Below are 115,343 nucleotides of genomic sequence, written 5' to 3' on the forward strand. Positions count from 1 at the left end.
ATAAGAAGGAACTACCAAAGAAACGGCCAGCCCAATAAGGGCGCCGCTGCTTAGGATACTTCCGTAAAAGACAGAAGAACCTATAACCTGTGTTTTTTCGGATTTAAGTATGGAGAAGATTATGATAAGCATACAGCCTGCAATATTGCAGATAATAATACCTTGAAAGAACCTTATGATCGTAAAGAAAATCATGTCCGAAATGCTCATACATGCGGCACTCAAAAGTATTCCGGCAATAATGTTCAAAAGCAGGTAGCTCCTTGTTTCAAAGTACCTCAAAAATCGGAACTGCACCGGCAGTGTTACCAAAATTCCCACATAAGTCACAAGAAGTGCAAATGACATATCCTCAGGCTGTGCTCCTGCAAGAGATAGTGCATAAGTGGATGTCATGGCAAAAATACCAAATGGCGCCAGGCCTGAAAGAAGTATGAAATACAGGCAAACCCGCATTAGGACGGGATATGCCGTAATCCACTGTTTGAAATAGGAAGGTCTCATGGTCTGCTGTTTTTAATTGCTACCGAGGTATTCATACCTGCTTTAAATAAAGAAAGATCTTTTTGCGTGAAAGCGATTTTAACTGGAATACGCTGTACAATTTTTACAAAATTGCCCGTTGAATTGTCAGTAGGCAGTATTGAGAATTTAGATCCGGTTGAACCCGAGATAGCCGTGATCTCTCCTCTAAATACCTTATTGTCTATTGCATCAATTCTGATTTCAACGGGCTGACCTATGTACATGCCTGTCACCTGTGTTTCTTTAAAGTTTGCCGTAATCCATTTCTGGTCTTCATTTATTATCTGCAGCAGTGTCTGTCCAGCTTGAATCTGCTGTCCTTCAAGTATGGTTTTGCGTCCTGTTTTTCCATCATAAGGCGCTTTTATTACGGTATAGGAAAGATTTAGCCTGGCAAGGGATAGCAAGGCATGCTTCTTTTTTAAATCAGCTTGAAGCAGTGCTCTGCGTGCCTGCAGCTCTTTTATTCTTGAATTACTGGCATCCAGTTTATTAATGCTGGAATCGTAATCACTTTGAGCAATATCGTAGCGTACTTTAACCTGCTCAAAGTCTGAACCAGTTACTGCTTCTTCTTTTAATAGTTTTTCATACCGGCTGATATCCTGCTGTTCTTTCCAAAGCCTCGACTTGGCACCCGAGATCTGGTTTTTGCTGACCAAGACGGCTATTGCGGCAGAGTGTATTTCCGATTCCAGCACCCCCAGCTGAGCCATATTGTCCTGAACTGCTGCTTCTGCCTCAATTAGACGCTCCTGGTATTCTCTTGAATCTAATGTAAGAAGTGTATCACCAGCTTTTACCAGCTGATGCTCATTAAAATACACACGTGCGATGTAACCGCCGGCTCTTGCTGATACAGGGTTTATAAATGATTCGACCTGTGCGTCATTTGTTTCCTGGTAATCAGCACTTCGCATAAGATATTTTATCAGGTAAAAGCCTGCCGCAATTACAATGGCAACCGCTAAAAAAGTAGTTAGCCTAGAGATGTAGTATTTTGTTTTATTAGTTTCTGCTGTCATTTTTGTGTCTTTTATAATTTACCTGTTAGATATTGTAATCGATAGTAGATTCTGAAAGCCTCTACTTCGGCCTGAGTAAGATTGTATCTTGTCTCCTCAAAGAGATTGTCCGCATCAAGAAGGTCTGTCAATAAGGCAAGCTGATTGAAATATTTTGTACTTACTATTTTGTAATTGACCTTTGCCTGGTCAATAGAGGTTTTGTTAACGTCAATCCTGTGAAGCGCTTCATCGTACTTTATATAAAGTGAGCTGATTTCTTGACTTACATTTTGTTTAACCGCTTGCTGCTGGATTTGAAATTCTTCTATCCTTAGTTTTGCGGCCTGGCTGTTGGGTTTGTTTTTATACAAAGATGCTATATCGTACTGCAGACGGGCACCGACAAAGCCTATGGAGTAGAATTGATCTACTGGCGGAAAAAACAGATAATTGGGATAACTTAAATTATATCCAGTGCGAAGTGCAAGAGTAGGATAGTTATTGCTTTTTATGGTTTTAAGCCTTGCCTGCTGGCCCTGTATAAGCAAATCAGCCCGCTGCAAAGAATAGGAGCCTTGGGAAAGGTTATTCTGCCCGATGTACTGGCTTAGGTCGGGTTTTGGCATGCCGGCGCTGTCTGTAGGAATCACACTTGCATTTTCCTCTATATTCATCAGCACATTTAAAGCTTTGTTTTTGATCAATAGGTCATTTTGAACCTGTTCCATACTGAGTTTTACGTTAGAAAGCATAACTTCAGCTCTGAGGACATCGCTTCGGGTAACTTTTTGATTTTGAAACAGGGCATTAATATTTTTTAAGCGTGTTTCTGCTCTTTTAAGCTGGTCTGCTATAAAATTTTTCCTTTCATTGAGCTGGAGTAAATCAAGATAGACGTTGGCTGTCTGAAAACCAATGCTTCCTGCTTGATCTTGAGCATTTAAGTCCGCGAGTCCCTTTTTTATTTTTGCCTCGTTTTCTGCCGAATGCTGCTTCCCGCCTGAATAAAGGTTAAATGTTGCATTGATTCCTGCGGCGGCTGCATTTGATGTAGGAAGTCTGGGATTAGTGGTATGATCGCTAAGGCCGCTGGTGTAAAGCGTTAAATTAGAATATCTGTCGTAGCCGGCACTGAATTCTAAATTAGGCAGTGCATTGCTGAGCACCGTTTTTCTGTCTGCTTCTGCCGCTTGAGCTTCTTTACGGGCGAAAGCGGCAATGTTATTATTTTCTTTGGCATAACTGACAGCTTCATCTATAGTTATGCGAAGCTCTGCGGCTTGTTTTTCTTTTTCTTGGGCAAGTATCCCTGTACCTGCAAGCAGAGCAGTACAAGTGATCACAGCCAGATTATATTTTCTAGTAATTGTTTTCATAGTAATGTATTAGTAATCATGTTTTTAATCGCACAACTGCGAATAAAAATATTTTTTGATTCTTTGAATAATAGGCAATTTACTTTCGGTGCCTTCCAATACGTCAATAAGATTAAAAGGCGACCTGTTCTCCAGTACCAGTCTTGGGGTTAGCACAATGACATTTACGCAGAAAAGTGTAATGTCAATTTTCAGATTAGAGCCGGAGGATTGGTGTCCGGTAACAATTTGCTGCAGCAATTTTAAATTATCAAAGATATGCCGGCTGATTATTGAGCTGTCCAGTTCTTGAGAAGACAATAAGCTGTATTCTCTTAAGAGCAGTTTATGGAAATTTTTATACGACTGAATATGGGAAATGTACTGGTTTAAGAACATCTCAAACTTATCTAGATTTTCGGTGCAAAAATGAACCGTATCCATAGCTTTTGAAAGTTCTTGGAGCCTCAGGGTAAATATTAGATTATAGAGAGCTTCTTTTGAACCAAAATAATAGTTGACCGTGGCGCTGTTTACTTTTGCAGCACCTGCAATCTGACGGATTGTGGTCCCTGCATAGCCCTGTTCTGCAAAAAGTTCTTCTGCGATGCCCAGCAGTGCCAGCAGCGGAGCTGTTATTGTATTCTCGTCTATGTATTGTTTTCTGCTCATGATGGTATTTCTATAATCAGCAATTCAGTATTTTTTTTAAAGTCAGCAAGAATAATCTGGTCATCATGAGTTTCAAAGATGGCCGTGTCGTTATAAAAAAGCGTATTTCCGTTTATGTCCGCTTCACCTGATATAACATACAGGATCAGCATTTTTTCACGGTCTAATTGTCTATAATCTAAAGTGCCGTTACGCTGACAGAATATTTTTGAAATCAAGACCGTATTTTCTCTAGATTTCAAGCTCCTTTCGATGTCGTTTGAAACCAGGGGTATCTGATAATTAAGCTGCGTTTTTTTTAAGTTGTTTTCTTGATTTAATCTGCTAATATTGAGTATCAGAAGTTCAGCCTCATTCTCCTGCCTGTTTCTTAATAACAGCGGTTTGGAATCTTTTTCTATTATCAGTGCAGCATCACAGAGTTTTAAATCTTTAAAATGGGTGCATTTAATTTCAAGCGTGCCGGAAAGTATTATTAAAACAGTATGAAGGCCATTATTCAATTCCATCTTTTCCCTGCCATCGGGCTGGATGATCACTTTTTGTAAAGAATTTAAACTGCCTGCAACTGCTGTGCCTTTAAAAGAATTATATAGTTTGATTTTTCCTTTGTCAATAAAGCTTCGATCTTTTTCGGCAATGATTTTCATAATCAATTAATCAAATTATCTAGTGCTAATGGTCCGCTTCCCTTGATGATTATAAAAATATTAATGGCAAGAAGCAGTATGAAATATTCTATGCCTTCACCTTTTTTCTGTCCCGTCCAATTCATAAGCCATCCATTAGGCATATTAATAATCATTGCGCCGGTCATAATAATAAAGATTCCCGCCCCTGCAATACGGGTACAGAAACCCAAAAGGATTGCTATACTTCCAAAAAACTGACCTATGATGGTGAGCCATGAGATTATATCAGGCAGTCCTACGGCCCTCATATGGTGCATAGTGCCTTTAATGCCGCCCCCGCCAAACCATCCAAGGACTTTTTGGGCGCCGTGTGGGAACATAATAAGACCTAAAACTATTCTTAGGAGTGTTACAGTTAAATCATTTGAAGAAGTAAAAATTGTAAGGAAGTCCATAATTGAAATGTTATTTAAATGTGTTAAAGCTGTTTATTTTATTGTTAATGGTCACAATATCAGATGCAAATTTCGGCAGACTATAGAGGAATGAAAAGGGCGGGAGAACGGTAAAATTGGTCGTTTTGACCGTTAGAGGGTAAAATTGACCCGTCCCCATAAGATTTACGTAACGGTATCCTTTATGTTACCGATAACCTTTTTGTAACACATGGTAACATTATGGTGATACTGCCGTAAATTTGATAGGCAAAAAATCAGCGGAAAAATTATTCTGCCTTATGCGGACACCTAATTTCTCTTTTGTCCACTTATAAATCAAGGATATAATCTCTTATAAATAACAGCAGAGATCTATTATATAAAAACATTTTACAATTTAAAATCATTTATTATGCTTACAAATTTTTCAGATAAATCATTGAATGAACTATTTTCCTTAAAAGGAAAAACAGCTGTTATCACAGGCGGAGCTAACGGGATAGGACTGGCTACGGCAAAACGTCTTGCTGAATTGGGGGCTCATGTGGTTCTTGCCGATATGAATATTGATGCAGCTTCCAAAGAGGCCGAATCTTTTAAAGCAAAGGGGTACGCGGCTTCGGCTGTTCAGTTAAGGCTGCCGGATGAAGAGAGTATTAAGGCAGCGGCTGAATTTGCAGTCACAGAGACAGGTCATCTTGATATATGGTGTAATATAGCTGGTATTTATCCTGTTTCAGATACCATGTCATTGAGTTTAGCGGACTGGCACAAAGTACTTGATATTAATTTGCTGGGCACATTTCTTGGAGCCAGAGCTGGAATTGCAAAAATGATAGAAGGAAACAGAGCAGGAGTAGTCATTAATATTCACTCTACAACAGCGTATAAAACAGTGCCGGGCCTTCCTCATTATATTGCGTCAAAGGGAGGTATCGAGGCGTTAACAAGAGCTTTGGCTGTAGAGTTTGGACCAAGCAATATCAGGGTTGTCGGGGTAAGTCCGACTATGACCATTACGCCGGGTATGGAAGTACAGAAGGATGATCTGGATGCTGCTTTCGGCGGGGTGGATTCGCATCAGGTGTATGGCAGCAGACTGCCATTGGGACGTATCGCTTATCCTGACGAGATTGCCAGGGTGATTACTTTACTATGTACAGATCTTTCCCAGGCAATAACAGGAAGTATTGTGGCGGCCGATCTTGGTGACACGGCATTTTAGTAAACAAGTGTTGAAGGTAGGCTTTCAGCCTGCCTTTTTGATGCTGAAATGAGTGCCGGCTCCCAGCAGTAACCTGGAAAATTGATTTTAACCATCGGACTGCGGCATAGGGGATAGAAAATTAAGATTTAAAGTGTTGTTATTACTATGGGTTTAAATAAAAAAAAGATCTTTTGGTTAACCCCTGTGATCTTAAGCGGTCTTTTTGCAGTTTTTTCATTTATTGAAAAAAAAGGCAGCATACATATAATAAGAGCTTCCGAAGGAAAGGTCATAGATAGGGGAAAATTTGTAATCCGGCTTCTCCCTTTAGGAGATGCTGTTCCAGGGCATAAGGATCACGGCCTCTATCAGCTCGGAAGAGTAGATCATGCTGCCCTTGAGCCGGGGACCGTGGTTAAGATGCATCTTCATCATAATGATGAGATACTGTCTTATATGCGTAAAGGAACTATGGTCCACACGGACAGTAAGGACAATAAGGTTCCGATCCATAAACAATATCTTATGATGATGAATTCAGGCAGCGGTTTTTATCATGAAGAAGCAGTTGCCGATGATGGAGAAAAGGTTGAAATGCTGCAAATCTTTATCCGCCCAAGAGCAGATGAATTAACACCCCAGGTGCAGTTTTATCAGCTGGATGACCCTTACAGCATTAATAAATGGAGGCTTATTGGTGGAAATAAAGAGTCAAGTGCTCCTCTAAAAATTAATTCTGATATTGAAGTATATGATATCCGTCTGAAAGAAGGAAAGATTGCACTTCCTGCATTGGGTTCAAAAGCAGCTTACCTTTATGTTTTTGAGGGTGAAGCAGGCCTCTCTGAAAAAGGTGAGCTTCTGCATAAAGGAGATGCGGTGTATGCTGAAGGGGAGGAATTGTCTCTAGAGGCGAAAGCAGCTTCCGATCTGGTATTGTTTGTTATGGATAAAAAAGCTGTTTTTTCAAAAAATGGCTTATATGCGAAATAACGGCAGACGGGAAAATAAAACTGAATTAATGTCAATTTTTATTATACGCCTATTTGTAAAGCAGTAACTGTTTTACGTTTTTATTTTTTTATTATTTAATTGGAAAAGACAGTGCATCTGCACTGTCTTTTTTTGCTTTAAAATCGGAGCTAATGCAGGCGGGCTAAATAATTATTAAAAAATTCACTTAAGTGCAAAATGCTTTAATAGGGATTGGGATCGAATTGAGTTTTCACACAGAAAAAAAAAGTTCGTAAGAGTATCCAAGATAACTTAAGAACTTTTTTATGTGCCGCCAGAAACAGCAGGCAGGCAGCAGCTTATAATGAATTGATTATATGCTGTGCTATTTCCTGAGGTTTTTCTTCAGGAAGAAAGTGTCCCGCATTTTCTATTACGAAAGGGGTCACATTTTCGGCTACCAGTTTTGTCATTTCTCCTACACCGGCTCCAAGCGAATATTCTCCTCCAATAGCATACACAGGAACCTTAATTTTATTCTGCACTAAAGGAGTTGTCTGGTCAATTGAATCAAAAACCCCTCTGTAGATTCCGAAAGCACCCTGGAAACCATTATTCCCAGAGAATGTGCGATAGATTTCATCAATCTGTTCGCTGTCAATTACATCTTTTCCAGCAGTCATCCAATCATAGAACCAGGTCAGGAACTCACGTTCTCTTCCTGTAAACAGTACTTCAAGCGCCTTTGGAGCGTGGGGAAGGATCCACCACCACATCGGCCCCATCTGGCTTTCCATGGTTTCACGGGTGAATGATAAGTGGGGGCTGAGCACCTGATCCAGCATCACTACCATTTCTATATAAAATAAAGCGGCAATCTCCTGCGGGTGGTCAGCGCTCCAGATAAGAGCTGGTGCCGCACCCATATCATGTGCCGCCAGGGTAATAGGCTTTCCTTTTCCAAAGACCAGCTTTTTCACTAAAGCCCTGAAGTCCTCACTGATTGTGCGTGCATCATATCCGATAGTGCCTTCCGGTTTATCAGAATCACCATATCCTCTCATATCAGGAATTAAAACGGCAAGTCCTGCATCAATTAAGATGGATGCCGCTTTTCTCCAGGAGCTCGAAGTACCTAAAAAGCCGTGCCATAAAAGAACAGGACTGCCCTCAGGATTGCCTCCCAAAAGATAATTAATTTTAATTCCGTTAACTTCTGCTGACCCGCCTATAAGCTCATTGCTTAAATTACCGGCCTCTGCTGTATTTTTATCTATATTTTCCATTTTTATTCTTTTTTAGGGCAGTATGTTACAATACATTCTAAGGACAGACAACAGTTTCTGCATGGCAATAGAAATATTGCAGGAATCATCCAGTGCTGATTTTAAGCAATCAGCCCGCTGGAAAAACCTGTCCGCCAAATTTTTATATTTAATTGAATTGAACTGCTATCCTAAGTAATCAGGAGCGTATGTTCTCTGGCCGTATTTCTGGTCCATCTCTTTTAAAAATTCCTTCCGTTTCTCTGTGAGTTCAGGAACCGGGAGGAATTCGCCGGCCTTTACCGGAGTTCCTATTTCATGAAATAAGTTTTCCAGTCCTGCCGGTACTACCGTGCAGAGCAGGCGCGCATAATTTTTTGAAGTATTTTTAAAGCAGTGCACGGCGCCGCCAAAAGGGATATTTATAAATCCGTCCTGAGCTACAGCCTGTTTTCCTGCTTCAGTTTTAAATTCCAGTTCCCCTTCCAGGACATGAAACATTTCCTGGGTGTCAGGGTGGGCATGCGGAGGCGGCCCTCCTCCCGGAGGCACTATCATTTCAATAACGGCGTAATTGCCATTGGTCTGTTCACCAGATATTATAATTCTGTAATTGCCGCCTGCAACTGCAAGACGTTCTCCTTCATTTTTACTGATAATGCTGATAGTATTGTCCATAATTACATTTGATTTCCACTGTACATTCCGCCCTTGAAGATTTCGCCCTGTTCATCTGTGAAGAACAAGACCAGTTCAGCATCCTCTGAAGCCTGAATGGAAACCGGCTCATCTTTAAAGACGATGCATTCTTTTTTCTTAAGATCTATACTGCTGTTTACCTGAACAGATCCCTGAAAGACATACAAAAGTGCGGTAAGGCCGTTCTTTGGCAGCTGGGGAATTTCAGAAGTGCTTCCCTTAAGAAGTTTCATATCGTAAATCCAGGTCTGGCTGCTGAATTGAAATTCGGTTTCAGGATTTGGAGACCCGATAATACGCCAGCTGTTTTCGCTATGAAGGTCTTCCAGTTCCAAGAATACCACTTCGGGGTTCAGGTCTTTTTTACCGGGACGGATAAAAATCTGAAGCCCTTCCATTGTCTGCTGCTGGCCCATGATCTTTTCTTCATGAAAGAATGATTTTCCAGCTTTCATCAGCATAAGGGTCTTTCCGCCGATTACCTTCACAAATCCTTCCGAGTCGCTGTGTTCTGCTTCTCCTGTCCTGAAATAGGAAAGGATTTCATCATTGATGTGCGGATGCATTTTTATAACCGTATTGGAATTTATTTCGGGATGGTCAATTCTTCCTATGCTTCCTATTCCGGTATCGGTGCTTGAAACGGCCGAACCCGGATAAAGAATCTTTATCGGGCCGTGACCCAGAAATTGGGAGCTGTTTATTTTCTGTATCATAATTATATTTTTTAAAGAAGCCGGATATTTAAATATCCAGCTTCGATTATAAGAATCTATTAATTAAGAGAACTGTCCTACTTTAGACATAACTTCTTCAAAAAGGATTGGAAGAACTTTTTGACCGTCCTCTGTTGCCCAGTTGTGCACCATTTCAGAAATTATCTGGTTGATTGTTGTAGTTCTTACACCTTGGCTTTCCCAAGTCTGCTGTGCGATATCATCAGCAATTTGTGAAGGAGATCCTCCTGCATCAAGCACTACCTGAACATTAAATCCTTCTTCCTGCATTGAAATTGAAGGCCACACGATACATACATCATTTGTAAGACCTGCCATGATTACATTTTTTCTTCCGCCAGCCGCTTTTAGAACAGCATTTTTGAAATTATCGTCATCCCATGCATTTGTAATTCCTTCTCTTTTTACTCTCTCTGCGTACTCTTTAGGAAGCAGATCCTGTAAATCCTGGATTAAAGGTCCTTGTGCATGATCTTCTTGGCTGCTGGTAAGCACAACGGGAATGTTTAAAGCTGTCGCAAATTTAGCCAAAGCTCTTGTTCTGCTCACGATCATTTCATGAGGTCTGTTAGCTGCAAAATTAAGTGTGCCTGTCTGATGATCAATTAATAGCATAACGGTATCATCTTTTGTAAACTGTTTCATTTTTCTAATTTTTTAAATGTTGTTATAAATTTCAAAAATCTTTGTTACTGATTTATAAGGCAAATTTATTGCAGCTATGGAGCAGAAAACGATGACATTTGTCAATAAAGAACGATATAAGAAAAATAGAAGAACTGGATCTTAATTTTATTTTTGGAATAGCTTACTGCGTACGCGGCTTAAGGTTTCCTTGCTGATACCCAGATAAGAAGCAATGATGTGCTGGGGAAAGCGCTGTACAAAATCAGGGTAGCTTTTGAGCAACTGCTCATATCTTTCCATGGCTGGAAGGGCTATGGAATTGTTTAATCTTTTTTGGGAAGCTATGAAACTGCTCTGGTTCATCTTCCAGAACATTTCCTTAATTGTAGGTATTTCAAGCAGACGCTGCAGATCGTCAGCTTCCAATATCAGGAGTTCGGTATCTTCCCATGCATCAATATTATATACCGATGGTGTTTTCATAAGATAACTTTCACGATCCACCATCCACCAGTTTTCAAGAGCCAGCTGAATGATATGCTCATTGCCGGCACTGTCGATGCTGTATTGTCTCATGGCACCTTTTATAATAAAACCTGTAAACTGGCAGATATTCCCCTGTTCAAGGAATAACTCCTTCTTTTTTAACTTCGCAGGTTTCAGTGCTGTTTTTATTAATACTTCATCTTCTGGTGTAAGAGGAGATTCGCTGTATCTGTTGATATAGCTGAAAAGCTGTTCATACATATGGTCAAATATTTTTTAATAAAGGTACAAAATATTTGGTTTTCAGAAGCCCTGCAATCTTTGAAGAGATTGGATTTTTTTACAATATGTCCAGTAAACAATATCAGGATGGCAGATTAAAGAGAGCCTAAAATACAGCTTTAAAATAAACTACTTAAGACTCTGCAGTACTGCTGGCAGCGTATTGATGCCCCAATGTTCAAAATACTTTCCATTTTTGATCCTGACAATATCGATTACCTCAATTGTAATTTTCTTAAATGTTGGGCTTATTCCAAAGAAAATTCCTGTATGCGTACTGGTAATAGTTTTGCGTGTAGTAACCAGTTCACCTTCTGCAAGCTGCTCATGAATTGCCACCTTTATATCCGGCATAGCGGGACGCAGTACATTGTTGAAGGTATTGATCATGCCTTGGGAACCGTTATCTGTCCCTTGCGGTGCTGAATGGTTTATAAAGCTGCTGTCCATCAATTCATCAAAACTATTCAAATTACCTTGCTCAATAACTTCTTTGTTAAAACGAATCACTGTTTTTTTATTTTCTTCTAATTGTGTGTCCATTTGTCTTTCTTTAATTAAATTATTTAAAAACAAAGTTCGTTATTTAAGACAGGGCAGAGGTAAGGCTGAACGTTCAGACTTTATCGAAGGGCGTCCATTTGTTTTTTCTGATAATCGCTTGGTGTTTGTCCGAAGTACTGGCGAAATGCCGCAGAAAAGCTGGAATGATTTTTATATCCCACCTTATAATATACCTGCGATGGAATTTCAGTACGGGTTTTCAGCAGTTCTGCGGCCAGCTGAAGTCTTTTCTCTGTCAGCCATTTTTGAGGGGAGGTTCGGTAAAGAATGTGAAATTTCCTTTTAAATGCAGAAGAGCTCATATTGCATAAGAATGCAATTTCTTCAACTGCAGCAGGCATTTTGATATGCCCTTCCATGACTTTTCTTATTTTTAAATCATCATCCGCAGCTGATGAAATTTGCAGGGAATGCAGCTTTTCACTGTCTATTTGATACAGATACAAGAAAATTTCTTCTAATTTAAGCAGTTTAAGGGCTGGCGATAGGGCTGGGGCAGATTCAAGCAGATCAATAAGTGATCTTTTAAATTGCTGGATAAAAGCATCCTGCCGGTAAATAAGAAATGGACTGTGAGACTGTTTTTTTTCTGAAAGAGGCTTGTACCTGCTTAGGAAGCGTTTCAATATTTCATCATCAAAATAGAGTATTACACTGGAAAATTCGGTTTGATCAGCGATTATTTCCGATGTAATTATGTTTCCCTTTGAAAGCAGGACCAGTTCGTTTTCTTTTACAACAGCTGTCTGTTCGGGATATATAACCGTTTTGTTGCCCTTAGCAACAAGGCTGACCATGTTTCGATTTAAAATGATCTTATTTTTTACTGTATTTTCAGCTGTTTTATAATATCTGATAATAACCTGGTCCACAAGATCTTGTGGATCTGATAAAAAATCATCGGGAAGAAGATAGGTTTTCAAATGATTTATTTAGTGATAATAGAAGTCAAAGTTATGAATTTTAGAAAAAATAGAATGGTTGAAATTCTGGGCAGATAATTTAAGCTGATAATCCCTAATTAAAGGAACGTCGAAATTCCAATGGGCTTAGCTGGGTTTTTGATTTAAAAAGTTTGCTGAAACTTTGCGGATATTCAAAACCCAGTCCATAAGCAATCTCACTGATGGAGAGCTCAGTGGTGGAAAGCCGTTCTTTAGCTTTTTCGATGAGCTTAATGTGAATGTGCTGCTGTGTAGTCTGCCCTGTTAATGACTTTAGAAGACTGCCCAGATAATTCGGAGAAATGCTAAGCATATCAGCAAGGGACTGTGCAGTGGGCAGGCCCTCTTGCAGAACCTTATCTGAGTCGAAATAATTATTGAGGATATTCTCCAGTTTTTCCAGCAGCTGGTGAGAACTTTTTTTTCGGGTGATGAATTGGCGCCCGTAAAACCTTTCGCAGTAACTTAGAAAAAGTTCGATCTGAGAAATGATGATCTGCTGGCTGTAGGGGTCAATATTTGAATGGTATTCGTGCTGGATATTTTTTAATATGCCTATCATAACAGCCTCCTCTTTTTCGGAAAGAAACAATGCTTCTGTGACGTTGTAGCCAAAGAAATCATAATGTTTCATTTTTTTTGCCAGGGATGTATTCCAAATGAAATCCGGATGTATGCACAGTAAAAAACCGCTTGGCCTGATTTCAGGCTTCTGGGCTGACAGGCTTACCAATTGTCCGGGAGAAACAAAAGCGATCAGGCCTTCATCGAAATCGTAAGGCTGCTGTCCATAGAGGAACTTGCCCTGGATGTCTTTCTTTAGGCCGATAGTGTAAAAATGCTGTATCCAGCTGATCTGATTTTCTTCTGTCTGGTATTGCACAAGTCCATAATCCACAAGGCTGATCAGCGGATGCTCAGGCTTGGGAAGACCGCTTATCTTGTGGAACTCGCTGAGAGTATTTAAAATATGTGTTTTATTTTCGCGCATGAAATGCTAATTTACGGTTTTACGTTTGAAAAGGCATTCTGAAATGCTTATTTTTCAAATTACTGATATCCAGCAGCAGGCAGCAGCAGCTACATGCCTGCTGTTGGACAAAGAGGGTTTTTTACTTCAATTTACGTAAGTCATCCAAAGTTATTCTCTTACCGCATACTCCCCAGTTATCTTGATCGACCTCTCGTATAAGAATGTATAGAGGGGTTTCGATATCTGCAGGCAGATGCATGGCATCGTGGATAATCTGCGTAAATTCAGTTATTAATTCACCTTTTTGAGCTGTTCCCAAACCGCCTTTAAAAACGTTTATATCCATTGACAGTATTGCTGAGGAGGTCTCTTCTGCTGCACGGAATACATTATGGACAGGCATTTCGTTTATGAAAATCCAGCAGGTATGGCGTACTGAGCTGGAGTTCGGAAGCGCTTCGATTCTTAATGCCGCTGTTGTGAGTGAAGCTGCGAGGTTCTGCTTTTGCTGAGAGTCAAAAGTCCCTTCTATGCAGTTGATTGTTATTAGAGGCATAGCAGTGATTTAAAAATCAGTAGAATGAGATACTGCTTGATTATCGGCAATCGCCTTCTGCAGTATTTCTACCTTGGCATTGGCAAGTCCAAAAGAGTCGCTTCCAAGGAATAAATGAAGCGGCGGATTTTCATTTTGTGCAAGATCCGCGATAGCAATTGCCGCTTTCTCAGGGCTGCCTGGCTGGCTTCCGGCTATATCTTCAATATGTGCCTTTTCGGAAGCCCTTAAAGCGGTATATCCTTCAACTGTGTTCTCAGGAGTTTTCAGTGAGCCGCTTTGGAGGAAATTAGTCCTAAAATATCCAGGATACACGATGGTTGCTTTTACGCCAAATGGTTTCATTTCGGCAGAAAAGGCTTCGGTTAAACCGGCAACTGCAAATTTTGTAGCATTATAAACACCCCATCCTCCAAATTCTCCATAAAAGCCGACAATTGAGGATACATTTATAATATGTCCGTGCTGCTGTCTGCGAAGATAAGGCGCAGCACTGCGGATCACGTTTAAAACTCCAAAGACATTAGCATCAAAGTTTCTGCGGGCCTCCTCATGGCTTAATTCTTCCAATGCGCCCAACTGTCCAAATCCGGCGTTATTCACCACAATTTCCAGACTTCCAAAAACCTTAACCGTTTGGTCTATGGCATGCTGCACGCTTTCTGTGCTGGTAATATCGACTTCCAATGGAAGGAAATTAACACTCTGTGGAATTTCATCTTTAAGGCTTGCCGCATTTCTTGAAGTGGCTGCTACGCTATAGCCGTCTGCTAATAGTTTTTTAACCAATGCCAGTCCTAATCCTTGAGATGCGCCTGTAACAAACCATACTTTTTTAGTTTCCATCTGTTTTTTTTTAAGTTATTAATTTTACTTTGCAAATGTCATTATTATGATAACCGCAGAAATAACTAAATCAACTCAAAGCTTATCTAAAACCACAATTTTTCTTTTAATAAAACATTTAAGAAAAAAACAGCGCTTAATGAGATCCTTGGTCTTGATCAGCTCAGCCGCAGGCAGTATATTATGGGCATTCAATCGAATGCAGTCCATTTAAAGACAGGTGATAAATAAAAAAGCGGCTGTTAATCGATTTAAAAGGCAATAGCCATAGGATAACGCCATCTTTTTTTGCTAAAGGCGTCACCATTCCTGCACGTATAATAAGAAGGGGGATGAGTTCTTATCTTCTCGAAGCTGCAGTTAATTTTTTGATACCAAAGCTCTAATAAAGAAGCAGATAACTTATGAAGCTGCTCTTTAGTTATGGTTTATGTCAATCTTTGAAAAATTTGAGCAGATGTACTAAAAAATTTTGTCCTTACGCATCATGCTGAGAAAAGCGGCTGTGATCCCCAGATAACTGGCTATCTGCTTTTGATTGATTCGCTGCTCCAGCCCGGGATAATGCTTTCGGAATTCAATATACCGCTGTTCTGCGGTCAGTGACATACTTGATGTCAGACGCCGCTGGAACATATCGAAGCCGTTTTGGGTAAGTATGCGAAAAAAACGTTCAAGTTTTGGTACGGAAATAAATAATTCTTCAAGATTCGGCAGTGAAAAATAATAAACATCCGAATCCTCCATTGCCTGTATAGTGACCGTTGCTTTCTTAGCCTTAAAAAAACTTACTATATCGCATGCCCACCAATTCTCAGGATAGAAGCACAAATTATGCTCTTTTCCGTCTATGTCAGTGTGAAACAATCTAAGGCAGCCTTTATTGACAAAATATATATGCCGTTCGATTTCGCCCGGCCTGAGCAGTATGCTGCGCTTTGGAACCGATGCAGACTGCAGTAACGAAAGCACCTGCTCCTGTTCGGCAGGAGCAAGTGTAACATGTGTGGCGAAGTTTGCAAGAATAAGTTCTGACATTCAGCAAATATAGATTTTAATAATCAATGCTTCGTGTCATAATTAATTTTAGTTTTGCCGTTCCTGCAATACGAAGAGGATTAGCCTTTAACTGGTATTGCTCACTTTCTGCGATTGATTTGAATATTTCTGCGCTTGGATATTCCACCAGCAGAACCTCGTCCCACTGCTCATTTTCTTCAGCGATAACACTGCTTATCACTTCTCCTAAGAACTTAACTTTTACCCCTTCAATTCCCAGTTCTGCTATTACCTTGTTAAATGCAGGCAGGTACTCGTTAATATAAATGCTGCGGTCTTTGAATTGTACTAGATTTAACATTACAACCGGCCCGCGGCCAAGAGGTACTTCAGGAAATTTGATCATTATTTTATATTTAAATTAGTTTTACATTCTTGTTCTGTTTTTCGGCAGTTGAAATTTGATTGCTCAAAGTTTACTTAGGATAGCCTTGTCTACGATTGTCTGACGGAGATAAAAGATGTTTCTTTAAATCTTATAATTTTTCAGCAAACAAAGGTCAGTCTTATTATCTGCAAAAAAGTTCAAGTAGTTGAAGACTTTTAAGAATGATAAGCTGCAGTGTTTTTTTATTTGTCAGGCTTGATGTAATTGATAGACAGAGCTGTATTTTAGCTGTTGCTGCATTAGCATAGCTTGTACAGTTCGCATGGGGTATAATTACGTGCATAATTAAAAGCTTTCGAAATTAATTTACTTCTTTATTGACATCAATTTGCTGATGAAAACTTTGTGAAGGTGTAATTTTCAGCAAAGTGAGTTTTTCTGGAATCTGCCTAGATTTAAGCAATGTTTAAATTAGAATTCAAATTTGAATGCATTGAATTGCAAATCTATTTAAGAAGGATCTTTAATAGTCTCGAACCTAAGTACTGGATTGGTTGTTTTTATTGATTTTGTTATTCTACAGGAAGTATTGTGCCACGATTCTGCCACAAAACTTGAAATGAGTGTTTTCAGCATATTTCAAGTGCTATTTTGTAGCGAGAGCAGGACTCGAACCCTCTGGATAAATGGACCAATAAAATTAAGCGTAATAAAGTTTCGAAACTAAGGTTGTAAGCAATTGATTTTACTGGATTTAAAATTTTCCAAAAGTCTATGTGCCACGATTTTGCCACAAAACTTCGCCTATTGAAATATCTTTAAAAACCAGAATTTTTTGTGGTAAAAAGGTATCCAGTCCAGATTTTAAACTATATCTTTTTGTCTTCTTCAAAGTTAAAGCTATCTTAGCTTTCCAAGATGCAACAGGATTTTTTTTTAAAGGTAGTTGTGCTTAAGGTATAGTTTTGCAATACTTATCCAAATACCGGAAAACCTAGTCCTTTTTTAAGCTATTGAACCTTTTAAACCGACATTTATGACTAAACAGGAAGCTATTGTAAATATCAGCACTATTCTGAATCGAAAATCTTCTTTGGATTCGGAAACCATTTTTTTCGAGAGCAAAAAACACGATGATCTGCTGGATCTGATTTTAAGATACATCCAAAACTCAAGTGCACTTATCGGAGCTCCCAAAATATTTAAAACGCAGGCATTAAATGATCATGGCGTGGATTTGATTGTTGAATATCCCAATAAATGCAAGATCGGCATCCAGATAAAAAGTCATTATGACGTATCGGAAAAAGATTTTGCGATGAAGGTAAAAGCGCAGTTTGCCGAGAGCCAGTTTCATGCGCTTGATAAATGGTACCTGATGATCTGTTCGCCCTTGCAGGAAACTGGAGGAACAAACTACAGCAGCAAAATCAGTCATCTGATCAACGAACTCAGCGGTTATAAGACTTCTTATCATGTGGTTTACAACCCCCAGCAGATGGCAAATATACTCTCAGGCGGTATCATGCCGGAAAGCGAATTCAGAAGCATCAAAAACCAGTATTATTTTGAGGAGACAAACTGGACTGAGCTTTTCAAAGTACTTGGTTCAAGCCCAAAAACTAAAAGCTACCTTGATGCAGTATCTGATTCCGGTAAAGGAGCTATTACCGCCGGTTTATACAACAAATATCTGGACATGAAAACTGAGGAAGAAAAACAGTCTTCGATTGATGATTTGAAGAATCTGCTAGATTTATTAAATGAAATTCCTAAAAAAACGAGAGAGTTTCTGTGGCTTTGCATTGCAAAGGGTAAAGACATAAAAATGGGGCTAAGCTACGTTATCGCTGTCCTATGTCACGATATTGAGAATACACTGCATATTGATAATACGATAGTACGGAAAGAAATTGGAATTTTAAAAAGCCATCATTTAGCCTATATAGATGATCTTAAAGGGGACAATACCAATTACTCGATAGTCATACAAAATGCCAACCCGAACTACAACATATTATTAACGATAAAACAATTCTGCTCTGAATATAAAATAGATCTTAAAAGCATTATAGTGGATTTGGATTTCTCTCTCTTTGATGAATAAAACGTTTTTACAGCTAAGTACTGCTCTATTTTAGGCGTTAAGGCTAACGAGATATTGCTAAAAGAGCTCAGTGGAAAAATCTTGTTAAAGAATAATTTTTAATTATGAATTTTTAGGTATTGATAGTTTTTTACTGTATTTGTTGTAAGAGGAAATTAATCATCTAAAACAATTATTAAACGAGAAAGAATTTTTTGTTGAAGGTTATAGCTTTGTCTTAGGATATATGGACAAGGAACTGATGGATGAGCAGCAAAAAGAAGCGTAGAAGCATTTGTGCCACAAAACTTTCCCTCGTGAAATATCTTTAAAAAACACCTTGGTTTTTTGTGGCAAAAAAGGTATCCACTCCATGATGCGCAGCGTTTTTTTTGCCAGTTAAATCTTTAAAGATTGTATTGGTTATATTTGTGATAAGCAAATATGCATTTACAGCAATTCTAATCAAGTAAAATGGACAAACATTATGAAAATTTAGTTAAGATCTATTTGAGACTAAAAGGCTATTTAGTCTCAAATTTGATAATTCACTCTGATGTGCAGGGAGACTTAAGGTCTGAGTTAGATATAATTGGTGTAAGATTTCCAAATCACATGCAAGACTATCGATTTGTACATGTTGAAGACAAATTACAATCTTCAGATTCCAGAATTGAAATTATAATTGCAGACGTAAAAAACTATAAAAACGTAACCAACTTAGAGTTTAATAAAGGCCTGAGACAAAATCGCGAAAGTATTATACAGTTAATAAACTGGCTGGGAGTTTTCAAAACGGTTGATGATAAAATTGTAGAAAAGTTTGAGTATTATTTAAACCTTCATAGAATTAAAAACTGGAATGGATTTGCGGAGTTTCAGGAAGATTTAGAGATTGGAAAATTCAATTTTAAATTTACTTTTTTTGCTCCATCATTACCAGAGTGGGATGGAAAAAATCTCAAATACATACATGGAGAAGAAATTATTGATTTTATTTGGGAATGTTTAAATGATCTGAACAGGTTAAAAACTTGTTCACGTCTATATGATTTTACAGGTTGGGACTCGTATATAGACTATGTTTTATTCTTCAAACGTGCTCAAAAAAAAGTGACATTAGAAGATTTTAAAACTCAGTTTAGCCGAAAATAAATGCAGATGCCAAAAAAAAATATATTAGCGGAACCAATCCATGCAGAATAAAAATAAAAGACAGCATTTTATACCGCAATGCTACCTGAGATTGTTTTCACTGGATAAAAAAAAGGTAAACGTTTACAGTAAAAAACATGTTCGAAAAAGCCCTATTCAGGCTATCAGCAAAACTGCCTATAAAGATTATTTTTATAACATTCCTCAAAAAATTATTGTGAGAAATAATTTAGAGATTCCCACAACTTTTTATGAAACTGAATTTTTTGCCAAAGTTGTTGAGCAAGAATATAGCAAACTGTTGGGCAAACTTACATTGGTTGAAATTGAAAATGAAAAAATCACGAAAGCTCAGCCGTTAACGATAGATGAAAAACAATTGTTTGCGGCTCTCATTGCAGTTCAATACTTAAGATTACCCACTGTCATTGATGAGTATTGGGAAACATATAGAAAGACAGGAATTGCAAGCTTAGATATCATCAAATCTTTTATGGCAAGCCAACACCCAGATCAGAAAAAATTCATTGACAGAATTGAACTAGATCTTGATAAGGATTATAAGCCTGTAGAACATTCTAATTTATATACAGATGAAAATCTTATTGCAAACCTTCAAGATTTAATTCTTGATAAAATATGGATTTTTCATGTCACTAAAGATAACTTCCATACTTCAGACAATCCTATAATTGTCAAACCACATGTGCCCGGCCAAAAAACTATTTACCACGGGTTTGGTACATACGGTTCAGAAATAATATTCCCATTAAGCAGTAATGTTTTGTTATCGATGTTTGACAGAAAGCATTTCCATGAGCTGGAATGCGAACATGAAAATTTCCTTATTATTGACAGCAAAAAGACTCGCGAATATAACTGTTACCAATATTTTTTCTCAGAGCATGAAGTTTATTCCAAAATCAATGATTTCAAGGGGTATGAATTATTAAAAGCAGATAATAATGGTGAGGATATTTTTCTAAAGCAATCTGCAACGAAAATATATTAAACGCCTCTAGCATAGCGGCTGGCTGTAAAACAGAAATTACAAGAAGGGCTAATTTATTCAATTAGTTTATTAAAGTAATTTCATTCAATTTAATGTTAAATGTCAAGTGTAATAAGTTGGAAAAGTTGAAAAGGATGTTCAAAAAAAATATAATTTATCTGCAGCATTTTTTACTATTAAGATTATCTTAGTACAGCAGTAATAACCAAGATATCAAGCGCGTACACTTATTGATCGCTTTTTAATTTTTTTTTATCCGATGGCAAATTCTTTATATAGCGATACAAAATTTAATGACTCACTTGAACTGGCAAGGAGAAGTAAAAGTATTGTGCCTGAACTAAAGCACTGGTGCTCTCATTTAAAAATAGTTTCCGAGTATGGCGGTATGATTGGCCAAATGGGACTGCCTACAATGAATTATGTTTCCTGTCCCCAGGCTGGCGGCGGAGGCGGCATGAATTTAGAAAGGGTTGCTCAGGATTTTATAATTACCAATTGTCAGGACTGTCAATTTCATACTGAAGTTTTTCCAAAAAATTTAGGACGCCGAATCTTGGAACGTTACAAAGAACATGTCGATAAATTAAATCAAAACCGCGAGGAAGAACAAAACATAATTGATGAAGTAAGAAAGAAAATTAAAGGAAAGATCTTAGACCGGTTCAAATTTTCAAAGACAACTGAAATTTCAATCTTAAGGCTGGTAGATAAATTAAGTAACAACCAGAATCAATTACAAGTAGCTAGAAGTATCAAGGAATCAAGCGGATTAAAACCAGCTTTTTTTAGTTCACTTTCATTGGATTATTTAGTGCTTTTTTTGGATAAGGAAGATATTTCAGCTGATATCGCTGACGCAGTTGTCAACATTTTACTTGCTGATCCATCCAAATTATCCGATTTTGTAAAAAGTAGAATTCTGGATTGTTTTGCAAAAGGCCAGAACTTAAATAAAATTGTCAGATTAGCTCAATATTTAAATCTTTCAAAGGAAGAAGAATTCTTTTTATCCACATTGTTGATAAACAACTATTTTAGAAAAAGTTATATAAGCCAGGATGATCCTTTCGAGAATTTTTCACCCTTCATCATTAAGTATTTTCAGGAATATAGTTCACGCGAGCAGGAAAACTTTAAAATAGCTGTATTCAATTCGCTGAAAGATGCAGATTCTGGTGTCAGAAAAAATATATGCTTAATTCTATATCAGTTGTACGTTCTTGACAAAACGATTGCTATTCCCTTTTTAGACAATATGATTCTTGTCTACAATATTCAGGAAGACAGTCATGGAGGCGCGGATTGGGCCGTTTCTAATACTCTTATCAGGTTTTGTTATGCGGATGTAGATTTGGTTTTAGATGCCGTATCAAATAAATTCAATACTTTATCTGCCGGGGCTAAGGTCCAAATTTTAAAGTTTTATGATAAATTTTTGGAAACGGAGGACCTTCGTGAATCGTTCCCAGTCCATAGTAGTGCAGTGATTGATAAGATTATTGGATTTGCCGGAAGTAACGAAATAAAAGATGATTTTGAAGACCCTTTCACAGTTTTACGTGATCTAACCAGCTCGTACCCAGCAAAATTTAAGGGCAAGTTCGAGGTTTTTCTCGGATTTCTGATATCTGTAATCAAAGAGAAAAATACGTTCAATTGGAACAAAAGCAATCTTGATTCGAACACGACTACCTTTAATCCTCTTATCGGCCTGAATGTTTACGAAATTATCGGTTTAGAAACTAAAATTTCGGCAAAGCTAAGTAATGTAAAAGATATTTTAGTTAATCTGGTGCAAGAAGATGAGACAGCTAATTTTTCAGAGATTATAAAAATTATCAGAAATCTGGATTCAAAAAAAACTCAGGACGTGGATATTAAAATTTATTTAATCTCTGTAATTCGCTCCTCTATAAAATCAAATATTAGTTTAGTGCAGATCCTTCCGGATACTTACAATTGGCTACTGGATATGGATGCATTACCAGTACGTATGGAAGCTCTTAAACTCTTAGCAGTTTTACTCGAAAATCATATTGTTATTGTACCGCAAACAATTATTGATTTACTGCTGTTATTGATAAAGGACAGCGAAGTAGTGGTTAAGAAGCTTGCAATTGATGCATATGGAAAGATTTTGATTAAAAAGCCTTCAACAGTTTCGGAAGAAATAATCAACTATTTATTGGATCAATACGAGAGCCTTTACATTGGAATTGGCAAAGCCATGTCTGGTATAACATACCCTCTGTTCAATATTCTGCCTGTGGAAAAACATCGTGAGCTATACAGAAAGGTGGCTGATATGCTTAATATTCATTGTGCACAAAAAGAGAAAGATCATGATTTTTGCCAAAAACTTTTAAAGCAGGCTATATATTTAAATAGGGCAGTTAACAGCGAAAACTTTGTTACTTACGAAAAAAACATGGTTAAATATTACCTGCTCCCCGACTGTGGAGATTTGGATTTTTATAAAGCTGAGAAAGCAATTAAGTTATTAAGTGACTTGAGAAGAAATAATGCTGATTTAAACGATTTATGGCTTGCATCAGTTTTGTCTTTTATTTACAAATATCCACCTCATCATCACGAAATTGCCATATCAAATTCTTTCCGAAAAGTTTTTTACAGTGAAATGTACTATTTAAGGCGTTCTGATATGGCCAGGGAGTCTGAATCAATAACGGGATATTTAAAAAAACATATCGACGAAGTAGATTTATACGACTATGATATAATCAATGTATTGAATATTTTTGGTTACTTCAGCCTGCATAAAGAGAATTTAAATCTGTGTAATTATATTGTTGAAAATGTTCACAATGTGCCTTCTAGAGAATATCTTTTCCATATCGTAAACGACCACAAATTTTTGTCGGAACTGGCACTGGCCGGAAAAGAGAATCTTTTAAATGAATTTTTCATAAAATCTAAAATTGATGGGAGCACTATTTGAACCGGACATCATTGATGTTCAAAAACTACTGCGTGAGAAAATAGGTAAAATATTTTCTGATTTTAGTATTGGATCTATTGAAAAAATCTTAAGTGAAAGAAATGAAATAGATAAATTACAGCTTCAACTTATAGCTTTGGCTGGAGGCAGAAAAGAAGAAGCTATTTTTAAAAACGAAAAGCTGATTATTGACGCAGTTCTACTTTTATGCGAGTGGTGTCAAATGATATTAAAGGGCAATGAGGGTGCGGAGGCAAAAAGGGTCGCTGCTCTGGCTAACATAAATCTTTTCGAATTTGATGGATTTTTGCATCTGGAAATATTTAATGATGTGGTAAAAGAGCTCCAGGCACTTTTTGATAAAATAAACCACACAAGTTTTAATAATTTAAGAATTATCATAGATAAATTTCTTGAATTACAGCATCCCTCAATTTCGTTGTTACATTCGGATAACTTTATTCCAAGAAATTACCGTGAAGGCAATGATGAAGTTGAGATAATGCCTGAAACTATTGTAGTGTCATTGGAATTTTATCTGCATGATACGCCATGGGCCAACCCACAGGTTTTAAAAGCAAAAGAGGTTTATTTGATAAAAGGGCATTTAAGATTTAATAAATTTCCTGAAAACTTTAAGATATTAAAAATCTTAGCAGCAACAACCTCGTCTGAGATATTTGAATTAAATATAGAAGATATCATACTAGATGAGAGATTGGATTATAACGTAGAAGGAACATTATTATTTAAATACAGCCAAAGCAATTTTGAAGACAATTTGTCTATTAAACTTGTTCCTTATCTGCTGGGATTGGAAAAAGAAGAATTGCAGCCTGTGATAATTGGTTATGATGAACTGAACGCGAAAATTTTGGACCAAAATAACAACCTGTTCCGAACAGGGTTTGAAGCTATTGACAAAAAAGTATTTGAGATTTATACCAATCCTCTTTTGGCCCAAATGGAAACGCACGATAGAGATGACTTTATAATGCTGCTTAACGGCATTACAAACTTTCAGGGCTATTGCCTGCAAAGCGGTTTATACAAAAATATATCATCATTGAAAGAGGATCAATTCAGGGATAAACTCATTCAACACCTGACGGCAAATCCTCTGATTGGAGGTGCCATTACTAAAGAATCACACATAGCTGGTGGACGTGTTGAGATTGCCTATAAAGGACATATTGCAGAGCTAAAGGTGGAAACATCGATTTCAGATCGTGCTGCCTTAATGAAAAAGTATTCGTCTCAAGCCGTGGCTTATGCTTCAGGAAATGGAAAAACAGTTTCAATTGTTTGTATTTTAGATTTGACTACAAAGGTGATGCCTCCAGGTCCTGCTGCAAGTAATGTAATATTACGATCGGCTCCCATACATGGATTTGAGGAAACAGAATCTGAAGCTCATGCGCAGGTATTCATATTTATTGATGGGAATACGAAAAATCCAAGCGAATACAGTAAATAACTTTTGAGATCTGGGATATGAATAATTTTTGATGATTGAGATTTTAGAGGTGAAAATCGTCAGGAAACTTTGATATTGCCATCCACACCCTCAACCAGATGTAAAAAAAGGGCTGGCATGATTTTAAATGTCCTCATTACGGTTTTCCTCAATTTTGCTAAAGCAAAAATTGATACTTTAGCAGTTGCATATTTTTTAATTTCATAATAATTAATGTCATTTTCACTTTCAAATATATCGGCAAGCAAGTGCGGTAAGTATACCTTTTCGGTATTCACCCATACCTTGAGTATGGAAGATTTGGACAAATACATCCTTGAGATCATGTATGAAGAGTCCAAGCTGAACTACCTCTTCCAGAAGGATGTGCCGTGCGGCAAGAAGACCAGAATCATGCAGCTGCGCAGGTTTATAGACACTGACTTTATCAATAGGGAGGACAAGATAGATGAAAAAGCCATACGCAAGGTGCTGGATGACAACAAGGACCTGCAGTCCTACTACACGTTCTTTGCCGAAGCGCTGCTCGCTAGATTAAACATCGATCACGTGGACACCAAGCTGGTCAGCGGGGTGATCTCGGTGAACGAGAGTGCCAAGAAAGTCAGCACGGGAGCCGATGTATGCATGTTCTCTGACACCAGTCTGGTGCTCGGCGAAGCAAAATTCTACGGTAACCTCTATGATGGCGCCTACAAGATAATCAAGGACAAGTCCTTCAAGAGCAAACTTGAGGACTACATCAAAAATCTGCTGAGCTCCGATACAGAAATAATCCTGAAAGGTATTACGGGGGACATCTGCGAGATGACCTCCGATGAGATCAAGAATCTTCCCCTGATACTCTCCGGATTCGTTCTTCATACCCAAGCCGATGCCAAGACCTATGCAAAAGCATACAAAACAGTTGACAAGATCAGCATTGCGGGATTCAAGGATACCTACAAAGTATTGCTGTACCACCTTCCGGTGGCATCCAAGGAAGAATTAATCTACAAGGCCCAGAGGACGGCACTGGATCTTATAATTAAGTTGAAAACATCATGATAAACCAGAACAACAGAGAAGACATCATCAAGCTGCTTGATCATGACGCGGAAGAGGTAAACATCAAAGATCTTTTTCTTTATGACCTGTCGCCCTATTATCAGGAGAAGAAGGACGAATCGTTTTTCTCCAAGCAGATCGAGTTTATCCTTGAGAAAAATACCATAAACCACAGCGGCAGGAATATCTCCTTCACCGACGAGCAGAAAAAACTTTATGACCAGATCGCCCAGAACGGCAGAGTGTTGATATCCGCACCGACCAGTTTTGGAAAAACGATGCTCATCAAGGAATACATCTTCAACGAGCAGCCCAAGCGCATCGTCTTTCTGGTGCCGACCAATTCGCTGGCCGATGAGCTGGTGGAGGATTTCAATATGATCTTCAGATCCTGCGGCTACACCATATTCGATACCTTGAAAAGCGGAAGCGCCATTGCTGATAAAAGCATCTTTATAGGGACCCAGGAGAAGTATTACCAAATCTACGGCGAATACAAAGACAAAATTGACCTTTTTGTAATTGATGAGGCGTACAAGCTCGGCGACAGGATAAGCAGCAGCAGGGAGGTGATCCTTAACAGGGCGTTTATAGACACGCTCCGCATATCGGACAAGACCGTGCTTTTGCTGCCTCTTGTGAATAAGATCAGCGGTCTGGAGGATCTGGAGTTCAGGATGTGCCGGTCGGAATATGCTCCTGTTGCCAAGAATTTCAAGTCGGAAGCCGACTTCTCAGGCATGATCCTGGAAAAGGTGCACAATAGCGGGGAAAGCAATCTGATCTATTTCAACACACCCAACGACGCCGAAAAATTCTTTATGACCAACCTGAAGGAAAACAAGGCCGAGGCGCTTCTGTCCGACAGCTGGGTGCAGCGTGTGGAGTCGGATTTCCATCCCGAGTGGATTCCCATAAAGGCGCTCAAGGCGGGCATCGGAATCCATTACGGTCCGATGCCTAAGTTCATGCAGAAAAAAGTCATCGACCTCTTCAACAACGGTTTGGTGAGGACCCTTCTGGCGACGTCATCGGTCATCGAAGGGGTCAATACGCCCACCAAGAATATTTTCATCACTACGGCCAAGGATATCATGGGCTCCAAGAACATCATCAAGTTCAAGAACCTGATCGGAAGGGCGGGAAGGCTTGGCATCCATAAGGTGGGAAACGTATTCTACAAGCAGAAACACCAGCCGTACTTCGAGCTGTGCAATGTACCCTACAGTGCCATGAGTCTTGATTTTCTGATTAAGGACCAGGCACAGGTCATTGAGATTAACCGTGAAGAGGAATACAAAAGCGCCTATCTGAAGGGGGCCGCTGACAATGATTTGGACCAGTCCTACAAGGAGAAGACCAAGATCCAGCTAGAGGATTCCTATCACGGCAAGATTCCTCTGGAGGCCATCAGCCAATTGCTGAACAAATACGGCTTCACCATCACGCAGTATACGGACCTACTGGAATTCGTCAGAAGGCCCGACATGAATCTGTTCAAGGTGCTGGCTAAGCTCAAGAGCCTAGATACAACCAATGTCAACAACAACAGCCTGTATACCATCCTGAGTCCTAAATATCGCACCATACCTGAGATAGTGGTGGCCTTAAAAACGAATGTGCACTTCTCGAAAATGGAGATTTCCCATATCGTTTCGGTGGTCATCAAGATGATCTACAACGTCATTCCATATAAGGTCATCCCCGCGATCGAATTCATCATTGAACTGGACGACCTATTGATCCGTTACAACGGCAGAAGGCTTGTTTCGGGGGTAATCATTAGGGATGCCCACAGAAACAAAGTGATGTTTCTGAACAAGTTCATCGGGGAGAACAGCGTCAATATAGAAGAGTCCAAAAAAGTCATGACCAAACTTTTCGAATACGGTATTCCCTATTCCAGGGTGCGCAGGCATATAAACGAGATTGTTGAGCGGGTGCCTGAGAATTTCTCGGCCTATGATATAAAAAAGATTATCAATGAAACCGAGTCAATGACCGATTTAAGGATTTATTTCGAGTAATGACTTTAAAAAAAAGGATATTTTTATCAACAGGGCCAGACAATTTTATTACGAGTTTGTATAATACCATCTGAAAAAAAGTTAGGCTCTTGGTCTGATAAATGGGAAGCTTTTACAGACTAGAAATTATAATGCTTTTAAGCTATTGATGTTACAGGAGTAATACAGTTTCATCAATTTAGATTATTTTTTTATTTTCCAAATACTAACATGTAAATATTATTCTCCAAAACTTATACGGAAAAATTTCTTAAAAACCACCTCCGCTTTTGCAGCAGAAAATATCAAGCCCGATTATCCGAAAATAAAGAGTTTTTACGGCTTTTTATTGTCTTTCAAGTCCCTGATCATGTCTGTTCAGTAGCTTTGCATACTGATTTCATTAATGGGTTAAAGATGTATATTTGCTAAAAATCGCGTATTTATACGTAGATATTCTCTTTTAAATAATTTAATTTTGCTGCAACTAAAGTAAAACTTAACAAATATTAATATTTAATTTGCTTTTGTTTGTTGTATATTTGCACTCCCTAATTATAAAATGTAAATTTTATCTAAGATTTGTGCATTTTGTCGGTTATTTTGATTTATTATAAATAAATCATTTTTAATCATTTTTATTACATGAATTTCGTATATTTAAATATATTTACACACGATTTGAAGTAATTGATTCTTAAAGTTACATAAAATCAAAGATTTACTATGACACAAGCAACAATAAATTCGACTGGAATAAAACAATTTAATGAATATTTAGCTAATCATTCGGAGGATGCTAAAACTTCAAAAATTAATGATTTGTATTATCATGTTGATGTGGTGGCAGATGCGTACTCTCGTGGTTATAACGATGGAGAGAAATCTGCAAAAAAAGAGGTGATGGACTTAATTGTTTCAAAAGCGAAAGAAAAATTTGTTGAAAAAGCGAATTTAGTTTATTTATCCTCGAAAGCATTGGTCAGCCATCTTGAAGTGAAGAATTACAAAGTGGAAAAGTTTTATATTAATATTTTTCATAAGAGCCCTAAGGTAATTGTAGCTGTAGATGATGCATTGTTATTAAACGACGATTTCGTCTTATTTACTTATACTAAGATTCACGAAATGCAGTGCTCATTTCATTCATTATTTCAAAGTACCTTAGATTTAAGTTTAGTAAGTACAACGGATTTAGATGAGGATTTACTAGCTAAGGATGGGTTTGATTATTCTGAATCTATGTAAATTCTATGGCGAAAAAACGTGAATTTGGTGAACGCAATCAAGCGTTAAGTAATCTGCTTCTAGAAGGTAAACTATATTATGATTGGGTTGTTACAACAGCCTTTTATTCAGCTATACATTTTGTAGAAGATTTTGCTTTGCCAGCTGATATAAATGGAAAGCATTGCGTTGATATTTCAGACGTCAAGAATGCATTTCAAACAGAAGGGAGACATGCAGCAAGAGAAAGATTGGTGTTTGCTAAAATTGACACTTACGTGGGAGTCAGATATAAATGGCTGGATGATCATTCAAGGAATGCAAGATATAAGACTTATAAGGCGCAGGCATCTGAGGCATTAAAAGCGCAGGAGTACCTGAATTATATTCATAAACATTGTTATCCTATTGCAGAGAAAGAGAATACCGATAATAAAGAAACCACATAACAGGTGGTTTTTATGGATGAAATTTTGTGATTTAAAATTAGCCCACTAGTTGTTTAAAGTAATTTTCAATCAGTTCTCTCAATTTTATTATTTCGCCTTCAAAACTTTTAACATCATCATTAGCGTTAATTCGAATGACAGCATGGCTAACTGCTTTAATTTCATTTTCACTTGTACCATATATGCGCTGCATGTCAGTCTGACTTCCGCCTTGGTCTTCTCTTTCAATTAATAGATTATATTCCACTATACACACTTTCTCTATTTTTTCACTCTTTTCCTGGAGTATTTTAGCCTGTGCAGTAATTTCATCGGTTAAGAGAATTCTATTTCGGTGGCAATATTGAATTGTCAAAGCATAGGTTTCCTGAAATCGGGTTAGATTTGATTTAAGTAGGTTATGGCTTAAGTAAGATGGTTTAGTGAAATGCATAAAACTGTAATGATATGCTACAACCATGTCATACATCTTTTTTAAACATTCAATTTGTAGTTCGGTATGCCTTGTAAATTTGATTTCTTTTTTAGACAGTTCTGCCTTAAACGTTTCAATTGTCTTAGAAAGTTTAAGACTTTGGAAATATCGAACTATACCAATTATTATAATTACTGATAATAAAATCCAAGAAGTGACATCTTTGTAATTTACAACTACATTTTTTGCTAGTTCAATTGATGCGTCTTCCATTTTTAAAATTTAAACCCTTTTTTAAACATGTTACTGATTGATGCGGTAATTTGGTCTGTTGTCATTTTTGTTGCTTTCGATGTCAGTTCCTTATTAAATTCTGCGCAGCAAGAGGAAAACTGAAAACCAGTTGGTGTTACTTTTATTTCAGGATATTTTTGATGTACGGGACAAAGTTCATTTTCCAATACTTGTTTTATTGCGTAGTTATCTACTGAATTGCTCATAACATTTTTAGTTAAAATATAGATTGATTTATAATTCTAAAAGTCTCTTTGTTTGTCTTACAAGATTTACGTACAGTTCTTCTTTTTCTGCGTAATCAAGTTTAATAACCGGTTTACTAGGTGGGTTAACAAATTGGTATTGATTTAAGTCTTTAAACTCTTCGATTAAACATGGCTTTAAGATAACAGTTAAAATTGTTGCTCCGTTTTCTTCTGCGGCTTTTAACAATGGAGGTATTTCATGCGCAGAAATAAACTCTGAGCCTAAAAAATCAGTACTAACAAGTAAGATTGCAACTTTACAGCTTTCAATATTTTTCTTAATTTCATCTTGCCATTTTTGACCAGGCTTAATATGAGTATCATCCCAAAATTCTATGTTTTTCAAAAAAGGTTTAAAATGTCTTTTTATATCATCTAAAAATTCAGAATCGGCATGGCTGTAACTTACAAATACTTTAGTTCTTTTTTCTGTATTAGCAATTTCATTTTTTTGATGCGCAACCATTGGTAAGTTTTCAAATTCCTGCTTTATATAGTAAAGTAGTTTTTCAGATTTTATTTCTTCTCCACAATCAGCCTTTGGTTGACCTCCATGTGACCTATCCCTATGTTCTTGGAGTGCAGTTTTAATTTGTTTTTCCACTTCATCCAAGAAAATTGCTTTATTTTCAGGGGCATAAAAATCTGTTAGCCTGTATTTTAATTTTTGGATATCGTCAATTGCCTGTACTTTTCTTGACATTACAATTTCATTTTCGTGAAATACTTTGGCTTCGTCCCTGATAATTTTTTCCTCGTCCATTGCGTATGCTGTGTTGGTTTAATTAGTTATTAATCTAATGCAATATACATAAAACGCTTCTAAATGTAGCTAGTTTCGTGTTATTTATCCTGTTATATTTTTTATGATGCTAGAATGTTTTAAGTATAGAGAAACTATTAAGGGAATAAAATTATCGCTGATATTAACTGCAGTATATATTGCACAAGGTGGTAATGCTCAAAAGGATTAGGAAATACAAGACGACTATAAATTAATAGTTTACATTTTTTATTTGGCAGAATAAGATTTTATAAATTTCCAAAATCGGCATAGCCATCTCTGCAAAAGATATCTCTGGTTGCATTGTGGCACAGGATCAATATAGGTAACAGAAACCTTTTCAATATAATCTTCGATGGCTGATCCGGTGAGCTGGTTGATTTCTTCTCTTTTCTTCTGCATCATTTCTTCAATCTGCTCCTCTGTCAATAGTGTTCCTGCTTCGACTGATGCGGTGCGAATTAATTCTCTTATAAAATTTCTTTCCTCGGCAATACACTTTGTTATATGGTTTCCGTACTCCTGTTCGGGATCGAAAAAATCATCAGGATCATTGTATTGTATGAATTCTGTCTTGGAATAAAGTTTCTGCATAAATCTCTTATGCAGGTCTTCGGTGCTCATTCCGTTGAAATAATCGATATCCTGTTTCATAAAATTGGAATTAATTTGAAGGAAGTGCGATTAAGTTTCCTTCATAGGGATAGGCAAATTCGGTAATAGCCAAAGACTGGTCCAGCCAAGCTGTTTCATCCTGCTTTTTGAGCATGATGGGCATTCTGTGTTTATGGTTATGCACGAAGTCCATTAACTTATTAGCTTTAGTAGTTACCATGGTATAGGTGTTTTTAATTTCATCTGTGATGGGATCCGTCCAGGATGAATACAAACCTGCAAAAGTGAAGATTTCATCATCCTGCGAGTTGATCTGGTACTTATCCTTGCTTTTTCCTTTCTCATCATTCCAATGCCATTCGTAATAGGCAGATGCGATTATAAGGCATCGGTTATGGGTTATATTCTTGAATGATGCCTTCTCATCAATGGATTCAATGCGGGCATTAAGGGTGTTTTTCCTGAACTCGATGTCTTTTGCCCAGGAAGGCAGAAGTCCCCAAGTATAATCCGTTGTGATTAGATGCGGAGAGGAATTCAGTATCACAGGTATATTTGGATGGGAGAACCCGTTTATAAAATCCGACTGCAGATAGGTTTCCTCATTGTCGAGTTCCGCATTAAAGCGTCGTTTGAGATCTTCTATCGAGGCATTCTGCTGGGTATAATAACACATAATATTCCGTTTTAAAGGCTGTTTTAAAAATGTCTTATCCTGATACTAATTTGCCCTTTTAAGGGCTTTTGTCTTTTTCATACGGCTTAAGTTTGAATAAACGATCTTATGGAATCTTACCCAATAGACATTAAACGAATCGAAAGGCTTATTAAAGAAAATGAAAAGCGAAAACAAAAGCTTAGAAAAAAAAACAGCAGAAAACTGATGTACGGCATGCTTGTTTTCCTCTTTCTGTTTTTGCTTCTCTATCAAAATTAATTCATTCTTAGGACATTGCATAACTAAAATGTCAAAATTTCATTCTGTGGCGCGGCAGGTTAATTTCGTGATCCTGCGGATAAGGCTGGCGATGGGTGCTGCTGACATCCTGTTTGATATTGTGCTGTGTGGTATACCTTTTTTCCGAGTCCGAATATCTTGGATCAGGGATAAATGGCATTTTCGCCATTCTGGAAATGGTGATTGTCGGAAAATGATAATCAATTTCCACGGTACCCAAAAGCAGGTAGCAGCCTCCTCCCTGAAACGGGTTATTTACCAGACTGTCCGGAAAGTGCGCCGTATCAAAATAGGCTCCCTCATGATCGATCCACGTCCCGAAATACATATTTCCCCTTTTGGTTGGCACCTGTTTGGTTGAGATCAGGTATGCCAGCATACGCACCTCTTTCTTATGGTATTTCAGAAGATCCCGCACCATGACATCTCCTCGGTATCTGGTTTTGAGCAGATCAAAAACGGTGCAGGAAACCGGAAAATTCAAAAGCTCGATTTCATCAAAAGCATCCTCAAAAATCGAACGCTCAAGAACAGGCAGCTTAAATTCTTTGGCAGGCTGCTCAATGAGCAGAAGCCCGCGGTTTGCAGGCTTGAAATTATTCATCAGAAGGCTTACCTGCACCAGCAGCTGGTTTTTTGTTTTTCCCGTAAAGCGGAATGCGCCGATAAAAATAAGCGTCTTTACATTCTCAATTCCCATCGGAACCCTGTTTATGAAATCCTCCAGCGATTTATAGATGCCGTTTCTCTCTCGCTCTGTAGCGATGAACTGTGAGAGTTTGGAATCAAGGCCCTGCAGGTGCATAAAGCCCAGATAAATATCGCTGCCGTAAAGAGAAGTTTCATATCCGCTTTTATTCACGCAGGGGGTATGGATAAGAGCTCCGGCCATTCTTGCTTCATGCACATAGATTTCAGTTCTGTAAAATCCTCCCTGATTATTTATGACGGCAACCATAAATTCAATAGGGTAGTGCACCTTAAGATAAAGGCTCTGGTAGCTTTCCACGGCATAGGAGGCAGAGTGCGCTTTGCAGAAGGAATAGCCTGCAAAGGATTCGATCTGGCGGTAGATTTCCTGGCTCAGCTGTTCGGGATGTCCTTTTGCGGCAGCAGAAATAAAGAAATCGTCCTTAACTTTCTGAAGCGCCGCTTTTGAGCGTCCCTTGCCCGACATGGCGCGCCTTAGGATATCTCCGTCTGCAGCCGAGAGCCCGCCGTAATGCAGGGCAATTTTGATCACGTCTTCCTGATACACCATTATGCCATAGGTTTCCCCGAGCTCCTTTTCAAAGACTGGATGGAAATATTCAAATTTTGTAGGGTTGTTGTGGCGGAATATGTATTCCTTCATCATTCCAGACTGCGCCACTCCCGGACGTATAATCGATGATGCCGCCACAAGCGTTTTATAATTGTCGCATTTCAGACGGCGCAATAGTCCCCGCATCGCAGGGCTCTCGATATAAAAGCATCCGATGGTTCTCCCTTCCGCCAGATACACGTTTGCGGACTGTTCGTTTTTTGAGATTCTCGTGTCGCGGATATTGATCCGAATGCCTCTGTTTTGTTCAATTATTTTCACGGTATCATCAATATGTCCGATGCCGCGCTGGCTCAAGATATCAAATTTATCAAAGCCGATATCCTCAGCTGTATGCATATCAAAGAGCACAATGGGAAATCCTTTCGGGGGCATTTCCAGCGGCGTGTAATTGGTAAGCGGCTCTTCCGAAATTAGAATTCCGCAGGAATGCATGCTTCTCATATTGGGATATTTTTCGAGCATCATACCGTATTCTTGAACCAGTTTGACAATGTAGTTGGTCTGGTGGAGCTTCATTGGATTTTTGGCCAGCATGTCCAGCTCGTCTTTCGGAAGTCCAAATACTTTGCCGACCTCGCGGAAAATCGAGCGGTATTTGAATTCTACATTAGTCCCGCAGAAAGCTACATAGTCACTGCCGTACCGGTTGGAGATGTATCTTAAGATAACATCACGCTCTTTCCAGCTCCAGTCGATATCAAAGTCGGGAGGGCTCTTGCGGTTTTCATTCAGAAAGCGCTCGAAATAGAGGTCAAGCTCCAAAGGGCAGATGTCTGTTATTCCCAAGCAGTAGGCAATTATGCTGTTGGCGCCCGAGCCTCTTCCGATATGAAGGAAGCCGCAGAAGGTGCTGTAACGTATGATATCCCATGTAATGAGGAAGTAGCCGCTGAATTCAAGGTCATTGATGACTTTGAGCTCTTTCTCCACACGCGCTTTTGCTTCGGCATTATGGCTCCCGTAACGCCATACCAGACCTTCTTCGGCCAAAGTGGTCAAAAGGGCAATATCCCCTTTTTTACTTTTGGTATAATGTCTTTTGTTTTTCGGGCTTTCAAAGTCATACTGAAAATTACAGCGCTCGATGATGTATCGGGTATTCTGAATGATTTCGGGATAATCTTCATAAAGGGCGATAAGTTCCGCTTCAGGAATCATAACATCCGATTTGCTGCACCAGTCATCAGTTTCGAGTTTGGAGAGGAGCTCATTTAGGTCAATTGCACGAAGAATCCTGTGCAGGTTGTATTCCCTTTTGGTGCGGAATACAACAGGCTGAAGAATAATCATTTCAGCTCTTCGTTTTCTCCACTTTGATACTACGAGTTTTTGCAGCTGGTCGGGACGTATGCCTATGTATTCATTATGTCGGAGTTCGTCGGGCGCATTTTCTAAAGGATAAATGATGAAAACATCAGAGAAAAACGGTGCGGTTTCAGGCAGCGGTTTCTTTTCAAAGTTATGCTCGGTCAGAAAACGGTTCATCTGGGAAAGTCCGACAGCATTTTGCGCAAGCCCGATATAGCGCAATTTATGGCTGCAGCGGAATTCTATGCCGACAAGCGGTTTTATACCTGAGGCTTCACAACCTTTTATAAAATCATAGATGCCTGTTACGGTATTAATGTCGGTTAGAGCCGCAGCTGTCACACCGCACTGGGCTGCCTGCCTAATCAGATCATCCAGCGGAATAGTGCCGTAGCGCAGGGAATGAAAAGAGTGGCAGTTGAGGTACATGATTTATTTTTTGCGTTTTAAAATTTCGTCTTTGTTATTGGGTTTGAACGATGCGCCGGCGCATCGCATCACGGCGTCAAATCCGTAACGGGTCTTCATCCTGTCCATAGCTTGGTAAAGCGCCAGCATTTCTTCGGTATCATTGAAAAGGTCGATCTGGTAGGTTCCCCTGACCAGTCCGCTGAAGCGCACGCCTATAAGACGCAGGCGCATACGGCGCTGGTAGAGCTTGGCAAAGAGATCAGTGACGGTCTGGGTCAGAATATGATCCGCTGAGGTGTACTGGACTCTTGACTGCTTGGTTTCGGTATCAAAATTGGCGTATCTTATTTTGACGGTCACCGTTGAGGTGAGCCATTCTTCCGCGCGCAGCTGATAAGCCAGTTTCTCCACCATACCCTGCAGGATCCTGTTGAGTTTCAGCACATCGATTGTGTCCTGTGAAAAGGTATGCTCGGTAGAAATTGATTTTCTTTCCGTGTAGGGTTCTACGGGCGTGTTGTCAATTCCATTGGCTTTTTTCCAGAGCTCTGTTCCGTTTTTGCCGATCATCTGCTGCAGGGATTCGGCTGGCATTTCAGAGAGCGTCTGAATAGTGCGGATTCCAATTCTCGAAAGCAGCTCAAAGGTTTTCTGTCCTACCATCGGGATTTTTCTAATGGAGAGCGGATTCAAAAAGGACTGCACCAGATGTTCGGGAATTTCAAGGTTCTGCTTCTGCTTGCCTTCGCCGGTTCCGATTTTGGAAACGGTTTTGTTCACCGAAAGCGCAAAGGTGAGGGGAAGCCCCGTTTCTTTTGTGATGCGTTGGGCCAGCTCGTCTGTCCATCTGTAGCTGCCGTAGAATCTATCCATGCCGGTAATGTCCAGATAAAATTCATCAATGCTGGCTTTTTCCACCACGGGCGCCTTTTCCTGAATGATTTCGGTAATGTCGTGGGAAAGCCTTGAATAGAGTTCCATGTCTCCTTTCATAATTTTTGCCTGCGGGCAGAGCTTCATGGCCATATGGATCGGCATAGCGGAACGCACGCCGAATTTTCTGGCTTCATAAGAGCAGGAAGCCACAACGCCCCTGTCACCTCCGCCGATGATAAGCGGTATGCCGTTAAGTTCTGAATTTGTCAGCCTTTCGCAGGATACGAAAAACGTGTTCATGTCGATATGTACAATTGCCCGGCTCATAATCTTGATCATTTTATACTCATCAAAATTAGTACAGTCAGTAACAATTTTTTAAAATAAAATGTTCTAATTAATAACAAAATTAAAAAAGCCTTATTTTTCAGGGCATAAAAAAAGCACCCAAATCGGTGCTTTTTTGCTTTATTAAGAATTTACGGAAGGATCAAAATTATTCTGAAGCAGGTTCCTCGCTGGCCGGCTGGCCTGCTGTTTTCTTCATTAGAATGTAAAAATCCCTCAGATGCCACCATGCCGGGCATTCGGTCTACAGGGCCGTTAAAGTTTCTGATAGTCGAATAGCAGCTGTTGAGGAAAACCTGCGTGTCGGTGATATTTGCCCATTCAGTCAATCTAACTTCCTTTGGGGGAGGATTGTTCTCAAAGTATCGTTTTATTTCTTCATGATTCATGGGGCAAAATTACTTAAAAAAATAGAACAGACCAAGGGCATGAAAGATGAAAACGCCCTTACAGGGCGCCTTCATCTGCAAAAGAGTAATAGGTTTCGGGTGTGACGATCAGGTGGTCAAGCAGCGGAATATCCAGCAGTTTGCCTGCCTGATGGATTTTTCTGGTCATGTACCTGTCGGCCTCGGAAGGGGCTGTCTTTCCTGAGGGATGGTTGTGGGCGATGATGATTCCGCTGGCGGCGGCTTTCAGGGCTGCCGAGAAAAGCAGGCGCACATCAACCACGACACCTGCAATGCCTCCTGAGGAAACCTCGTAGATTCCCAGAACCCTGTTGGTCTGATTGATCAGCAGGACTTTGAACTGCTCAAAGAATTCTATCTTGCCGGGATCCCAGCTGTCAACAAGAATTCGGTAAGCATCTCTGGAAGAATTTATATAAGGCCTGTCGGCGCTTTTAACTTTGGTTTTATAGATCAGTTCGATTTCTGATACTTTCTGCCAGTCTGTGTTTTGATTTTGATTTTTCATAGCTGCAATAGTTTTAAGATTAATTACAGCACCGCTGCCGGGAAGGGCTGAGCGAACGCAGAAAGCAACGCAATAAAGCAGGACGAAGCCCTGCATTTATGGGGGAATTTTTTGCGGAGAACCGAAAGCCGAACCCGAATTTTGTGATGAAATTGACTTAACATTCCAAAATTGCCCCTAAACCATGACTGCCCCGTTCGCCTTAAAGTGTCTGCGCGTCGAAAAAAAACCGCAGCATAATCTGCGGTATTAATAGTAAAATGGATTAAACCGAAACTGCCTGTTTTTTCTGTTTTTTCAACCGTTTGGCAATCTCAGGCAGGTTTCTTCGGATAATGCTCAAAATCCTGCTGTGGTGTTTGGTGGCTTTATTTCGATGCCCTCTGCATTGGATGATTTCCATTTTGGAAAGGGAGATTTCAATGGTTTCAATAGGTCTGTTTTCAATCTGCGCCGAAAGGATAAGGGAATCTTTCTTTTTATAATATTCGTTGGTAAATACGCAGTGGTGGAGTGTATCACCCTCTTCAAGAAAGTCCTGCACACGCTCAATCACTTTTACGGTAAGGTCTTTATCGGTAAAAGAAAGCCCCAAGAACTGTTTTTTATCATTTTCATAAATCGGCTGTGCCTGCTGAATTTCGGCGCGCATCTGCGCAAGATGTTTCTTTCGCTGAATATCCCTTTTTTTGGCAACAAGCCTGTCATGGGCTTCTTCCAAATTTTCAGGGCAGACAAGCGCAGGGGAGCTGAGGTCTTTTTTAAACCATCGGAGTAGAGCAATATAATCCTCCCAAATTTTGATGTCCTGAATTTGGTAGCGGTGCTTAAGGCAGGTTTTTACAGCCTGCCAGTTTTCACGCAGATGCTGTTGGTGAGAAGTCAGATAATGTTTCAGCAGGGAGTTCTGAGCTGATTTTAAAAGGGTTTCCGCAATGGGGTCTTTCAAGAGGGCGGTAAAGAGTATCTGCGGTGCAATGCCATGCACGGAAGTCTTGAAACCGTTTCTTTTCAAAAGCGGAATCACATTAAGCTTTGGATAAACCTTGTAGGGATTGATGCGGTACTTTGGGGATTTCTGAAAATCCTTAGGACGGATTTCCAAAGGGGAATAATATTTCCACGCATCATAGGCATCGGAAAAAACATTGGTGCCTCTTGAGATGGTGCGCACTTCCCCTTTTGGATTTATCCAATGCTGCATGACTTCGGTATGGGAATAGTCGGGAAGAACATTCTTTTTCATGTTCTTGTGCGAACAGATGATGCGCACCACCTGATACCCTTGGCAAGTATCGGTGACGGCGAAGTATTCGATTTCCCTGAAATAAACCTGATTGTACTTATGCATATTAAGCTTCCCCTTACAGGCTGTGCAATTGATATAATTTTTGCAGGATTGGCTTTCGCTGTCGGGTTTCCACGAGTGCGTGCATTCCAGACAATGGAATTTTCCCCTTGAGAGCACCGCCCATTTCACGAAAATATTTTCATCCGCCCATTGGTGCATGAACGCAGTTATGGGCGCAAGTATGGTGCTTAGGAAGCTTATTTCTTTTTCTATGGCTGTTTTGGGTGTCATAAGTCAAATAGCGTTAAGGTTTTTTGTGCAGGCTTCACGGGTTGAACGGTTTCCGTTTTTTGGACTGTGCTTTGAGATACTGCGGGAGCGGTTGAGAATAAGTCCGCCTTTACAGGCGGGCTTACTGCTACTCTGCATTGGACAGGGGCAGGCGTTCCAATGGTGTCGTCTGTGTAGTACTTTACCGCCATGTCAAAGATTTCCTGATCGTCAAAAGAGCATTCCCCTGTTTTTTTGACCTCGCCGAAAATGTAGTGGAAACAGCTCTCCAAGTTTTTGCTTTCTTTTTTAAGGTCAGCTGAAAACAAGGCATCGTTCTGCGCTTTGCCGTTCAGGTAGCTTTCTATTGCGGTCTTGAATTTTTCTGATGGTTTCATAAGAGAAGATTTAAGATTAAACTGTTATTCAAAAAGCCTTGAATAGAGGTCATAGCAGTATTCTTCAAAGCAGAGCCAGCAAACAAAAGTGTAGTGAGGGGCTTGGAATCGGTTTTCAATCGGTTCGCCAATTGCCTCTTCGAGTTCGGTTCTGATATTTTCAAGGTCATCGATATGTTCGATGTAAAATTCTTTGCAGTCTGCGTGGTAGATAAATTCGGAAATCATACCGCTCACGCAACCGCCTTGCTGCAGGTCAAGAAAGAATGATTTCAGCTGTTCTCTTTTTTTTCCGTTATAGGAAGTGATGCTTTTGAGGATTATCCCATTAAAGGCATCGGCAACGCTGTATTCGCTGTAGTTGGATTTTGATAAGGCTTGCATAATATTGTCTTTAGGCGTGTATAAAAAATAAATAGGTACATGATTTAGAAAGGCAGGTCGTCAGGTTCGTCTTTAGGCGTGTTTTTCTTCTGCACTGCGGGAACAGCTGATGCATTTTCTGTTTTCGGGAAAACCAGTATTTTGATATTACTGGTGTAAAAGGTCAGCGAACCGAGCGCCTTGCCCTCGGCATTGGTGTAGACATTCAGACCGATGCGCCCGAAGAGTTCTACCATAGTGCCTTTTTTAAGCCATTGCGCCATTTTGGAACCCATCCAGTACGAGCAGTCGATGTAGGTCACAATCTTTTTAAGTTCGCTAGCCCCTTTAGGTCTGTAGCTGTCGTTGACTGCGATGGAGAAATTTACCACCTCTCTGTCATTAGATACTTTTGCCGTTACGGCATCTTTTGTAATTCGTCCTGAGATTTCCATGATGTAAAATTTTAAGTGAATGTTTATCTGTTTTTTCTCAAGCCCCGCATGAAATTTTTCAAAAGAAAAACGGGAAAAAAGAAAGCACAAAATCAAGCATCCGATAAAGGATCCGGAGTGCTATAAGTCCCGAAGGGCGGCAAGGCCGTTATGCGCATGCAGGAGCCTGCGGTTGCTATTTTCGCGGCTCTTTTAATCCGTTTTCATTGAAAATTTTCTTATCTATATTAAAAGCAGGCAGAACCCCTATTTCAAATGCCAGTTTTGAAACGGAATTGAAAAATTTTGTAAATTCAATCCATCTAAAACAGCACTGCAATGGAAAAGCAATATGATCTGGACCGTTTTTTAGAGGCGCAGCGGGAAACCTACGGCAATGCACTGAGAGAGATCAGAGCGGGCAGCAAACAGACCCATTGGATGTGGTTTATTTTTCCCCAATTAAGAGGACTGGGCTTCACGGATTACAATATCTTTTACGGCATTGAAAATCTGCAGGAAGCCACACAGTATTTTAATCATCCGATTCTGGGCAGACGGCTGGAGGAAATTACGGGCGCAATACTTCAAATCGAGAATAAAACGGCACTGGAAATTCTGGGAAGGGCAGATGAAAAAAAACTGAAATCCTGCATGACACTGTTCAGCCTTCTGCCTGATACGTCTGAATGTTTCAGGCAGCTGCTTGACAAATATTACCATGGAGAGCTGGACGAAAATACCCTGGAAATACTAAAAGAATCCGGCAGTTAAAAAACATTTTCTTTGCTCTTACTTAAAAGAAAAAATCTAAGGATGAAGGGTTATTTTTCTTTTTTGAGAACCAGCGATGAAAGCGACGGGCTTTTGATTATCCGTTCCATTTCGCTGTGGATTATTTCCTGAATCTCAATTTTAATCTGGAGATAATTTTTCTGGATGATAACATTATCAATTGTCCGTATGACTGGAATTTCTTTATAATTATCCGTTTCTTTTTTGATCTTTTCGTGGTCGTTGATAATCTCGCAGTGAAAGGTTTTAAGCTCAATTCTGCAATCCGGGTTATCGGCTGTCATCCCTACAAATTCTCCCGAGCTCAATGAAGAAATCTTCGAGGGCGGCACTGCGGATTCGAGCTGTCTTGAACGGCTGATGGAAGTGTCGCTGCTGTTGATCGAAAGGCTCTCGCGGTCCTGCATTATCTTTCCGAAACGCTCCGAGAGCTGTTTTGCCGTATCTCCAGTGACCTGTCCCGAGACAATATTTCCGACTATGTTAACAATTACATCAGCCTGTTCCCGGCCATAGTCCTTGCGAAGCTGGCTAAAGTCCTGAATCCCCAGGCAGGTGCTCACTCTGTTGCTTCTAGCCGTTGCAATAAGGCTGTCAATATTGTTGAGATAAATAGTGGGGAACTCGTCAAAAATCAGGCTGCTTTTGAGTTTTCCCTTTTGGTTTACCTGCTTGATGAGACGGCTTACAAAAAGGGAAAGCACCGCTCCGTAAGTCTGTATTTTCTGAGGATTGTTTCCCATAGAAACAATTTTTGGATCTGAGGGGGTATTAATATCTAGGGTAAAATCACTGCCTGAGAGCACATAATAAAGCTGAGGTGAGGAGAGTTTAGCCAGCGAGATTTTAGCTGAAGCAATCTGCCCCTCCAGCTGGTCGACTGCCTCGTTCAGGAACGCACTTACAAAGGGATTGATCAGCACTTCGATTTCTTTTTCGGTTCTCAGAAGCGTGAAAAGACTTTCGTAATCGGTCTGGATCATTTCAATGACATGGGGCAGGGTGCAGTACTCGCCATCACTGTATTTTCGAAGGTACCAGATGACCGCCGTCAGGAAATTTATGGGAGATTCCACAAAGAAATCGCCCTGTTTTTTGATCCATTCCCGATTGAGCCCCATAAGGATGGTGCGTGCCGATTCAGCAGCATCAGTAATGTCTGTCATTGCCGCAGGATCAAGAGGATTGCACCTGTGGGTTCTTGATAGGTCATCGAAATTTATGATGTAAAATTTGGGCTCAACGGCATAAAGATGACGGAATTTCAGCCAGGCATTATAAGCAATTATGGTGAGGTCGTCGAACTTAAAATCATAGATGAACATAGAAAAACCCTTAGCGATATGCTGGGTGATTACGTGGCGGATTACGAAGTATGATTTTCCAGATCCGGGAGTTCCGGGAACCAGAATCCCACGGAAGGGATTTATGATGTTAATCCAGCTGCTGCGCACTTTATCTTTGAGGTGATAGCGAGCAGGAAGGTTGACGGAATACTCATTTTCAATAAGCCTTTCCTCTTGGGGGAAAGTTTCATTTTCCTTATTGAAAATATCTGCTGTGGAGAGCTTTCTTCTGATAATGCGGGAGAGCAGTGTGCCGCCGGAAAGCGTCAGCAGATAACCCATAGAACACAAGGAGATATAAAATACAGAACATACTTCAGTATCCACAAAGATTACAATAGCCAGATAAGAACCAAAGTAAAGTATTAGCCCCAGACCGATATAATAAAACGCGGTTTTAAAATGCAGTTTTTCATCTTTTCTTCCTCTGGCCCCCATAAGGGAAATAACCAGCAGTCCAAGGGCAAAAATCTTTGATTTATGGAAGCTGTCCAGAAGGCCGGTTCGATGGATATTCTCCAGTATTCTGCGGGCAAAATCCGGCGCAAGATTCCACTGCCTGAAGGAATCGAAGCAGTAAAAATAAAAATGGATGAGCAGTACTGCTATGCCCATCAGTCTTGTCATGTCTAAAATCTTTCTAAGCGCCTGTTCATTTTCTCCTGTCTGCATGCTCATGATTTCTGTGTGTTAATTGTTATCGGACGGTCCTTTTCTTTTTCTTTTTTTACGCTTGTTTTTAAGCTGTTTGGGAATGTAATCTGACGGCGCTGCTGCATAAAGCACATCATCAATTATCCGCTGCACTTCAGCTGCGGAAATAAAAGAATTCTTCTGGCTCACGGGTCTTTCCAAAACAGCCGACTGTTTTCCAAATTCAGAAGATCGTCCAATACGCTCAAGGAGTCCTTTGGCTGCATAAGCAGGTCCCAGACTGCTTCCGTTGAATACGCATCTTGTGTTATGATCTATGTAGGTCATGCCGTAGATTAAACCGTTCTCGTTTTTTCTGGCTACAGCGGTGATGCCCTGATTTGCCAGCCGGGTTTCAAGCTGGGAAAGCGTAATGGAAGGATATTTCAAAAGCAGCAGATCCACAGCATTTCGGGTTCTTTTCATGTTTACCACACGCGAGCTTTTGGACGCAGCGAAATTCATTTCAAGCTGGGAAAGGGTAGGCTTGGAATAAAAACTGCTGGCTTTTATAGGTACCCCGACCGTCTTTTTATTTTCGTCCAGAATCTGATAGACCAGCCCTTTGTTCTGAAACATTTTTGAATTTTCCTTTCCACGTTCCGCCTTAACGTTATAGAGGTTCAATACTGCGTTGAGCTCGCCAAGCGTGGTGTATTTGTAGTGCGGAATGACCGCATTTAATACAGAGCTGATAGCTCTTTTGGAATCCATCGCCCCATATTTTATTTTTTCTGCATCAATCGCATTAATAAGTGCAGGACTCTGTTTTTTTCTAGAATCTGCACGAATCAGATCAAAAGAAATTTCCAATTCTTTCCGAGCCGTTTCAGACTGGTTTCTTCCAATGTTGTGCATGTTGATCCTTGATCCATCTGCTCTCACATTTATCGAAGCAATATGAATATGCGGATGTCCTGCATCGTGATGCTGATAAACCAGATAAGGCTGCGAGCCGAATCCTATCTTGTCCATATAGGAAGAAGCAATCTGCATGAGTTTTTCTTTTGATAAATCCGTGTCGGAGCGGTCAAAATTCAGTGAGATATGCACTGCGGAGCGCTTGACATTTTCATTGAGCTGAAGCTGTTTTAAAAATACACCGAGCTTAAAATTTTCTGACATTTTTTCAAGATCCATCGGATAATTTCCCTCGCCGATGCATGTTGCCTTTCCCTCAGAGACTTTGTTTTCATTGTACATGAAAATGCTTCTTATCGATTGTCCTGTATTTATGACTGCAACCATTTTTGAGCGAGATTTTCAATGCTTTTTTTTATTTCTTCAATGAGGGAAAAATATCTGTTCCTGTCGGAATCAAAAGATAGTATCCATATTCTTAAATCGGAAATTTCAAAAAGGGTATGGAGTTTTTTAACGCTCTGATTGAAATTATTGCCCATGAAATTCAGCTGTGACCGCAGCTGTATCAGCTCCTGCAAAAGTTTATCCAGCGACTCATTTCTGTACTTCATTACAATGGGTTTGCGCAATAGATTTCTGCGCACAAAATCACTGCGTTTGCGGCAGGCTGATGCCTTGAAATTTTTGTCAATCTGTTCGAATTCTTCCTTGGTCAGCCGGATGTGGAGCCATCTGTTTCTGCCGCTGTTTTGCTCTTCCATAATCTTCTCTTTTTCATTATATCCATTTCATTTAAACTGAAAGTTTCACTGCCAGCGAGTTCCGAGCAGAAGGGCAGCAAGATTTTTGGTTGTGATACAACCAGACATCTTGCTGACTGCAGAAAACCGCAGTCCGAAAGCTTCAATAAAGCCACTTTCAGCTTTATTTTAAGTTTATGTGAGAGTCTTACAGTTCCTTAATCATATGAACCAGCTGCTGTTAATCTGCACCGTTTAACCGCAATAAGAAACAGCTTTGAAATTTAGTATTGGGCTTATGATAAAGCGAAATTAGAAAAGCAGAGCAAGCCCTGCAATCCTCCCCAAATTTTGAGTAGGGTGAATAGGGAAGATCCTTTCTAATTTTACACTTAGCTAAGTATTAATTTTTAAATGATGAATTATGATTACAGCAAATGATGTAGCCAAAGTATTTGAAACCATTTTAAGTACTCCAGGAATGAATGAGACTGTGAAAATGGATCTGAAAATTTCACGAAAAAATGTGCTCCTGTTAAGCCATCTCATACAGGATGGTCTGAAGATCAGAGAAGGGTCTTCGATGCTTTTAGAGAGTGTAAGTGAGCAGAGGAGAGCAGAGCTGGAGAGCCTGTCAGAGGAGTTTCTTCAGAAAGCTGGTCTTATCGATGTTCATGAAAAACTTGCCGAAATCAGCGCTTCGATAAAAGGCTGATTCCAAAACAAACATTACTAATAAATGCCTGCATGATTCTTACAAAGTGCAGGCATTTTCTATGGTATCAGCTAAAAAGTAAGATTGCCTGATTTTCAAAGATTTTGGCTTGATTTTTAAAGGCTTTATACGAAATTTCGCATGTACATTTGTATAAAGAAATTAGAAAAGCAATATCTGATTTTTTAAAGCAGCTTATAATTTCAAAAGATAAATAATGATGATGATTCCAGTTACTTCGGTTAAACGTTTTATAATCCAAACGATATGCAGTTTGTTTGCAGGGCTGTTTATATACGCAGCTGTAAGTAAAATACTGGATTTCGAAAATTTTAAAGTGCAGCTTGGCCAATCGCCGCTTATAAGTGCTTATGCAGACATTGTTTCTTGGGCTGTAATCGCAACAGAAATTATTATAGCATTTTTTGTAATTGTTCGAAGAACGAGGACTTTTGGATTATTTGCATCACTGGGACTAATGACTATGTTTACTGCATACATCTTTTTAATTTTAAATTTCGGTTCCTTTATACCCTGTTCATGTGGAGGAATTTTGGAAAAAATGAGCTGGAAAGTTCATTTTATATTCAATATAGTGTTTGTAATATTGGCTTTAGTCGGCATTTTTAAAAACGAAGAGCTAATGAAAAGTATTAAGAAGAATTTTTCCAGAGCTAAGCTGACTCTAATTTCGGTAATAGTTATTTCACTAAGTTCCACTGTTATGATTATACTATTTTTTACTTCGGAAACCATTATGCACAAAAACAATCCGTTCATTAGACGTTATCCGCAGCATCCTGTAGAATTTTCCGCTTTAGTCGATATCAAATATAACTCCCATTATATCGCAGGAATTTCTGATTCCCGGATTTATATGGGAAATTACCAATATCCAGCCTACATCCTTTCCTTCGATCATAATTTAAAGAAGAGAAGAGTTGAAAAGATGCAACTGGATCTAAAAAGCAAACCATTTAGGACGATAACCGTAAATGTCAGACCGCCTTACTTTTATATTACTGACGGAACTGTACCAGTGCTTTTACGAGGGAAAATTAAAGACTGGAAAATTACAAAGGACCTGAAAGGAATCCCCTATTTTACAAAGGCTGTTATTATGGACAGTTTAAGCGCTGTCATACGTTCAAATAACTCAAAAAACGCAGCCAATGTGATTGCGGTTTTCAATTCAGATGCTGCCGAAAAAATCAGCTATAAAAGAGCACTGCTTGAGAAGCAAAAAGATGGGATTTTTGATACAGACGGTATGCTTCTATATAGCAGTGAATCTGAATTAATTGTCTATCTGTATTACTACCGCAATGCATTTTTTACAGCAGATAAAAGAGGAACGCTGCTTTCAAGAGGCAATACAATTGACACTATAAGTCATGTTAGTTTTAAAGTGTCGAAATTTAACAATGGAAAAAGTTTTGCGATCAGTTCCCCTAGAGAAGTTGTTAACGCAAAAGCTGCTGTTTATAAAAATCTGCTTTTTGTACATTCCAAGATTAAGGGCAGATACGAGAATGAAAAGTTATGGAATAGTTCCTTTATAATTGATGTTTATGATTTAAAAAACATGACCTATCGAATGAGCTTTCCAATCTATCACACGTCAGGTAACCAGCTGAATTCACTGATGGTCAGCGACAATAATTTATACGCGCTTATAGGTACCGATCTTGTAGTGTATAAAGTTGGCGAAATTCTTAAAAGGGAAATAAAATAAACCTAAAACAAACTATAAAAACAATAATATACCGGCCGGTGCCAGGGCTTAGATCGAACACCTGTATAAAAAAGTAGATCAGATTATTATATAAAAATTAGTTATTATGAAAACGTTATTTGTAAAAAATGTAATGCCAGCTGCAGTTGCAGTTCTGGCTGTAGCGGGAGCATTTGCAACGACTTCGATGCAGCGTGCTGAGAAAGCTAAGACAGTAGCTCTAAAATCAGGGTATTATTTCTTAAATGGCCAGTGTAATCAGGGGCCAGTGGAATGTTCGGATATTCCTAAGGATGATGTCTGCAGGCTTAACATTACCTCCGGTCCGACCATTTACGACAGGGATGAGGATAACAACTGTCCGCTTCCATTATACCGCATAGTGGATGGCCAATAATTTTGTAAACAGAAAGGATGCAGTTCCAAATATGGAACTGCATTTTTTTATTTATTAATTTACCCCGAACGAAATCCAGTCCGATGTTATTTCATCTTTCAGAAAATAATTGAACCACTGCAAGGTACGGATGGTAATATCTTTCTGGTTTTTCTTGTCAAGCAAAATATGGCCTTCATTGGGGTAGAGTAGCATGATGCTTTTTTTTCTTAATCTCCGAAGTGCAAGATAAAATTCCTGGCTTTGGCGCATGTCTACCTGAGGATCATTTTTGCCGCTCCATAGGAGCAGGGGCTTATCTATTTTATCAGCGTGAAAAATTGATGAATTTGCTCTATAAAGCTCGGGGATTTGATGAGGTGATCCCATATTCCATTGTTCAGCTTCAAATCGCCAGATATTGGGACGGCCAAAACTTCCCACAGTATGATAGTAACTTACCAAATCAGTAATAGCCCCGCTTGCCACAGCGGTTGCAAACATAGAGGTTTGGGTAGAAATAAACAAAGACTCATACCCTCCGAATGAATGTCCAAGCAGTCCGTGCATACTTAATCTTCATGATAATAGGCATTATAGGATACTTTACGGTGCCTTCTGTTGCCAATTATATTGTTCATGCCGGCGGAGGAGGAGCGCTAGGCCATAAAGTGACCAGCCTGTTCGGCAGTTCAGCCAGTTCTGTTGTAAGAACCTCTTCAAATGCAGTTGGAATGGCCGCAGATGCGATGGGAGATGCAGACCGGAGAATGACAAGCAGTATGGCAGCGACAGCAGGAAGCAGCCCATATTTTGCTGAAAAGGGAAATTATATGAATGACAGGCTTAAAGGAAATTCAAAACAGACTTAAATCAACATCCCATGTTTACTAAAATGAAGAACATAGATACAGCTTTCAGATATGTGAAAGGATTTACAATGCTTGTAATTTCAGGCTGCATAATTGTAAGCTGTTATGCTGTTTACAAGAGTTTGCAGACTGTAAACCTTATGCAGGATAAAGTATATATTCTGGCAAATGGCAAAGCGCTTGAAGCTTATGCTTCGGAAAGAAAAGATAATATTGCTGTGGAAGCAAGGGACCATGTGAAAACCTTTCACAAGTTTTTCTTTACGCTTGACCCTGATGATAAGGTCATTAAAACCAACATAACTAAAGCGCTTTATCTGGCAGACGACAGTGCAAAACGCATTTATGATGATCTGAAGGAAAATAATTTTTACTCGGGCATTATATCGGGGAATATAAGCCAGACGATCCATATCGACAGTGTTAGCATCGATATTCGCGAATATCCCTATCGTTTTAGATGTTATGCCAGACAAAGCATTATCCGCACTACAAGCATTCTGAAAAGAAGCCTGCTTACTGAAGGTGCTCTTCGCAATGTTTCGAGAAGCGATAATAATCCGCACGGGTTCCTTATTGAGCGGTTTAATACAATCGATAATAAGGATTTATCAGCTGAAACCAGAAAATAAAATTCATATGAAATCTTTATTTAAAAAACGCACTGAGCCTGTGGTTTATAACAAGTTTTATCTGCTGGCGCAGAAAAGATGGGCTGAAAAAATGAGTGGATTCACAGATGGCCTCTCAAAAAGAGAACTCATTTTGGCTCTTCTTTTATTTATGGTTTTAACATCAGGTATTTTGATCTCTAATCTGTACAGAGCATTTTATAAAGAAACTGAGGTTTTGACAGCATCAAAAATTAAGACAATCAACTTAAAAAACTAAAACTATGGAAGAGAAAACACTATTACTAAAGGAATCTAAAAAGAGAAAGCTGCTTTTAATGTTGCCACTTATAACACTTCCATTTCTAACATTCTTGTTCTACTCGTTAGGGGGAGGACGAATGGAAGCCAAAACTGCAGAGAATGATGATAAGAACGGATTTAATTTTAATCTGCCACTGCCTAAATTTAAAGAAGACTCGGCACTGGACAAGATGAGCTATTACGATCAGGCGGCAGTTGATTCAATAAAACTGCGAGAACAGATAAAGAAAGATCCTAATTATTTTGCTGATAAAGCTTCTGAAGATAAAGTTAATTCTTTTTCCGCAGATGATTTTGAATCCCGCAGTCTTCCTAAAAGCAGATCGGCTTTTAATTCGCAGTCTTTTCAGGACCGCAATGAACAGAAAGTTTACGAGAAACTCAGAGCTCTTGAAAAAGTAATCAACCAGCCTCCACCTTCGGCAAGTTACGGTCAGGACATGAGGGAATTTGAAAATTACGGTACTTCTGGTGCAGAATCAGAAGAAATCAAAAAACTCGAAGGACTTATGTCAGCAATGAGCGCACCGCAGGAAGCTGATCCCGAACTGCAGCAGTTAGGAGGAATGCTGGAAAATATTCTGGATATACAGCATCCACAGCGAGTGCAGGAACGGCTTAAGCAATCATCTGACAGTAAAAAGGGAAAAACATATTCAGTACTGAAAAAAACAGAAGAGGATAACATAAGTTCACTGGAGCGGAATGCCAGCTCGCAGAGCTTTTTAAAAACAAATGCATTTTATTCTCTGGACGAAGAACAGCTCTCAGAAATGGTACAGAATTCTATTGAAGCGGTTATTCATCAGACACAGACAATTGTCAGCGGGTCGGTGGTCAAATTAAGGCTTTCGCATGATATTTTCCTGCTGGGAACAGATATACCCAGGAATACTTTTCTGTACGGAATAGCAGCCTTAAAAGGGGAGAGGATGGAGGTCAAAATTACCAGCATCCAGTACAATAATTCCATATTTCCTGTCGAACTGGCTGTTTATGATATTGACGGCATTGACGGCATCTATATTCCAGGAGCTATCAGCAGGGACGTTGCCAAATCATCCGCAGAGCGTTCAATACAGACGCTCGGCCTTACAGGTATTTCGGATTCATGGGGGACGCAAGCTGCAGGAATGGGGATTGAGGCGGCTAAGAGTCTTATGAGCAAAAAAGTAAAACTCATAAAAGTGGCTGTAAAGGCAGGATATCGGGTGCTGCTGTACGATGAAAAACAAAAGAATTTAAAACCTTAAAATATAAAAAATGAAAAGAGTGAAATATTTGTTATTGATCAGCTGGATGCTGGTTTGCTTTTCGGCTTCCCCGCAGTCTAAAGTAAGAGAGGTCGCCTTTTACGAAGACCATTATAAGAATCTGCAGATCGGCTTCTCCAAAACCACAAGCATTGTTTTTCCTTATGCAATTAAAAGCATTGATAAAGGTAGTTCAGATGTGCTGGTTCAGAAGGCGAAAGGAGTGGAGAATATACTGCTGATAAAAGCAGCTAAGCAATATTTTTTCCAGACCAATTTAACGATAGTAACGTCAGATGGTAAATTATACGTGTTTGTACTAAATTATGATGAAGACTGTCCTGACTTAAATATTAAAGCAGACAATGAAGTGGCCGCATCCAGGGAAGTGCTGTTTTCTTTAGAAAACGAGAATCAGAAAAGAATCGAGCAGACCGCTTCACTTGTTTTATCCAAAATGAAAAAGACAAGCGGTTTGAAAAAATCCAAGTATCAAATCAGCCTGAATGTAAACGGCATTTTTATTCAGCAGGACGTTTTATATCTGCGTATTGTTTTTGAAAACAAATCAAAGATTAACTACGATATTGATCAGTTTCGCTTTTTTATCAGGGACCGGAAAAAATCAAAACGTACCGCGTCTCAGGAAATAGAATTGCAGTCCTTATACACAACTTCGTCCTCTTTAGTTATCCCTTATCAATCTGCAATAGTGAAGGTCTATGCGCTGGAGAAATTTACAATTCCTGAAAGTAAATATCTCACTATTGAGATGATTGAAAAAAATGGAGGTAGGCATTTGGAAGTTGATATTGATAATAATAATCTGGCTGGTAAAGTATATCCGATTACGGAATTCAATATAGATACTTTTTAGTCCATAAAACATATTATGATAATCAACTTAGCTGATACGGAATTGATGCTGTCATTTGCTGAGGAAATGGCTTTTAACGGTCAGCGATTTGCTGCATTTAATACTGATGAGGTAACTGATACTTATACAATTGAATTTTTTAGAAAGTCGTTGGATGCACAGGAGTACTGTCTGGTCATGACTAATGAAGCTAATTATTTTCAGAGCGTGCCAGTTGAAGCGGTAATTGATGACTTGAAAGCAGTTATGGAGAGCGGAATTGACATATCCGAAAATGTAGCTTTTGATCTGACCGGATTTGCAAAACGATTCAGGGATAGAAAAGAATTATTAGAAAACAACTTAAATACGAACACAATGAATCAGAAAAATTTAGAATACCTGAAAGACCAGTTAAAATATACTGGATTTGGAGAAACGTTCGATGCAGAACTGAAAGAGAACATGATGAAAGGTGATAAGGACTTTAAAATTATGCACACCGGTATTATGAATAATGGTCTGCCAAACAAAGATACCTTGACTGTTGAATTAAGCTTCAAAAAATCTGAACAGACAGATATGTATTTTTTTAATTCCTATCACGTGAATCTGCAGAAAGAGGAAAACAAACCAGGGCTGGAACAGACCTTTTACATCAACAAAGACAGCGCAAGCATAACAATGAAAGAGGCATACAATTTAATGGAGGGCCGTTCTGTCAATAAAGACCTTAAGACAAGGGAAGGGGAAAGCTATAATTCCTGGCTTAAAATCGACTTTAAACAATCTGACAGTCAGGGGAATTTTAAACTGAATCAATACCATCAGAACTATGGATATGATTTAGAAGCCAGCCTTTCCAAACATTCTATCAAGGAACTTAATACGCCGCGGTATAAGGACGATCTTTTGAATTCTCTTAAAAAAGGAAATCTTCAGTCTGTGACTTTCGTTGTGGGCAGTGCTGAAAGTAAGATGTATGTGGAGGCTAATCCCCAGTTTAAGACAGTTAACGTATATGACGAGAATTTACAGAGAATTAATCATCGTGAAAGCAAGGAAGAAAAAAAGGCTGAATCTCAAAAAGAAACAGTTTCAAAAGATCAAAAAAAAAATCTAGATTCTGAGCAGGGTGACTCAGGGAGTAAAGACAATAAAGTAAAGAAAAGAAAAACTCCCACACTTTAATAATTATGGAAAAGATAAAGCCTTTATCGGATTTTTTCACCGCAATAGAGAAAGACTACAGGATTAGTCCAATGCATATTGCCATTTATGCAGCTTTATTGCAGTTTAGATCAGTTAAGGGCTTTATTAATCCAATTTTTGTGTTCAGCTCTGAGATTATTGTTATAGCAAAAGTTTCCTCAGCAAATACATATCATAAATGTGTTCAGGAACTTCATCAATATGGCTATATAAAATACAAACCGTCTTTTAAAAAAAATCGTGGGAGTGAGGTGCATTTTCTGTTTTCAGTTGACGCAGATAATTAATAGTTAAAGGTTCAGCAATTAATAATTTATTAAATTATAATATGAATGACATGGTAACCAAGGAAGATCTGCGACAGTTTGGTCTTCTTTTATTAGATAAAATACAGGCAGTATTTAAAGAAAAGGATTTTGGTCACACAGAAAATATGGAACCTGATTGGCTTAGAAGCAAGTCTGTTAGAAAACTACTAGATATTTCTGCCGGCTCGGTGCAAAATCTTAGAACAAGCCAGAAAGTGCGTTTCAAAAAAGTCCTTGGCTCTTATTATTACAGTAGAGAAGATATTGAAAAGCTTTTTAGAGATGAATGAAATTAATAAGTCTGCAGAAAGTTGGATGATGAATCATTTGTTTGTTTATATGGAAGATTCCAGACTTAATATTTGGCATTTGGCTATTTTGACAGCTGTTTTAAGTTTAGGATATAGGCAAGGAGCTAAAAGAAGGATTAAAGTTAGCAGAAGAAAAATAATGGCATTGTCACATATAAATACAATACCAACTTATCATAAATATTTTAAACAGCTCCAATGTTTCGGTTATGTAAAATATATTCCTTCCTATCATCCTGGTATTAGAAGCGTGGTGCAATTAAGCAAAAAGGGGTTATCTCAGCAAATGTGAGATAACCTCTTTTTAATTTTACTAAAAGGTTAAAATATATCATGAACTTATGTTATATTTTTTTTTAATTAATTGGATTTCTTTTTCAAGTTTTTCAAGTGTGGTTAGATCTTTCAAAGAAATTTCAGTAGTCTGTGGATTGAGTATTTGATTTAGCACAGACATTTCTCTTCCTATTGTTGCCTGCTCTGTTATGGCATACGCCTCTGTCTGCTTTACGGAGGAGTGTCCAAGCAGTTCTTTTACCACGTTAATAGGTACATTATTGTTTAAAGTCACCGTGCTTCCAAATGTGCGTCGGGCCATATGGGTGTTGAGAGTAAAAGGAAAACCGCATAATGTGGCAATCTCTTTGAGATATTCGTTCATTTTCTGATTGGAGGAAACCGGCAGCAGGGTACCTCGTTTGACATTCACTGGATGGTTTCGGTATTTTTCGAGAATTTTAAGTGCATTGGGAAGCAACGGAATTTTTGCCGTAGAATTCGTTTTCTGCCTTTCTGATATAATCCAAAGTTTGCCGTCAACTCCATCCTTTATATCAGCACTTGTAAGCTGGTAAGCATCTATGTATGCCAGTCCGGTATAACATTGGAATACAAATATATCGCGTACAATGCTCAGCCTCTCCGTTGTAAATTGATGCCTCTCCAGTCTTGCAAGTTCGTTTGCGGAAATGGGTTTCTTTACAATCTTCGTTTTTCTTCGTTTGAAATTTTTAAAAGGATCTTTCAAAATAATTTCCTGATCAAGAGCTCTGAGCACGATTTTTTTAAAGTTTGCAATGTATTTAAGAGTAGTGTTGTTTGCACAGTTTCTGACTGATCGAAGATAAAACTCAAAATCATTTACAAATAGCAGGTCTAAGTCGCCGAATTCAAAATCATCGGTATTGTATTTAAGTTTTATAAAAGCGCTGAGATGATTTTTAGTAATTGAGAACCTCTCAAAAGTTGCCTCGGTATAACCATTGCCGATCAGTGCTTTTAATTCATCGTTGTGCTTTTTAAATTCTTCCAGAACCTTGGTCTTTGGTGCTGATCTTCCCAGAATCTGATCCATAATTTTAATCGAACTGATGGGTTTGCCGCTCAGCAGGATTTCGGTCTTGATATCGTGGATTTTCTTGGTAATTGAATCCAGGAAAAAATTCAGGGATTTAGCATCCTCTTTTGTGCCGACTGCTCTTTCGTCTTTCTGGCTCCAGCGGTCGATGTCCCACTGTCTTCTGGTGGATGCTTCTTTCGGAACACCATTTATGGTAATTCTGAAATAGACTGTTCTAATTTTACTTCCATTGCGTGGCACTTTCAAAAAGAAAAGAAGCCCAAAGCTGTTCTCTAGCATAATTCAACTTATTAGATTAGTAAATGTAGAATTATAGCGTGATTTAAACAAGATGTAAACGTGCTTAACCCCTTTGTCTATAAGGAATGGCGAGATATTTTGTGGCACACCCGCCGCTTTGGAAACCCGTGCCACGATTCTGACACGAAACTTCTGTGCGCTTTTGAAAATATTGAAAATGCACTTAAAAGACAAAACCCTGCTGATCTCAAGATCTGCAGGGTTTTCCGTGAATTTTGGCCTTTTTTGTAAACTTTGAAAAGTCTCTTTTTAAGCTCTCAGCGGAGAAAGAGGGATTCGAACCCCCGGACCTGTTACAGTCAACAGTTTTCAAGACTGCCGCATTCGACCGCTCTGCCATTTCTCCAGTATGTTGCTCTCATTGCCTGATTGCGGGTGCAAATATAAGACGGTTTTTCGGTTCTCAAAACTTTTTTAGACTTTTTTTTTGAAGATTTTTAAAATAATTTTCAAGTATCTAAGTATCAGTATTTCCGAAAATGAGATTTTTTCAAGAATTAATCCAAATCGTCTAGAATTGGCGTTGGTTTTTTGTTTTCATCGACAGCAACAAACGAAAAAGTTCCAGAAACTACTGTTTCGCGAAGTTCCGAATACATTTGTTCCATGAAAATATCAACATGAATTTTACAGCTTGTTCTTCCAACACTATCTACTTTTGCAACCAATTCGATTAAAGTTCCTGCAGGAATTGCTTTTTTAAAGTCAATTTGACCGGTAGAAATCGTAACTACTTTTTTACGGCTAAAACGCGTAGCACAAATAAAGGCAACTTCATCCATAAGATGGAGTGCTGTTCCTCCAAATAAAGTGTCGTAATGATTGGTTGTACTAGGGAAAACTGCTTTAAAAATTCGAGTTTCTGATTTTTGAATTCTTTCTTCTACTGTTCCCATATTAGTATTTAACGTATTCTGTAATTTCAAGTCCATATCCAATCATACCAACTCGTTTTGTTTGTTCTGTGTTCGAAACCAATCTGATTTTAGAAATATCTAAATCATGGAGAATTTGAGCTCCAATACCATAATCTTTACTGTCGATAATCACTTTTGGCGCTTTTAAAGTTCCGTTAGCTTGTAACGATTTAAGCTCAGAAATTCTGTTTAATAGATTGACAGCTGTCATATCTTGGTTAATGAAGATAACAGCGCCTTTTCCGTTCTCATTAATTACTTTAAACATATCGTCCAATTGCTGTTCTGCATTGTTAGTCAATGTGCCTAACAAATCGTTGTTTACCTGAGAAGAGTGTATTCTAGTTAAGATAGGTTCTCCAAGGTTCCAGGTTCCTTTTGTTAAAGCAATATGGATTTGTTTGTTTGTGGTTTGCTCATAGGCTCTTAATCTGAATGTTCCAAAACGAGTTTCGATATCAAAATCTTCTTTTTTAACAATCAAACTGTCATGCTGCATTCTGTAGGCAACTAAATCTTCAATCGAAACTAACTTTAAATCGAATTTTTTAGCCACTTTAATCAATTCTGGTAAACGAGACATTGTTCCATCTTCGTTTAAGATTTCGCATATTACGCCAGCGGGTTTAAATCCTGCTAAACGTGCAAAATCAATTGCTGCTTCAGTATGACCTGTTCGTCGCAAAACACCACCTTGTTTGGCGATTAAAGGGAAAATATGACCAGGACGAGCTAGATCGTGCGGTTTTGTATTAGGGTCAACTAATGATTGAACTGTTTTTGATCTGTCAGAAGCAGAAATACCCGTTGTAACGCCATGTCCTTTTAAGTCAACAGAAACCGTAAAGGCAGTTTCCATGTGATCGGTATTGTTGGTTACCATGGCACGAAGATCTAGTTCCTTGCATCGGCTTTCTGTCAGGGGTGTACAGATTAATCCGCGTCCGTGAGTAGCCATAAAGTTGATCATTTCTGGTGTTACCTTTTCGGCAGCAGCCAAAAAATCACCCTCATTTTCGCGATCTTCATCATCTACTACAATGATTACTTTACCTTGACGAATATCTTCTATAGCTTCTTCAATGGTATTCAGTTGTATTTTTGTTGTTGACATAATTATTTTTGCTTTTGAGCAGGTAAAAACCGCTCAGAGATTTTCTGAAATAGTTGTGAAATCGGAGTTGTTATTGCATCAAAATTAATTAATCCATTATCGTTTGTAGCGCGATAAGTTAATAATACTGCAAGGGGAGACAAGATGAAAGACGACATCCAAGATCCTACAAAAGGAGCCATTCCGCCTTCTTGAGATAACCTTTTTCCGAATGTGTTAATAAAGTGGAAAGTAATAAAGATTAATACGGCAAATACAATAGGGAGTCCAAGTCCTCCTTTTCTAATAATAGCGCCTAACGGAGCTCCAATAAAAAACATTAAGAAACAAGCAAAAGCAATTACAAATTTCTCATATAAGGCATTATAATGTTTGTTTATTTCTCGTTGTTTGTCTTTTAAATCTCGCTGAGTAGTTTCAATAGAGTAAATATTGCTCGTGATATTGCTTCCTGCCATTTTTAAAATATCTACTTTGTCTTTGTTGGAATAAATAGATAAAAGATCAGTTGGAAGTTTTTTCTTTTTAATATCTTTTTGGGGATCTCTATAGAATTTTTTAATTCCAACGCGCTGATTAATATTTTCAGAAAAAGAAACAATTTCGTTGTCTAAATTTTTGCTCAATGAATCTAACGTATAGCGTAACTCGTTAACATTCAGCATTGCATTTGTTCCTGCTATGCTTTCTTTGCTATCATCAACTTTGTTAAGTTCAGATAAGTCGATATTGATGATCTGTGTTTTGAACTTTCCTTTTATAAAAGGCATTTTTGCACGATCTTCATATTTTTTTGGAGTAACGTCTTGGTAATAGTAACCATCGTTTAAAATCAGTTTTAAAATACTGGATTTTTCGCTACTAACTAGTTCACCGGTTTTAGCTTTAATTACGGTTTTATTTTCACCCATATTATTTGCTTTCTCGTGAATAGTCACACCAGTAAGGTGATTGCCGTTTTCGCCAGATTTTTTGTTTACCTTAATGTTATAAGTGCCAACATCGTTAAATTGGCCTTCGGCAATAGCCATAGCAGGCTTAGCTTGTGCAATGTTTTTTCTGAAATTTACAAATTTATATTCGGCATATGGAATAACGTTATTTGCAAACCAAAATGCGACAATACTTAAAACAAAAATAAAAATAATCAAGACTCGCATTGCTCTTTGCAGTGAGATTCCTGAAGATTTCATAGCGGCGAACTCGTAATTTTCGGCTAAATTTCCGAAAGTCATAATCGATGCTAGTAAAACAGATAGCGGTAATACCAGCGGGATAATTCGTGGCATAGAAAAAAGCAGGAATTTCACGACCAATATTAAGTCGAGATCTTTACCTGCTAGTTCTGAAATAAATAGCCATACTGTTTGAAGTATGAATATGAAAAATAAGATTACAAATACCGTAGTAAATGTAGCTAAGAATGTTTTTAATAAGTATTTGTCTAGAATTTTCAACCTTCTGATTAATCTAATTTATTGATGTAGTATTTCGGGTATTTACTCGCTACAAAGGTAAATTGATTTTTTGATAATGGCTGATTGGTTTTAAAAGAATTAACGGTTAAAGTTGTTTTTGTTCCGTTTTTCCCAGTTTCAATCAAATTGTAGATGTGTTTTGTCTGAACGTCAATACCTAACAAAATTTCTTTTCTTTGGTCTTTTCCGCTTGTCGGTACTAATTTGATGTATTGAATTTTTCTTCCTTTTACATTCTGAACAATGTCCATGTTATATTTGTAGCCAGAATTGAAGAAAGTAAGCATTTTAGAAGGAGTGATAGCATTATCATCTTTCTCGTTTACTTTAGAGATAGTAACTTCTTCGTCTTCAGGAACAATAGTGTAGGTTTTTTGACCGTCAAAAATTTTAGTAACGCCCATGAAGTTCAAAACATATTGGTTTCCTTTCATTGTTACATTTCCTTTGCTTTCTTGATTGATGTTTTCTTTGGCATTATTCAAAGAATATTTAAAATCGATAACAATATTGTTGTAGCTTTTTATTTTAGAAGTTACTTCGTTCAATAAATCTTTCGCTTTTTTATCTTGAGCTTGAATAGAAGTGAAGCTCAATAGCAATATAACTGCCATTTGAAAACACTTTTTAGTCATGTTTGTGATAGAATTGTTGTTGATTTCTTGAATTTTTGCTTTCATGATTGGATTAATTTTGTTCATTATTAAAAAATTGATCAAGAGCATTTAAATCTAAGATGTTTACGCTGCGTGCTTTACTGCCCTCAAACGGACCAACAATTCCAGCTGCTTCCAGCTGATCTATCAGACGACCGGCTCTGTTGTATCCTAATTTTAATTTTCGTTGCAATAAAGAAGCAGAACCCTGTTGGGCATTGACAATTATCTCTGCCGCTTCTCTAAATAAAGTATCTCTTTCGGAAATATCTATATCAAGATTAATGCCATTTTCTTCACCAACAAACTCTGGAAGCAAATAAGCTGTGGCATACGCCTTTTGTCCGCCAATAAAATCGGTGATTTTTTCTACTTCTGGTGTGTCAATGAAAGCGCATTGAACACGAATGACATCATTTCCGTTGGTATATAATAAATCTCCACGCCCAATAAGCTGATCTGCACCTTGAGTATCCAAAATGGTTCTTGAGTCGATTTTAGAAGTTACTCTAAAGGCAATTCTGGCAGGGAAATTGGCTTTAATTAAACCTGTAATTACGTTTACAGAAGGTCTTTGTGTTGCAATAATCAAGTGAATACCAATAGCACGGGCTAACTGAGCTAAACGCGCAATAGGTACTTCGACTTCTTTTCCTGCGGTCATAATCAAATCGGCAAACTCGTCGACAACCAAAACGATGTAAGGTAAAAATCGGTGACCCGCTTCTGGATTTAATTTTCTGGACTTGAATTTTTCGTTGTATTCTTTAATATTACGAACCATCGCATCTTTTAATAAAGAATAGCGATTATCCATTTCCACACAAAGTGAATTTAAAGTATTAACAACTTTTGCATTATCTGTAATAATAGCATCTTCCGTGTCAGGAAGTTTAGCTAAATAATGTCTTTCTATTTTGTTGAAAAGCGTAAGCTCTACTTTCTTCGGATCAACCAAAACAAATTTTACTTCGGCAGGATGTTTTTTGTATAAAAGCGAAGTTAAAACCGCGTTTAATCCAACAGATTTACCTTGTCCAGTTGCTCCTGCCATCAATAAGTGAGGCATTTTGGCTAAATCGACAACAAAAGTTTCATTAGAAATAGTTTTTCCTAATGCAATTGGCAGTTCCATTTCGGCTTCTTGGAATTTTGCGGCTCCAATAACGCTCTTCATAGAAACCATAGTTGGGTTTTTGTTCGGAACCTCAATACCGATAGTACCTTTTCCTGGGATTGGCGCAATAATACGAATTCCTAGTGCGGATAATGATAAAGCGATATCATCTTCTAAACTCTTAATTTTAGAAATTCTGATTCCTGCTTCCGGCACAATTTCATATAAAGTAACCGATGGTCCAACGGTTGCTTTAATTTGTGCAATTTCAATTTTGTAGTTACGAAGGGTATCTACAATCCTGTTTTTGTTTTCTTCTAATTCTTCCTGATTAATGGTAATTCCACCAGTCGAATATTCTTTTAATAAATCGATGGTTGGGAATTTATAATTCGATAAATCTAAAGTTGGATCAAATAATCCGAAATCAGCAACTAGACGAGAAGCTAAGTTTTCTTCGATAATGTCTTCTTCCTCCGCTTTTTCGATTACAAATGCTTCGTCTGGTGTAGCTGTAATTTGTGTTGGCGGTGGCTGAATTGGTTTTAAAATAGGATTTAGTTCAATTTCAGAAGCATGAGAAATGGTTGGTTTTAAAGCTTCTTTGTTGATTTCAAATTGAGAGTCAACCGTTTTAAGGTGGATATTATCCAGCTCAGAATCAGCTTCTTCTTCAGTTTCTTCTTTAATAGAAAATTCTTCTAGATTATACGCGCTTTCAGGCTGCTGAACAGCAGGTTTCAAATTGTTTAATTCTGTTTTGAATTCTTTCTTAGTCGAATCAAAATACGATTGAATTTTTTCTGGCGATAATTTGATCTTGAAAATCAGATAGACGATTAAGCCAAAAAGGAGTGTGAGCAAAGTGCCTGTTTTACCAATATAATCTTGAAGGAATAGATTTAGTTCGTAGCCAATTGTTCCTCCTAATTCTGGAGCAGAAGTGGCAAAGAAACCAAATAGTACCGAAACGATAATAATGGCGAAAATATCCCAAAACCAAGTGTTTTTTAGTTTTTGTGTTGAAAGTTCCAATGCTAAAAACATTCCGGTAAGGAAAAATAAACGCACGAAAATGAAAGAGGCAAGTCCGAAACCTCTATAGATAATTAAATCGGCAAGATACGCTCCGAATTTACCGAGCCAATTCTCAGCAACTTCGGTACGGTCTCCGAGTTGATTTACAACACTTTGATCATTTTGCCATTGTCCGTTAACATAAAAAGAAATAAATGCGACCAATAGGGCAATAGAAAAAAGAACCAGAAGACAACCTAGAACAAATTTTTGTTGTTTGGACATCTTAAATGATCTTTTATTTCCTTCTTGTTTGTCGTTTTTTTTATCTACAGTTTCTTTTTTATTTTTTGCCATTCTTGCGTTTTCCTTTGCCTAAATAAATTTGGGAATATAAATAATCAAGCCTATTGCTATTGCAGTCATTGCAGCAAAAAATACTGCCCCTGCAGCAATATCTTTAATAAAACCGATTCGTTTGCTGTAATCAGGATGGATGAAATCGGCAATTTTTTCAACTGCGGTATTTAATCCTTCAATGCTTAAAACCAAACCAATGGCTAAGGTTTGACATAGCCATTCGGTTTGAGAAATATGAAAATAGAATCCAGCGATGGTCATAATAATTCCCAATGAGAATTGGACCATAATGCTGTGTTCTGTTTTGATTAATTTTACAGCCCCATTGAAAGCATAGGTCATGCTTTTTAATCGGCCTGTAAAAAAAGTATTGTCTTTTTGAAATTCCATAAAGGATATTATAGTGCTGCTAAAGCGGCTTCGTAATTTGGTTCGTTTGCAATTTCTGCAACTTGCTCTGTGTGAAGAACTTTTCCGTCAGCATCAACAACAATGATTGCTCTTGAGTGTAAACCTGCTAAAGGTCCGTCGATAATTTCTAATCCGTTTGCTTTTCCAAAAGCACCAGTTTGAAAATCTGATAAGTTTACTACATTTTCTAAACCTTCAGCACCACAAAAACGTTTTTGAGCAAAAGGCAAATCTCTAGAAATACATAAAACAGTTGTGTTTTCTAATCCGCTTGCACTTGCATTGAAAGTTCTAACAGATGTTGCGCAAGTTCCCGTATCAACACTTGGGAAGATGTTTAAAACTAATTTTTTACCAGCGAAAGTGCTTAAGGAAGCAACTGATAAATCGTTTTGAACTAATTTAAAGTCAGCTAATTGTGATCCAACTGCTGGCAATTCGCCTGATGTATGAACTGGATTTCCTCCTAATGTGATAGATGCCATGTTTTTTGTTTAAAATTAATGAGGTTCAAAAGTAAGGATTAATATTTGAATCTAAAAGTATTTGTTAACGGTTTAAGGAGAGATTAAGGTGTCCTTTTTGGTAGCCACAAATTCACGATTTTTTGACTTATTATGGCAAATTATTCTTATTGATAACTGAAATTTTGAGAGAATATTGTTTTTTGAATCGTAAACTCTTTTACGTTCAACTTTGTCAAAGTTTTATACTTTGACAAAGTTTGGTTCGAATAGTTTGTCATCCTGACGAAGGAAGGATCTTCGTTAGAAACTCGACAAAGATTGACGATTTAGATTGTAGAGTTACTTGTGAAGATCCTTCCTTCGTCAGGATGACAAGATTGTGTAGGAAAAGCTTTTGAAAATAATCTCTATGATTTAAAATCGAAAACTTCTTTTGAAAACGTTCGCGAGAGGGATAGGAGCAATCCGCCGCGGCGGAGCGGATAGCCCGACAGCATCCCGATAAAAAGGGGTATAACCATAAAGAGAATTACCCTTTTTATCCGGATGGTGGCTCGCCCAGATGATTTTAGATTTTAGATTTTAGATTTTAGATTTAAGAATGTAGATTTTAGATTAACTTTGTCAGGCTGAGTGGAGTCGAAGCCTTTGTGAGTTGCACTGCGGTTTGAATTATTAATCTTTGTCGACGAACTTTGCAATCCTTCGACTTCGCTCAGGATGACAAGATTGTGTGAAGACTGTGACTGCGACTGAAAACTGTTGCGGAATTTCTAGTGTGGTCCTTCCTTCGTCAGGATGACAAGATTGTGTGGGAACTGTGACTGAAAACTGAGACTGCGACTAAAAACTGACCACTAAAACCCTGATCACTGACCACTAAAAAAAAGCGTCTCTAAAATAGAAACGCTTTCTCAGTCTTGTTTTTTTATTTATTCTTGGGTAGGAGGACGATTTATTTATCGATAGAACCTAAAACACGTTTTATAAACGTATTTAAAGCTTCTTTTTTGTCTGTACCTTGTGCAACCAATTTTTGTACTTCAAGGGCGCCGTACATATTTGAAATTAGTTCGCCAATTACGTCCAATTCTTCGTCTTTAAGGGAAGGAATTTCGGTCATCGCTTCAAGAACTTCAATCGTTTCAATGATATAATCCTGATCGTTTTCTTCGATGAATTGCGTTAAATGCTTAATTACTGGTAATTTCATGATTTTTTGTTTAAGCGTTAAATCGTTTTTTTGTTTAATCGATTAAACGAATAAACAAATAACCAATTAAACAATTGCGTTTACTAAGTCGATTAAAACTTCTTGTTTGTTAGTCTGCGTTTCGCCAACTAATTGTCCGTTTACGAAAGTAGCGAATGTAGGCAAGTTGCTTACGTTAGCTAATTTTCTTGATTCTGGAGCATTTTCTGCATCAACCAAAACAAAAGTGATAGCTTCATTTTCTGTTGCTAATTTTTTGAATTTTGGTTTCATAATACGGCAATTTCCACACCATGAAGCTGAATATTGTACTACTACTTTTTCGTTTTTAGCAACTAAATCTGCTAACGTATCTTCGTTTAAGTCGATTAACATAATTTTTTTTTTAAGACACTAAGTTGCTAAGGTTCTAAGATGCTAAGTTTGCTCTCGAACCGAATAACTTTGTGTGGATTTTTTTGATAGATTTTTAAGTCGTTGAGATTCTAAGATCTAAGTCTAATCTTAGAATCTCTTGACTTTTATTGTAGAATTGTATTTAAGATTCAAAAGTTAAGTTAAAAAACTTAGCAACTTAGAACCTTAGTATCTTAGAAGCTTAGTTAGCGCTTAAGTATTCAGCAGTACTGATTCTATCAGCAGACATTGCTTCTTTACCAGCTTCCCAGTTTGCAGGACAAACTTCACCTTTAGTTTGGATGTGCGTGTAAGCGTCAACCATTCTTAAGTATTCGTTTACGTTACGTCCTAATGGCATATCGTTTACGCTTTCGTGGAAAATTTTTCCAGTTTCGTCAATTAGGTAAGTAGCTCTGTAAGTTACGTTTGAACCTTCGATGATAACTGAATCAGTATCTTCGCTGTAGCTTGTAGATTCGATATCTAAAATACCTAAAATATTAGCTAAGTTACGGTTTGTATCTGCTAAGATTGGGTAAGTAACACCTTCGATTCCACCATTGTTTTTTGGAGTATTTAACCAAGCAAAGTGAACTTCGTTAGTATCGCAAGAAGCACCAATTACGATAGTATTTCTTTTTTCGAATTCTGGTAATGCAGCTTGAAAGGCGTGTAATTCAGTTGGACATACAAAAGTAAAATCTTTTGGATACCAGAATAAAAGTACTTTTTTATTGTTGTTTACTGCTTCTTCAAAAATGTTGATTTTTAAATTGTCACCCATTTCTGAGATAGCATCTACTGCAATACTTGGGAATTTTTTTCCTACTAAAGACATAATTTTCGTTTTACGTTAAATATTTATTTGCTGCAAAAGTAGGGCATAAGTACAGGTAGTTACAATAAGATGTGATTATAAAAATTTATAAGTTGATAAATTTTGACTATTTGTTATTGTAATTTATTGAATGTCAATGTTTACTGGCAAAACGCCTGAAAAATTATTTTTTTCTAAAAATTGAATTCCTGCTGTTTTTTGAAATTCTTCAAAATCCTGATAGGCCTGAATTAGTCCTGAGGCCTTTTTCAGATTCGGAATAAGAGGTAGAACGTAAGGATTTCCGAAAACGTAAACAATGCATTTTTTTGTTTGCAGTAAATGTGAAAGCAACTCGAAAACTTCATCGTTTACTTCGAAATTATTCAATGGTTTTGCTTTTGGAACAAATAATGAAATAATGATGGTTTCGAATTTTTCCAATTCGTTTTTAATTGATGAAATATCCGAAGTTTCTAAACTTTCAAAAGCAAATTCTGGTGAAGATAGTTTAGTATTTAAAGTTTTGAAAAATGTATTTTCGGTATTTTTATATAAACTTAGTTTGGCTAATTTGTTGTTTTGCTGAGCTTCAAGAGCTAAATCTGAAATTCCGTTATCGATGATTTTGGTAATGGCGTTTTGCGCAATTTCAAGATTTAACTTTGATGTTTTTTCGAAATTTAATTCGCCTGAAACAGCTGTATTTCCAGAAAGAATTCCTGCTTTTTCTTTCGCTTTCATGATTCGGTTATAACTTTCAAAAATGCGGTCTGGAGAAGCATTTTTATAAATTGCTTCAATGCCTTCGGGAACATTTTCAGCAAAACATAAAACGTCGTTTCCAGCATTGAAAGCTTCCCATTCCAGTTGGCCTTTTGTTTCATACAATTTAGAAACGCTGTGCATATTTAAAGCATCAGAAATTACTAAACCATCATATCCTAATTTGTCTCGCAAAAGATCCTGAATCACAGCTTTTGATAAAGTTGCAGAAGTATCTTTTCCGTCATTTAAACTCGGAACAGCCAAATGTCCAATCATGATAGAATCGACATTATTTTCAATTCCCTTAATGAAAGGATATAATTCGTTTTCTAATAATTCTTCAAGAGTTTCTTTTAAAACTGGCAATCCCAAATGCGAATCTACATTGGTATTTCCGTGTCCAGGAAAATGTTTCAAACAGCCTAAGACACCAACTTCTGACATTCCTTTTAAATATTCTACAGCAAAATCGGCTACTTTTTCTTTGTTTTCACCAAAGGAACGATAGCCAATTACAGGATTGTTTGGATTATTATTGATGTCTGCCAAAGGCGATAAATTATACTGAATGCCGGCCGCTTTTAAATCCAAACCAATTTGTTTTCCAACTTCGTAAACTAAACTAGATTTGTTTTCTGGCAAAGCGCCAAGCGTAATCGCATACGGATATTGCGGTGTTTTCTCAATTCGCATTGCCAGACCCCATTCTGCATCAATACTAATTAGAAGCGGGGTAGAAGCGGCTTTTTGATAACGAGCAATTAGCGCTTTGATTTTTTCGTAGCTGTCATCGTTGAAAACCACTTTTTTCTTGCTCTCGTAATTCGTTGCGGCACTTGCACGACTATGGAAAAAAGTCAATCCTCCAATGTTGTGTTCTCTAATAAGTTTTTCTGTTTCCTGAATATTTTCTTCGGTATCGTTGATGAATACGGCTGGAAAGAAAAATTGTCCTATTTTTTGTCGTAAGGCTTCGGCTGTGATTTTCATTATTATAAAGTCTTTTTCATGCAAACAATATTATCTGCTTTTTGTTTTTTTACCATTAAGGTATTAAGCTCATAAAGCTTGACTTAAATTACTTAATGGCTTAATGGTAAAAAGAAAATTAAGTTTAATTTAGTTATTTCAACTTTGCTTTCTTTTGTTTGGCTAATTGCTTTTTGGTCTCAATTGCTTTTTCTAGTCGGTTTTTGAAACGGAAAAGTTTTGGCAATCCTTCCAATCGGTCTTCAATGGTGATTATTTCGTAAACCACGATTGCTTTTTCTAAAACGCGGATTTCATTTTCCAGATCGTTTTCGTTTTTGTAGATTGTTGCTAATCGATCGTAAGGATGATTTCCTTTAAAGCCTTCTTCAACATTTTCTTCATACAACTCAATCGCTTTTTCTAGATTTCCATTTTTCTCGAACTCAGATCCTTTTAGATTGCGTTCGTTCTGCAAATTTTCATTGATTTCCATAGGTTAAAGTTTGATTTGGGGTTTAAACTTCTTCTGATTTCTTCCCAAAATCTTTTGGGAAAGTTAAAAAACGTGATAAAATAAGACCTGGAATTGTAGCTAGCAAAACCCAAATAAAGAAATTTTGATAGCCTAAATATTTTTGTATGAATCCGCTTAACATTCCTGGGAGCATCATTCCTAATGCCATAAAACCAGTTGCCAGTGCATAATGTGCTGTTTTTGATTCTCCTTCGGCAACATGAATTAAATACATCATAAAAGCCGTAAAGCCAAAACCGTAACCGAACTGCTCTACAATTACAACGGCATAAATGTAAAAAATTGATGTAGGATGAAAGAAAGCCAAAAGTATAAATCCTAAAATGGGAAGGTGCATCGCCAGAAACATCGGAAACATCCATTTTGTCAATCCTTGTTTTGAGATGGCGATTCCGCCTAAAATACCTCCGATAGTTAAGGCTGCAACTCCGCACGTTCCGTAAATAATTCCAACAGCTTCAGTGTCCAAGCCCATTCCGCCTAATTCTTTTGAATCTAATAGAAACGGACTTAACATTTTAAGCAATTGAGATTCTCCTAATCTGAAAACCAGAATAAAAGTTAGAATTAATCCGATTTGTTTTTTCTTGAAGAAACTAATGAAAATGGTTCCAAAATCTTGATGGTGTGCCTTTTCTTTAGTTATATTATTGATTTCATTTTTTGGTGTGAAAATGAAATTATAAATCGTTATAAACAACATTAATAAACCAACACAAATCATCGTATACGACCATGCTTTGGTGTTGTCTCCAAATTTATGTTCTAAATAACCTGCAAAAAGCACAACCAATCCGTTTCCAGCCAACATTGAAAGTCTGTAAAAAGTACTTCTAATACCAATAAAAAACGATTGTTTGTCTTCTGGCAAAACCAATAGATAAAAACCATCGCTGGCAATATCATTTGAAGCCGAGGCAAAAGCTGCAACCCAGAATATAGACAAAGTCATGATGAAAAAGCCGTTGAGCGGAATCGTGAAGCCGACCAGCAGAAAGGCAATTGAAATGATTAATTGCATCAGTAAAAACCATTTTCTTTTGGTTCCGATTAATTCAATAAGTGGACTCCAAAGCGGTTTGACAACCCAAGGCAGATAAAGCAAACTGGTATAGACACCAATGTCTTCGTTAGAAATTCCTAGATTTTTATACATAATTACCGAAACCGAGATAATTATAGCATAAGGCAATCCAGAAGCGAAATTAAGAAGTGGAATCCAAAACCAAGGTTTGTTATCTATTTTCATTTGGTTGAGCAGGTATATAGTTTTTAAATGGCTTTTTTAAATCTATTGCAGTTGGGGTACTTTCGTTGGCGTAATAATCAATAAAAGTTACCGCACAGGCCTTGTAAAGGTTTAATTTTCCTGCTGCTATCGCGAAAGTAATTTTTCCATCAACTTCTTTAATGGTTACTTTTTCGATGATTTTTGTGGCATCGTTAATATCGATTTTCGAAACATGTTCGCCTCCATAAACTACCATATAGCGAACTTTTGTATTCAGCGGACTTTTGATTGTAAAGTTGTATTTGATGCTGTCCTTATTGTACTCCATTATTTTTGGCGTATCAATAATAACATGTTTTAAATTTGGAACAGCCGCAGGAAGTGCAGGATATTTATATTGATTTTCTTCTAAATGGCGAACCACATCAAAGTTTTTCCCCATGAACCATTTTGAACTGAAATAAGCACTTCCAGAAACATTTTTGAAAGTTCTTAAGAAATCAATTTGGGTTGGAATTTCGGTCATATAATTCCAGTTTTTATCGCCATCAGCTCTAATTTTGTAAGTCGCATGACCGATATAAATTGCGGTATTGTTGGAGTTTTCAGACCACCATTTTACCAATTTAGAATAAGAAGCTCTCGGATTATTCATACTCCAATACAATTGAGGCAGAATATAATCAATCCATTTTTGATCCATCCATAAAACGGGATCAGCGTATAAATCGTCGTAATTTGAAGTCGACTGTGTTTCTGAACCTTTTGGATCTTGAGATTTGTTTCTCCAAACTCCAAACGGACTAATTCCGAATTGTACCCAAGGTTTACTTTCTTTAATCGTGTTTGAAATGGCGTGAACAAAATTGCTCACATTCGCACGACGCCAATCGGCACGGCTTAAACCTGCGCCATATTTTTGGTAAGAAGCATTGTCATTAAATGTTTTTCCCGGAACAGCGTAAGGATAAAAATAATCGTCAAAATGAATCGCATCAACGTCATATTTGTCAACCACTTCTTTAACGACTTTGGTTAAGTGTGCCTGAACTTCTGGCAACGCAGGATCGTAATAGTATTTTCCACCGTATTCGATCATCCATTCTGGATGTTTAAAAAGATCGTGATTTGGGCTTAAAAGGTTTTTATTTAAATCGAAAGTCGCGCGATACGGATTCAGCCAAGCGTGAAATTCAAAACCTCTGTTGTGTGCCTGCTCAATCATCCAAGCCAAAGTATCGTAATACGGATTTGGAGCCAAACCTTCTTTTCCTGTCAAAAATCGAGACCAAGGCGCAAATTCTGAAGGATATATAGCATCTCCGACACTTCTGATCTGAACAATTACAGCGTTGTAATTTAGTTTTTTATACGCTTCTAAAATTTCAAGATAATCAGCTTTTTCTTTTTCCACATTATCCATACTTGTTTTCGGCCAGTCTATGTTTACAACCGTAGCAATCCAGACACCTCTGAATTCGTTTTTAGGATGCATGTTACTTTCCTGTGCATTAGAAATCGAAGTAATGAAAAATGAAAATAAAAGAAAAAATAGTAAGTGCTGATTTTTATGCATTTCAAATGTTTATTTTAACAGGAATCAAAAATAGTTTGTTTTTGCCACGAATTACACGAATTGCACTAATTTTTGTACTTAATTATTCTTTTAAAAAATAATTTGCAAAAATTCGAGTAATTCGAGGCATTTTTTTTAGGCACAGATTATAAAGATTAAAATGATTAATCCCAAAAATCCTTTAATCTGTGGCATAAATTTTTTTAATCAGGAAACGAAATCTTTCCCATTGTTACCGATGGAATTCCTTTCTTGTTTCCAAAATTGTAATCGCCTCCAGAAACGGTTTCGTTGGCTAAAAGCGCAAATAAAACTGCTTCTTTCGCATCGCTTAAAATGCCCAAATCGTCGCTGGTATGAAACTGGCAAGGCAATAATTCCTTTAACCATTTTACCAACAACGGATTATTTGTTCCGCCTCCAGACATATAAATATGGAAATCTTCTGCTGGAATTGGAGTGTTTTTTATGGTGAAATAAATTGCTTCCGCAATCGTTTCTGCACTTAAACGTGTTAAAGTCGCCAGCAAATCTGATGCCGAAATAGTTGATAAACCACATTTTACCAAAGCCGATTGCACAAAATTGAAATTAAATAATTCCTGTCCGATCGATTTTGGAAAACTTTTCTGGAAGAAATCATCTTTTATAAGTTCGCTTAAAAGTTCTTTATTTACAGTTCCTTGTTGCGCAATTTGGGCATCTTTATCGTAACTTTTTTCAGGAAAATAATGTTTGGTAAAAATGTCGATTAACGTATTTGCAGTTCCTGTATCGGTTACAAAAACTTCCTCGGCATTTAAAGAGGCTGGGAGATAGGTATAATTCCCGATTCCGCCCATGTTGAGCATGATTCTGTTTTCGCCTTTTTTTCCAAATAATAAATAATCGCCGTAAACAGCCAAAGGCGCGCCTTCACCACCAGCCGCAACGTGTTTTTGTCTGAAATCTGAAAGTGTGATAATTCCCGTTTTTACTGCAATATGATCGCCGTCGCCAATTTGCAAAGTCGCGTTTGGAAAATTTTCCTGCTGATGCAAAAACTTCGGAGCGTGTAAAACCGTTTGTCCGTGCGAAGCGATTAAATCGACTTCATTTGACGAAATATTCCATTTTTTCAAACAATCGTTAATCATGCCGCTGTGCAATATTCCAATCCACTCATTTAATAAAGCCAAATGCTGAAAATCGATTGTTCTTTGAGCAAATACTTTTCTGATTTCGTTTTTAATGTCTTCAGTATAAGAAATCGTTTCAAATTTTAGGATTTTCACCTCTGTATTTTCGCCAGAACCAGAAACAGCGCACAAAGCAATATCAAGTCCGTCGAGAGAAGTTCCAGACATTAAACCCAATATTTTTCGGGTTTCTTTTTGCGCTATAGTATAGAGTTTGGATATATTTTTGTTCATTTAAAATGAGGGTTTTTAGTAGTCAGTTTATTGATAACGCTAAAATGGGATTATTTCGGATATAAATTTAGGAAATTGTGAGATTTTTGTTTTTTGAAAAGAAAATTTCAAATTTAAATTGTTTTTTCATTGATTTATAATTCCTTTGAAATGTATTTAATAAAACCAAGATATTTATGAAAGTAACTTTAGCTTATCTTTTTCAATTTTTATATTGGGTTTGGTTTGTGTATTTTTTCTTTTACACGATAAGTGAGATTTTTAAACTTGCGCAATCTCCAATAGGTGAAGGAATTGTTTTTATGGGTATTTCAACTTTTGTGTTGTTTTTTGTTGGGCTTTTTCTGTATTTGTTTACACTTACTTTTGAGATTCCAAATGAAATGAACAAATTTTTGAGATCAGGATCTCTAGTTTTTTGTGTTCTTTTGATCGTGGTGTTTTTTATTTTTATGCGAAATAATGGTCAGTTGAAAGTTTATTATTAAAAAAAGAAAATCCGTGCCCGCATTGATTGGACAGAATATAAATTAAAAAACATATAGTTTGTGGCCACGGATTTCAAATCCACGCTATCGGGTTACGGTTGTTTCCAATAAAAGTATAAAACGTTATTTTTACAAATTAGAATATCAAATAAGTCAAATAATGAAAAATAAATTTTTGAATCACATTAAGTTGTTGTGTACAGCATTATTACTGATTACTTCATTTTATAGTTGTTCGCAAAAAAGTGACATTGCTCCCGTTTACGCTGAAATTCCAGATGCAAACTTTAAAGCTTATTTAAAAACAATAGTACCATTGGCTTTTACTGCTGACGGTAAATTCATTTCGAATCATCCTTCAGTCGTGACTTATGATGAGATTATGAGTATTAGAAGAAAAAACATTACTTCTCTATCTGGGATTGAATATTTTACGTCTTTAAAAGTTTTAGATTGTATTGATAATAACATTGCAACTTTAGATTTAAGTAAAAATAAAGCTTTAACAAATCTTAATTGCAGCTATAATAAATTTACAAATCTTGATGTAAGTAAGTATACAAGTTTGACAAAACTTGATTGCGGTAATAATAAACTCAAAACTTTAGATCTTAGTAAAAATGTTAATTTGACAGAACTATTGTGTCATGGTAATTTAATTACGAGTATTAATTTAGGTAACAATGAAGTTTTGACAAGTGTTTATTGTCCCAATAATCAACTTGTAGTTTTAGATGTTAGAAATAACAAAGGATTAATAGAACTTAACTGTAAAAATAATCTACTTAGTACCGTAATTATTGTAGATCCAAATAACAAATTGGCACGGCTTTATCTAGATGATTCTGTCAAATGTAACCATCCAGGTATTAAAGCATTTAAAGATAACGGAGGTGAATTATACGGCACTTTTTCTGAGGTTATACCATCTTTTGAATGTAAATGATCTCTCGCTCGTGACATGCCTTAATTAATAAACCCTCGATTTTAAAGTCGAGGGTTTATCATTTTAAACTTTTACTCCACTTCCAAATAAGGATTTAAAGTTTCTGCTAATTCATTGAGCCAGTAAAAGCTGTCTCTTAATTTGATGATTTCGCTTTGAAATGTTTCATGTTCGCTCAAAACACATAAAGCTAGTGTAAAATTTACTTGCCTTAATGTTTTAGCCATTTCTACAGGATCGATTCTGTCGTTGAAAAAATTCAAAAGCTTGATTTCGGTTTCTTTTGAGATTGTGTTGGTATTCATAATCCTAAATCTGAGAATAAAACTCCTTGAAGTTTAATGATTTAATAAAGATCAAATCTCACTTCATAGAGTAAGTTAATATTAGTTTTTATTCTTTGTGTTTAGGAATGTAAAGATATCAAAAAATATTTTAAGTAAGAAAAATATTATAAGTTAAAAATGGTTTCTGGAAGAGAATCATTTCTACGAGGTAAATATAAAATGTTATTTTAAGAAAAGATTAATTCGCTTGTTTGTCATTTCGAGGAACGAGAAATCTTCGTACGCTGAGCACGCACTGTTGCGGAGCTACTTTCGAAGATTTCTCCTCCGTCGAAATGACAAGATTGAGGAGATTTGTTGTGGTTAATATAGGTTTCATAAGCCTTCTCCCGATTACTATCGGGATCGCTCAGGGTGACAATCGTTTTTTGGTTCCATAATGTTCTCATGAAACCAAGTGCCCTAGCCCAGATGGGAGCGGCATCCTTTTGCGCCGGGGTTCGGCGTAAAAGATATAGCGGACAGCTGGAAATAGCTCCTAAAAGAAAACCTCAGAACCTTAGTCACTCAGTATCTTAGAACCTTTATTTAAGCACAAATCCATTCTCTTTCAATTTATTCAAAACCACAGCAATAATTTTAGAACGGCATTCTGAATTTTCTGTTGTTGAAGCGGTTTTAACCCAATAACGAATATTAAGCTGAATAATACCTCCAGCAATAACATCGGTAATTACGGCGGCGTTTTCGTGGTCTTTTTCGGTTACGTCTTCGCTGTTTCCTAGAATTTCTTTTACGAGTTCGATGGCGCGTTTATAATCAGAACCATATTCGAGTCCGACGGTGAAAGTCTGGAGCAGAAAACCTTCGCTGTTGTAGTTAATGAGCGTGTTTTTTATAAGAAGCGCGTTTGGAATATAAATGATTTTAGAATCGCTTTTTACTTCGGTATCGCGAAGGTTGAGGTTGATGACTTCACCTTTTACGCCGTTACTTTCTATAATATCTCCAATAGAAAAAGGTCTTTTGAAAGCCAACAGAATTCCGGCAAGAAAATTTTCGCCAATATCTTTAAGTGCAAAACCAATTACAAAAGCTGAGATTCCTGCGCCCGCAAGCATACTTTGTGCCACGCCTTCGAGACCAATAATTCGGAACATAAACAAGATTCCGATAATAATCAAAACCGATTTAATTAAACGCGCAATAAAAACTGCCAAAAGACGATCGTGCATTTTGGCTTTGAGTCGGTTTCCTGCAAAAATACCGATACGGCTTGCAATAAACCATGAAACTAAAACGACCAAAATCGCAAGAATAAATTTTGGTGTAAGATCGACAATGCTATTGTAGTAACCTTCGAGGTGGTTGATGACGTCCTGAAAGAAATTTTCCATAATAATTAAGGCGTAAAAAAGTAAAATTTTAAAATTACCTTTTTAGCAAATGGAATGCTTTACAGGATTCTCTCCAAATTTTATAAAATATGGCGGAGTTGTTAGATAAATTCCCAAAATAGAATCATTTTGCCTTTCGATATTTTTATCTTTGTGGTCTGAGTTTTTTCAGGAAATATTTTTATAAAAAGCACATTTACATGTTGACCCAATCTCATTTAGAGCAATTAGCCGCAAGTCTCGAAGGCACACTTTTATTCGATGAGCTTCATAAAACGCTTTATTCTACAGATGCTTCAGTGTACCGAATTAAACCGAATGCGGTGGCGATTCCTAAATCGACTGAAGATATTGCCAAACTCATCAGGTTTGCGGCAGAACATAAGCTGTCGATTACTCCTAGAACTGCGGGAACTTCGCTGGCAGGACAAGCAGTAGGAGACGGATTGGTAATTGATGTGTCGAAGCATTTTACAAAAATCATTTCCTACAATGCCGAAAACAAAACCGTAACGGTTCAACCTGGCGTAATTCGCGATGAGCTGAATTTATTCTTAAAACCTCACGGTGTATTTTTTGCTCCCATTACATCAACTTCAAACCGCGCGATGATTGGCGGAATGGTGGGAAATAATTCTTCTGGAACAACTTCGATTCGATATGGGGTTACGCGCGATAAAATTGCGGAAGTAAAAGCACTTTTAAGCGAAGGTTCTGAAGTAGTTTTTAAAGACCTGACTTCGGCTGAATTTATCGAAAAAACAAAAGGCGATTCTTTAGAAAACAAAATATACAAAACGATTTACGACGAGCTTTCGATAAAAGAAGCTCAGGAAGAAATAGTAAAAGAGTTTCCGAAACCAGAAATTCATAGAAGAAATACGGGTTATGCCGTTGATATTCTGTTAAAATCAGAATTATTTGGCGGAACTGAACCAACCATAAATCTTGGAAAACTGCTTTGCGGAAGCGAAGGAACTTTAGCCTTTACAACAGAAGTTACGTTGAAAGTTGACGATCTGCCTCCGCCACATAGCATTATGGTTGTCGGGCATTATCATACGATTCAGGAATCTTTAGAATCGGTTGTGGTGGCGATGAAACATCATTTGTACACTTGCGAAATGATCGACGACACGATTTTGGATTGTACGAAAACGAATCGAGAGCACATTAAAAACCGTTTCTTTTTGGTTGGAGAACCAAAAGCGATTATGTTGTTTGAAGTCGCTTCGCACACTTTGGAAGATGCAGAAAAACAAGCCGATGCTTTGATTGCTGATTTGGAGAAAAACAATTTTGGTTATGCTCGAGTAAAAATCTACGGAAATGATATTGACAAAGCCAACGAACTGAGAAAAGCAGGTCTTGGACTTTTAGGAAGTATTGTAGGCGACGACAAAGCAGCGGATTCTATTGAAGATACGGCAGTTGAATTAAGCGATTTACCGAATTATATTGCAGAGTTTTCGGCGATGATGTTACGTCACGGACAGGAAGCGATTTATTATGCACATGCTGGTGCGGGAGAATTACACCTTCGTCCGGTTTTGAATTTGAAGAAAACATCAGACTTAAAATTATTCAGAACCATTGCGACAGAAGTAGCGCATTTGGTTAAAAAATATAGAGGTTCGCTAAGCGGTGAACACGGCGATGGAATCGTGCGTGGTGAGTTTATTCCGTTTATGATTGGCGACAAGAATTACGAATTGCTGAAAAGAATCAAATTGGCATTCGATCCAAATTCGGTTTTAAATATCGGGAAGATTGTAAACGCCTTGAAAATGGACGAGAATCATCGTGTTGTTTCAGGAAGGGTAGAACCAGATATTAAAACGTTTCAGGATTTCTCAGACAGTTTAGGAATTTTGCGTGCTGCCGAAAAATGCAACGGTTCTGGAGATTGTCGAAAATTGCCGTCAGGCGGAGGAGCGATGTGTCCGAGTTATCGTGCGACAAGAAATGAAAAAGAAACGACTCGTGCGAGAGCGAATGCGCTCAGAGAATATTTGACGTACTCTGAAAAAGAAAATAAATTTGACCAGAAAGAATTATATGAAGTTTTTGAGTTGTGCGTAAGCTGTAAAGCCTGCGCAAGCGAATGTCCGAGCAATGTGGACGTAGCGACTTTAAAAGCCGAATTTTTATACCAATATCAAAAAGCAAACGGTTTTACAACCCGAAATAAGATTTTTGCCAACAACGCCAAATTGAATAAAATGGGAAGCAAATTCCCAGCGATTACGAATTTTATTTCGAATCAATCTTTGATGAAAAAAACAATGGGAATTGCGCCGGAAAGACAAGTTCCTTTATTGGCGAAAAAGACTTTTAGAAAATGGTACGCTAATAATAAACCCTCACAAACAGATTTTCCAAACGGAAGATTGTATTTGTTCGTGGACGAATTCACAAATTATTATGATGTAAACATCGGAATCGATGCTTTCGAATTATTGACGAAATTAGGCTATCAGGTTTTGGTTGTCGATCATGAAGAAAGCGGCAGAACCTATCTTTCAAAAGGATTTTTGGAAGAAGCCAAAAAGATTGCCAATCACAATGTGAATGTTTTTAAAGACTTGGTTTTAGGAAATGCACCTTTAATCGGAATTGAACCTTCGGCGATTTTGACTTTTAGAGATGAATATCTCCGTCTAGCAGATGATAAAGAAGCTGCGGAAAAACTTTCTAGAAATGCTTTTACAATTGAAGAATTCTTTAAAAAAGAAATTATAGACGGTAAAATCACAGCCGATTCTTTTTCTCTAGAAAGTAAAGAAATTAAAATTCATGGACATTGTCATCAGAAATCGTTAAGTTCAGTTGAAGCGACTTTTGCGATGCTGAATTTGCCTAAAAATAATACGGTTACGATTTACAATTCGGGCTGCTGCGGAATGGCGGGTTCTTTTGGTTATGAAAAAGAACATTATCAAGTGAGTATGCAAATGGGCGAGGATACTTTATTTCCAAAAGTGCGTGCTACAGCCGAAAACGTAAAAATAGCCGCTGCAGGAACGAGCTGTCGTCATCAAATTTATGACGGAACGAGTCGTGAGGCGCAGCATCCGGTGACTATTTTGAGAAATTGTTTATTGTAATTTTCATTAGAGCATATTTCAAATCATTTAATCAAATAAAAAAAATGAAGTTTTATTTCTATGTAATGCTATTTGTTGTTTTTTCAGTTAATGCACAAGGTAAATTAGATTGTTCCAAATGTTCTTCTGAAATTATTGACGAAAGCAAACTGAAAAATGAAGATGTTTTTTCTTTAAAATTATTAAAAAATGAGATTTATGCTAGAAAAGGATATGTGTTTTCTAGTCCAGAATATGCAGATGTTTTTAAAAAGTATGATTGGTACAAACCAGTAAGCGATAATAGCAGCATTGTTTTTTCTGATATTGAAGCTAAAAATATTACTATACTTAGCAGAAGAATTAGCGAAATGTCAGAATATTTACGCAATGAGAAGAATAGCAAGTATAAAACTTTATCTGAAGAAAAGATTAATCAAATTTTTACAAAAGAGAAAAGGAAAGAACTCGGAATCAATTTTGTTATTTGGAAGGTTTACGATTACAAAGACAAAACGGGAAGCTATTATTTGGTTTTGACAGAAGATAAATACAAGGAAACAGTTGACGGCAATAATTTTAACAATGCGGTGAAGGCATTTAATTTTAAAATTGAAAACGACCGTTGGATCAAAACTTTCGAAACAAATGATTTTAAGGATAAACACGAAGATAGTATATGGTTTTGGTCTAAATATATTTATGTCGAAGACTTTGATGCTGACGGAATTATTGATCCAATTGTAATTTATGGCACTAGCGGACCTAATTTATATGATGATGGAAGAATCAAAATTCTATTGTACTATAAAGGAAAAAAAGTAGGAATTCGAATTCAGAACGGAATTCTTGATAATGAAAGAAACTTTACTGTAGATGCCGATTTTTATATGTTGCCAAAGAAAATACAAGACAAAATTGTAGAGCAAATGTCTTTGATGGTCGAAAATAACCATTCGATTTTGCCTTACGGATGGCAAAAAAAGATGGCGAAAAAAATGACTTTCATTTCTGAATAGTAATTAAGAAAGAGCTGAAAAGACCTTTTTCTCTTGCAGATTGAGCAGATTAATTTTTATTTCACGCTCCCGATAGCTATCGGGACTGCTGATTAGAGCTGATTTAGCAGATTTAATTTTAAAAAGATCTGCATAAATCTTTTGAGCGTAAACAAAATCTGCATTATCTGCTAAATCTGCGTGAGAAAATTTATAGGCAAAGATTAAAGATTATAAAGATTTTATTTCACGCAGATTCTGCTGATTTGAGCAGATTCTGCAGATTTAATTTTAAAAAGATCTGCATAAATCTTTTGAGCGTAATCAAAATCGGCATTATCTGCTAAATCTGCGAGAAAAAAATATAGCCACGGATAAATAAAAATAATTCGTGAATTGCTTCGCCTGCTCGCTATCGATCGGGTTGTGGCGAAAAAAAATCGTGGCAGAAAAAAACTATTTCAAACTAACTTTTTTTCCTGTTTCAGCGGCTTTATAAATAGCATTGATAATTCTAACATCTTTAATGCCTTCTTCACCTGTAATGTGATTTGGAAGTTTCTGGTTGGCTAAAATCACTTTGCAAATCTCATCCATTTGAGTTTGCTGTTGGTTTGTAACAGGGAAATTAAAAGGTTTTCCATCCGATCTTTTACCGACGAAAGGTCCGTAGCTCACTGCTGGACTCATTTCGAAGAAACCTTCATCCGCTGCAGCGTGAAATCTATCGATTCCAAAACCATACGAACTGCTGCAATTGGCAACAGCGCCACTCGGAAATTCCATTTGCCATGTGATATTTTCTTCTACTTGCGTAAATCTATTTTTGTTGTTGATGGTTCCAAATTGTGCTGTAACCGCAATTGGTTCTTCGCCTAAAACATAACGGGAAACTTGAATGCAATAAACACCTAGATTAATTAATGTACCACCGCCTGCAAACTTTTTAGTAAGCCTCCATTCGTTTCGGGCATTTAAATCCACAGGTTTATTAACGTCGTGAATATCGTAAGTGCTATAACCAAGACCAGCTTCGATGTAGCGAACCTGTCCCAGAACTTTTTCCTGTCCCAATCGTTTTATTTCTAAATGATTCGGTTCATAATGCAGACGATAACCCATTGCTAATTGTACGTTATTGTCGTTGCAGGCTTTTATCATTTCTTCACAATCTTCGACAGTAATGGCCATTGGTTTTTCGACAATAACATGTTTTCCTGCTTTTGCTGCGCGAACTGTAAATTCCTTATGAAGCGAGTTTGGAGTTACAACATAAATCAAATCAATGTCTTTGTTATTTACGATTGCATCAAAATTTTCGTAATTGTATATATTTTGCTCTGGAATATTGTATTTCTTTTTCCATATTTCGGCCTTAGAAGGTGTTCCTGTCACGATTCCGGTAAGTTGGCAATATTCAGAAACCTGAAGACCTTCAGCTAATAATGAAGCGTAGTTCCCTAATCCGCATAATGCGATATTTAATTTTTTCCCAGTGTAGGGTTTATGAACCTTTTCTGTTTCGGTTATAAAAGAAGGAAGTGAAGTCATGACAACCGAAGCGCCAACGCCCATTCCAAATTTATTTACAAAAGAACGTCTCGTGATTTTTTCCATAAAATGATTCTTTAAAATTAAATACTACTTATCAGTATGCTCATTTCGAGAAATGTTACATTTGTAATTGATTTAACCGCAATCCCGATAGCTATTGAGAGCAAAGATTTATTTCTCCCGCAGATATGGCAGATAATGCGGATTTTTGTTGTGATGAAAATATTTATGCAGATTTTAAAATCAAATCTGTTCAATCTATGAAATCTGCGAGAGAAAATTTATGAACAAAGATTTGAAAAATAATTCGTGAATTCGTGGCAAGAAAAAAACACCAGAAAAACAAAATGGTTTTATATATTTGATTTCAAGATATTTTTTGCATTATTTGCAAAATAAAACCACAAGGACTGAATTAAATTAATTAATACTAGTAAAAACATATATGGCATTTTCAAGTTTATTCCGAAAAAAGACAGTGCAGGATATTCTGAAACAGGTTGCAAAGAACGAAGCAGATGGGCATGCGGCATTAGGAAAGCATCTTACAACCAAAGATTTAACTGCTTTCGGAATTGCAGCAATTGTCGGTGCTGGAATTTTTAGTACCATCGGGAAAGCGAGTGCAGACGGAGGACCAGCCGTAATATTTTTGTTCCTTTTTACTGCTCTTGCCTGTAGTTTTGCAGCTTTTGCTTACGCCGAATTTGCATCGATGGTTCCCGTTTCAGGAAGTGCTTACACGTATTCGTATGTAGCTTTTGGAGAAATTATCGCCTGGATTATCGGGTGGGCTTTAATCATGGAATATGCAGTTGGAAACATAACCGTAGCCATATCGTGGAGTGATTACTTTACGGGACTTCTCCAGAGTGGCGGCATTCATTTACCACAGTGGATTCAAATGGATTACCTAACAGCATCAAACGGTTTTAAAGATGCCGAAGCTTTAATGAGAGGCGGAAAATCTTTCGAAAATTTAAGTACAGCTTTACAGCAAGCTCACACCGCTTGGACAACAGCGCCAACGATAGGATCGTTTCATTTTGTTACTGATATTCCAGCTTTATTTATTATTATTTTAATTACCGCTTTGGTTTACAGAGGAATGAAAGAATCTCGTAACGCAAGTAACCTTATGGTTGTTGTAAAACTTTGCGTTGTTCTTTTAGTAATTGCGGTTGGAATATTTTATGTAGATACCGCAAACTGGGACCCGTTTGCTCCAAATGGAGTTAGTGGCGTTTTAAAAGGAGTATCGGCAGTTTTCTTTGCTTATATTGGTTTTGATGCTATTTCTACAACAGCAGAAGAATGTAAAAATCCACAGCGTGATTTGCCACGTGGAATGATGTGGGCGATTATCATTTGTACTATTTTATATATTGCCATTGCATTGGTTTTAACGGGAATGGTGAAATATCACGAATTAAATGTTGGAGATCCTTTGGCATTTGTTTTCGATAAATTAGACTTAAAATGGATGTCTGGAATTATTGCAGTAAGTGCAGTAGTAGCAATGGCGAGCGTTTTATTGGTTTTCCAAATGGGACAGCCTCGTATTTGGATGAGTATGAGCCGTGACGGATTATTGCCAAAGAAATTCTCAACGGTTCACCCAAAATTCAAAACACCTTCTTTCGCAACTATTGTTACAGGATTTGTAGTAGCAGTTCCTGCATTATTCTTAAACTTGACAATGGTAACCGATTTATGCAGTATCGGAACTTTATTTGCCTTTGTATTAGTTTGCGCAGGGGTTTTAGTGTTGCAGAATAAACCGGAAATTCCGAGAGGAAAATTCAAAACCCCTTATATCAATTCAAAATACATTTTACCAGTTTTAATTATTGCTGGCTTGTATTATGCTTTTGCGATCAATACTAAAGCAACAATGGCATTTGTAAATAATGAAGCTCAAATCAACGATGCCACAACAATTGTAACATCGCTAAATAAAGAAGAATCATCACAAGTTTTTAATTATTTAGAAAGTATTGAAGCGAACAATAAAACAGCTGAAACATCAGATTTAGAGCATTTATTGAGCCAATACCAAGATGATGAGATTAAATATGCTGAGGTTGTAAAAGGGCTTCCAATCGATGATTCTTTGAAATACGAATCAGGTTTCCAATTGTTCAAACATAAAATACCAATGTGGATTTTCTTATTTGTTTTAGTAGGATTGGCGGTGTGGGCTTTTAGAAAAAATCTTTCTTTGATTCCGCTTTTAGGATTAATTTGTTGTCTTTATATGATGGCCGAATTAAGCGTTTGGAACTGGATTTATTTCACAGTTTGGTTGATAATCGGGTTGTTGATTTATTTTGGCTACAGCCGAAAAAATAGTAAGCTTAATACTGAAGTTATAAGTTAAAAGTAAAATGATAAATGTAAAAAGCCGTTTTAAGAATTCTTAAAACGGCTTTTTTTTGTTTCACGAAGATTTTAAATGATTGTAGCAGATTTAGTTTGAATTTTTATATCAAAAAATCGGTTTGAATCTGCTTTGATCTCTTTAAATCTGCGTGAAATAAATTTTTAAAGTTTAACCCATTCGAACTGAGAGTGTTTTAAAATGTTTTGATTTTTATACAAATATTCTTAAGTTTTAAAAGAGCTTTTTCTTAAGTTTGTTTCTCGCAAAATTTTAAATTTATTTTTTTACTACATGAGTTTTCTTGATAAAATATTGGGCAAAACAGAAGCTCCAATAACATCTTATAATGATTTTTGGAATTGGTTTTTAGCAAATGAAAAAGCGTTTTTTAAAACCGTTCAAAATGGAGAAAATATACATAAAGGCTTTTTTGATAAACTGGCGCCAAAGTTGGATGAAATTCACGAAGGGATTTATTTCCTTACCGGAATGTTCGATGATCAAACTGCAGAATTGGTTGTAACGCCCGATGGAGCAGTTAGAAATATTTATGTTATTGAAGAATTGGTTAATGCTGCTCCAGAAATTAACAGATGGAAATTTACGGCTCTAAAACCAGCTTCGGATGTCAATAATGTTAGTATAAACTACCAAGATTTTGAATTCAGTAAAGAAAATTTAAAGTTTTATCCTCGCGTTCATGAAGGCTATCCAGACGAAATAGATTTGGTAATTGTTTACGATCATTTTATTGAAGAGAAAAAATCAAATGTGACCAATGGAGTATATATTTTTCTAGACAATTATTTGGGCGAACTTCACTCTGTTACCTTAATTGACAATTTGGTTGTTACAGGGCCAGAATACGTTTCTGAAGAGTTAATTCCAATCGAAAAATTAAAAGATTATTTAGTTTGGAGAGAGAAAGAATTTGTTGAAAAATATGAAGGTACAAGACATAATACAGAAAACGATGGTTATGCCAATTTTGAGGGCAAAAAACAGGATGGTTCAATTGTTTTGGCTTTAATTAATACCACCATTTTAGAATGGGATAAAAAAGCATCACATCCGTGGGTTTTTATAGTTGCAATTCCGTTTGACGACTGTGATAATGGTGGATTGCCTGATGAAAAAACGTATAAATTATTAGACGAAATTGAAGAAGAAATCATTTATAGTTTACCAGATTCAGAAGGTTACTTAAACGTAGGAAGAGAAACCGCAAACAATAAAAGAGAAATCTTTTTCACTTGCAAAGACTTCAGAAAACCCTCTAAAATTGCTGACGAATTAATCAAAAAATACGGTGGTGTTTTTGAAATAAGCTACGATATTTACAAAGACAAATACTGGCAGTCGTTTAGACATTTTGAGGCTAAATAAATTATGAAATCCGTTCTGAAGTATTCAGAACGGATTTTTTTATTGGTATTTCGAAGAAAAAAAATCCGCTTAGAGAATTTCTCCAGCGGATTAAACAAACTAATAAAAAATGGTGCAAATTTATTTATAGAGTAATGTTCCAAATTATTGTGAGCAATTTTGCTCTTGCAGATTGAGCAGATTATTAGCCTAATCTTTGAGAGTAAGAAAAAAACTTAGAATCTTAGTAACTCAGAACCTTAGAGTCTATTTGTAAAACTCCAAGCTCAACCATGCAAGCTTTCATCATTTCGTATGTGCGTTGAATATCGTTATCTAAACCAATAGAAAAACGAATCAAACCATCAGTCAATCCCATTTCTTTTTGTTCTTCTAACGGAATTTCGCTTGAAGTCGAAGTTCCTGGTGCGCTGAATAACGTTTTGTAAAAACCTAAACTTACTGCCAGATAACCTAGATTTCGTTCCTGCATCAATTCCATTAATTCATTGGCTTTTTCCAAAGAACCAACATCGATCGTCAACATTCCTCCAAAACCATATTCTGGATTAATCATTGTTTTATATAATTCATGACTTGGATGACTTTTTAATCCTGGATAAACCGTTTTTAAACCATCTTTTTCAAATTGATCAGCCAAAAAATGTGCGTTGTGGCTGTGCTGTTTAATTCGAATATGAAGCGTTCTCAAATTTTTCATCACACTTGCAGAGCGCAAACTATCCATTGTAGGTCCTAAAAGCATGCTCGCACCAGAGTTAACGTTTTTCAATGAGTTAATAAATTCCTTCGAAGCGCAAGTCACGCCACCAACCGTATCACTGCTTCCGTTAATGTATTTCGTCAAGCTGTGAATGACAATATCAGCGCCTAATTTTGCAGGAGATACCGATAATGGTGAAAACGTATTGTCTACAACCAACTTCAAATTATGTTTTTTAGCGATCGCAGCCAAACTGCGAATATCAGCCACTTCCAATAACGGATTACTTACTGTTTCGCAATACAAAACTTTAGTTTTAGGAGTAATGGCAGCTTCGACAACGTCTAATTTAGTGATGTCAACAAAAGTGGTTTCAATTCCAAAACGAGGTGTGAAATTCTTTAAAAAAGCATAAGTCCCCCCATAAATCGTTCGGCTCGAAACAATATGATCGCCCGCACCGCACAATTGCAAAAGAGTAGGCGTAATGGCACCCATTCCCGAAGCTGAAACATTAGCTGTTTCTGTTCCTTCCATCGCCGCCAAAGCCTGATCCAAATACAAATTACTTGGTGAAGAATGGCGCGAATACAAATAACAGCCTTCCATATTGCCTTCAAAAGTATCGAACATCGTTTTTGCCGATAAAAAAGTATAAGTCGAAGAATCAGAAATCGATGGATTCACGCCGCCAAATTCCCCAAAGTATTGCAAATCCTGAATTTTATCTGCTGGATTAAAGTCTTTCATTTATAGTTAGTTTTATGTTTATTTCAAGTTTCAGGTTTCAAGTTGTCGAGCTAGAAAATCGAGTCAAAGAAAAATGGATTTAGATAAATAATCAATAATGTATGCAATATTTAGGTTTTAAAACTAATGATGTGTATTTATGATGATTTTTATTCTAAATTTGAGTTACGAAAAGGAATTTGATAGATTTTTTTTCATCTCCAATAAACCATCAACTATCAACCACAAACCATCAACCATATGACTTTAGACGAAATAGATAAAAAACTCCTTGTTTTACTCCAAACCGACAGCAAAAAGACTAATAAAGAATTGTCTTTAAAACTGAATCTTTCCGTAACAGCAGTTTACGAACGAATCAAAAAGCTGGAGCGCGAAGGCATTATAAAAAACTACGCAGCTTTAGTTGATAAATCTAAAATCGAAAAAGGATTTGTGGTCTTTTGTCATTTAAAACTCATTCAGCATACCAAAGAATTCCTAACCAAATTCGAAAGTGAAGTCATCAAACTTAACGAAGTTTTAGAATGCCATCATGTAAGCGGTGATTACGATTATATTCTGAAAGTTCTGGTAAAGGACATGGAAGCGTATCGCGAATTCTTAGTTACTAAACTGACTTCCTTGCAGCATATTGGAAGCACACAAAGTATGTTTATGATAAGTGAGGTGAAAAATTCGACGGTGATTTCTTTTTGAAAGTTGCTAAGATTCTAAGGTTCTGAGATGCTAAGTTTTTTTTAATCTCGCAAAGGCGCAGAGTCGCAAAGTTTTTTTTTACATCTTTTATGATTAATTGCGTCCAGCTTTAGCTGGATGTCAATATAATTCATGTCAAAAAGGCTTTAGCCAAAATCATCAAAGTTTGGCTAAAGCCTAATATGTTTTCAATTTGAAACCTCCAGCTAAAGCTGGAGGCAATTAAAAACACTTTGCGACTCTGTGCCTTTGCGAGCGAATTTCCAGCACAATAAAAACAAAACTTAGCGAACTTTGCGTAAATCTTAGCGCCCTTTGCGGTTAAACCCTCCACCCAAAATTTCACACAAAAAACATTGAAATTTAAACTTTAAACAAAACTTTATTCCTTAAATTTGTGACGCTTAAAATAAAATAGATAAACTATGAGTTCATTTGACGTAGTCATTATAGGTTCAGGTCCTGGCGGATATGTATCAGCAATTCGTTGCGCACAATTAGGTTTCAAAACTGCTATTGTAGAAAAATATAATTCATTGGGCGGAACTTGCCTTAACGTAGGTTGTATTCCTTCAAAAGCATTATTATCATCTTCTCACCACTATTCAGAAATTGCTCATTTTGCAGATCACGGAATCGAAGTTTCTGGTGATGTGAAAGTGAATTTAGAGAAAATGATCGCGCGCAAGCAAGCTGTTGTAGATCAAACCGTAGGTGGAATCAACTACTTGATGGATAAAAATAAAATTACTGTTTTTAATGGTTTAGGTTCTTTCGTAGACGCAACTCACATCGCTGTTGCAAAAGCTGACGGAACTTCAGAAACTATCGAAGCAAAATATACTGTAATTGCTACAGGATCAAAACCATCTTCTTTACCATTCATCAAAATTGATAAAGAAAGAATCATTACTTCGACTGAAGCTTTAGCTTTAAAAGAAGTTCCAAAACACTTAGTTATCATTGGTGGTGGAGTTATCGGAATCGAGCTTGGACAAGTTTACTTGCGTTTAGGAGCTCAGGTTTCTGTAGTTGAATTCATGGACAGAATCATTCCAGGAATGGACGGAGCACTTTCTAAAGAATTGACTAAAGTGTTGAAAAAACAAGGAATGAAATTCTACGTTTCTCACAAAGTAAAATCAGTTGAAAGAAACGGTGATGCTGTTACAGTTCAAGCTGAAAACGCAAAAGGAGAAACAATCACTCTTGAAGGAGATTATTCATTAGTTTCTGTTGGTCGTCGTCCTTACACAGACGGATTAAACGCTGACAAAGCTGGAGTTAAAATTTCAGATAGAGGACAAGTTGAAGTAAATGATCATTTACAAACAAGTGTTCCAAATATCTACGCAATTGGTGACGTTGTTCGTGGAGCAATGTTAGCGCACAAAGCGGAAGAAGAAGGAGTTATGGTTGCTGAAATCTTAGCAGGTCAAAAACCGCATATCGATTATAACTTAATTCCAGGAGTAGTGTACACTTGGCCAGAAGTTGCTGCAGTTGGACAAACTGAAGAGCAATTGAAAGCAGCTGGAGTAAAATACAAATCAGGAAGTTTCCCATTCAAAGCGTTAGGACGTGCAAGAGCAAGTGCTGACTTAGACGGATTCGTAAAAATCCTTGCTGATGAAAAAACTGATGAGGTTTTAGGTGTTCACATGATCGGTGCTCGTACAGCAGATTTAATTGCTGAAGCAGTTACTGCAATGGAATTTAAAGCTTCTGCTGAAGATATTTCTAGAATGAGCCATGCGCATCCAACTTTCGCGGAAGCGGTAAAAGAAGCAGCATTGGCAGCTACAGAAAATAGAGCTTTACACGTATAATTTACGTTTAAAAATATTATAAAACCGTCCCGTCAGTTTTGACGGGACGGTTTTTTTTGTGGTATTATTAAGCTTCATATAATATAATAATCAAAAATAATTTTGTAAATTAGATGTAGATTTCTGGTGGTATCTTTATGATAATTAAAAAGATAGTATTATGAAAACTAAATATATTGTTCCGGTTTTAATTGGGGCGGGGATTGCAATCACATTGTACTCTTGTGGTGGTGGAATTCCTAAAAACGCGCAAGCTGTTACCAACTTTGACAGCAAAAGATATCTCGGAAAATGGTATGAAATTGCCAGATTAGATTACAAATGGGAAAGAGATTTGGACAATGTAACTGCCGAGTATTCTTTAAACGAAGATAAAACTATAAAAGTCGATAATAAGGGCTATAATGTCAAAAAAGACAAATGGGAACAAAGTGTCGGGAAAGCTAGATTTGTCAAAAAAGACAATATTGGTATGCTGAAAGTCTCATTTTTTGGTCCTTTTTATTCTGGTTACAATGTCGTAGCAATCGATTCAGATTATAAATACGCACTCGTGGCCGGAGAAAGTTTAAAATACATGTGGATACTTTCTAGAGAAAAAACAATTCCAGAAAGCATCAAAGCAGATTTTCTTATCAAAGCCCAAGAAATTGGATATAATGTAACCGATTTGGTTTGGGTGAAACATGACAAAACAAATTAAATTAAAAAGCCCGTCAGAATTCCGAGACTTCGGAACTGACGGGCCTTTTTTGTTTTCTTTTAAAAATGATTTATGCGGTAAAAACACTTTTGTAATTATCCCAGTATCTGTAAATCAAAAATAAATTTCCTAGAAAAAGAAGCGCTGCAATAGGCAGACCATCGGGAGTCAAAAAATAATTGATAAACAAAATATTTACCGTAATCGGTAAGATCAAGATGTTTGCTAAAGTTACGTAACGCCCAGTTACAAATGCGATTCCACACAGTAATTCGATAGATTTTGCCATTGGCATTAAATACGTCGAAGCCATTAAGCCTACATTAAATGCTTTGAAATTTCCTGTAGTTTCAGGCTCTGGCATAAGGTGGAAAAAATAACTGATTGAGGCAAAAAGCAGCAAAAGGCCAATTAAAACGCGGACAATAATAGTGGCAATTTTCATAATACTTAGGATTTTTTAAGGTTAAAAAATAGAATTAAGTTATTGGAAAAGATGCAATCTAAAAGCTCATATGAGAATCGCAAATTAATTTTTTTGAGGTTCTTTTTTGAGGATAACATAATCAAATTAATGCTGTTTTGGGATTAATCTAATTGTATATCAAATATAACGAATTTTTTCTTATAAAAAGAATGTCTTTTTAACAGTTTTGCAATGTAATTCAAATAGTTTGATTATTTTTTTCGCTTTCCGCTAATGACAGAATTTTGTCGTAATTTTGACCTTTAAAATTACCATTTTTGAGAGTTTCCATTCATAAAAATATTGCCAATCCGAAACTGTTTAAGGAGCAGCTTTTAAGTTGGGCGCAGCAATTTCGAGAAGTTGTTTTTTTAGACAGCAATTCTTATCCGCAGCAGTATTCCAATTTTGACTGTATATTGGCAGTAGATGCTTTTACTTCTTTACAAACAGATTATTACAATGCTTTTGAAGATTTAAAACAGTATCAGCAGAATACAAAAGACTGGCTTTTTGGATACCTTTCTTATGATTTAAAGAATGATACCGAAAAACTTGAATCCAACAATTTTGACGGATTAGGTTTTCCTGATTTGTTCTTCTTTCAGCCTAAAAAGATTTTTATTTTAAAAGACAACGAACTAGAAATCCAATATTTAATGCTTTGTGACGATGAAGTTGAAGAGGATTTTGAAGAAATAGTCCAAAGTTCAAAGTCCAAAGTCCAAAGTATGGAACCTTTAGATATTAAACAACGCATTTCTAAAGATTTATATGTTCAAAAAGTAAATAAAATGCTGGAGCATATTCATATTGGAGATATGTACGAGGGGAATTTCTGTATGGAATTTTATGCTGAAAATGCCGTTATCAATCCGTTAGAAAAGTTCCAGAAGCTGAATGAGATTTCTCAACCGCCTTTTTCTGTTTTCTTTAAAAACTATAAACACTATTTGCTTTCAGCTTCGCCAGAACGCTATTTGAAAAAAGAAGGAGATAAGATTATTTCGCAACCCATTAAAGGAACTTCTAAGCGTTTTTCTGATGCAATTGAAGACGAAAACTCAAAAAATATTTTAGCTTCTGATGCAAAAGAGCGCGCAGAAAATATCATGATAACCGATTTGGTTCGAAATGATTTGTCGCATACCGCACAAAAAGGTTCGGTTGTAGTAGAAGAGCTTTGCGGAATTTATTCGTTTTTGCAAGTGCACCAAATGATTTCTACGATAACCTCAAAATTAGATTCGCAATATTCTGCAGTTGATGTTTTAAAAACAACATTCCCGATGGGAAGTATGACGGGAGCTCCAAAAATTTCAGTAATGGAAATTGTGGAAAATCTAGAAGAAACCAAAAGAGGATTATACAGTGGGGCAGTTGGTTATTTTACACCCGAAGGCGATTTTGATTTTAATGTCGTAATTAGAAGTATTTTATACAATCAAGAAAATAAATACGTTTCTTTTTCAGTAGGAAGCGCTATTACGTCGCAATCCATTCCAGAGAAAGAATACGAAGAATGCCTGCTAAAAGCAAAAGCAATGCACGAAGTTTTGCGGTAATTTTTTTCGCCACGAATTTGCTTCGACTGTTCGATATCGCTCGAGCCACGAATTATTTTTTATAATCATAACGCATATTTTTAGCCACAGGTTAAAATGATTCTCACAGATTTTAATCATTTTAATCCTTTAATCTGTGGCTATTTAGTTAGAGAAATAATTCGTGGAAATTTGTGTAATTCGTGGCAAAGAAAATATTCGCCATCAGCATAAAAAAATAATTCGGGGCAAAAAAATATTTCTCACGCTTAACATTTCATTTAAAAATATATAGCGTTTAATTTTTTACATTTATCAAATGTTTTCAAAATTTCAAAATCATATCGTTTCAAGATTTCCTTTTTTAGCAGAAAAAAAGCTTTTTCTGGCTGTAAGCGGTGGATTAGACAGTATGGTTTTGCTGCATTTATTAAATAAACTGCCTTACAAAATTGCAGTTTTGCATTGCAATTTTCAACTCCGCGGATTAGAAAGTTTTGGGGATCAAGAATTTATTCAAAACTATTGCGATCAGAATAATATCCCGATTTTCACCACTCATTTTGATACCGAAGCTTTCGCTAAAGATTATAAACTTTCGACTCAAGTAGCGGCAAGAGAACTTCGTTACAGTTGGTTTTACGAACTTTTGGAAGAGGAAAACTTTGATTATATTCTAACCGCACATCATGCCGACGATAATTTAGAAACTTTCATTATCAATCTAACGCGCGGAACAGGATTAGAAGGCTTGACTGGAATTCCAGAACAAAACGATAAAATTATTCGTCCGCTTCTGCCTTTTTCTAGAGATGAAATTTCGAAATATGCGGAGGAGAATAAAATCGAATGGCGTGAAGACAGCAGTAATGCTTCGACTAAATATTTGCGAAATAAAATCCGTCATAATTTAGTTCCAGTTTTAAAAGAAATTAATCCTAATTTTCTGGATGCTTTTCAGAAAACGCAGTCATTTCTTCAAGAATCAAAAGAAATGGTCGAAGATGCATCGATCATGGTATATCAGCAGGTGGCAAAAGAAGCAGGTGATGATATTCATTTCGATTTAAATAAATTAAAAAAACTTCCTAATTATAAATCGTATTTGTACCAATGGCTGAATGAATTTGGTTTTTCGGCATGGAATGATATTTACGATTTGGTCGAAGGGCAATCGGGTAAACAAGTTCTTTCAGAAGAGTTTAGATTGTTGAAAAATAGAGAAACGCTTATTTTAAGTCCGTTTTCAGGAATGCCAGAAAACGAAAAATACGAAATTAGTGAAAACGATACAGAAGTTAATTTTCCCTTAAAAATGAGTCTTTGTAACGTAGGTCACACAACATTCGGTTCAAATAAGGTTATATTTGTTGATTCCGATAAAATCCGCTTTCCATTGGTTTTGCGTAAATGGAAAGAAGGAGATGTTTTTCAGCCTTTTGGAATGAGAGGAAAATCTAAAAAAGTGAGCAAACTTTTTAAAGACGAAAAATTATCATTGATCGAAAAAGAAAAAACTTGGATTTTATGTTCTGAAAATGAAATAGTCTGGGTTGTCGGAATACGACAGGACGAACGTTTTAAAATAGAGAAAACCACAAATCAAATACTAAAAATAGAATTACAATAATGAACTTTACTCGAAATCTTCAGACAAGTTTGTCAAAAAATGTTTGGACTAAAACCATTTTACTTTTCGTGTTTTTCTTTGCTTTTGCAAAAGGTAATGCGCAAATATTAGAGCCAGTAAAATGGACTTCTAAAATTGAGAAAAAAGGAAACAACGCTGTTTTAATTTTTGATGCTGTAATCGAAAAGGACTGGCATATGTATTCCCAGTTTACTCCAGACGGCGGGCCTTTAGCTTTAGAAATAACTTTTAAAAATCAGAAAGGAAACTACGAACTAGTTGGAAAAGCTAAAGAAGGTAAAACCAGAACGGCTTTCAACGATGTTTTTGGTGTAGATGAAACTTTCTTTGAAGGAAAAGCGCATATTGAGCAAGAAATTAAAATCATAAACCCAAACTTAAAAACGGTTGATGTCGATTTTGATTTTCAGGTTTGTAAAGAAGTTTGCATCAATTCGAATAATAAATTCTCTATTGCAGTTCCTTCAACCTTTAAGATGGATGAAGTTCCTGTTGTAACAGAGGCTAAAGCCGATGAAACAAAAGTAGTAGGACTAGCGGTTGATACCGTTAAAAAAGAAGAAGCGGTTCAGTCAAAAGTGGAGAAAACATCAGAAACAGCTAAAGAAGAAACTCCTAAGCCAGCACCTGCAAGAAGTTTGTGGTCCATCTTTTTTATTGCCTTTTTATCTGGATTCGCAGCGTTGTTAACACCTTGCGTTTTCCCAATGATTCCGATGACAGTGAGTTTCTTTACGAAACAAAGTAAAAGCCGTGCAAAAGGAATTAGAAATGCTATTATCTACGGATTTTCTATTATTGCTATTTATGTAATTTTAGGTCTTATTGTAACTAAAATATTTGGTGCAGATGCATTAAACGCTTTATCTACAGATGTTTGGTTTAACTTGATTTTCTTCGTGATCTTAATCATTTTTGCTACTTCATTTTTGGGAGCTTTCGAAATTATGCTTCCGAATTCATGGGCAAATAAAGCCGATCAACAAGCTGATAAAGGCGGTTTAATCGGAATATTATTCATGGCTTTGGCTTTGGCAATTGTGTCATTCTCTTGTACAGGGCCAATTGTTGGAACTTTATTGGTTGAAGCAGCTTCAAATGGAGGAATCGCACCAATTGTTGGAATGTTAGGATTCTCATTGGCATTAGCACTTCCGTTTATGTTATTTGCGATGTTCCCGGGTTGGTTAAATTCGTTGCCAAAATCTGGTGGCTGGTTAAATACGGTAAAAGTTGTTTTAGGATTTTTAGAATTGGCATTAGCATTTAAATTCTTATCAAATGCTGATTTGGTTTTACAATTGCATTTCTTAGAAAGAGAAGTTTTCATCGCGATCTGGATTGCTATTTTCGGAGCTTTGACTTTATATTTATTCGGAAAAATTACATTGCCTCACGATAGTCCAACGCATCATATTTCAGTAGGAAGATTGTATTTAGGATTATTGACTTTTGTGTTTACAATGTACTTAATTCCTGGACTTTGGGGAGCTCCTTTAAAATTAATCAGCGCATTCCCGCCACCGCCGCAATATAGCGAAAGTCCGTTTGGAGTTGGAGGATCTGGAAATGGAGCTGTTTCTGCAGAATCTATAAAAGGACTTCCAGCAGGAGCTGAATTAGGGCCGCACGGAATTATGGTTTTCCACGATTATGAAGATGGTTTGGCTTATGCGAAAGAAATCAATAAACCAATTATGTTAGATTTTACAGGTTATGCTTGCGTGAATTGTAGAAAAATGGAAAACAACGTTTGGTCTGAGCCAACGATTTTGCCAATTCTAAAAAATGATGTGGTTTTAATTTCGCTTTATGTAGATGATAAACGCGAGCTGCCAAAAGAAGAGCAATTTACAACTGCAGCAGGAGATAAAATCATTACTGTAGGTGATAAATGGACAGACTTTATGATCTCAAAATATAAAACCAATACACAGCCTTTGTATGTGATTACAGATTTGGAAGGAAAAAACATGAATACATCTAAACCAACTATAAGCTACGTAAGCGCTGATGAATATTTAGAATGGCTGAAAGAAGGAATTGCTAATTTTAAGTAAAGAGAGAATAGAGAAAAGAAGCAAGAAGAAAGAAAATAGAGGATAGGGAAAAGAAGCAAGAAGCAAGAAGCAAGAAAATAGAGAAAAGATGAAAGATGAAAGATGCAAGATGCAAGATGAAAGATGAAAGAGAATTAAATCTGCAATCTAAAATCTAAAATCTGCAATCTACAATCTACAATCTACAATCTACAATCTACAATCTAAAATCTACAATCTACAATCTACAATCTACAATCTACAATCAAAAATCTATAATAAATAAAAGGGGAATTTAATTCAAACAAAAAGCACTCTAAGTCAAATTTAGAGTGCTTTTTTATTTATCAAGTAATGTGAGAAAGGGAATTTATTCTTATAAGAATTCTCCGTGTTGAGAGATGTCTAATCCTAGTTCTTCTTTTTCTTCAGTAACTCTTAGAGGAGTAATTTTATTAACGATGAAGAATAAAGCGTAAGAAGCTACGAAAGCAAAGATTGAAACGATAACCAAAGCAGTTAATTGGTTGATGAATAATGTTGGAGTTCCGAAGATTAAACCTTGATTATCTCCAACTGCAGGGTTGATTGCTTTTGAAGCGAAAACTCCAGTTAAAAGCATACCTACCATACCGCCAACACCGTGACAAGCAAATACATCTAGAGCATCGTCGATTTTTCCTTTAGGGAATTTGCTTACTACAATGTTACTTACAATTGCAGAGAATAAACCGATGAAGATTGCGTGAGGAATACTTACGAAACCAGCAGCAGGTGTAATAGCAACAAGACCTACAACAGCTCCAATACAAGCTCCAAGAGCAGATAATTTGTGTCCTAAAATTTTGTCAAGGAAAACCCAAGCCATTGCAGCAGCTGCAGCAGCAACAGTAGTTGTTCCTAAAGCTTGAGCAGCAAGACCATTTGCTCCTAAAGCAGATCCAGCGTTGAAACCAAACCATCCGAACCAAAGTAAACCTGTTCCTAATAATACATACGTAATTCTAGCAGGATTTACTTTTTGAACTTTTCTTTTTCCTAAGAAGATTGCTCCAGCCAAAGCAGCCCATCCAGCGCTCATATGCACTACTGTTCCTCCGGCGAAGTCCAGAACTCCCATTTTGAAGAAATATCCATCAGGGTGCCAAGTCATATGAGCAAGAGGAGCGTATATTAAAATGATGAATAAAACCATGAACAATAAATAGGCCCAGAAACGAATACGCTCTGCAAAAGCACCTGTAATTAATGCAGGAGTAATGATGGCGAATTTTGCCTGAAATAATGCGAATAATATAAATGGAATTGTTGGTGCAAGGCTCCATGCTGTGTTAGTTCCAACTCCAGCAAAGAATAAATTCTGAGACGGATCTCCGATAATTCCTCCAATTGTTGGTCCAAAAGCCAATCCAAAAGCAACAACTGTCCATAGAATAGTAACAATTACCATTGCCATAAAACTTTGAAGCATCGTACTAATTACGTTTTTCTTACCTACCATACCTCCGTAGAAAAATCCTAATCCAGGTGTCATTAGCAATACAAAAGCAGTTGCAACGATCATCCAGGCAGTATCTCCAGTATCAAATTTTACCGCTTCTGCAGGAATTGGGTTGTCTGCAATGATAAAGTTTGAAATAAAGGTTAGTACCAAAATCGTGATAAGAATCACACTTAAAATAATTTTTCGCATAGTTATTTAGTTTTAAATTTTTTATAAAAGTATAAAATCATTTAATACCCCCTAAAAAAATAGGGTTGGATGTTTGATTTTTGTTAAATTTAAAATTTAACCCCTTTCATTTTGCGTGAATTTCTTAAAACAAACTTAAAATTTACAATTTGACAACATTTTTTTTTCACTTACTCTCATTTTTGATAATTTTTGGGGTAATTGATTGCTATTTTTTGTAGGATAATAGATATTTGTTGTTTAAAAAACGTCTAGAGTTGGTTGTAAAGGATTTTTTTTAATCATTTTAACAATTTTGATGATTATAATATAAGATGAAAAATAGAAAAATTAAGTGGGGAATAGTTGGACTTGGAAATATTGCAAGTCAGTTTGCGTCTGATTTGTTATTGATTGAAAATGCTGAACTGACGGCGGTTGCATCTAGAGATTTTACTAAAGCAGAGGAATTTGGCGGAAAATACAATGCTTTAAGAATATATAATTCTTATGATTTGCTTTTTGAAGATTCCGAAGTAGAGATTGTCTATATCGCAACTCCTCATAATTCCCACGCCGAATTGACTATAAAAGCCTTAGAAAGCGGCAAACATGTTTTATGCGAAAAACCAATGGCATTATCTTATAAAGATGCCGAAAGAATGGTTGAAGCTTCAAGAAAATACAATAAATTTTTTATGGAAGCTTTTTGGACGCGATTTATTCCGTCAGTTCAAGATGTTTTGGAGAAAATCAATAAAGGAGCAATTGGAAACTTAAATTATATAAAAGCCGATTTTGCCTTTCACGGAAGTGAAACAGAAAATAAAAGACTTTTTGATAATGACCTAGGCGGCGGAGCATTATTTGATATTGGCGTTTATCCTTTATTTCTCTCTTATATACTATTAGGATATCCGAAAGAGATTTTGGCGAAAGCAATTAAACATAAAAACAATATTGATTTGCAGACTTCGATGATTTTGCAATACGAAGCAGGGCAATCGGTTTTACATGCTTCTATAGTTTCTGAATCTGATATGAAAGCCGTAATTTCTGGAACAGAAGGAAGAATAGAACTAAATGCGCCATGGTTTGTTGCCGATGGTTATTCTTTATTTAAAAAGGAAGAAAAAGAAGCTGTTGTCACCCTGCCAACTCTTGGAAAAGGATATTCTCATGAAATTATCGAATGCCAAATTTGTATTTTGAATAATGAAATTGAAAGTAAACTTTGGTCACATCAAAATTGCTTGGATTTGAGTAGGATAGTGGAGGAGATTAAAAGTCAGATTGAGTTGCCTTTTTAATTTTTAAAAATTTGTAATAAAATATTTACATTTAATTATTTTTTCATTAGTTTTAAAAACGATTAATGAATATAATTATATGTTAGTAAAAGTTTACGGAAGTGCCGTTTTTGGAGTTGAGGCCATAACAATTACAGTTGAGGTGCATATGGATAAAGGAATTGGTTATCATTTGGTTGGGCTTCCAGATAATGCCATAAAAGAAAGCAGTTTTAGAATCGCAGCTGCTTTAAAGAATAACGGATTCAGTTTTCCTGGAAAGAAAATTACAGTCAACATGGCGCCTGCCGATCTTCGAAAAGAAGGTTCCTCTTATGATTTGACTTTGGCAATGGGAATTCTTGTCGGTTCAGATCAGATCAAAGCTCCTGAAATTGAACGGTACATTATTATGGGCGAACTTTCTTTAGACGGAAGTCTACAACCCATTCGAGGCGCTTTACCTATTGCAATAAAAGCCAAAGAAGAAGGTTATAAAGGATTTTTTCTCCCGATTCAAAATGTAAAAGAAGCGGCGATTGTAGCGGGTTTGGATGTTTATGGCGTTTCAAATCTAAAAGAAATCGTTGATTTTTTCTCTGGAAAAGGAACACTAGAGCCAACAGTTATCGATACAAGAGCAGAATTCTACAAAACTTTAGATTTTCCGGAACATGATTTTTCCGATGTGCGCGGACAAGAAAGCATTAAACGCTGTATGGAAATTGCAGCAGCGGGCGGACATAACATAATTTTAATTGGTCCGCCAGGAGCGGGAAAAACGATGTTGGCAAAACGAGTTCCGAGTATTTTACCGCCAATGACTTTGCGCGAAGCATTAGAAACCACTAAAATTCATAGCGTTGCAGGAAAACTAAAAGAAGTCGGATTAATGAATCAAAGGCCTTTTAGGAGTCCGCATCATACTATTTCTAATGTGGCACTTGTTGGCGGTGGAAGTTATCCGCAACCGGGCGAAATCTCGATGGCACATAATGGGGTTTTGTTTTTAGATGAATTGCCAGAATTTAAACGAGATGTTTTAGAAGTAATGCGTCAGCCTCTTGAAGATCGAGAAGTGACGATTTCGCGCGCTAAGTTTACGATTACCTATCCTTCATCTTTTATGCTAGTGGCAAGTATGAATCCAAGTCCAAGCGGATTCTTTAATGATCCGAGTATGCCAAATACATCTTCGCCACACGAAATGCAACGTTATATGAGTAAAATTTCAGGACCATTATTGGACAGAATTGATATTCATATTGAAGTTACGCCCGTTCCGTTTGAGAAATTATCCGACGAAAGAAAAGCAGAAAGCAGTGTTGAAATTCGCAAACGCGTTACAGCCGCGAGAGAAATTCAAACCAAGCGATTTGAGACGGTCGAAAATGTTCATTACAATGCACAAATGAGCAGTAAACTAATTCGTGAATATTGCGTTTTGGACGAACCTTCAAAAGAATTGCTTAAAACTGCCATGGAGCGATTAAATCTTTCTGCCAGAGCCTACGATAGAATTCTGAAAGTTTCGAGAACCATCGCCGATTTAGATCATTCCGAAAATATTGTTTCATCTCATATTGCGGAGGCTATTCAATATAGAAGTTTGGATAGAGAAGGGTGGCTTGGTTAGAAATTGTAAATTGTTAGATGTGAAATGTTAGATGTAAAAGCCGTCATTTCCCATCTAACATTTCCCATCTCTCATCTTACAAAAAAAATATTAAGCTTTCGCAGCAAAAATAGCATCCAAGCCTTCCATTGCAATGGTAAAGCCTTCTTTGAATCCCATTTGAATAATCATTTCTAGATCCGATAATTTTTCGTGTTTGATTACGACATTAACAAAAGTAGACCCGTCTTTTTCAGAGAAAGTAACATCCCAGTCAGAACGCGGAAATTCATTATTTAAATTTCCTTCACTATCGCAAAAAGCGTCAAGCCATTTTACATTCGTTTTTGGTTCTATCGAAGTATAATCTGCAAGAGCCCAATGTTCTTCACCTTCTGGACCAACCATTGCGTACAATCTTCGTCCGCCTTCTTCAAAATTCATGCTTTTCGTTTGTGATTTCCACGGAGCTGGCGCCCACCACAAATCCAGAATTTGAGGTTCTGTCCAAGCCGACCAAACTTGTGGCAGAGAAGCATTGAATTCGCGTTTTACGTTTACAGTATTATTTTCTTTATTTACAGTAAAATTCATTAAAAGATTTGATTTCATTTTCTTTAGATTTAAAAGTTCGTTAAATAGTTAATTCGGTTAAGAAAGCTTTTATTTCTCTGCTAAGACTTTATCTAAACCTTGCAGTGCTGAAGTAAATCCTTCTTTAAAGCCCATTTCGATTACTTTTTGCAGTTCTTCAAAACTGTCACGTTTAATTACAATATCAACAATTGTAGAAGTGCCTTCTTCCGAAAAAGAAATGTCCCAATATGAACTTCCAAATTCAGAATTCGGATTTCCTTCTGCGTCAGAAAAAGTGGCAGAGTGCTTAAAGTTGTTTTTAGGAGAAATCGAAGAATATTCAAAGTAGCTCCAGCCTTCTTTTCCGTCTGGACCAACCATTGCATACAATCGTCTTCCGCCTTCTTTAAACTCCATAGATTTGGTTTTAGATTGAAACGGAGCTGGCGCCCACCATAAATCTAGAATTTCAGGTTCTGTCCATGCAGCCCAAACGTTAGACAATGGTGCGTCGAATTCACGTTTTACATGTACCATTTTATTTTCCTTGTCGACAGAAAAAATCATTAATAAATCAGTTTTCATCTTCTTTAGCTTTTAAGTTTAGTAATACTTGATCTAACTGGCTAAAACGCTGTTCCCAAATTGCTTTAAACTGCTCCAGCCATGCATCAACTTCTTTCATTTTTTCAATTTTGAGCTGATAATAAATTTCTCTGCCCAATTTCTTTTCTTCCAATAAATCACATTCATTCAGTACTTTAATGTGTTTAGAAACCGCTTGTCTTGTAGTTTGAAACTGCTCTGCAATGGCGTTTGGCGTCAAGGCAGTCGAAGAAATCAAAACTAATATTGCTCTCCTCGTCGGATCGGCAATAGCTTGAAAAATATCTCTTTTCATCTTTTTGAATATAAATTCGCAACTAATCAGTTGCAAATATACGCAACTTTTTGGTTGCGCAATTTAAAAAAGATGATTTTTTTTAAATGAAAAGAACTAAACAAAAAAAGACGCATCAAAAATGCGTCTTTTACTTTATAAACGTGTTATACAATTACCGTCTAATTTTATTCTTTACAATGATGTCTTTTAGCTTGGCTTTCAGGTCTTCACCTGTATCATACACCATCTGCTCGTTATTCGGAAACGCGATGGCACGTTTGTCAAAATAAGCTAGATAATTATCTTCGCAAGCACCTCTATTTCCTTTGTAAGTTGAATAAATGTTTTCAAAAATATATTCGCTGCTTATCGGGAAAGTCTGTGCAAGCTGATTCGTTTTTAAATCTATATAATCCACTTTTGCTGTTACCAGACACGATTTAAATTGTCTGAATTCGTAAACCGTCGCACGAAGTGTTTTGTAATTATCGACTTTAATCTCTTTGCCTAAACTATCTTTTACAGGTCTTCCGCGACTGTCCAAAAGTGTTTTTACGCCATCCTTAACCTGTCTTTCTTTTATAAATTCTTTCTCTTTAACTTGTTCTGGCGAAATTGCGATTTGTCTAAAGCTAAGAATCAAACTATAATCGTAAGTAACATTTTTCTGTTTTGCACTATGATAAACTGTCCATTTATCATTTAGTCCGTAGGTTTTAAAATCCAATAAATCTTCCTGAAGCGTTTTCGGAATCACCATATTCGTTTCATTTTTTGCATAAACATCTACGAAATCAGTTCCTTTAAAAAGCGCGTCATCCATTAGTTTTTTAGTGTCTTTGTAACCTGGATTAATGTTTTCTAAATAGGCAAAATCATCGTATGCTTTTCTAAAATCCATTTTGTTTTTAGATTTCAAAAGAGCAGAAGCGTTTTCATACAAATATTTAGAAAGCGCATTTTTGCTGTTTACAAGTTCGGTAGAATAATTATCAAAAGGGAAATAAGCATTTTTTCCTTGTTTGAGTAAAGGCAACGGAAGAAGCGGTCTAATTTTTTCCTGACGGTTATTGAGCTGTAAATAGGTATTGTAAATGCGTTCTGCATTGGCAGGATTGTTCTCTTTATTTAGCATTTCCAAATCGCGAAGATCACGATCTTTGGCTTTTGCGAAAGCTTCTTCTAGCAAATAAACGTAATCTTGCTTGCCTTTAGAATCTTTTTTGGTGCGAAGCGCTTCAACCGCGCGATCGATCGCACCATCATAATTTCCGTCGCTAAGCATTGATTGTGTTGTTTTTACGCCACAAGAAGAAAAGGCTAAAAACAATATAGAAAACAGAAAAGTAATTTTTTGCATAGTGTATTTTTGAAGGTGTAAATATATCTTTTTTAACTTTCAACAACTATGCCTTTTCTAATTTATTTAAGGAGCAGAAAAAGAAGTTTTCATAGGGAACACCTGTCCCGCTTTCGCCTATATCTTTTTATCCGCAGAAAAAGCGGCTAAAAAGGATACCGGCTCTATCGGGGCTAGATTAGAAATTTTGTTTTTATAAGAAATAACAAAATGATTCTAATTAATCACTTACTTTTTTGTACTCAAAAGTGCCAACTTGTGCATTTGTAATAACACGTTTCTGACTGTCAAAAGAGTCTATAGTAAACTCAACTGGAAGAATAACAGAAATGATGGTCAATTTAGAATTGTTTTTAGATAATTTCCATTTTGCCTTGTGCGATTCCTCTCCAATAACGCTTTCAAAATCGCCATTTTCTTTAAAAACCTGAAAAACCTGATCGGTTTTAAAACGTTCTTGAATATTTTTTTCTTTTCCGTTTTTTGTCCATTTTACCAATTGCCATTTTCCAATAAGTTCCTTAGACGTTTGTGCAGATGCCGATAAGCCAATTAAAAATACGAATGCTAAAAGTAATTTTTTCATGATAAGATTTTAAAGTTAAAGTCTAAAAATATTGATTTTTATTGATTCCGTTGATATACTAATGAATATGCTGTGCCAAAAGCGCAATTGTATTTAAGTTCTGAATAGGACTAACCGCAATTTTCCAATCTAGATTTTCGAGCTGATCTTTAAAATTGGTATTTGCAATCCAAGTTCCGTTTAAAATGACTTCTCTAAAACGATTTGCAATTTCTGTTGTAGCTTTCATATTCAATAGTTTAGAAGTTAAATTACAACCCGTTGGATGGATTAAAATAGTGTAAATTTTGACGCAGATTAGGCGGATTCGTTATCACGAAAACGCGGACAAAAACGGATTTTTTTTGATTCCTTGACAAATCTGTTTTTGTCCGCGTTTTTACGAAGTAAATCCGTTTTATTCGCGTGCTATTTATTCAAAGTTATATTTTAAGTATAATTATACCCAACGGGTTTAAATTACATCAATTTATTCGTTTTATTTTATTCCTGCTGAATCCATTCGTATTTGCCATTTTTCAAATAAATAACTCCACCGCCACAGCTTTCATCAGCATGAATGAAGATTCCGTCGTTGGGCAATTTTATTTTGTCTTCTTCAGCAACTTGTTCTTCTCCAATAATTTCGCCGTCGTCGTTTACATTATTAAAGTAAATTTCATTTTTTGGCGCTTTTTCAAAAATTCCTGCCCAATCTATTTCATCAAAACCTTGACCTAAAATATCATTTCCAAAACCGAAATAATCTGTTCGATTTCCGTTTCCGAAAGTAATTTTTAAACCGCTTTTATCATTTTTTGTGCTTCTGAAAATTTCTACTGTTTCCTCTAAATTATCTCCGTCTAAATCACACAAAATTTTATTGGTTTTATGTTTGGTCGAAAGCACAATTGTATCTGACGTTTGTGTTTCTGGTTTTTTCTTTTCAGTTACTTCCAAAGAATCTTTCGGATTAATTTTTAGAGTTTCCGTTTTTGTTTCTTTTTTACAAGAAATGGCAAATACAGACAAAAGCAGTAGCGTTCTAATTTTCATATTAATTTATTTTGGCTTGGAAATTTTAAAGCGCTAATATAAAAAAATACGTACGAAAATTTATGATTTTATAGATTATTGAATATTATCCTTATAAATCATTTTCTGAGTTGCCTCTAGCTTTAGCTGGAGGTTAGTTTGCAGTAAAAGAAAAGGCTTTAGCCAAATTTATTCATTTGGCTAAAGCCTTTTGAGACTTTTTATAAACCTTCAGCTAAAGCTGAAGGCAATTGAAATATTATTTTTGTTTTCTTGCCTTAATCTGATACACAATCTCCCAAAAAATAATTGAGAAAACAGCATTGGCAAAAATGGCAGTTTTAACCTGATACGGATCGTACTTTATCAATAAATGAAGATTCGTAAACTGCAAAGCCAGAAATAAAGCCAAAGCAGCAATTACAATAGCGCAGATTACGTTTAAAAGTGGTTTCCATTTTAAACCTAAAAAAGCATAAATAAGATTTAAAACTGCAAAACTACAACCTAAAGTGATGTAAGGATCTGTTTTTAAAACCGAACCCAATGAAAGAATATACTGAGTTAGGGTTAAGTATAAAAAGAAAAGAATAGAGTAAAACAGAATTCGTACTTGTGGTTTCATTTGCTATGTTTTTAATGAACAAAATTACTCATTTAAAATGAAGTTGCGATTAGGATTTTATTCTAAAATGGCTTCCACTTTAGTTTCCGATTTTTCTTTTAGCGGACTATCTGACTTTAAACTCCAAATAACCAAAAATCTTCCTTTTGCGATATATTCTTCTGGATGTTCCGCTGTCGGTTCGCCTGCTTTTCCCCACAATAAACCTTGCAGGAATCGGTCACCTTTAAAAACGTGATCAAATTCAAAATACATTATAGAACCGCGATCTGCTTTGCTTTTAAAACTTTGAATGGATTTACTTTTTACTGTTCCAACAATGTTGCTGTAGGTTTCGATATCATTATAAAAAGTGCAGGCTTGTGGCGTAATGCAAATATTTCCGTCGCTTACCATATAACCGCCTTTTGGAATTTCTTTTGGTTTTAGTTTTAAATCAGCAATGGTTTGGCTGAAAGAATTTATTGTAAATAGTAGGAGTAGGGTTGATAGGGTAATTGTGTATTTCATTTCTTTTGGGGATTGATTTGGTAGGCTAAAAATAGGATTTTTATTTCAGTTTAATTAAGTAAAACGTTTGTAAAATTGTTTGCTGTCTTTTGTATCTATAACAATTGTTTTAGCGCATATATCTCCTAATCGTTGATTATAAGTAGAGTTTTTTATTAGCAATATTCCCAATAGTCCGAAAAACCATAAATCAAGAATATCAAACAAATGGCGTACAAAAGATTGCTCTAAAGTAAGACTTGTTGTTTTACTATCTTTTATAGAAATAACTCGTAAATCAAATAGCTGATTTCCGAGTGTTGCTCCAAATTTCACTTCAAATCCAACCATATAGCCAAACCATATTAAAAAATTGAAGAACGCAGGAAACCCTCGTAATTCATAACCGTTTTCGGTTTTTTCGCCAAAGTATAGAAACATAACGAGAGCTACTCCAAACATCAACGAATAGTCAATTAATCCGGCAAGAATTCTTTTTTTTAGATTTGGTTTTGTGGCAATTTGTTCTGAGGTCATTTTTGGTTTTTGGGGTTATAAAAAAAGCACAAAATAAAGATTTTTGTGCTTTCGTAAAATATATATTTTCGAGAAATTATTTCCCTTTTAGTAATTTTTCTAAATATTCAACTTTGTCTTTTTCAGCTTGAACTAAACGCTCGTAAAGTTCAACAACTTTATCTAGAGGATTGAAAGTGCAAGAATTGTTAGTATTTCCACTTCCTTGAGCTCCGTTATTTGCGCTATTATCGTAAAAGTTATTAAAGAAATTAAAAACAGACTCTTCTGAAAAATTCTCAATTGCTTCAATTGTAACTCCAAGTGCTTTTGCAATTTCAGCCAATTTATCTTGATCAACAGTTTCGCTTGCTTCAATATTAGAAACGGTTTGTTGGCTTAAACCAATTGCAATGGCAAGTGCTTCCTGCTTCATACCTTTAAGCTCTCTGATTCGGCTGATATTTCTACCGATATGTCTTGGTTTTGTTGTTGTGCTCATATTTCAAAGGTATTTAATTTTTTCTGAAACAAAAATATGATTTTTCTTATGTAAATGAGCACGAAGTTCAACTTTCTTAGAATCGTTAGCGCGGATTTGTAATCCGTGCCCACAAAGAGAATCAATGAAGAGGAATGTGCTCATCTATGCGGGCACGGATTACAAATCCGCACTATCGGGTATTGCTGATTCCTTTAAACATTCTTGATAAATGTCTTCTCTCCATTTTTCGAAAAGCTCGATTAGAGCGAAAAATAATTCTTCGGATGGGTTTTCAGGCTTCGGTTTTTTTAACAAATTTCCTATTGTGATATTGTGCGATTTACCCAAGTGATTAATAACATAATCTTCCGAGCCTTGGTCCTCCATAAATATATCAGAATAATAATACTTTAATTCTAAAAGATCAAGTTTTTGTATTTCTAAAACTATGTTTTTAATTTGAGAAGGTATTTCGCATTCAAATTGTTTTTCAAATTTTTCCATTTTTTTATCATGAAAATGTAAACTGATTTTACATTCTAGAATGATATCAATATAAATTCCTAATCTCAACAATCTATATGACCAGCCGTCGAAATGGTCGTATGAAAGTATGTAATCCTCATGTAATTTGAAGTTTCCTGTTGTTGGGTCTATTCTGCGTATATTAAGTTCTTCAAAATTCATTTTATAGCTTTCTGATTGTGAGGAAAGATATAAATTATTTGAATTTTAAATTCAAATTGTCCACAATATTGTTATTTTTACAAAGGAGATCGTTAGCGCGGATTTGTAATCCGTGCCAACAAAGAGAATAAATGAAGAGGAATGTGCTCATCGTTGAGGGCACGGATTACAAATCCGCGCTATCGGGTTTACAAATCCGCGCTAACGGGTGTAAATCTTTTTCTTAAAATTATTTGATATTATTGTATATTTCATTTCCTAATTTTTCGATAAATTTGATAATATCATTGACATCGGTGGTGTTAATTGGCCATTTCTCACCAGGATCTGAAGGATTCATGTCTAATTCATGTGCTATTTTATTTCTTCTATCAATGACTAATTTTAGTTTTCTTTTTAAATCTCCAGAATTAAGAGAAAATACTGGAGATAGCTCTTCCCAAATTTTTTTATTGGAAATCAGTTTTAATGCATCAGATATTTTGTCAGGTTCTTGAAAACTTAACCACGAATGTTTTTGCCTTATGTGAGCTTGAAGAATATTTAATGATGGTCTAGATTGCAAAGTTGAAGAAATTGGAATTGTAAAATTGCTGAAATTATTTGAAACTGGTCTTCGTCTTTCATATATCTCTATCATTTCTTCTAATACAAATTCATGTATAAAATAATCAAGAGCACTTACTGTTTGTACAATTAGTAATCGATAAAAATCTTCTAAGTTAATTGCCGCTGTAACGACAGTTTTAATAGAATCTAATGTGATTTTTAAGTCTTTAGTTTCTGCAATACTTTTATTAAATAGGATTATAGAATTATTCATCTGTTAATGAAATAATTTTAGTCGCTAAATCACTGAATATGTTGTTAAATTCTTTCCTTTTTTCCTTGTCTTGTTTAAGGACTGCACCAACATGTCCAAACATAGCGTCTTTTAGAGCAAATACAGGAGTTTTATGATGTTGTGATGTAGCTATCAAAGTATTGAAATCAGGTATTTGCACCAAGCAGTAATTAGTGTTAAAATCAGTTCCTATTCTGTTATATGTATCATCAGGTAACATCATTTCAATTGGAGATATCTTATTTTTTAAATTTGTGGTAACTGAATCAGCAATACTATCAATCCACTTTTGAAATCCTTCTGTTGCACTGCCATTTCTTGGCCTGTACTTTTGAACAACTGTACCTAAAAATTTAGGGTATCCTTTAGGAAAAGGATAAGCTACATCTTCTAAATCAAGTAAATTTTGAGCATTTTCAGACCATTTTTGCCAACGAGGCAAAATTGTAGCTAAAGAGTCAATAGCCATTTTTGAAAAATAATCCGGAGATGTAGGGACTAAGAAATAATCACTAGTCATTAGGATATTTTGATTTAATGCTCCTAAACTTGGATTCATATCAATTAAAACAAAATCAAAACCATAAGTCTCGATTTCTTTTTCTAAGAAATAAGAAAATGCTCCAGGAATATTTTTTAACGCTTGAATAGAGCTTGACAATTCTTGTGCTATACCTAGTGTTATTTCATATTCAGATAAATTAATGTGTCCTGGAATTAAAAATAATCCCTTTCTGTTTTGAACACTTATTGGTTCTATAGTTTCGATAAGCTTGGGCATCGATTCAAATGCTGGCTTTAGTGCATTTTTTAAATTCTTTTCAGGATAATTAATGTAAAATTCTTCAAATTCCTCATCGCCAGAATAGCCTAGAATTAAACCAGTTAAATTACATTGTGGATCAGCATCTACTAATAATACTTTAAATCCCATTTCAGCTAATTTCCAACCAAGATTAAAAGTTGTAGTGGTTTTGCTAACGCCTCCTTTATGATTAAATAATGCTATTTTTTTTGACATATAATTACAATTAGTTTATTATGTGATTGTGTACAGTTTAAAAATAATCTTTTTTAACTAATAAATGTAAAAAAAAACTTAATTGTTTTTAGCTTTTAAGTTGAATTTCTAAAGCATTGGAATAATATTGTTTTTTAGAGATTACATAGTTCGGTTTTTCTGTTTTTTTAATTATTTGATTAAATTAATTCTGCAACAAAAAAATCCCGCCTCAATTAAGAAACGGGACTTCGATGATATTCTCTTTTTTTCTATTTTTAAACTGTTGCAGCAATTTCTTCTGGCAACGGAATTTGATTTTTAAGTAAATCTTCGAAAGCTATTCTGTAGTTATTCAATAATTTTATTCCTTTTTCGAAATATAGAAAAAATTCATATCGTATTCTTTTGATGATTTTATAGGGTAAAGTTTATCATCCTTAATTAACCACTTTTTATTGGCTGGAAAAGCATCATTATTTTTCAGTATTAAGATGTCTTTTTTAATAGTCCAAGTACCAGAAGTTGTTTTTGTGTCACCAAGAGTATAACTCATTTCAAAAGTTCCATCAGTTTTGAAATTTGCAGTTGATTGTAGCCAACTTGTCTGAAACTCATATATTCCAGAAACAATTGAATTGGTTTGTTGTTGATTGTTTACGAATGGTTGTTTCTCAGTTATACCAGCAGAGTAAGCTGATAAAAAGAAAATCGTTATCATGTAAAAAGAAATACGAGTAATTGTTTTAAATTTAGTCATGGTATAGATTTTTGATGTTTTGGTCTTCTCAAATATAGTATTTTTAGCGTTAAAAATGTTTCAATTGAAAACGATTAAAGAATATCGAGTAATCTAAAATCAGAACTCTAAAACCTACAATAAAAAAATCCCGTCTCAATTAAGAAACGGGACTTCGGTGATATTCTCTTTTTTTTTATTTTAAACTGTTGCAGCAATTTCTTCTGGCAACGGAATTTGATTTTTAAGTAAATCTTCGAAAGTTTCGTGAGCACGAATCAAGATTCCTTTTCCGTCTTTCCAAAGAACTTCAGCTGGTTTGTATCTTGAGTTGTAGTTCGAAGACATTGAGAAACAGTATGCTCCAGCGTTTCTGAAAGATAAAATGTCTCCTTCAGTAATTTCTGGAATTCTACGGTTGTTTGCAAAAGTATCTGTTTCGCAAATGTATCCTACAACAGAGTAAAAACGCTCTTTTCCTTTTGGGTTAGAGATGTTTTCAATATGGTGTGAAGATCCGTACAACATCGGGCGAATTAAGTGGTTGAAACCACTGTCAACTCCAGCAAATACTGTTGATGTTGTTTGTTTTACTACGTTTACTTTTACTAAGAAATGACCTGCTTCACTCACCAAGAATTTTCCTGGTTCGAAAATCAATGTTAAATCTCTTCCGTATTCTGTACAGAAAGCATTGAATCTTTTAGATAATTTTTTACCTAATTCTTCGATGTCTGTTTCGATATCGTCTTTTTTGTAAGGTACTTTGAAGCCGCTTCCGAAATCTAAGAATTGTAAATCTTTGAAATGTTTCGCTGTATCAAACAGGATTTCAGCAGCATACAAGAATACTTCGATATCTAAAATATCAGATCCTGTGTGCATGTGAATACCAACAATGCTCATTTTTGTGTTCTCTACAATTCGCAAGATATGCGGAATTTGATGAACAGAAATACCGAATTTACTATCGATATGTCCAACAGAAATATTAGCATTTCCACCCGCCATGACGTGCGGATTGATACGAATACATACTGGAATATGAGGATGTTTTGTTCCGAATTGCTCCAGAATAGATAAATTGTCAATATTGATTTGTACACCCATTGCAGCAACTTCTTCGATTTCTTCTAAAGAAACTCCGTTTGGTGTAAAGAAAATTTTGTCAGGATCATAGCCAGCGTGAAGTCCTAACTGAACTTCCTGAATTGATACAGTATCTAAGCCAGACCCCATGTTCTTTAATAACTGAAGAATTGCAATGTTAGACAATGCCTTCATGGCATAATTAACTCTTAAGTTTTCTACCTTAGAGAAAGCTTTAGTTAATCTGTTGTACTGAGATTGGATTTTTTCAGCATCGTAAACATACAATGGACTTCCAAATTGGTCTGCTAACTGCAGTAAATCTTTTGCTTGCATTTTTCAAATTATTTTGAGCAAAGTTATTACACTTTTGATTACCAGCAAATAAATTGCAGAAAAATAACAAATTATAACAAATTGTTTTATTTTAAACAAAAAGTTGTTGTTTTTGGAATTTTGTAACTCTTTTTAAGATGCTAAGGTTCTGAGATGCTAAGATACTAAGTTTTTTTTGCTATGAATTGATTTTTTTTCGCCACGAATTATCGAATTTTCTCTAATTCAAAAAGGCTGCTGAATTAATTTTTGCCACTGATTCCACAGATTATATGGATTAATTTTATTTTTTCGCCACGACCCGAGCGATAGCGAACAGGTGAAGCAATTCACGAATTATTCTAATTTATATCGGACGTATAAATAATTTTAAACAAATTTTTCGCAATTATTGTAGAACATAGCCCACGGTTTCAACCGTGGGAAACGTATTGTTGCGTATCGTTGAGGATTTGCATTGTGTCCCCACGGTTCAAACTGTGGGCTATGTTTGAAATTGATTGAATAAATAAATTAGTGAAAATTTGTGAATTGCTTCGCCTGTTCGCTATCGCTCGGGAAGTGGCAAACAAAAAAACAAAACCCCTGAATTTCCATTCAGGGGTTTGTCAAATAGTATGTGTTGTGTTTTATAGTTTCAATTTTTAGTTCTCCAGATGTAGCATATAAGAAAAACTTAGAATCTTAGCAACTTAGCATCTTAGAATCTCAAAAATTACAAGCTCGGAAGATCTCCTTTTCCTTTAGTAGGCAAGTTGGTAGATCCCATTAGGAATAAATCTACTTCTCTTGCTGCTTCGCGACCTTCTGAAATAGCCCATACAATTAATGATTGTCCTCTTCTCATATCACCAGCAGTGAAAATGTGAGGAACGTTTGTCTGATAGTTGTGCGCTTTATAGTTGCTTCTCATATCAGTTTCGATACCTAACTGCTCGCTTAATGTTTTCTCTGGACCTGTAAATCCAAGAGCTAATAACGCTAAGTCGCAAGGCCAGATTTTCTCAGAACCTTCTTTTTCGATTAGTTCTGGTCTTTGGCCTGGAGTCATTTTCCACTGTACTTCAACCGTTTTCAATCCTGTTAATTCCCCTTTTTCGTTAGAGATGAATTCTTTCGTATTGATTAACCAGTTTCTGTCACAACCTTCTTCGTGAGAAGAAGATGTTTTTAACTGTAACGGCCAGAAAGGCCAAGGAGTTGTTTCGCTTCTTCCAACTGGAGGTTTTGGTAAAATCTCAAAGTTAGTTACCGATTTCGCTCCGTGTCTGTTAGAAGTTCCAATACAGTCAGAACCTGTATCTCCACCACCAATAACGATTACATCTTTTCCAGTAGCTTTAACTTGATCTGGAATAGATTCTCCGTATAAAACTTTAGTTTGTTGAGTCAAGAAATCCATTGCTTGAACAACACCTTTGCTTTCGATTCCTTTAGTTGGCAAGCTTCTTCTTTCAGTTGCTCCTCCACATAAAACAATAGAATCGAATTGGTTTAGTTCTTCAACGCTGAAGTTTACACCAACGTTAACGTTAGTTTTGAAAGTGATTCCTTCTGCTTCAAGAATCGCTACACGACGGTCGATAATTCCTTTTTCTAATTTGAAATTTGGAATTCCGTAACGTAATAAACCTCCAATTGCGTTGTCTCTTTCGAAAACAGTTACTGTGTGACCCGCTCTGTTTAATTGTTGAGCCGCTGCAAGACCAGCAGGTCCTGAACCAATAACCGCAACCGTTTTTCCTGTTCTAGTTTTTGGAGCTTGTGGTTTGATCCATCCTTCAGCGAAACCTCTTTCTACGATGCTTTTCTCAATGTTTTCGATAGAAACCGGATCTTTGATGATTCCTAATACACATGATTTCTCACATGGAGCAGGGCATAAACGACCTGTAAATTCTGGGAAGTTGTTTGTAGATTGCAAAATCTCTAATGCACTCTGCCATTCTTCCTGATGTACCATGTCGTTGAAATCAGGAATTAAATTTCCTAACGGACATCCGCTGTGGCAAAAAGGAATACCACAGTCCATACATCTTGATCCTTGTTCTTTTAATTTATCTTTTGGTACCGGAATAGTAAATTCGTTGTAGTTGGAAACACGTTCTGCAACTGCTAAATTACTTTCGTCGGCTCTATTATATTCTTTAAATCCGCCTATTTTACCCATGACATTTTTATTAAATGTAAATGATTAAATTCCAATTTTTAAATTCCAAATTCCAATTTTTTTAACCGCAAAGAACGCAATGTCTTTGTTTTGCTTTTTGGAACGTTTTTAAGTTCGCAAAGCTTTGAGGTTAGTATCAATCTAAAATCTAAAATCTGAATTCTACAATCATTTATCCCGCTATTAATTCTTCTATTTGTTTTTCTTCTGCAATTCGTTTTAATGCTTTTTTGTAATCAGTTGGCATTACTTTTACGAAGTGCTGTTGTTCATTGTCCCAGTCTGCTAAAATTCTCTTGGCTAATGGACTGCTTGTGTACAATGAATGGTTTTTGATCAGTTTTCTTAGTTTCGTAACGTCCTCTTCTTCCAACGGATCGAATGCAACCATTTCCATGTTACAAACTGTCGAATCGAATTTCTTGTTTGGATCGTAAATGTAAGCTACACCACCGCTCATACCAGCAGCGAAGTTTCTTCCAGTTTTTCCTAAAACTACCACTGTACCACCTGTCATGTACTCGCATCCGTGATCTCCAATTCCTTCAACAACTGCTGTTGCTCCAGAGTTTCTCACACAGAAACGCTCTCCTGCGATACCATTAATATAAGCCTCTCCGGTAATAGCTCCGTAAAGGGCAACGTTTCCGATAATGATGTTGTCTTCAGGTTTGAAAGTCGCAGTAGGAGGTACTTTTACAATTAGTTTTCCTCCAGAAAGACCTTTTCCTAAGTAATCATTACAGTTTCCGTGAATTTTAAATGACAATCCGTTTGTTGCAAATGCACCAAAACTTTGTCCGGCAGAACCTTCAAAATCAACTAAAATAGTGTCAGCAGGTAATCCTTGTGCGCCATAAATTTTTGAGATTTCGTTACTCAAAATCGCACCTACAGAACGGTCTGTATTTTTGATTTTGAATGTAACTCTCGTTTTCTCTTTTCTATAAATAGATGGAATAGCTTCTTTGATGATATCAAAATCCAATACGTTTTCAAGAGCGTGGTCTTGAGTTGTAGTATTGTGATTTGGAACTGTTTTCGCTTTTTCCGGTTTGTATAGAATAGTCGATAAGTCTAAACCATTAGCTTTATAATGTTTGATCGCTTTGTCTACGTTTAATTTTTGAGACTGACCTACCATTTCTTTTAAAGTTCTGAAACCTAACTGAGCCATGATTTCTCTTAACTCTTCAGCAATGAAATACATGAAGTTGATTACGTGCTCTGGAGTTCCTTTGAAATTCTTTCTCAATTCTGGATCCTGAGTTGCAATACCAACTGGACAAGTATTTAAGTGACAAGCTCTCATCATGATACATCCAGAAGCTACAAGCGGAGCAGTAGCAAATCCGAATTCTTCAGCACCTAATAAAGCGGCGATAGCAACGTCACGTCCTGTTTTCAATTGTCCGTCACATTCTAAAACTACACGGCTTCTTAAGTCGTTCAAGATAAGTGTTTGTTGTGCTTCAGCTAAACCAAGCTCCCATGGAATACCTGTGTGCTGTAATGAAGTTAATGGTGCAGCACCTGTTCCTCCATCATAACCAGAGATTAAGATCACGTCAGCTTTTGCTTTTGCAACACCGGCAGCAATTGTTCCAACTCCAACTTCAGAAACTAGTTTTACGTTGATACGAGCTTCACGGTTTGCATTTTTCAAATCATAAATCAACTGAGATAAATCCTCAATAGAGTAGATGTCGTGGTGAGGCGGAGGTGAAATCAAACCTACATAAGGCGTAGAGTTTCTAGTTTCAGCAATCCAAGGCACTACTTTTTCTCCAGGTAACTGTCCACCTTCTCCAGGTTTTGCTCCCTGAGCCATTTTGATTTGAATTTCTTTAGCGTTTGTCAAATAGTTGATCGAAACACCAAAACGTCCTGAAGCAACTTGTTTGATTGCAGAGTTTCTAGAATCTCCGTTAATTTCTTTCTGGAAACGTTTTGGATCTTCTCCACCTTCTCCAGAGTTACTTTTTCCACCAATTCTGTTCATTGCAATCGCTAAGTTCTCATGCGCTTCTCTAGAGATAGATCCATAAGACATTGCTCCAGTTTTGAATTTCTTAACGATTTCTGTCCAAGGCTCTACTTCATCAATAGAAATTGGATCTAAATTGTTGAATTCAAATAAACCTCTAATAGTCATTAAGTTTGAGCTTTGCTCGTTTACAGCATTAGCATATTCTTTATAGCTTTCTGGGCTGTTTAAACGAACTGCTTGTTGTAATTTAGAAATCGTAGTTGGGTTAAACATGTGTTTTTCACCACCACGTCTCCATCTGTAAATACCTCCGATTTCAAGAGAAAGCAAGTTTGCAATTTTTGAATTTGGGAAAGCTTTTTGGAAACGTTTTTTAACTTCTTTCTCCACTTCCATTAAACCAATTCCTTCGATTCTAGAAGGCGTGTAAGGGAAATATTTAGAGGTAAATGTTTTGTTTAATCCTAAAATCTCGAAAATTTGAGCAGCTCTATATGAATGTAAA

General features: G+C 36.7%; 111 protein-coding genes, 1 tRNA gene and 1 pseudogene (2 of these 113 running past the window's edge). 37 read left to right on the top strand and 76 right to left on the bottom strand.

Going from position 1 to position 115,343, the window contains the following annotated elements; genetic code table 11:
* The 6 genes in view from ABTV69_RS10800 to ABTV69_RS10825 are tightly spaced (at most 24 nt apart) and all read right to left on the bottom strand, a layout consistent with a single transcriptional unit that may run on beyond the window.
* Positions 1-504 carry the 5' end (the start) of an MFS transporter gene (locus tag ABTV69_RS10800; RefSeq protein ID WP_433836220.1) on the bottom strand. The gene continues 1,044 nt to the left of window position 1, outside the view, so the window shows 504 of its 1,548 coding nt (coding positions 1-504); its start codon is at positions 502-504; its stop codon lies beyond the left edge, outside the window.
* Positions 501-1,550, bottom strand: coding sequence for an HlyD family secretion protein (locus tag ABTV69_RS10805; RefSeq protein WP_433836222.1), 1,050 nt, complete (start codon positions 1,548-1,550; stop codon positions 501-503). Before ABTV69_RS10805 ends, ABTV69_RS10800 begins: the two co-directional genes overlap by 4 nt.
* A gap of 11 nt (positions 1,551-1,561) precedes the next feature.
* Entirely contained in the window at positions 1,562-2,908 is a 1,347-nt protein-coding gene (locus tag ABTV69_RS10810; protein ID WP_433836224.1) for a TolC family protein, read from the bottom strand.
* Between the two features lie 24 nt (positions 2,909-2,932).
* Positions 2,933-3,559 carry a TetR/AcrR family transcriptional regulator gene (locus ABTV69_RS10815; protein ID WP_433836226.1) on the bottom strand — a complete coding sequence of 209 codons (627 nt, stop codon included), beginning with the start codon at positions 3,557-3,559 and terminating at the stop codon, positions 2,933-2,935.
* A complete protein-coding gene (locus ABTV69_RS10820; protein WP_433836228.1) occupies positions 3,556-4,209 on the bottom strand; it encodes a hypothetical protein in 654 nt (217 codons plus the stop codon). The genes ABTV69_RS10815 and ABTV69_RS10820 overlap by 4 nt, the downstream gene beginning before the upstream one ends.
* 2 nt (positions 4,210-4,211) lie before the next feature.
* On the bottom strand, positions 4,212-4,646 hold the full coding sequence (locus tag ABTV69_RS10825; RefSeq protein WP_433836230.1) for a DoxX family protein: 435 nt from the start codon (positions 4,644-4,646) through the stop codon (positions 4,212-4,214).
* A gap of 394 nt (positions 4,647-5,040) precedes the next feature.
* Here ABTV69_RS10825 and ABTV69_RS10830 point away from each other — a divergent pair, with 394 nt between their 5' ends.
* Both ABTV69_RS10830 and ABTV69_RS10835 read left to right on the top strand, forming a co-directional pair.
* The gene (locus ABTV69_RS10830; RefSeq protein ID WP_433763668.1) at positions 5,041-5,853 is read left to right on the top strand and encodes an SDR family NAD(P)-dependent oxidoreductase; all 813 of its coding nucleotides are present in this window, start codon (positions 5,041-5,043) and stop codon (positions 5,851-5,853) included.
* A gap of 147 nt (positions 5,854-6,000) precedes the next feature.
* Entirely contained in the window at positions 6,001-6,828 is an 828-nt protein-coding gene (locus ABTV69_RS10835) for a pirin family protein (RefSeq protein ID WP_433836232.1), read from the top strand.
* Positions 6,829-7,148: 320 nt separating this feature from the next.
* Here ABTV69_RS10835 and ABTV69_RS10840 read toward each other — a convergent pair whose 3' ends face one another.
* The 12 genes from ABTV69_RS10840 to ABTV69_RS10895 form a co-directional block, all read right to left on the bottom strand.
* The gene (locus ABTV69_RS10840; protein WP_433836234.1) at positions 7,149-8,075 is read right to left on the bottom strand and encodes an alpha/beta fold hydrolase; all 927 of its coding nucleotides are present in this window, start codon (positions 8,073-8,075) and stop codon (positions 7,149-7,151) included.
* A gap of 165 nt (positions 8,076-8,240) precedes the next feature.
* On the bottom strand, positions 8,241-8,732 hold the full coding sequence (locus ABTV69_RS10845; RefSeq protein WP_433836236.1) for a cupin domain-containing protein: 492 nt from the start codon (positions 8,730-8,732) through the stop codon (positions 8,241-8,243).
* 2 nt (positions 8,733-8,734) lie between these two features.
* Positions 8,735-9,469 (bottom strand): pirin family protein, encoded by a 735-nt coding sequence (locus tag ABTV69_RS10850; protein WP_250836047.1) that lies wholly within the window; start codon positions 9,467-9,469, stop codon positions 8,735-8,737.
* A gap of 63 nt (positions 9,470-9,532) precedes the next feature.
* Positions 9,533-10,135, bottom strand: coding sequence for an isochorismatase family protein (locus ABTV69_RS10855; protein ID WP_179003758.1), 603 nt, complete (start codon positions 10,133-10,135; stop codon positions 9,533-9,535).
* Positions 10,136-10,282: 147 nt separating this feature from the next.
* Positions 10,283-10,864, bottom strand: a complete 582-nt coding sequence (locus tag ABTV69_RS10860) for a Crp/Fnr family transcriptional regulator (RefSeq protein ID WP_433763674.1) — start codon at positions 10,862-10,864, stop codon at positions 10,283-10,285.
* Positions 10,865-11,014: 150 nt separating this feature from the next.
* Positions 11,015-11,428, bottom strand: a complete 414-nt coding sequence (locus tag ABTV69_RS10865; RefSeq protein ID WP_433836239.1) for an ester cyclase — start codon at positions 11,426-11,428, stop codon at positions 11,015-11,017.
* An 80-nt stretch (positions 11,429-11,508) separates the two neighbouring features.
* Positions 11,509-12,372 carry a helix-turn-helix domain-containing protein gene (locus tag ABTV69_RS10870; protein ID WP_433836241.1) on the bottom strand — a complete coding sequence of 288 codons (864 nt, stop codon included), beginning with the start codon at positions 12,370-12,372 and terminating at the stop codon, positions 11,509-11,511.
* A gap of 94 nt (positions 12,373-12,466) precedes the next feature.
* Positions 12,467-13,384, bottom strand: coding sequence for a helix-turn-helix domain-containing protein (locus tag ABTV69_RS10875; protein WP_433836243.1), 918 nt, complete (start codon positions 13,382-13,384; stop codon positions 12,467-12,469).
* Between the two features lie 121 nt (positions 13,385-13,505).
* Entirely contained in the window at positions 13,506-13,922 is a 417-nt protein-coding gene (locus ABTV69_RS10880; RefSeq protein ID WP_433836245.1) for a tautomerase family protein, read from the bottom strand.
* Positions 13,923-13,931: 9 nt separating this feature from the next.
* Positions 13,932-14,768, bottom strand: a complete 837-nt coding sequence (locus ABTV69_RS10885; RefSeq protein ID WP_433836247.1) for an SDR family oxidoreductase — start codon at positions 14,766-14,768, stop codon at positions 13,932-13,934.
* 462 nt (positions 14,769-15,230) lie between these two features.
* On the bottom strand, positions 15,231-15,806 hold the full coding sequence (locus ABTV69_RS10890) for a Crp/Fnr family transcriptional regulator (protein WP_433836249.1): 576 nt from the start codon (positions 15,804-15,806) through the stop codon (positions 15,231-15,233).
* Between the two features lie 16 nt (positions 15,807-15,822).
* Positions 15,823-16,173, bottom strand: coding sequence for a hypothetical protein (locus ABTV69_RS10895; RefSeq protein WP_433836251.1), 351 nt, complete (start codon positions 16,171-16,173; stop codon positions 15,823-15,825).
* A gap of 1,018 nt (positions 16,174-17,191) precedes the next feature.
* Between ABTV69_RS10895 and ABTV69_RS10900 the strand changes: the two genes are divergently transcribed.
* From ABTV69_RS10900 to ABTV69_RS10940, 9 genes are all read left to right on the top strand, one after another.
* The gene (locus ABTV69_RS10900) at positions 17,192-18,262 is read left to right on the top strand and encodes a hypothetical protein (RefSeq protein WP_433836253.1); all 1,071 of its coding nucleotides are present in this window, start codon (positions 17,192-17,194) and stop codon (positions 18,260-18,262) included.
* 453 nt (positions 18,263-18,715) lie between these two features.
* Positions 18,716-19,396, top strand: a complete 681-nt coding sequence (locus tag ABTV69_RS10905) for a hypothetical protein (RefSeq protein ID WP_433836255.1) — start codon at positions 18,716-18,718, stop codon at positions 19,394-19,396.
* Between the two features lie 40 nt (positions 19,397-19,436).
* The gene (locus tag ABTV69_RS10910; RefSeq protein WP_433836257.1) at positions 19,437-20,408 is read left to right on the top strand and encodes a DUF4238 domain-containing protein; all 972 of its coding nucleotides are present in this window, start codon (positions 19,437-19,439) and stop codon (positions 20,406-20,408) included.
* 259 nt (positions 20,409-20,667) lie between these two features.
* Entirely contained in the window at positions 20,668-23,370 is a 2,703-nt protein-coding gene (locus tag ABTV69_RS10915; protein WP_433836259.1) for a hypothetical protein, read from the top strand.
* Positions 23,354-24,847: a hypothetical protein gene (locus tag ABTV69_RS10920; protein ID WP_433836261.1), complete on the top strand. Its 1,494-nt coding sequence runs from the start codon at positions 23,354-23,356 to the stop codon at positions 24,845-24,847. The genes ABTV69_RS10915 and ABTV69_RS10920 overlap by 17 nt, the downstream gene beginning before the upstream one ends.
* Positions 24,848-25,138: 291 nt before the next feature.
* Positions 25,139-25,894, top strand: coding sequence for a hypothetical protein (locus ABTV69_RS10925; RefSeq protein ID WP_433836263.1), 756 nt, complete (start codon positions 25,139-25,141; stop codon positions 25,892-25,894).
* A complete protein-coding gene (locus tag ABTV69_RS10930; RefSeq protein ID WP_433836265.1) occupies positions 25,891-27,921 on the top strand; it encodes a DEAD/DEAH box helicase in 2,031 nt (676 codons plus the stop codon). The genes ABTV69_RS10925 and ABTV69_RS10930 overlap by 4 nt, the downstream gene beginning before the upstream one ends.
* 705 nt (positions 27,922-28,626) lie before the next feature.
* Positions 28,627-29,148 carry a hypothetical protein gene (locus ABTV69_RS10935; protein ID WP_433836267.1) on the top strand — a complete coding sequence of 174 codons (522 nt, stop codon included), beginning with the start codon at positions 28,627-28,629 and terminating at the stop codon, positions 29,146-29,148.
* Between the two features lie 5 nt (positions 29,149-29,153).
* Positions 29,154-29,576 carry a hypothetical protein gene (locus tag ABTV69_RS10940; protein WP_433836269.1) on the top strand — a complete coding sequence of 141 codons (423 nt, stop codon included), beginning with the start codon at positions 29,154-29,156 and terminating at the stop codon, positions 29,574-29,576.
* Between the two features lie 37 nt (positions 29,577-29,613).
* On the opposite strand, the gene ABTV69_RS10945 is transcribed toward ABTV69_RS10940, so the two are convergent.
* The 13 genes from ABTV69_RS10945 to ABTV69_RS11005 all read right to left on the bottom strand — a co-directional run bounded on the left by ABTV69_RS10945 (position 29,614) and on the right by ABTV69_RS11005 (position 40,855).
* Complete coding sequence (locus ABTV69_RS10945; protein WP_433836271.1) at positions 29,614-30,264, bottom strand: hypothetical protein; 651 nt, start codon at positions 30,262-30,264, stop codon at positions 29,614-29,616.
* Between the two features lie 2 nt (positions 30,265-30,266).
* Positions 30,267-30,491: a hypothetical protein gene (locus ABTV69_RS10950; protein WP_433836273.1), complete on the bottom strand. Its 225-nt coding sequence runs from the start codon at positions 30,489-30,491 to the stop codon at positions 30,267-30,269.
* Between the two features lie 28 nt (positions 30,492-30,519).
* Positions 30,520-31,296, bottom strand: coding sequence for a toll/interleukin-1 receptor domain-containing protein (locus tag ABTV69_RS10955; RefSeq protein ID WP_433836275.1), 777 nt, complete (start codon positions 31,294-31,296; stop codon positions 30,520-30,522).
* 249 nt (positions 31,297-31,545) lie between these two features.
* Positions 31,546-31,971, bottom strand: a complete 426-nt coding sequence (locus tag ABTV69_RS10960) for a hypothetical protein (protein ID WP_433836277.1) — start codon at positions 31,969-31,971, stop codon at positions 31,546-31,548.
* A gap of 10 nt (positions 31,972-31,981) precedes the next feature.
* Positions 31,982-32,608 (bottom strand): SOS response-associated peptidase, encoded by a 627-nt coding sequence (locus ABTV69_RS10965; RefSeq protein WP_433836279.1) that lies wholly within the window; start codon positions 32,606-32,608, stop codon positions 31,982-31,984.
* Between the two features lie 292 nt (positions 32,609-32,900).
* Positions 32,901-35,954 (bottom strand): DNA polymerase III subunit alpha, encoded by a 3,054-nt coding sequence (locus ABTV69_RS10970; protein ID WP_433836281.1) that lies wholly within the window; start codon positions 35,952-35,954, stop codon positions 32,901-32,903.
* Between the two features lie 3 nt (positions 35,955-35,957).
* Entirely contained in the window at positions 35,958-37,139 is a 1,182-nt protein-coding gene (gene dinB / locus ABTV69_RS10975; protein WP_433836692.1) for a DNA polymerase IV, read from the bottom strand.
* Positions 37,140-37,291: 152 nt separating this feature from the next.
* Positions 37,292-37,549, bottom strand: a complete 258-nt coding sequence (locus tag ABTV69_RS10980) for a DUF6965 family protein (protein ID WP_433836283.1) — start codon at positions 37,547-37,549, stop codon at positions 37,292-37,294.
* A gap of 58 nt (positions 37,550-37,607) precedes the next feature.
* Complete coding sequence (locus ABTV69_RS10985; protein ID WP_433836285.1) at positions 37,608-38,078, bottom strand: JAB domain-containing protein; 471 nt, start codon at positions 38,076-38,078, stop codon at positions 37,608-37,610.
* A 265-nt stretch (positions 38,079-38,343) separates the two neighbouring features.
* Positions 38,344-39,660: a PcfJ domain-containing protein gene (locus ABTV69_RS10990; RefSeq protein WP_433836287.1), complete on the bottom strand. Its 1,317-nt coding sequence runs from the start codon at positions 39,658-39,660 to the stop codon at positions 38,344-38,346.
* On the bottom strand, positions 39,657-40,037 hold the full coding sequence (locus tag ABTV69_RS10995) for a PcfK-like family protein (protein ID WP_433836289.1): 381 nt from the start codon (positions 40,035-40,037) through the stop codon (positions 39,657-39,659). Before ABTV69_RS10995 ends, ABTV69_RS10990 begins: the two co-directional genes overlap by 4 nt.
* A gap of 24 nt (positions 40,038-40,061) precedes the next feature.
* Positions 40,062-40,421, bottom strand: a complete 360-nt coding sequence (locus tag ABTV69_RS11000; RefSeq protein ID WP_433836291.1) for a DUF7222 domain-containing protein — start codon at positions 40,419-40,421, stop codon at positions 40,062-40,064.
* Positions 40,422-40,465: 44 nt separating this feature from the next.
* Positions 40,466-40,855, bottom strand: coding sequence for a single-stranded DNA-binding protein (locus tag ABTV69_RS11005; protein WP_433836293.1), 390 nt, complete (start codon positions 40,853-40,855; stop codon positions 40,466-40,468).
* Between the two features lie 318 nt (positions 40,856-41,173).
* Here ABTV69_RS11005 and ABTV69_RS11010 point away from each other — a divergent pair, with 318 nt between their 5' ends.
* Entirely contained in the window at positions 41,174-41,608 is a 435-nt protein-coding gene (locus tag ABTV69_RS11010; RefSeq protein WP_433836295.1) for a DUF1810 domain-containing protein, read from the top strand.
* 50 nt (positions 41,609-41,658) lie between these two features.
* On the opposite strand, the gene mobC is transcribed toward ABTV69_RS11010, so the two are convergent.
* From mobC to ABTV69_RS11025, 3 genes are read right to left on the bottom strand one after another with little or no spacing between them, the layout of a single operon-like run.
* Positions 41,659-43,647 carry a conjugal transfer protein MobC gene (gene mobC, locus ABTV69_RS11015; RefSeq protein WP_433836297.1) on the bottom strand — a complete coding sequence of 663 codons (1,989 nt, stop codon included), beginning with the start codon at positions 43,645-43,647 and terminating at the stop codon, positions 41,659-41,661.
* Positions 43,648-43,665: 18 nt separating this feature from the next.
* Positions 43,666-44,916, bottom strand: coding sequence for a relaxase/mobilization nuclease domain-containing protein (locus tag ABTV69_RS11020; RefSeq protein WP_433836298.1), 1,251 nt, complete (start codon positions 44,914-44,916; stop codon positions 43,666-43,668).
* The gene (locus tag ABTV69_RS11025) at positions 44,901-45,293 is read right to left on the bottom strand and encodes a plasmid mobilization protein (RefSeq protein ID WP_433836300.1); all 393 of its coding nucleotides are present in this window, start codon (positions 45,291-45,293) and stop codon (positions 44,901-44,903) included. The genes ABTV69_RS11020 and ABTV69_RS11025 overlap by 16 nt, the downstream gene beginning before the upstream one ends.
* Before the next feature lie 403 nt (positions 45,294-45,696).
* Between ABTV69_RS11025 and ABTV69_RS11030 the strand changes: the two genes are divergently transcribed.
* The 3 genes from ABTV69_RS11030 to ABTV69_RS11040 all read left to right on the top strand — a co-directional run bounded on the left by ABTV69_RS11030 (position 45,697) and on the right by ABTV69_RS11040 (position 48,119).
* On the top strand, positions 45,697-45,987 hold the full coding sequence (locus tag ABTV69_RS11030) for a hypothetical protein (RefSeq protein ID WP_379786703.1): 291 nt from the start codon (positions 45,697-45,699) through the stop codon (positions 45,985-45,987).
* 217 nt (positions 45,988-46,204) lie between these two features.
* Positions 46,205-47,722: a DoxX family protein gene (locus tag ABTV69_RS11035; RefSeq protein ID WP_433836303.1), complete on the top strand. Its 1,518-nt coding sequence runs from the start codon at positions 46,205-46,207 to the stop codon at positions 47,720-47,722.
* A gap of 106 nt (positions 47,723-47,828) precedes the next feature.
* Positions 47,829-48,119, top strand: coding sequence for a DUF6520 family protein (locus ABTV69_RS11040; protein ID WP_433836305.1), 291 nt, complete (start codon positions 47,829-47,831; stop codon positions 48,117-48,119).
* A gap of 54 nt (positions 48,120-48,173) precedes the next feature.
* On the opposite strand, the gene ABTV69_RS11045 is transcribed toward ABTV69_RS11040, so the two are convergent.
* Positions 48,174-48,602, bottom strand: coding sequence for an alpha/beta hydrolase family protein (locus ABTV69_RS11045; protein WP_433836307.1), 429 nt, complete (start codon positions 48,600-48,602; stop codon positions 48,174-48,176).
* Between the two features lie 62 nt (positions 48,603-48,664).
* On the opposite strand from ABTV69_RS11045, the pseudogene ABTV69_RS11050 reads away from it, so the two are divergent.
* The 9 genes and pseudogenes from ABTV69_RS11050 to ABTV69_RS11090 form a co-directional block, all read left to right on the top strand.
* A pseudogene (locus ABTV69_RS11050) lies at positions 48,665-48,970 on the top strand (conjugative transposon protein TraJ); the annotation flags it as partial.
* Between the two features lie 23 nt (positions 48,971-48,993).
* Entirely contained in the window at positions 48,994-49,602 is a 609-nt protein-coding gene (gene traK / locus ABTV69_RS11055; RefSeq protein ID WP_433836309.1) for a conjugative transposon protein TraK, read from the top strand.
* A 7-nt stretch (positions 49,603-49,609) separates the two neighbouring features.
* On the top strand, positions 49,610-49,861 hold the full coding sequence (locus tag ABTV69_RS11060) for a hypothetical protein (protein WP_433836311.1): 252 nt from the start codon (positions 49,610-49,612) through the stop codon (positions 49,859-49,861).
* 4 nt (positions 49,862-49,865) lie between these two features.
* On the top strand, positions 49,866-51,158 hold the full coding sequence (traM, locus tag ABTV69_RS11065; RefSeq protein ID WP_433836313.1) for a conjugative transposon protein TraM: 1,293 nt from the start codon (positions 49,866-49,868) through the stop codon (positions 51,156-51,158).
* 10 nt (positions 51,159-51,168) lie between these two features.
* Positions 51,169-52,035 carry a conjugative transposon protein TraN gene (gene traN, locus ABTV69_RS11070; protein WP_433836315.1) on the top strand — a complete coding sequence of 289 codons (867 nt, stop codon included), beginning with the start codon at positions 51,169-51,171 and terminating at the stop codon, positions 52,033-52,035.
* A 15-nt stretch (positions 52,036-52,050) separates the two neighbouring features.
* Positions 52,051-53,205, top strand: a complete 1,155-nt coding sequence (locus tag ABTV69_RS11075) for a hypothetical protein (RefSeq protein ID WP_433836317.1) — start codon at positions 52,051-52,053, stop codon at positions 53,203-53,205.
* Between the two features lie 5 nt (positions 53,206-53,210).
* A complete protein-coding gene (locus tag ABTV69_RS11080; protein ID WP_219071446.1) occupies positions 53,211-53,513 on the top strand; it encodes a hypothetical protein in 303 nt (100 codons plus the stop codon).
* Positions 53,514-53,554: 41 nt separating this feature from the next.
* Complete coding sequence (locus ABTV69_RS11085) at positions 53,555-53,824, top strand: helix-turn-helix domain-containing protein (protein ID WP_433836319.1); 270 nt, start codon at positions 53,555-53,557, stop codon at positions 53,822-53,824.
* Positions 53,817-54,137: a hypothetical protein gene (locus ABTV69_RS11090; protein WP_433836321.1), complete on the top strand. Its 321-nt coding sequence runs from the start codon at positions 53,817-53,819 to the stop codon at positions 54,135-54,137. The genes ABTV69_RS11085 and ABTV69_RS11090 overlap by 8 nt, the downstream gene beginning before the upstream one ends.
* Positions 54,138-54,176: 39 nt before the next feature.
* Here the strand turns inward: ABTV69_RS11090 and ABTV69_RS11095 are convergent, their stop codons facing one another.
* The 17 genes from ABTV69_RS11095 to ABTV69_RS11175 all read right to left on the bottom strand — a co-directional run bounded on the left by ABTV69_RS11095 (position 54,177) and on the right by ABTV69_RS11175 (position 71,965).
* Positions 54,177-55,484: a site-specific integrase gene (locus ABTV69_RS11095; RefSeq protein ID WP_433836323.1), complete on the bottom strand. Its 1,308-nt coding sequence runs from the start codon at positions 55,482-55,484 to the stop codon at positions 54,177-54,179.
* A 282-nt stretch (positions 55,485-55,766) separates the two neighbouring features.
* Positions 55,767-55,851, bottom strand: a tRNA-Ser gene (locus ABTV69_RS11100).
* A gap of 151 nt (positions 55,852-56,002) precedes the next feature.
* The gene (locus tag ABTV69_RS11105) at positions 56,003-56,401 is read right to left on the bottom strand and encodes an acyl-CoA thioesterase (protein ID WP_125721663.1); all 399 of its coding nucleotides are present in this window, start codon (positions 56,399-56,401) and stop codon (positions 56,003-56,005) included.
* 1 nt (position 56,402) lies between these two features.
* Positions 56,403-57,536 carry a 3,4-dihydroxy-2-butanone-4-phosphate synthase gene (gene ribB, locus ABTV69_RS11110; RefSeq protein WP_433836326.1) on the bottom strand — a complete coding sequence of 378 codons (1,134 nt, stop codon included), beginning with the start codon at positions 57,534-57,536 and terminating at the stop codon, positions 56,403-56,405.
* 2 nt (positions 57,537-57,538) lie between these two features.
* Positions 57,539-58,993, bottom strand: a complete 1,455-nt coding sequence (locus tag ABTV69_RS11115) for an LptF/LptG family permease (protein WP_433836328.1) — start codon at positions 58,991-58,993, stop codon at positions 57,539-57,541.
* Positions 58,994-59,001: 8 nt separating this feature from the next.
* Positions 59,002-59,694 carry a LolA family protein gene (locus ABTV69_RS11120; protein WP_433836330.1) on the bottom strand — a complete coding sequence of 231 codons (693 nt, stop codon included), beginning with the start codon at positions 59,692-59,694 and terminating at the stop codon, positions 59,002-59,004.
* Positions 59,695-59,701: 7 nt separating this feature from the next.
* Positions 59,702-62,161 (bottom strand): DNA translocase FtsK, encoded by a 2,460-nt coding sequence (locus ABTV69_RS11125; protein ID WP_433836332.1) that lies wholly within the window; start codon positions 62,159-62,161, stop codon positions 59,702-59,704.
* 18 nt (positions 62,162-62,179) lie between these two features.
* On the bottom strand, positions 62,180-62,554 hold the full coding sequence (locus ABTV69_RS11130) for a diacylglycerol kinase (protein WP_250835142.1): 375 nt from the start codon (positions 62,552-62,554) through the stop codon (positions 62,180-62,182).
* An 8-nt stretch (positions 62,555-62,562) separates the two neighbouring features.
* Positions 62,563-63,060 (bottom strand): thiol peroxidase, encoded by a 498-nt coding sequence (gene tpx, locus ABTV69_RS11135; RefSeq protein ID WP_433836335.1) that lies wholly within the window; start codon positions 63,058-63,060, stop codon positions 62,563-62,565.
* 937 nt (positions 63,061-63,997) lie between these two features.
* Positions 63,998-64,255 carry a DUF6952 family protein gene (locus tag ABTV69_RS11140; protein WP_433836337.1) on the bottom strand — a complete coding sequence of 86 codons (258 nt, stop codon included), beginning with the start codon at positions 64,253-64,255 and terminating at the stop codon, positions 63,998-64,000.
* A gap of 66 nt (positions 64,256-64,321) precedes the next feature.
* A complete protein-coding gene (locus ABTV69_RS11145) occupies positions 64,322-64,630 on the bottom strand; it encodes a thioredoxin family protein (RefSeq protein WP_243230513.1) in 309 nt (102 codons plus the stop codon).
* Between the two features lie 223 nt (positions 64,631-64,853).
* Positions 64,854-65,492 (bottom strand): peroxiredoxin, encoded by a 639-nt coding sequence (locus ABTV69_RS11150; protein WP_012024184.1) that lies wholly within the window; start codon positions 65,490-65,492, stop codon positions 64,854-64,856.
* 123 nt (positions 65,493-65,615) lie between these two features.
* Positions 65,616-67,229 carry a glycoside hydrolase family 3 protein gene (locus tag ABTV69_RS11155; protein WP_433836339.1) on the bottom strand — a complete coding sequence of 538 codons (1,614 nt, stop codon included), beginning with the start codon at positions 67,227-67,229 and terminating at the stop codon, positions 65,616-65,618.
* A 133-nt stretch (positions 67,230-67,362) separates the two neighbouring features.
* Entirely contained in the window at positions 67,363-67,704 is a 342-nt protein-coding gene (locus ABTV69_RS11160; RefSeq protein WP_433836341.1) for a hypothetical protein, read from the bottom strand.
* 22 nt (positions 67,705-67,726) lie between these two features.
* Positions 67,727-68,995 (bottom strand): MFS transporter, encoded by a 1,269-nt coding sequence (locus ABTV69_RS11165; protein WP_433836343.1) that lies wholly within the window; start codon positions 68,993-68,995, stop codon positions 67,727-67,729.
* Entirely contained in the window at positions 68,982-70,553 is a 1,572-nt protein-coding gene (locus ABTV69_RS11170; RefSeq protein WP_433836345.1) for a glycoside hydrolase family 10 protein, read from the bottom strand. Before ABTV69_RS11170 ends, ABTV69_RS11165 begins: the two co-directional genes overlap by 14 nt.
* Before the next feature lie 203 nt (positions 70,554-70,756).
* A complete protein-coding gene (locus ABTV69_RS11175; RefSeq protein WP_433836347.1) occupies positions 70,757-71,965 on the bottom strand; it encodes an anhydro-N-acetylmuramic acid kinase in 1,209 nt (402 codons plus the stop codon).
* Between the two features lie 648 nt (positions 71,966-72,613).
* Between ABTV69_RS11175 and ABTV69_RS11180 the strand changes: the two genes are divergently transcribed.
* Positions 72,614-73,399 (top strand): leucine-rich repeat domain-containing protein, encoded by a 786-nt coding sequence (locus ABTV69_RS11180; RefSeq protein WP_433836349.1) that lies wholly within the window; start codon positions 72,614-72,616, stop codon positions 73,397-73,399.
* Positions 73,400-73,470: 71 nt separating this feature from the next.
* On the opposite strand, the gene ABTV69_RS11185 is transcribed toward ABTV69_RS11180, so the two are convergent.
* Positions 73,471-73,704 (bottom strand): hypothetical protein, encoded by a 234-nt coding sequence (locus tag ABTV69_RS11185; protein ID WP_433836351.1) that lies wholly within the window; start codon positions 73,702-73,704, stop codon positions 73,471-73,473.
* A 566-nt stretch (positions 73,705-74,270) separates the two neighbouring features.
* Entirely contained in the window at positions 74,271-75,083 is an 813-nt protein-coding gene (locus ABTV69_RS11190) for a mechanosensitive ion channel family protein (RefSeq protein WP_433836353.1), read from the bottom strand.
* A gap of 200 nt (positions 75,084-75,283) precedes the next feature.
* On the opposite strand from ABTV69_RS11190, the gene ABTV69_RS11195 reads away from it, so the two are divergent.
* Together ABTV69_RS11195 and ABTV69_RS11200 are read left to right on the top strand one after the other, a co-directional pair.
* Positions 75,284-78,190, top strand: a complete 2,907-nt coding sequence (locus tag ABTV69_RS11195) for an FAD-binding and (Fe-S)-binding domain-containing protein (RefSeq protein ID WP_433836355.1) — start codon at positions 75,284-75,286, stop codon at positions 78,188-78,190.
* Between the two features lie 44 nt (positions 78,191-78,234).
* Positions 78,235-79,188, top strand: a complete 954-nt coding sequence (locus ABTV69_RS11200) for a YARHG domain-containing protein (RefSeq protein WP_433836357.1) — start codon at positions 78,235-78,237, stop codon at positions 79,186-79,188.
* 435 nt (positions 79,189-79,623) lie between these two features.
* Here ABTV69_RS11200 and ABTV69_RS11205 read toward each other — a convergent pair whose 3' ends face one another.
* Positions 79,624-80,784 (bottom strand): Gfo/Idh/MocA family protein, encoded by a 1,161-nt coding sequence (locus tag ABTV69_RS11205; protein ID WP_433836359.1) that lies wholly within the window; start codon positions 80,782-80,784, stop codon positions 79,624-79,626.
* A gap of 382 nt (positions 80,785-81,166) precedes the next feature.
* Here ABTV69_RS11205 and ABTV69_RS11210 point away from each other — a divergent pair, with 382 nt between their 5' ends.
* Together ABTV69_RS11210 and ABTV69_RS11215 are read left to right on the top strand one after the other, a co-directional pair.
* A complete protein-coding gene (locus tag ABTV69_RS11210) occupies positions 81,167-83,101 on the top strand; it encodes an amino acid permease (protein WP_433836361.1) in 1,935 nt (644 codons plus the stop codon).
* A 294-nt stretch (positions 83,102-83,395) separates the two neighbouring features.
* On the top strand, positions 83,396-84,490 hold the full coding sequence (locus ABTV69_RS11215) for a DUF695 domain-containing protein (RefSeq protein ID WP_433836363.1): 1,095 nt from the start codon (positions 83,396-83,398) through the stop codon (positions 84,488-84,490).
* A gap of 223 nt (positions 84,491-84,713) precedes the next feature.
* Here the strand turns inward: ABTV69_RS11215 and ABTV69_RS11220 are convergent, their stop codons facing one another.
* The gene (locus tag ABTV69_RS11220; protein WP_433836365.1) at positions 84,714-85,943 is read right to left on the bottom strand and encodes an aminotransferase class I/II-fold pyridoxal phosphate-dependent enzyme; all 1,230 of its coding nucleotides are present in this window, start codon (positions 85,941-85,943) and stop codon (positions 84,714-84,716) included.
* Between the two features lie 240 nt (positions 85,944-86,183).
* On the opposite strand from ABTV69_RS11220, the gene ABTV69_RS11225 reads away from it, so the two are divergent.
* From ABTV69_RS11225 to ABTV69_RS11235, 3 genes are all read left to right on the top strand, one after another.
* A complete protein-coding gene (locus tag ABTV69_RS11225) occupies positions 86,184-86,642 on the top strand; it encodes an Lrp/AsnC family transcriptional regulator (RefSeq protein ID WP_053471104.1) in 459 nt (152 codons plus the stop codon).
* Between the two features lie 425 nt (positions 86,643-87,067).
* Complete coding sequence (gene lpdA, locus ABTV69_RS11230) at positions 87,068-88,471, top strand: dihydrolipoyl dehydrogenase (protein ID WP_281234769.1); 1,404 nt, start codon at positions 87,068-87,070, stop codon at positions 88,469-88,471.
* Positions 88,472-88,631: 160 nt separating this feature from the next.
* Positions 88,632-89,174, top strand: coding sequence for a lipocalin family protein (locus ABTV69_RS11235; RefSeq protein WP_433836368.1), 543 nt, complete (start codon positions 88,632-88,634; stop codon positions 89,172-89,174).
* Between the two features lie 70 nt (positions 89,175-89,244).
* Here ABTV69_RS11235 and ABTV69_RS11240 read toward each other — a convergent pair whose 3' ends face one another.
* Positions 89,245-89,619, bottom strand: coding sequence for a DoxX family membrane protein (locus tag ABTV69_RS11240; protein ID WP_433836370.1), 375 nt, complete (start codon positions 89,617-89,619; stop codon positions 89,245-89,247).
* Positions 89,620-89,918: 299 nt separating this feature from the next.
* Here ABTV69_RS11240 and ABTV69_RS11245 point away from each other — a divergent pair, with 299 nt between their 5' ends.
* The 3 genes from ABTV69_RS11245 to ABTV69_RS11255 all read left to right on the top strand — a co-directional run bounded on the left by ABTV69_RS11245 (position 89,919) and on the right by ABTV69_RS11255 (position 94,895).
* On the top strand, positions 89,919-91,205 hold the full coding sequence (locus tag ABTV69_RS11245) for an anthranilate synthase component I family protein (protein ID WP_433836372.1): 1,287 nt from the start codon (positions 89,919-89,921) through the stop codon (positions 91,203-91,205).
* Positions 91,206-91,503: 298 nt separating this feature from the next.
* Positions 91,504-92,814 carry a tRNA lysidine(34) synthetase TilS gene (gene tilS, locus ABTV69_RS11250; protein WP_433836374.1) on the top strand — a complete coding sequence of 437 codons (1,311 nt, stop codon included), beginning with the start codon at positions 91,504-91,506 and terminating at the stop codon, positions 92,812-92,814.
* The gene (locus ABTV69_RS11255) at positions 92,814-94,895 is read left to right on the top strand and encodes a cytochrome c biogenesis protein CcdA (protein WP_433836376.1); all 2,082 of its coding nucleotides are present in this window, start codon (positions 92,814-92,816) and stop codon (positions 94,893-94,895) included. The genes tilS and ABTV69_RS11255 overlap by 1 nt, the downstream gene beginning before the upstream one ends.
* A 355-nt stretch (positions 94,896-95,250) precedes the next feature.
* On the opposite strand, the gene ABTV69_RS11260 is transcribed toward ABTV69_RS11255, so the two are convergent.
* Positions 95,251-96,567: an ammonium transporter gene (locus ABTV69_RS11260; RefSeq protein WP_433836378.1), complete on the bottom strand. Its 1,317-nt coding sequence runs from the start codon at positions 96,565-96,567 to the stop codon at positions 95,251-95,253.
* A gap of 314 nt (positions 96,568-96,881) precedes the next feature.
* Here ABTV69_RS11260 and ABTV69_RS11265 point away from each other — a divergent pair, with 314 nt between their 5' ends.
* Positions 96,882-97,856 carry a Gfo/Idh/MocA family protein gene (locus tag ABTV69_RS11265; protein WP_433836380.1) on the top strand — a complete coding sequence of 325 codons (975 nt, stop codon included), beginning with the start codon at positions 96,882-96,884 and terminating at the stop codon, positions 97,854-97,856.
* A 79-nt stretch (positions 97,857-97,935) separates the two neighbouring features.
* On the top strand, positions 97,936-99,471 hold the full coding sequence (locus tag ABTV69_RS11270) for a YifB family Mg chelatase-like AAA ATPase (RefSeq protein ID WP_433836382.1): 1,536 nt from the start codon (positions 97,936-97,938) through the stop codon (positions 99,469-99,471).
* Between the two features lie 90 nt (positions 99,472-99,561).
* Here the strand turns inward: ABTV69_RS11270 and ABTV69_RS11275 are convergent, their stop codons facing one another.
* The 18 genes from ABTV69_RS11275 to gltB all read right to left on the bottom strand — a co-directional run.
* Positions 99,562-100,062, bottom strand: a complete 501-nt coding sequence (locus ABTV69_RS11275; RefSeq protein ID WP_433836384.1) for an SRPBCC family protein — start codon at positions 100,060-100,062, stop codon at positions 99,562-99,564.
* 51 nt (positions 100,063-100,113) lie between these two features.
* Complete coding sequence (locus ABTV69_RS11280) at positions 100,114-100,611, bottom strand: SRPBCC family protein (RefSeq protein WP_433836386.1); 498 nt, start codon at positions 100,609-100,611, stop codon at positions 100,114-100,116.
* Positions 100,601-100,927 (bottom strand): ArsR/SmtB family transcription factor, encoded by a 327-nt coding sequence (locus ABTV69_RS11285; protein WP_433836388.1) that lies wholly within the window; start codon positions 100,925-100,927, stop codon positions 100,601-100,603. The genes ABTV69_RS11280 and ABTV69_RS11285 overlap by 11 nt, the downstream gene beginning before the upstream one ends.
* Before the next feature lie 154 nt (positions 100,928-101,081).
* On the bottom strand, positions 101,082-102,269 hold the full coding sequence (locus tag ABTV69_RS11290; RefSeq protein ID WP_433836390.1) for a hypothetical protein: 1,188 nt from the start codon (positions 102,267-102,269) through the stop codon (positions 101,082-101,084).
* 220 nt (positions 102,270-102,489) lie between these two features.
* Complete coding sequence (locus tag ABTV69_RS11295; protein ID WP_433836392.1) at positions 102,490-102,855, bottom strand: hypothetical protein; 366 nt, start codon at positions 102,853-102,855, stop codon at positions 102,490-102,492.
* Between the two features lie 58 nt (positions 102,856-102,913).
* Positions 102,914-103,084 (bottom strand): hypothetical protein, encoded by a 171-nt coding sequence (locus ABTV69_RS11300; protein WP_433836394.1) that lies wholly within the window; start codon positions 103,082-103,084, stop codon positions 102,914-102,916.
* Between the two features lie 254 nt (positions 103,085-103,338).
* Positions 103,339-103,890 carry a hypothetical protein gene (locus ABTV69_RS11305; RefSeq protein WP_433836396.1) on the bottom strand — a complete coding sequence of 184 codons (552 nt, stop codon included), beginning with the start codon at positions 103,888-103,890 and terminating at the stop codon, positions 103,339-103,341.
* A 238-nt stretch (positions 103,891-104,128) separates the two neighbouring features.
* The gene (locus ABTV69_RS11310; protein WP_433836398.1) at positions 104,129-104,494 is read right to left on the bottom strand and encodes a hypothetical protein; all 366 of its coding nucleotides are present in this window, start codon (positions 104,492-104,494) and stop codon (positions 104,129-104,131) included.
* 57 nt (positions 104,495-104,551) lie between these two features.
* The gene (locus tag ABTV69_RS11315; protein ID WP_433836400.1) at positions 104,552-105,004 is read right to left on the bottom strand and encodes a hypothetical protein; all 453 of its coding nucleotides are present in this window, start codon (positions 105,002-105,004) and stop codon (positions 104,552-104,554) included.
* A gap of 54 nt (positions 105,005-105,058) precedes the next feature.
* Complete coding sequence (locus tag ABTV69_RS11320; protein ID WP_433836402.1) at positions 105,059-105,520, bottom strand: RDD family protein; 462 nt, start codon at positions 105,518-105,520, stop codon at positions 105,059-105,061.
* Positions 105,521-105,596: 76 nt separating this feature from the next.
* Positions 105,597-106,001: a helix-turn-helix domain-containing protein gene (locus ABTV69_RS11325; protein ID WP_433836404.1), complete on the bottom strand. Its 405-nt coding sequence runs from the start codon at positions 105,999-106,001 to the stop codon at positions 105,597-105,599.
* A 159-nt stretch (positions 106,002-106,160) separates the two neighbouring features.
* On the bottom strand, positions 106,161-106,670 hold the full coding sequence (locus tag ABTV69_RS11330) for a hypothetical protein (protein ID WP_433836406.1): 510 nt from the start codon (positions 106,668-106,670) through the stop codon (positions 106,161-106,163).
* A 229-nt stretch (positions 106,671-106,899) separates the two neighbouring features.
* Entirely contained in the window at positions 106,900-107,493 is a 594-nt protein-coding gene (locus ABTV69_RS11335; protein ID WP_433836408.1) for a HEPN domain-containing protein, read from the bottom strand.
* Complete coding sequence (locus ABTV69_RS11340; protein ID WP_433836410.1) at positions 107,486-108,535, bottom strand: ParA family protein; 1,050 nt, start codon at positions 108,533-108,535, stop codon at positions 107,486-107,488. Before ABTV69_RS11340 ends, ABTV69_RS11335 begins: the two co-directional genes overlap by 8 nt.
* Before the next feature lie 343 nt (positions 108,536-108,878).
* Positions 108,879-109,274 (bottom strand): hypothetical protein, encoded by a 396-nt coding sequence (locus tag ABTV69_RS11345; RefSeq protein WP_433836412.1) that lies wholly within the window; start codon positions 109,272-109,274, stop codon positions 108,879-108,881.
* A 180-nt stretch (positions 109,275-109,454) separates the two neighbouring features.
* Positions 109,455-110,678 carry a diaminopimelate decarboxylase gene (lysA, locus tag ABTV69_RS11350; RefSeq protein WP_433836414.1) on the bottom strand — a complete coding sequence of 408 codons (1,224 nt, stop codon included), beginning with the start codon at positions 110,676-110,678 and terminating at the stop codon, positions 109,455-109,457.
* A gap of 715 nt (positions 110,679-111,393) precedes the next feature.
* A complete protein-coding gene (locus ABTV69_RS11355; protein ID WP_281234744.1) occupies positions 111,394-112,848 on the bottom strand; it encodes a glutamate synthase subunit beta in 1,455 nt (484 codons plus the stop codon).
* 172 nt (positions 112,849-113,020) lie between these two features.
* Positions 113,021-115,343 carry the 3' portion of a glutamate synthase large subunit gene (gene gltB / locus ABTV69_RS11360; RefSeq protein ID WP_433836416.1) on the bottom strand. It continues 2,195 nt past the right edge of the window, so only the last 2,323 of its 4,518 coding nucleotides appear in the window; its start codon lies beyond the right edge, outside the window; its stop codon occupies positions 113,021-113,023.

Origin of the sequence: Flavobacterium anhuiense (assembly GCF_050990855.1) — a bacterium.
GTDB classification, from domain to species: Bacteria; Bacteroidota; Bacteroidia; order Flavobacteriales; family Flavobacteriaceae; genus Flavobacterium; species Flavobacterium anhuiense_C.

What these genes read in the sequence shown, in the direction of transcription:
- ABTV69_RS11335 (WP_433836408.1), bottom strand. Translation starts at nt 107,493, where the DNA reads ATGAATAATTCTATAATCCTATTTAATAAAAGTATTGCAGAAACTAAA.
- ABTV69_RS11075 (WP_433836317.1), top strand. Translation starts at nt 52,051, where the DNA reads ATGATAATCAACTTAGCTGATACGGAATTGATGCTGTCATTTGCTGAG.
- ABTV69_RS11305 (WP_433836396.1), bottom strand. Translation starts at nt 103,890, where the DNA reads ATGAAAATTAGAACGCTACTGCTTTTGTCTGTATTTGCCATTTCTTGT.
- ABTV69_RS11225 (WP_053471104.1), top strand. Translation starts at nt 86,184, where the DNA reads ATGACTTTAGACGAAATAGATAAAAAACTCCTTGTTTTACTCCAAACC.
- ABTV69_RS11000 (WP_433836291.1), bottom strand. Translation starts at nt 40,421, where the DNA reads ATGCAAGCCTTATCAAAATCCAACTACAGCGAATACAGCGTTGCCGAT.
- ABTV69_RS11320 (WP_433836402.1), bottom strand. Translation starts at nt 105,520, where the DNA reads ATGACCTCAGAACAAATTGCCACAAAACCAAATCTAAAAAAAAGAATT.
- ABTV69_RS11170 (WP_433836345.1), bottom strand. Translation starts at nt 70,553, where the DNA reads ATGCATAAAAATCAGCACTTACTATTTTTTCTTTTATTTTCATTTTTC.
- traM (WP_433836313.1), top strand. Translation starts at nt 49,866, where the DNA reads ATGGAAGAGAAAACACTATTACTAAAGGAATCTAAAAAGAGAAAGCTG.
- ABTV69_RS11200 (WP_433836357.1), top strand. Translation starts at nt 78,235, where the DNA reads ATGAAGTTTTATTTCTATGTAATGCTATTTGTTGTTTTTTCAGTTAAT.
- ABTV69_RS11020 (WP_433836298.1), bottom strand. Translation starts at nt 44,916, where the DNA reads ATGGTTGCAGTCATAAATACAGGACAATCGATAAGAAGCATTTTCATG.
- ABTV69_RS10830 (WP_433763668.1), top strand. Translation starts at nt 5,041, where the DNA reads ATGCTTACAAATTTTTCAGATAAATCATTGAATGAACTATTTTCCTTA.
- ABTV69_RS11145 (WP_243230513.1), bottom strand. Translation starts at nt 64,630, where the DNA reads ATGTTAATCGACTTAAACGAAGATACGTTAGCAGATTTAGTTGCTAAA.
- ABTV69_RS11095 (WP_433836323.1), bottom strand. Translation starts at nt 55,484, where the DNA reads ATGCTAGAGAACAGCTTTGGGCTTCTTTTCTTTTTGAAAGTGCCACGC.
- ABTV69_RS11185 (WP_433836351.1), bottom strand. Translation starts at nt 73,704, where the DNA reads ATGAATACCAACACAATCTCAAAAGAAACCGAAATCAAGCTTTTGAAT.
- ABTV69_RS10915 (WP_433836259.1), top strand. Translation starts at nt 20,668, where the DNA reads ATGGCAAATTCTTTATATAGCGATACAAAATTTAATGACTCACTTGAA.
- ABTV69_RS11190 (WP_433836353.1), bottom strand. Translation starts at nt 75,083, where the DNA reads ATGGAAAATTTCTTTCAGGACGTCATCAACCACCTCGAAGGTTACTAC.
- ABTV69_RS11260 (WP_433836378.1), bottom strand. Translation starts at nt 96,567, where the DNA reads ATGCGAAAAATTATTTTAAGTGTGATTCTTATCACGATTTTGGTACTA.
- ABTV69_RS10865 (WP_433836239.1), bottom strand. Translation starts at nt 11,428, where the DNA reads ATGGACACACAATTAGAAGAAAATAAAAAAACAGTGATTCGTTTTAAC.
- ABTV69_RS11125 (WP_433836332.1), bottom strand. Translation starts at nt 62,161, where the DNA reads ATGGCAAAAAATAAAAAAGAAACTGTAGATAAAAAAAACGACAAACAA.
- ABTV69_RS10845 (WP_433836236.1), bottom strand. Translation starts at nt 8,732, where the DNA reads ATGGACAATACTATCAGCATTATCAGTAAAAATGAAGGAGAACGTCTT.
- ABTV69_RS11130 (WP_250835142.1), bottom strand. Translation starts at nt 62,554, where the DNA reads ATGGAATTTCAAAAAGACAATACTTTTTTTACAGGCCGATTAAAAAGC.
- ABTV69_RS11265 (WP_433836380.1), top strand. Translation starts at nt 96,882, where the DNA reads ATGAAAAATAGAAAAATTAAGTGGGGAATAGTTGGACTTGGAAATATT.
- ABTV69_RS10810 (WP_433836224.1), bottom strand. Translation starts at nt 2,908, where the DNA reads ATGAAAACAATTACTAGAAAATATAATCTGGCTGTGATCACTTGTACT.
- ABTV69_RS10910 (WP_433836257.1), top strand. Translation starts at nt 19,437, where the DNA reads ATGCAGAATAAAAATAAAAGACAGCATTTTATACCGCAATGCTACCTG.
- ABTV69_RS11035 (WP_433836303.1), top strand. Translation starts at nt 46,205, where the DNA reads ATGATGATGATTCCAGTTACTTCGGTTAAACGTTTTATAATCCAAACG.
- ABTV69_RS10960 (WP_433836277.1), bottom strand. Translation starts at nt 31,971, where the DNA reads ATGAAACAGGATATCGATTATTTCAACGGAATGAGCACCGAAGACCTG.
- ABTV69_RS11080 (WP_219071446.1), top strand. Translation starts at nt 53,211, where the DNA reads ATGGAAAAGATAAAGCCTTTATCGGATTTTTTCACCGCAATAGAGAAA.
- ABTV69_RS11180 (WP_433836349.1), top strand. Translation starts at nt 72,614, where the DNA reads ATGAAAAATAAATTTTTGAATCACATTAAGTTGTTGTGTACAGCATTA.
- ABTV69_RS10805 (WP_433836222.1), bottom strand. Translation starts at nt 1,550, where the DNA reads ATGACAGCAGAAACTAATAAAACAAAATACTACATCTCTAGGCTAACT.
- ABTV69_RS10930 (WP_433836265.1), top strand. Translation starts at nt 25,891, where the DNA reads ATGATAAACCAGAACAACAGAGAAGACATCATCAAGCTGCTTGATCAT.
- ABTV69_RS11355 (WP_281234744.1), bottom strand. Translation starts at nt 112,848, where the DNA reads ATGGGTAAAATAGGCGGATTTAAAGAATATAATAGAGCCGACGAAAGT.
- ABTV69_RS10945 (WP_433836271.1), bottom strand. Translation starts at nt 30,264, where the DNA reads ATGGAAGACGCATCAATTGAACTAGCAAAAAATGTAGTTGTAAATTAC.
- lpdA (WP_281234769.1), top strand. Translation starts at nt 87,068, where the DNA reads ATGAGTTCATTTGACGTAGTCATTATAGGTTCAGGTCCTGGCGGATAT.
- ABTV69_RS11275 (WP_433836384.1), bottom strand. Translation starts at nt 100,062, where the DNA reads ATGAAATCAAATCTTTTAATGAATTTTACTGTAAATAAAGAAAATAAT.
- ABTV69_RS11155 (WP_433836339.1), bottom strand. Translation starts at nt 67,229, where the DNA reads ATGAAAATCACAGCCGAAGCCTTACGACAAAAAATAGGACAATTTTTC.
- ABTV69_RS11105 (WP_125721663.1), bottom strand. Translation starts at nt 56,401, where the DNA reads ATGGGAACAGTAGAAGAAAGAATTCAAAAATCAGAAACTCGAATTTTT.
- ABTV69_RS10965 (WP_433836279.1), bottom strand. Translation starts at nt 32,608, where the DNA reads ATGTGTTATTATACCCAGCAGAATGCCTCGATAGAAGATCTCAAACGA.
- ribB (WP_433836326.1), bottom strand. Translation starts at nt 57,536, where the DNA reads ATGTCAACAACAAAAATACAACTGAATACCATTGAAGAAGCTATAGAA.
- ABTV69_RS11310 (WP_433836398.1), bottom strand. Translation starts at nt 104,494, where the DNA reads ATGAAACCACAAGTACGAATTCTGTTTTACTCTATTCTTTTCTTTTTA.
- dinB (WP_433836692.1), bottom strand. Translation starts at nt 37,139, where the DNA reads ATGAGCCGGGCAATTGTACATATCGACATGAACACGTTTTTCGTATCC.
- ABTV69_RS10925 (WP_433836263.1), top strand. Translation starts at nt 25,139, where the DNA reads ATGGAAGATTTGGACAAATACATCCTTGAGATCATGTATGAAGAGTCC.
- ABTV69_RS10935 (WP_433836267.1), top strand. Translation starts at nt 28,627, where the DNA reads ATGACACAAGCAACAATAAATTCGACTGGAATAAAACAATTTAATGAA.
- traN (WP_433836315.1), top strand. Translation starts at nt 51,169, where the DNA reads ATGAAAAGAGTGAAATATTTGTTATTGATCAGCTGGATGCTGGTTTGC.
- ABTV69_RS11030 (WP_379786703.1), top strand. Translation starts at nt 45,697, where the DNA reads ATGATTACAGCAAATGATGTAGCCAAAGTATTTGAAACCATTTTAAGT.
- ABTV69_RS10850 (WP_250836047.1), bottom strand. Translation starts at nt 9,469, where the DNA reads ATGATACAGAAAATAAACAGCTCCCAATTTCTGGGTCACGGCCCGATA.
- ABTV69_RS10860 (WP_433763674.1), bottom strand. Translation starts at nt 10,864, where the DNA reads ATGTATGAACAGCTTTTCAGCTATATCAACAGATACAGCGAATCTCCT.
- ABTV69_RS11120 (WP_433836330.1), bottom strand. Translation starts at nt 59,694, where the DNA reads ATGAAAGCAAAAATTCAAGAAATCAACAACAATTCTATCACAAACATG.
- ABTV69_RS11255 (WP_433836376.1), top strand. Translation starts at nt 92,814, where the DNA reads ATGAACTTTACTCGAAATCTTCAGACAAGTTTGTCAAAAAATGTTTGG.
- ABTV69_RS10970 (WP_433836281.1), bottom strand. Translation starts at nt 35,954, where the DNA reads ATGTACCTCAACTGCCACTCTTTTCATTCCCTGCGCTACGGCACTATT.
- tpx (WP_433836335.1), bottom strand. Translation starts at nt 63,060, where the DNA reads ATGGCATCTATCACATTAGGAGGAAATCCAGTTCATACATCAGGCGAA.
- ABTV69_RS11240 (WP_433836370.1), bottom strand. Translation starts at nt 89,619, where the DNA reads ATGAAAATTGCCACTATTATTGTCCGCGTTTTAATTGGCCTTTTGCTG.
- ABTV69_RS11340 (WP_433836410.1), bottom strand. Translation starts at nt 108,535, where the DNA reads ATGTCAAAAAAAATAGCATTATTTAATCATAAAGGAGGCGTTAGCAAA.
- ABTV69_RS11085 (WP_433836319.1), top strand. Translation starts at nt 53,555, where the DNA reads ATGAATGACATGGTAACCAAGGAAGATCTGCGACAGTTTGGTCTTCTT.
- ABTV69_RS10820 (WP_433836228.1), bottom strand. Translation starts at nt 4,209, where the DNA reads ATGAAAATCATTGCCGAAAAAGATCGAAGCTTTATTGACAAAGGAAAA.
- ABTV69_RS11235 (WP_433836368.1), top strand. Translation starts at nt 88,632, where the DNA reads ATGAAAACTAAATATATTGTTCCGGTTTTAATTGGGGCGGGGATTGCA.
- ABTV69_RS10890 (WP_433836249.1), bottom strand. Translation starts at nt 15,806, where the DNA reads ATGTCAGAACTTATTCTTGCAAACTTCGCCACACATGTTACACTTGCT.
- ABTV69_RS10840 (WP_433836234.1), bottom strand. Translation starts at nt 8,075, where the DNA reads ATGGAAAATATAGATAAAAATACAGCAGAGGCCGGTAATTTAAGCAAT.
- ABTV69_RS11195 (WP_433836355.1), top strand. Translation starts at nt 75,284, where the DNA reads ATGTTGACCCAATCTCATTTAGAGCAATTAGCCGCAAGTCTCGAAGGC.
- ABTV69_RS11140 (WP_433836337.1), bottom strand. Translation starts at nt 64,255, where the DNA reads ATGAAATTACCAGTAATTAAGCATTTAACGCAATTCATCGAAGAAAAC.
- ABTV69_RS10995 (WP_433836289.1), bottom strand. Translation starts at nt 40,037, where the DNA reads ATGAAACCATCAGAAAAATTCAAGACCGCAATAGAAAGCTACCTGAAC.
- ABTV69_RS11150 (WP_012024184.1), bottom strand. Translation starts at nt 65,492, where the DNA reads ATGTCTTTAGTAGGAAAAAAATTCCCAAGTATTGCAGTAGATGCTATC.
- ABTV69_RS11210 (WP_433836361.1), top strand. Translation starts at nt 81,167, where the DNA reads ATGGCATTTTCAAGTTTATTCCGAAAAAAGACAGTGCAGGATATTCTG.
- ABTV69_RS11045 (WP_433836307.1), bottom strand. Translation starts at nt 48,602, where the DNA reads ATGTTTGCAACCGCTGTGGCAAGCGGGGCTATTACTGATTTGGTAAGT.
- ABTV69_RS10905 (WP_433836255.1), top strand. Translation starts at nt 18,716, where the DNA reads ATGGACAAACATTATGAAAATTTAGTTAAGATCTATTTGAGACTAAAA.
- ABTV69_RS10875 (WP_433836243.1), bottom strand. Translation starts at nt 13,384, where the DNA reads ATGCGCGAAAATAAAACACATATTTTAAATACTCTCAGCGAGTTCCAC.
- ABTV69_RS10940 (WP_433836269.1), top strand. Translation starts at nt 29,154, where the DNA reads ATGGCGAAAAAACGTGAATTTGGTGAACGCAATCAAGCGTTAAGTAAT.
- ABTV69_RS10920 (WP_433836261.1), top strand. Translation starts at nt 23,354, where the DNA reads ATGGGAGCACTATTTGAACCGGACATCATTGATGTTCAAAAACTACTG.
- ABTV69_RS11290 (WP_433836390.1), bottom strand. Translation starts at nt 102,269, where the DNA reads ATGCAAAAAATTACTTTTCTGTTTTCTATATTGTTTTTAGCCTTTTCT.
- ABTV69_RS10980 (WP_433836283.1), bottom strand. Translation starts at nt 37,549, where the DNA reads ATGAATCATGAAGAAATAAAACGATACTTTGAGAACAATCCTCCCCCA.
- ABTV69_RS10990 (WP_433836287.1), bottom strand. Translation starts at nt 39,660, where the DNA reads ATGACACCCAAAACAGCCATAGAAAAAGAAATAAGCTTCCTAAGCACC.
- ABTV69_RS11270 (WP_433836382.1), top strand. Translation starts at nt 97,936, where the DNA reads ATGTTAGTAAAAGTTTACGGAAGTGCCGTTTTTGGAGTTGAGGCCATA.
- ABTV69_RS11160 (WP_433836341.1), bottom strand. Translation starts at nt 67,704, where the DNA reads ATGGAAATCAATGAAAATTTGCAGAACGAACGCAATCTAAAAGGATCT.
- ABTV69_RS11060 (WP_433836311.1), top strand. Translation starts at nt 49,610, where the DNA reads ATGAAATCTTTATTTAAAAAACGCACTGAGCCTGTGGTTTATAACAAG.
- ABTV69_RS11295 (WP_433836392.1), bottom strand. Translation starts at nt 102,855, where the DNA reads ATGAAAAAATTACTTTTAGCATTCGTATTTTTAATTGGCTTATCGGCA.
- ABTV69_RS11325 (WP_433836404.1), bottom strand. Translation starts at nt 106,001, where the DNA reads ATGAGCACAACAACAAAACCAAGACATATCGGTAGAAATATCAGCCGA.
- ABTV69_RS11040 (WP_433836305.1), top strand. Translation starts at nt 47,829, where the DNA reads ATGAAAACGTTATTTGTAAAAAATGTAATGCCAGCTGCAGTTGCAGTT.
- ABTV69_RS11205 (WP_433836359.1), bottom strand. Translation starts at nt 80,784, where the DNA reads ATGGAAAAAATCACGAGACGTTCTTTTGTAAATAAATTTGGAATGGGC.
- ABTV69_RS10895 (WP_433836251.1), bottom strand. Translation starts at nt 16,173, where the DNA reads ATGATCAAATTTCCTGAAGTACCTCTTGGCCGCGGGCCGGTTGTAATG.
- ABTV69_RS10955 (WP_433836275.1), bottom strand. Translation starts at nt 31,296, where the DNA reads ATGGACGAGGAAAAAATTATCAGGGACGAAGCCAAAGTATTTCACGAA.
- ABTV69_RS11165 (WP_433836343.1), bottom strand. Translation starts at nt 68,995, where the DNA reads ATGAAAATAGATAACAAACCTTGGTTTTGGATTCCACTTCTTAATTTC.
- ABTV69_RS11010 (WP_433836295.1), top strand. Translation starts at nt 41,174, where the DNA reads ATGGAAAAGCAATATGATCTGGACCGTTTTTTAGAGGCGCAGCGGGAA.
- ABTV69_RS11025 (WP_433836300.1), bottom strand. Translation starts at nt 45,293, where the DNA reads ATGGAAGAGCAAAACAGCGGCAGAAACAGATGGCTCCACATCCGGCTG.
- ABTV69_RS10835 (WP_433836232.1), top strand. Translation starts at nt 6,001, where the DNA reads ATGGGTTTAAATAAAAAAAAGATCTTTTGGTTAACCCCTGTGATCTTA.
- ABTV69_RS11300 (WP_433836394.1), bottom strand. Translation starts at nt 103,084, where the DNA reads ATGAAAGCTACAACAGAAATTGCAAATCGTTTTAGAGAAGTCATTTTA.
- ABTV69_RS11005 (WP_433836293.1), bottom strand. Translation starts at nt 40,855, where the DNA reads ATGGAAATCTCAGGACGAATTACAAAAGATGCCGTAACGGCAAAAGTA.
- ABTV69_RS11220 (WP_433836365.1), bottom strand. Translation starts at nt 85,943, where the DNA reads ATGAAAGACTTTAATCCAGCAGATAAAATTCAGGATTTGCAATACTTT.
- ABTV69_RS10950 (WP_433836273.1), bottom strand. Translation starts at nt 30,491, where the DNA reads ATGAGCAATTCAGTAGATAACTACGCAATAAAACAAGTATTGGAAAAT.
- ABTV69_RS10885 (WP_433836247.1), bottom strand. Translation starts at nt 14,768, where the DNA reads ATGGAAACTAAAAAAGTATGGTTTGTTACAGGCGCATCTCAAGGATTA.
- ABTV69_RS11330 (WP_433836406.1), bottom strand. Translation starts at nt 106,670, where the DNA reads ATGAATTTTGAAGAACTTAATATACGCAGAATAGACCCAACAACAGGA.
- ABTV69_RS10855 (WP_179003758.1), bottom strand. Translation starts at nt 10,135, where the DNA reads ATGAAACAGTTTACAAAAGATGATACCGTTATGCTATTAATTGATCAT.
- traK (WP_433836309.1), top strand. Translation starts at nt 48,994, where the DNA reads ATGAAGAACATAGATACAGCTTTCAGATATGTGAAAGGATTTACAATG.
- ABTV69_RS11315 (WP_433836400.1), bottom strand. Translation starts at nt 105,004, where the DNA reads ATGAAATACACAATTACCCTATCAACCCTACTCCTACTATTTACAATA.
- ABTV69_RS11345 (WP_433836412.1), bottom strand. Translation starts at nt 109,274, where the DNA reads ATGACTAAATTTAAAACAATTACTCGTATTTCTTTTTACATGATAACG.
- ABTV69_RS11175 (WP_433836347.1), bottom strand. Translation starts at nt 71,965, where the DNA reads ATGAACAAAAATATATCCAAACTCTATACTATAGCGCAAAAAGAAACC.
- ABTV69_RS10900 (WP_433836253.1), top strand. Translation starts at nt 17,192, where the DNA reads ATGACTAAACAGGAAGCTATTGTAAATATCAGCACTATTCTGAATCGA.
- tilS (WP_433836374.1), top strand. Translation starts at nt 91,504, where the DNA reads ATGTTTTCAAAATTTCAAAATCATATCGTTTCAAGATTTCCTTTTTTA.
- ABTV69_RS10880 (WP_433836245.1), bottom strand. Translation starts at nt 13,922, where the DNA reads ATGCCTCTAATAACAATCAACTGCATAGAAGGGACTTTTGACTCTCAG.
- ABTV69_RS11215 (WP_433836363.1), top strand. Translation starts at nt 83,396, where the DNA reads ATGAGTTTTCTTGATAAAATATTGGGCAAAACAGAAGCTCCAATAACA.
- mobC (WP_433836297.1), bottom strand. Translation starts at nt 43,647, where the DNA reads ATGCAGACAGGAGAAAATGAACAGGCGCTTAGAAAGATTTTAGACATG.
- ABTV69_RS10985 (WP_433836285.1), bottom strand. Translation starts at nt 38,078, where the DNA reads ATGAAAAATCAAAATCAAAACACAGACTGGCAGAAAGTATCAGAAATC.
- ABTV69_RS11285 (WP_433836388.1), bottom strand. Translation starts at nt 100,927, where the DNA reads ATGAAAAGAGATATTTTTCAAGCTATTGCCGATCCGACGAGGAGAGCA.
- ABTV69_RS10815 (WP_433836226.1), bottom strand. Translation starts at nt 3,559, where the DNA reads ATGAGCAGAAAACAATACATAGACGAGAATACAATAACAGCTCCGCTG.
- ABTV69_RS11090 (WP_433836321.1), top strand. Translation starts at nt 53,817, where the DNA reads ATGAATGAAATTAATAAGTCTGCAGAAAGTTGGATGATGAATCATTTG.
- lysA (WP_433836414.1), bottom strand. Translation starts at nt 110,678, where the DNA reads ATGCAAGCAAAAGATTTACTGCAGTTAGCAGACCAATTTGGAAGTCCA.
- ABTV69_RS11280 (WP_433836386.1), bottom strand. Translation starts at nt 100,611, where the DNA reads ATGAAAACTGATTTATTAATGATTTTTTCTGTCGACAAGGAAAATAAA.
- ABTV69_RS10825 (WP_433836230.1), bottom strand. Translation starts at nt 4,646, where the DNA reads ATGGACTTCCTTACAATTTTTACTTCTTCAAATGATTTAACTGTAACA.